Origin of the sequence: Bordetella ansorpii (genome assembly GCF_900078315.1) — a bacterium.
In the GTDB taxonomy this organism is placed as follows: Bacteria; Pseudomonadota; Gammaproteobacteria; order Burkholderiales; family Burkholderiaceae_B; genus Bordetella; species Bordetella ansorpii.
In genome coordinates, this window is record NZ_FKBS01000002.1 from 126102 (window position 1) to 240778 (window position 114677).

General features: G+C 66.8%; 98 protein-coding genes, 1 tRNA gene and 1 other RNA gene (1 of these 100 only partly in view). 34 read left to right on the forward strand and 66 right to left on the reverse strand.

What is annotated here, in order from left to right; translation table 11 throughout:
• Positions 1 to 33 precede the first annotated feature (33 nt).
• The 5 genes from pstB to ppk1 form a co-directional block, all read right to left on the reverse strand.
• A complete protein-coding gene (pstB, locus tag A7W11_RS00570; protein WP_066406371.1) occupies positions 34 to 810 on the reverse strand; it encodes a phosphate ABC transporter ATP-binding protein PstB in 777 nt (258 codons plus the stop codon).
• Between the two features lie 41 nt (positions 811 to 851).
• Positions 852 to 1706: a phosphate ABC transporter permease PstA gene (gene pstA, locus A7W11_RS00575; RefSeq protein ID WP_066406375.1), complete on the reverse strand. Its 855-nt coding sequence runs from the start codon at positions 1704 to 1706 to the stop codon at positions 852 to 854.
• Between the two features lie 27 nt (positions 1707 to 1733).
• The gene (pstC, locus tag A7W11_RS00580) at positions 1734 to 2759 is read right to left on the reverse strand and encodes a phosphate ABC transporter permease subunit PstC (protein ID WP_066406376.1); all 1026 of its coding nucleotides are present in this window, start codon (positions 2757 to 2759) and stop codon (positions 1734 to 1736) included.
• A 158-nt stretch (positions 2760 to 2917) separates the two neighbouring features.
• The gene (gene pstS, locus A7W11_RS00585) at positions 2918 to 3961 is read right to left on the reverse strand and encodes a phosphate ABC transporter substrate-binding protein PstS (RefSeq protein WP_066406377.1); all 1044 of its coding nucleotides are present in this window, start codon (positions 3959 to 3961) and stop codon (positions 2918 to 2920) included.
• Between the two features lie 343 nt (positions 3962 to 4304).
• Positions 4305 to 6434, reverse strand: coding sequence for a polyphosphate kinase 1 (gene ppk1 / locus A7W11_RS00590; RefSeq protein WP_082887008.1), 2130 nt, complete (start codon positions 6432 to 6434; stop codon positions 4305 to 4307).
• A gap of 186 nt (positions 6435 to 6620) precedes the next feature.
• On the opposite strand from ppk1, the gene ppx reads away from it, so the two are divergent.
• On the forward strand, positions 6621 to 8111 hold the full coding sequence (ppx, locus tag A7W11_RS00595) for an exopolyphosphatase (RefSeq protein ID WP_066406380.1): 1491 nt from the start codon (positions 6621 to 6623) through the stop codon (positions 8109 to 8111).
• A 180-nt stretch (positions 8112 to 8291) separates the two neighbouring features.
• Here the strand turns inward: ppx and A7W11_RS00600 are convergent, their stop codons facing one another.
• From A7W11_RS00600 to A7W11_RS00620, 5 genes are all read right to left on the reverse strand, one after another.
• Positions 8292 to 9086 (reverse strand): GNAT family N-acetyltransferase, encoded by a 795-nt coding sequence (locus tag A7W11_RS00600; RefSeq protein WP_066406384.1) that lies wholly within the window; start codon positions 9084 to 9086, stop codon positions 8292 to 8294.
• A 220-nt stretch (positions 9087 to 9306) separates the two neighbouring features.
• Entirely contained in the window at positions 9307 to 10653 is a 1347-nt protein-coding gene (gene glmM, locus A7W11_RS00605; RefSeq protein WP_066406385.1) for a phosphoglucosamine mutase, read from the reverse strand.
• Entirely contained in the window at positions 10653 to 11492 is an 840-nt protein-coding gene (folP, locus tag A7W11_RS00610; protein WP_066406388.1) for a dihydropteroate synthase, read from the reverse strand. Before folP ends, glmM begins: the two co-directional genes overlap by 1 nt.
• A gap of 32 nt (positions 11493 to 11524) precedes the next feature.
• Complete coding sequence (gene ftsH, locus A7W11_RS00615) at positions 11525 to 13414, reverse strand: ATP-dependent zinc metalloprotease FtsH (RefSeq protein WP_066406390.1); 1890 nt, start codon at positions 13412 to 13414, stop codon at positions 11525 to 11527.
• Positions 13415 to 13639: 225 nt separating this feature from the next.
• A complete protein-coding gene (locus A7W11_RS00620) occupies positions 13640 to 14281 on the reverse strand; it encodes an RlmE family RNA methyltransferase (protein WP_066406391.1) in 642 nt (213 codons plus the stop codon).
• 18 nt (positions 14282 to 14299) lie between these two features.
• Here A7W11_RS00620 and A7W11_RS00625 point away from each other — a divergent pair, with 18 nt between their 5' ends.
• Entirely contained in the window at positions 14300 to 14896 is a 597-nt protein-coding gene (locus tag A7W11_RS00625; RefSeq protein ID WP_066406392.1) for a YhbY family RNA-binding protein, read from the forward strand.
• Positions 14897 to 15012: 116 nt separating this feature from the next.
• On the opposite strand, the gene greA is transcribed toward A7W11_RS00625, so the two are convergent.
• Positions 15013 to 15489, reverse strand: coding sequence for a transcription elongation factor GreA (greA, locus tag A7W11_RS00630; RefSeq protein WP_066406394.1), 477 nt, complete (start codon positions 15487 to 15489; stop codon positions 15013 to 15015).
• Positions 15490 to 16073: 584 nt separating this feature from the next.
• Entirely contained in the window at positions 16074 to 17387 is a 1314-nt protein-coding gene (locus A7W11_RS00635; RefSeq protein ID WP_066406395.1) for a solute carrier family 23 protein, read from the reverse strand.
• Between the two features lie 163 nt (positions 17388 to 17550).
• On the opposite strand from A7W11_RS00635, the gene A7W11_RS00640 reads away from it, so the two are divergent.
• Positions 17551 to 17874 carry a FlxA-like family protein gene (locus A7W11_RS00640; protein ID WP_066406396.1) on the forward strand — a complete coding sequence of 108 codons (324 nt, stop codon included), beginning with the start codon at positions 17551 to 17553 and terminating at the stop codon, positions 17872 to 17874.
• Between the two features lie 152 nt (positions 17875 to 18026).
• Positions 18027 to 18668, forward strand: a complete 642-nt coding sequence (locus A7W11_RS00645; protein WP_066406397.1) for a histidine phosphatase family protein — start codon at positions 18027 to 18029, stop codon at positions 18666 to 18668.
• Positions 18669 to 18702: 34 nt separating this feature from the next.
• Here the strand turns inward: A7W11_RS00645 and A7W11_RS00650 are convergent, their stop codons facing one another.
• The 4 genes from A7W11_RS00650 to carA form a co-directional block, all read right to left on the reverse strand.
• The gene (locus A7W11_RS00650) at positions 18703 to 19470 is read right to left on the reverse strand and encodes an SDR family oxidoreductase (protein WP_066406399.1); all 768 of its coding nucleotides are present in this window, start codon (positions 19468 to 19470) and stop codon (positions 18703 to 18705) included.
• Between the two features lie 94 nt (positions 19471 to 19564).
• Entirely contained in the window at positions 19565 to 20461 is an 897-nt protein-coding gene (gene lpxO, locus A7W11_RS00655; RefSeq protein ID WP_066406401.1) for a lipid A hydroxylase LpxO, read from the reverse strand.
• Positions 20462 to 20575: 114 nt separating this feature from the next.
• Entirely contained in the window at positions 20576 to 23821 is a 3246-nt protein-coding gene (gene carB / locus A7W11_RS00660; RefSeq protein ID WP_066406405.1) for a carbamoyl-phosphate synthase large subunit, read from the reverse strand.
• A 13-nt stretch (positions 23822 to 23834) separates the two neighbouring features.
• A complete protein-coding gene (carA, locus tag A7W11_RS00665) occupies positions 23835 to 25004 on the reverse strand; it encodes a glutamine-hydrolyzing carbamoyl-phosphate synthase small subunit (RefSeq protein ID WP_066406406.1) in 1170 nt (389 codons plus the stop codon).
• Between the two features lie 250 nt (positions 25005 to 25254).
• On the opposite strand from carA, the gene tal reads away from it, so the two are divergent.
• A complete protein-coding gene (gene tal, locus A7W11_RS00670) occupies positions 25255 to 26202 on the forward strand; it encodes a transaldolase (RefSeq protein WP_066406407.1) in 948 nt (315 codons plus the stop codon).
• A gap of 437 nt (positions 26203 to 26639) precedes the next feature.
• Here the strand turns inward: tal and A7W11_RS00675 are convergent, their stop codons facing one another.
• The 6 genes from A7W11_RS00675 to A7W11_RS00700 are packed head-to-tail and all read right to left on the reverse strand — an operon-like array spanning position 26640 to position 34521.
• Positions 26640 to 28064: an amidase gene (locus tag A7W11_RS00675; RefSeq protein WP_066406408.1), complete on the reverse strand. Its 1425-nt coding sequence runs from the start codon at positions 28062 to 28064 to the stop codon at positions 26640 to 26642.
• Positions 28054 to 29694 carry an ABC transporter ATP-binding protein gene (locus A7W11_RS00680; protein ID WP_066406415.1) on the reverse strand — a complete coding sequence of 547 codons (1641 nt, stop codon included), beginning with the start codon at positions 29692 to 29694 and terminating at the stop codon, positions 28054 to 28056. Before A7W11_RS00680 ends, A7W11_RS00675 begins: the two co-directional genes overlap by 11 nt.
• Positions 29694 to 30533 carry an ABC transporter permease gene (locus A7W11_RS00685; RefSeq protein WP_066406419.1) on the reverse strand — a complete coding sequence of 280 codons (840 nt, stop codon included), beginning with the start codon at positions 30531 to 30533 and terminating at the stop codon, positions 29694 to 29696. Before A7W11_RS00685 ends, A7W11_RS00680 begins: the two co-directional genes overlap by 1 nt.
• A 47-nt stretch (positions 30534 to 30580) precedes the next feature.
• A complete protein-coding gene (locus tag A7W11_RS00690) occupies positions 30581 to 31558 on the reverse strand; it encodes an ABC transporter permease (protein WP_066406420.1) in 978 nt (325 codons plus the stop codon).
• A complete protein-coding gene (locus A7W11_RS00695; RefSeq protein WP_066406425.1) occupies positions 31555 to 33162 on the reverse strand; it encodes an ABC transporter substrate-binding protein in 1608 nt (535 codons plus the stop codon). The genes A7W11_RS00690 and A7W11_RS00695 overlap by 4 nt, the downstream gene beginning before the upstream one ends.
• Positions 33163 to 33198: 36 nt before the next feature.
• The gene (locus A7W11_RS00700) at positions 33199 to 34521 is read right to left on the reverse strand and encodes an ArgE/DapE family deacylase (RefSeq protein WP_066406429.1); all 1323 of its coding nucleotides are present in this window, start codon (positions 34519 to 34521) and stop codon (positions 33199 to 33201) included.
• A 296-nt stretch (positions 34522 to 34817) separates the two neighbouring features.
• Here A7W11_RS00700 and A7W11_RS00705 point away from each other — a divergent pair, with 296 nt between their 5' ends.
• Positions 34818 to 35582, forward strand: coding sequence for an IclR family transcriptional regulator (locus tag A7W11_RS00705; RefSeq protein ID WP_066406433.1), 765 nt, complete (start codon positions 34818 to 34820; stop codon positions 35580 to 35582).
• A gap of 190 nt (positions 35583 to 35772) precedes the next feature.
• Here A7W11_RS00705 and A7W11_RS00710 read toward each other — a convergent pair whose 3' ends face one another.
• The 11 genes from A7W11_RS00710 to A7W11_RS00755 all read right to left on the reverse strand — a co-directional run bounded on the left by A7W11_RS00710 (position 35773) and on the right by A7W11_RS00755 (position 50348).
• Positions 35773 to 36567, reverse strand: a complete 795-nt coding sequence (locus A7W11_RS00710) for an ABC transporter permease (RefSeq protein ID WP_066406436.1) — start codon at positions 36565 to 36567, stop codon at positions 35773 to 35775.
• A gap of 4 nt (positions 36568 to 36571) precedes the next feature.
• Positions 36572 to 37381: an ABC transporter ATP-binding protein gene (locus A7W11_RS00715; protein WP_066406437.1), complete on the reverse strand. Its 810-nt coding sequence runs from the start codon at positions 37379 to 37381 to the stop codon at positions 36572 to 36574.
• On the reverse strand, positions 37374 to 38405 hold the full coding sequence (locus A7W11_RS00720) for an ABC transporter substrate-binding protein (RefSeq protein WP_066406438.1): 1032 nt from the start codon (positions 38403 to 38405) through the stop codon (positions 37374 to 37376). Before A7W11_RS00720 ends, A7W11_RS00715 begins: the two co-directional genes overlap by 8 nt.
• Before the next feature lie 220 nt (positions 38406 to 38625).
• Positions 38626 to 39240 (reverse strand): recombination mediator RecR, encoded by a 615-nt coding sequence (gene recR / locus A7W11_RS00725; RefSeq protein ID WP_066122857.1) that lies wholly within the window; start codon positions 39238 to 39240, stop codon positions 38626 to 38628.
• Positions 39241 to 39285: 45 nt separating this feature from the next.
• Entirely contained in the window at positions 39286 to 39612 is a 327-nt protein-coding gene (locus A7W11_RS00730) for a YbaB/EbfC family nucleoid-associated protein (protein WP_066406441.1), read from the reverse strand.
• Between the two features lie 48 nt (positions 39613 to 39660).
• On the reverse strand, positions 39661 to 42021 hold the full coding sequence (gene dnaX, locus A7W11_RS00735; protein WP_066406443.1) for a DNA polymerase III subunit gamma/tau: 2361 nt from the start codon (positions 42019 to 42021) through the stop codon (positions 39661 to 39663).
• Between the two features lie 235 nt (positions 42022 to 42256).
• Positions 42257 to 42354: signal recognition particle sRNA small type (ffs, locus tag A7W11_RS00740), an RNA gene on the reverse strand.
• Positions 42355 to 42693: 339 nt separating this feature from the next.
• Positions 42694 to 46146, reverse strand: coding sequence for a UvrD-helicase domain-containing protein (locus tag A7W11_RS00745; RefSeq protein ID WP_066406448.1), 3453 nt, complete (start codon positions 46144 to 46146; stop codon positions 42694 to 42696).
• A 28-nt stretch (positions 46147 to 46174) separates the two neighbouring features.
• Positions 46175 to 48856 (reverse strand): PD-(D/E)XK nuclease family protein, encoded by a 2682-nt coding sequence (locus tag A7W11_RS00750; RefSeq protein ID WP_066406449.1) that lies wholly within the window; start codon positions 48854 to 48856, stop codon positions 46175 to 46177.
• A 151-nt stretch (positions 48857 to 49007) separates the two neighbouring features.
• A complete protein-coding gene (locus tag A7W11_RS28955; RefSeq protein ID WP_268874721.1) occupies positions 49008 to 49139 on the reverse strand; it encodes a hypothetical protein in 132 nt (43 codons plus the stop codon).
• A 3-nt stretch (positions 49140 to 49142) separates the two neighbouring features.
• Positions 49143 to 50348, reverse strand: a complete 1206-nt coding sequence (locus tag A7W11_RS00755) for an MFS transporter (protein ID WP_066406451.1) — start codon at positions 50346 to 50348, stop codon at positions 49143 to 49145.
• Positions 50349 to 50547: 199 nt separating this feature from the next.
• On the opposite strand from A7W11_RS00755, the gene A7W11_RS00760 reads away from it, so the two are divergent.
• A tRNA-Arg gene (locus tag A7W11_RS00760) sits at positions 50548 to 50622 on the forward strand.
• Between the two features lie 256 nt (positions 50623 to 50878).
• Positions 50879 to 52219, forward strand: coding sequence for a D-alanyl-D-alanine endopeptidase (gene pbpG / locus A7W11_RS00770; RefSeq protein ID WP_412778690.1), 1341 nt, complete (start codon positions 50879 to 50881; stop codon positions 52217 to 52219).
• A 95-nt stretch (positions 52220 to 52314) separates the two neighbouring features.
• On the opposite strand, the gene A7W11_RS00775 is transcribed toward pbpG, so the two are convergent.
• The 5 genes from A7W11_RS00775 to A7W11_RS00795 form a co-directional block, all read right to left on the reverse strand.
• Positions 52315 to 52695, reverse strand: coding sequence for a ribbon-helix-helix domain-containing protein (locus tag A7W11_RS00775; protein WP_066406459.1), 381 nt, complete (start codon positions 52693 to 52695; stop codon positions 52315 to 52317).
• Between the two features lie 89 nt (positions 52696 to 52784).
• Positions 52785 to 53363, reverse strand: coding sequence for a DJ-1/PfpI family protein (locus A7W11_RS00780; RefSeq protein ID WP_066406462.1), 579 nt, complete (start codon positions 53361 to 53363; stop codon positions 52785 to 52787).
• A gap of 139 nt (positions 53364 to 53502) precedes the next feature.
• Positions 53503 to 53991, reverse strand: coding sequence for a Cys-tRNA(Pro) deacylase (gene ybaK / locus A7W11_RS00785; RefSeq protein WP_066406464.1), 489 nt, complete (start codon positions 53989 to 53991; stop codon positions 53503 to 53505).
• Positions 53992 to 54091: 100 nt separating this feature from the next.
• Entirely contained in the window at positions 54092 to 55021 is a 930-nt protein-coding gene (gene xerD, locus A7W11_RS00790) for a site-specific tyrosine recombinase XerD (protein ID WP_066406466.1), read from the reverse strand.
• A 27-nt stretch (positions 55022 to 55048) separates the two neighbouring features.
• Complete coding sequence (locus tag A7W11_RS00795; protein ID WP_066406658.1) at positions 55049 to 55939, reverse strand: LysR substrate-binding domain-containing protein; 891 nt, start codon at positions 55937 to 55939, stop codon at positions 55049 to 55051.
• Between the two features lie 135 nt (positions 55940 to 56074).
• Here A7W11_RS00795 and A7W11_RS00800 point away from each other — a divergent pair, with 135 nt between their 5' ends.
• From A7W11_RS00800 to A7W11_RS00815, 4 genes are all read left to right on the forward strand, one after another.
• Positions 56075 to 57775 carry a thiamine pyrophosphate-binding protein gene (locus A7W11_RS00800; protein ID WP_066406468.1) on the forward strand — a complete coding sequence of 567 codons (1701 nt, stop codon included), beginning with the start codon at positions 56075 to 56077 and terminating at the stop codon, positions 57773 to 57775.
• A gap of 85 nt (positions 57776 to 57860) precedes the next feature.
• Positions 57861 to 59054: an acyl-CoA dehydrogenase gene (locus A7W11_RS00805; protein ID WP_066406469.1), complete on the forward strand. Its 1194-nt coding sequence runs from the start codon at positions 57861 to 57863 to the stop codon at positions 59052 to 59054.
• Between the two features lie 268 nt (positions 59055 to 59322).
• Positions 59323 to 59541: a type II toxin-antitoxin system RelB family antitoxin gene (gene relB, locus A7W11_RS00810; protein WP_066406474.1), complete on the forward strand. Its 219-nt coding sequence runs from the start codon at positions 59323 to 59325 to the stop codon at positions 59539 to 59541.
• Between the two features lie 35 nt (positions 59542 to 59576).
• On the forward strand, positions 59577 to 59855 hold the full coding sequence (locus A7W11_RS00815) for a type II toxin-antitoxin system RelE/ParE family toxin (RefSeq protein ID WP_066406475.1): 279 nt from the start codon (positions 59577 to 59579) through the stop codon (positions 59853 to 59855).
• A gap of 10 nt (positions 59856 to 59865) precedes the next feature.
• On the opposite strand, the gene A7W11_RS00820 is transcribed toward A7W11_RS00815, so the two are convergent.
• The 3 genes from A7W11_RS00820 to A7W11_RS00830 form a co-directional block, all read right to left on the reverse strand.
• Positions 59866 to 60357 (reverse strand): MaoC family dehydratase, encoded by a 492-nt coding sequence (locus tag A7W11_RS00820; RefSeq protein ID WP_328587194.1) that lies wholly within the window; start codon positions 60355 to 60357, stop codon positions 59866 to 59868.
• A 143-nt stretch (positions 60358 to 60500) separates the two neighbouring features.
• Positions 60501 to 62063, reverse strand: coding sequence for an acetolactate synthase large subunit (locus A7W11_RS00825; RefSeq protein ID WP_066406479.1), 1563 nt, complete (start codon positions 62061 to 62063; stop codon positions 60501 to 60503).
• Between the two features lie 184 nt (positions 62064 to 62247).
• Entirely contained in the window at positions 62248 to 63270 is a 1023-nt protein-coding gene (locus tag A7W11_RS00830) for an amino acid ABC transporter substrate-binding protein (RefSeq protein WP_066406481.1), read from the reverse strand.
• A gap of 412 nt (positions 63271 to 63682) precedes the next feature.
• Here A7W11_RS00830 and A7W11_RS00835 point away from each other — a divergent pair, with 412 nt between their 5' ends.
• Genes A7W11_RS00835 through A7W11_RS00865 form a run of 7 tightly spaced genes read left to right on the forward strand, consistent with a single transcriptional unit; the run spans position 63683 to position 72028 of the window.
• Entirely contained in the window at positions 63683 to 65617 is a 1935-nt protein-coding gene (locus A7W11_RS00835) for a polysaccharide biosynthesis protein (protein WP_162270234.1), read from the forward strand.
• Positions 65617 to 66267 (forward strand): sugar transferase, encoded by a 651-nt coding sequence (locus A7W11_RS00840; RefSeq protein ID WP_156522949.1) that lies wholly within the window; start codon positions 65617 to 65619, stop codon positions 66265 to 66267. The genes A7W11_RS00835 and A7W11_RS00840 overlap by 1 nt, the downstream gene beginning before the upstream one ends.
• Positions 66268 to 67461 carry a DegT/DnrJ/EryC1/StrS family aminotransferase gene (locus A7W11_RS00845; RefSeq protein WP_066406486.1) on the forward strand — a complete coding sequence of 398 codons (1194 nt, stop codon included), beginning with the start codon at positions 66268 to 66270 and terminating at the stop codon, positions 67459 to 67461. It abuts the gene before it with no gap.
• A 40-nt stretch (positions 67462 to 67501) separates the two neighbouring features.
• A complete protein-coding gene (locus A7W11_RS00850; RefSeq protein ID WP_066406488.1) occupies positions 67502 to 68533 on the forward strand; it encodes a polysaccharide biosynthesis protein in 1032 nt (343 codons plus the stop codon).
• A gap of 1 nt (position 68534) precedes the next feature.
• On the forward strand, positions 68535 to 69638 hold the full coding sequence (gene wbjC / locus A7W11_RS00855; RefSeq protein ID WP_066406495.1) for a UDP-2-acetamido-2,6-beta-L-arabino-hexul-4-ose reductase: 1104 nt from the start codon (positions 68535 to 68537) through the stop codon (positions 69636 to 69638).
• Between the two features lie 35 nt (positions 69639 to 69673).
• A complete protein-coding gene (wecB, locus tag A7W11_RS00860) occupies positions 69674 to 70807 on the forward strand; it encodes a non-hydrolyzing UDP-N-acetylglucosamine 2-epimerase (RefSeq protein ID WP_066406497.1) in 1134 nt (377 codons plus the stop codon).
• Between the two features lie 6 nt (positions 70808 to 70813).
• Entirely contained in the window at positions 70814 to 72028 is a 1215-nt protein-coding gene (locus tag A7W11_RS00865) for a glycosyltransferase family 4 protein (protein ID WP_066406506.1), read from the forward strand.
• Between the two features lie 2 nt (positions 72029 to 72030).
• Here A7W11_RS00865 and A7W11_RS00870 read toward each other — a convergent pair whose 3' ends face one another.
• Genes A7W11_RS00870 through A7W11_RS00910 form a run of 9 tightly spaced genes read right to left on the reverse strand, consistent with a single transcriptional unit; the run spans position 72031 to position 83163 of the window.
• On the reverse strand, positions 72031 to 72675 hold the full coding sequence (locus A7W11_RS00870; protein WP_066406508.1) for an acyltransferase: 645 nt from the start codon (positions 72673 to 72675) through the stop codon (positions 72031 to 72033).
• A gap of 36 nt (positions 72676 to 72711) precedes the next feature.
• Positions 72712 to 74199, reverse strand: a complete 1488-nt coding sequence (locus A7W11_RS00875) for a hypothetical protein (RefSeq protein WP_156522950.1) — start codon at positions 74197 to 74199, stop codon at positions 72712 to 72714.
• Complete coding sequence (locus A7W11_RS00880; protein ID WP_066406513.1) at positions 74196 to 75368, reverse strand: glycosyltransferase family 4 protein; 1173 nt, start codon at positions 75366 to 75368, stop codon at positions 74196 to 74198. The genes A7W11_RS00875 and A7W11_RS00880 overlap by 4 nt, the downstream gene beginning before the upstream one ends.
• Positions 75365 to 76687 (reverse strand): hypothetical protein, encoded by a 1323-nt coding sequence (locus A7W11_RS00885; protein ID WP_066406516.1) that lies wholly within the window; start codon positions 76685 to 76687, stop codon positions 75365 to 75367. Before A7W11_RS00885 ends, A7W11_RS00880 begins: the two co-directional genes overlap by 4 nt.
• Entirely contained in the window at positions 76681 to 77940 is a 1260-nt protein-coding gene (locus A7W11_RS00890; protein WP_066406518.1) for a lipopolysaccharide biosynthesis protein, read from the reverse strand. Before A7W11_RS00890 ends, A7W11_RS00885 begins: the two co-directional genes overlap by 7 nt.
• A gap of 2 nt (positions 77941 to 77942) precedes the next feature.
• Entirely contained in the window at positions 77943 to 79283 is a 1341-nt protein-coding gene (locus tag A7W11_RS00895) for a UDP-glucose dehydrogenase family protein (protein WP_066406520.1), read from the reverse strand.
• 46 nt (positions 79284 to 79329) lie between these two features.
• Positions 79330 to 81537, reverse strand: coding sequence for a polysaccharide biosynthesis tyrosine autokinase (locus A7W11_RS00900; RefSeq protein WP_066406523.1), 2208 nt, complete (start codon positions 81535 to 81537; stop codon positions 79330 to 79332).
• Positions 81534 to 82655 (reverse strand): polysaccharide biosynthesis/export family protein, encoded by a 1122-nt coding sequence (locus A7W11_RS00905; protein ID WP_066406525.1) that lies wholly within the window; start codon positions 82653 to 82655, stop codon positions 81534 to 81536. Before A7W11_RS00905 ends, A7W11_RS00900 begins: the two co-directional genes overlap by 4 nt.
• Before the next feature lie 49 nt (positions 82656 to 82704).
• Complete coding sequence (locus A7W11_RS00910; protein WP_066406529.1) at positions 82705 to 83163, reverse strand: arsenate reductase/protein-tyrosine-phosphatase family protein; 459 nt, start codon at positions 83161 to 83163, stop codon at positions 82705 to 82707.
• A gap of 726 nt (positions 83164 to 83889) precedes the next feature.
• Between A7W11_RS00910 and A7W11_RS27190 the strand changes: the two genes are divergently transcribed.
• The 3 genes from A7W11_RS27190 to A7W11_RS00915 all read left to right on the forward strand — a co-directional run bounded on the left by A7W11_RS27190 (position 83890) and on the right by A7W11_RS00915 (position 85040).
• Positions 83890 to 84303 carry a helix-turn-helix domain-containing protein gene (locus tag A7W11_RS27190; RefSeq protein WP_156522952.1) on the forward strand — a complete coding sequence of 138 codons (414 nt, stop codon included), beginning with the start codon at positions 83890 to 83892 and terminating at the stop codon, positions 84301 to 84303.
• A 21-nt stretch (positions 84304 to 84324) separates the two neighbouring features.
• On the forward strand, positions 84325 to 84633 hold the full coding sequence (locus tag A7W11_RS27830; RefSeq protein ID WP_156522953.1) for a hypothetical protein: 309 nt from the start codon (positions 84325 to 84327) through the stop codon (positions 84631 to 84633).
• An 89-nt stretch (positions 84634 to 84722) separates the two neighbouring features.
• Positions 84723 to 85040, forward strand: a complete 318-nt coding sequence (locus tag A7W11_RS00915) for a hypothetical protein (protein WP_066406532.1) — start codon at positions 84723 to 84725, stop codon at positions 85038 to 85040.
• Positions 85041 to 85379: 339 nt separating this feature from the next.
• On the opposite strand, the gene A7W11_RS00920 is transcribed toward A7W11_RS00915, so the two are convergent.
• From A7W11_RS00920 to A7W11_RS00950, 7 genes are all read right to left on the reverse strand, one after another.
• Positions 85380 to 86312 carry a helix-turn-helix domain-containing protein gene (locus A7W11_RS00920; RefSeq protein ID WP_066406534.1) on the reverse strand — a complete coding sequence of 311 codons (933 nt, stop codon included), beginning with the start codon at positions 86310 to 86312 and terminating at the stop codon, positions 85380 to 85382.
• Positions 86313 to 86675: 363 nt separating this feature from the next.
• A complete protein-coding gene (locus A7W11_RS00925; protein ID WP_066406535.1) occupies positions 86676 to 88067 on the reverse strand; it encodes a GntP family permease in 1392 nt (463 codons plus the stop codon).
• A gap of 61 nt (positions 88068 to 88128) precedes the next feature.
• Positions 88129 to 89205, reverse strand: a complete 1077-nt coding sequence (locus tag A7W11_RS00930; protein WP_066406536.1) for an L-threonylcarbamoyladenylate synthase — start codon at positions 89203 to 89205, stop codon at positions 88129 to 88131.
• A 16-nt stretch (positions 89206 to 89221) separates the two neighbouring features.
• A complete protein-coding gene (locus A7W11_RS00935; RefSeq protein ID WP_066406537.1) occupies positions 89222 to 90421 on the reverse strand; it encodes a 5-(carboxyamino)imidazole ribonucleotide synthase in 1200 nt (399 codons plus the stop codon).
• Positions 90418 to 90933 carry a 5-(carboxyamino)imidazole ribonucleotide mutase gene (gene purE, locus A7W11_RS00940; protein ID WP_412778691.1) on the reverse strand — a complete coding sequence of 172 codons (516 nt, stop codon included), beginning with the start codon at positions 90931 to 90933 and terminating at the stop codon, positions 90418 to 90420. The genes A7W11_RS00935 and purE overlap by 4 nt, the downstream gene beginning before the upstream one ends.
• A gap of 128 nt (positions 90934 to 91061) precedes the next feature.
• Entirely contained in the window at positions 91062 to 92453 is a 1392-nt protein-coding gene (locus A7W11_RS00945; protein ID WP_218188558.1) for an ATP-binding protein, read from the reverse strand.
• A gap of 5 nt (positions 92454 to 92458) precedes the next feature.
• Positions 92459 to 93169: a response regulator gene (locus A7W11_RS00950; protein ID WP_235816768.1), complete on the reverse strand. Its 711-nt coding sequence runs from the start codon at positions 93167 to 93169 to the stop codon at positions 92459 to 92461.
• 228 nt (positions 93170 to 93397) lie between these two features.
• On the opposite strand from A7W11_RS00950, the gene A7W11_RS00955 reads away from it, so the two are divergent.
• From A7W11_RS00955 to A7W11_RS00965, 3 genes are read left to right on the forward strand one after another with little or no spacing between them, the layout of a single operon-like run.
• Entirely contained in the window at positions 93398 to 94612 is a 1215-nt protein-coding gene (locus A7W11_RS00955) for an efflux RND transporter periplasmic adaptor subunit (protein WP_066406543.1), read from the forward strand.
• Between the two features lies 1 nt (position 94613).
• A complete protein-coding gene (locus tag A7W11_RS00960; protein WP_066406547.1) occupies positions 94614 to 96563 on the forward strand; it encodes a MacB family efflux pump subunit in 1950 nt (649 codons plus the stop codon).
• Between the two features lie 2 nt (positions 96564 to 96565).
• Positions 96566 to 97972 carry an efflux transporter outer membrane subunit gene (locus tag A7W11_RS00965; RefSeq protein ID WP_235816769.1) on the forward strand — a complete coding sequence of 469 codons (1407 nt, stop codon included), beginning with the start codon at positions 96566 to 96568 and terminating at the stop codon, positions 97970 to 97972.
• 28 nt (positions 97973 to 98000) lie between these two features.
• Here A7W11_RS00965 and A7W11_RS00970 read toward each other — a convergent pair whose 3' ends face one another.
• The 3 genes from A7W11_RS00970 to A7W11_RS00975 all read right to left on the reverse strand — a co-directional run bounded on the left by A7W11_RS00970 (position 98001) and on the right by A7W11_RS00975 (position 99798).
• Positions 98001 to 98549: a disulfide bond formation protein B gene (locus tag A7W11_RS00970; protein WP_066406553.1), complete on the reverse strand. Its 549-nt coding sequence runs from the start codon at positions 98547 to 98549 to the stop codon at positions 98001 to 98003.
• An 11-nt stretch (positions 98550 to 98560) separates the two neighbouring features.
• A complete protein-coding gene (locus A7W11_RS28335; RefSeq protein WP_173678800.1) occupies positions 98561 to 98719 on the reverse strand; it encodes a hypothetical protein in 159 nt (52 codons plus the stop codon).
• A gap of 197 nt (positions 98720 to 98916) precedes the next feature.
• Positions 98917 to 99798 carry a phosphoribosylaminoimidazolesuccinocarboxamide synthase gene (locus tag A7W11_RS00975; RefSeq protein WP_066406555.1) on the reverse strand — a complete coding sequence of 294 codons (882 nt, stop codon included), beginning with the start codon at positions 99796 to 99798 and terminating at the stop codon, positions 98917 to 98919.
• A 212-nt stretch (positions 99799 to 100010) separates the two neighbouring features.
• Here A7W11_RS00975 and A7W11_RS00980 point away from each other — a divergent pair, with 212 nt between their 5' ends.
• Positions 100011 to 100448, forward strand: coding sequence for a GFA family protein (locus A7W11_RS00980; RefSeq protein ID WP_066406556.1), 438 nt, complete (start codon positions 100011 to 100013; stop codon positions 100446 to 100448).
• 111 nt (positions 100449 to 100559) lie between these two features.
• On the opposite strand, the gene fba is transcribed toward A7W11_RS00980, so the two are convergent.
• Together fba and A7W11_RS00990 are read right to left on the reverse strand one after the other, a co-directional pair.
• On the reverse strand, positions 100560 to 101624 hold the full coding sequence (fba, locus tag A7W11_RS00985) for a class II fructose-bisphosphate aldolase (protein ID WP_066406557.1): 1065 nt from the start codon (positions 101622 to 101624) through the stop codon (positions 100560 to 100562).
• Positions 101625 to 101763: 139 nt separating this feature from the next.
• Positions 101764 to 103824 carry a putative bifunctional diguanylate cyclase/phosphodiesterase gene (locus tag A7W11_RS00990; RefSeq protein WP_066406562.1) on the reverse strand — a complete coding sequence of 687 codons (2061 nt, stop codon included), beginning with the start codon at positions 103822 to 103824 and terminating at the stop codon, positions 101764 to 101766.
• Between the two features lie 257 nt (positions 103825 to 104081).
• On the opposite strand from A7W11_RS00990, the gene A7W11_RS00995 reads away from it, so the two are divergent.
• The 3 genes from A7W11_RS00995 (at position 104082) to A7W11_RS01005 (ending at position 105603) form a co-directional block, all read left to right on the forward strand.
• The gene (locus A7W11_RS00995) at positions 104082 to 104489 is read left to right on the forward strand and encodes a GFA family protein (protein ID WP_066406567.1); all 408 of its coding nucleotides are present in this window, start codon (positions 104082 to 104084) and stop codon (positions 104487 to 104489) included.
• Between the two features lie 474 nt (positions 104490 to 104963).
• On the forward strand, positions 104964 to 105230 hold the full coding sequence (infA, locus tag A7W11_RS01000) for a translation initiation factor IF-1 (RefSeq protein ID WP_066406569.1): 267 nt from the start codon (positions 104964 to 104966) through the stop codon (positions 105228 to 105230).
• A gap of 85 nt (positions 105231 to 105315) precedes the next feature.
• Positions 105316 to 105603, forward strand: a complete 288-nt coding sequence (locus tag A7W11_RS01005) for a hypothetical protein (protein ID WP_066406570.1) — start codon at positions 105316 to 105318, stop codon at positions 105601 to 105603.
• An 18-nt stretch (positions 105604 to 105621) separates the two neighbouring features.
• Here A7W11_RS01005 and A7W11_RS01010 read toward each other — a convergent pair whose 3' ends face one another.
• The 3 genes from A7W11_RS01010 to mog all read right to left on the reverse strand — a co-directional run bounded on the left by A7W11_RS01010 (position 105622) and on the right by mog (position 107582).
• Positions 105622 to 106476 (reverse strand): peptidoglycan DD-metalloendopeptidase family protein, encoded by an 855-nt coding sequence (locus tag A7W11_RS01010; protein WP_066406660.1) that lies wholly within the window; start codon positions 106474 to 106476, stop codon positions 105622 to 105624.
• A gap of 26 nt (positions 106477 to 106502) precedes the next feature.
• Complete coding sequence (locus A7W11_RS01015) at positions 106503 to 106841, reverse strand: hypothetical protein (RefSeq protein WP_066406571.1); 339 nt, start codon at positions 106839 to 106841, stop codon at positions 106503 to 106505.
• Positions 106842 to 106952: 111 nt separating this feature from the next.
• Entirely contained in the window at positions 106953 to 107582 is a 630-nt protein-coding gene (mog, locus tag A7W11_RS01020) for a molybdopterin adenylyltransferase (protein ID WP_066406572.1), read from the reverse strand.
• A gap of 322 nt (positions 107583 to 107904) precedes the next feature.
• On the opposite strand from mog, the gene A7W11_RS01025 reads away from it, so the two are divergent.
• A complete protein-coding gene (locus A7W11_RS01025; protein ID WP_066406573.1) occupies positions 107905 to 109887 on the forward strand; it encodes a PhoX family protein in 1983 nt (660 codons plus the stop codon).
• Between the two features lie 222 nt (positions 109888 to 110109).
• Positions 110110 to 112032 carry a PhoX family protein gene (locus A7W11_RS01030; protein ID WP_066406574.1) on the forward strand — a complete coding sequence of 641 codons (1923 nt, stop codon included), beginning with the start codon at positions 110110 to 110112 and terminating at the stop codon, positions 112030 to 112032.
• A 156-nt stretch (positions 112033 to 112188) separates the two neighbouring features.
• On the opposite strand, the gene A7W11_RS01035 is transcribed toward A7W11_RS01030, so the two are convergent.
• Positions 112189 to 113106 (reverse strand): DnaJ C-terminal domain-containing protein, encoded by a 918-nt coding sequence (locus A7W11_RS01035; RefSeq protein ID WP_066406576.1) that lies wholly within the window; start codon positions 113104 to 113106, stop codon positions 112189 to 112191.
• Between the two features lie 220 nt (positions 113107 to 113326).
• Here A7W11_RS01035 and A7W11_RS01040 point away from each other — a divergent pair, with 220 nt between their 5' ends.
• The 3 genes in view from A7W11_RS01040 to A7W11_RS01050 are tightly spaced (at most 28 nt apart) and all read left to right on the forward strand, a layout consistent with a single transcriptional unit that may run on beyond the window.
• Positions 113327 to 113812 carry a GNAT family N-acetyltransferase gene (locus A7W11_RS01040; RefSeq protein ID WP_066406578.1) on the forward strand — a complete coding sequence of 162 codons (486 nt, stop codon included), beginning with the start codon at positions 113327 to 113329 and terminating at the stop codon, positions 113810 to 113812.
• A gap of 9 nt (positions 113813 to 113821) precedes the next feature.
• Positions 113822 to 114367, forward strand: a complete 546-nt coding sequence (locus tag A7W11_RS01045; RefSeq protein ID WP_066406584.1) for a DinB family protein — start codon at positions 113822 to 113824, stop codon at positions 114365 to 114367.
• 28 nt (positions 114368 to 114395) lie between these two features.
• Positions 114396 to 114677, forward strand: the 5' portion of a protein-coding gene (locus A7W11_RS01050) for a DHCW motif cupin fold protein (RefSeq protein WP_066406591.1). 48 nt of this gene lie beyond the right edge of the window; 282 of the gene's 330 nt are visible here — the first part of the coding sequence; it begins with the start codon at positions 114396 to 114398; the stop codon falls past the right edge of the window.

Genomic DNA, 114677 nt, shown 5'->3' on the forward strand with positions numbered 1-114677 from the left:
ACAGGCCCACGGCCCGCCTCGCGGCCAGACGCATCAGCCGAAACGGCCGGTGATGTAGTCTTCGGTTTCCTTGCGCGCCGGCTTGACGAAGATCTGGTCGGTTTCGCCGAACTCCATCAGTTCGCCCAGGTACATGTAGGCGGTGTAGTCCGAGCAACGGGCCGCCTGCTGCATGTTGTGGGTCACGATGACGACGGTGTAGTCGTTCTTCAGTTCGGCGATCAGCTCTTCGACCTTGGCGGTCGAGATCGGATCCAGCGCCGAGCAGGGCTCGTCCAGCAGCAGGACTTCAGGCTTGATGGCCACGCCGCGGGCGATGCACAGACGCTGCTGCTGGCCGCCGGACAGGCCGTTGCCGCTCTGGTGCAGCTTGTCCTTCACCTCGTTCCACAGGGCGGCCTTGGACAGCGCCCATTCGACGCGCTCGTCCATCTCGCCCTTGCTGAGTTTCTCGAACAGACGCACGCCGAAGGCGATGTTGTCGTAGATGCTCATGGGGAACGGGGTGGGCTTCTGGAACACCATGCCGACCTTCGCACGGATCAGCGAGATGTCGGTCTTGGACGTCAGCAGGTTTTCGCCGTCGAGGATGATCTCGCCCTCGGCGCGCTGGCCGGGGTACAGCTCGAACATGCGGTTGAACGTGCGCAACAGGGTCGACTTGCCGCAGCCCGACGGGCCGATGAAGGCGGTGACCTTGTTTTCGCGGATCGACATATTCACGTTGCGGATCGCATGGAATTTGCCGTAATAGAAGTTGAGGTTCTTGACCTCGATCTTGCTTTTCGTAGCGGTAGCGATGTTGTCCATTTGGCTTTCCTAGTGCCGGCGCCTCTGGCGCCGGCTGGCGATCATTTACGGAACAGGTTGCGGGCCAGGATGTTGATGCCCAGCACCAGCAGGGTAATCAGCGTGGCGCCTGCCCAGGCCAGGTCGTTCCAGTCCTTGAAGGGGCTGGCCGCGTACTGGTAGATGACAACCGGCAGGTTGGCCATCGGGCCGTTCATGTTGGTGGACATGAATTGGTTGGACAGCGCGGTGAACAGCAGCGGCGCGGTTTCGCCCGAGATGCGGGCGATGGCCAGCAGCACGCCGGTCATGATGCCGGTCTTGGCGGCGCGATAGCAGATCATCATGATCATGCGCCACTTGGGGCAGCCCAGCGCGGCGGTAGCTTCGCGCAGGCTGTTGGGCACCAGCAGCAGCATGTTGTCGGTGGTGCGCACCACGACCGGGATCACCAGGATGGACAGCGCCAGGGCGCCGGCCCAGCCGGAGTAGTGACCGACCTGGGCGACGTACACGGCGTAGATGAACAGGCCGATGATGATCGACGGCGCCGACAGCAGCACGTCGTTCAGGAAGCGCGTGGCCGGCGCCAGCCAGCCCTTCTGGCCGTATTCGGCCAGATAGGTGCCGGCCAGGATGCCGATCGGCGTGCCGATGACAGTACCGATGGCCGCCATCAGGACGCTGCCGAAGATGGCGTTGAGCAAGCCGCCCTGCTGCCCCGGGGGGGGCGTGATTTCCGTGAACAGCGTGAACGACAGGGCGGGGGCGCCCTTGGTCAGCAGCGTCAGGATGATCCAGAACAGCCAGAACAGGCCGAAGACCAGGGTGATCATCGACAGCGTCAACATCACCTTGTTGGTGAAATGACGCCGACGATAGATCGGGTTATTCATGTTGAGTGCCGATTGAGCCATTTCGTATTCTCCCTTTCGGACCCAGGATCAGGACTTCGCGCCCTGCGAGGCGGACAGGCGCAGCAGCATGACCTTGGAAATGGCCAGCACCACGGTGGTGATCAGGAACAGGATCAGGCCCAGTTCGAGCAGCGCGGCGCGTTGGATGCCGGCGGCTTCGTTGAACTGGTTGGCCAGCGCCGAGGCGATCGAGTTGCCAGGGGCGAACAGCGATTCGGACAGGCGGAAGGCGTTGCCGATGACGAACGTGACCGCCATCGTTTCACCCAGCGCGCGCCCCAGGCCCAGCATGATGCCGCCGATGACGCCCGAGCTGGTGAAGGGCAGCACGACGCGCCACATCACTTCCCAGGTCGAGCAGCCCAGGCCGTAGGCCGATTCCTTCAGCATGGCCGGCACCAGTTCGAACACGTCGCGCATGACGGCCGTGATGAACGGGATGACCATGATGGACAGGATCAGGCCGGCGGTGAAGATGCCGATACCGAAGGCCGGGCCCTGGAACAGCATGCCCACGCCAGGAATGCCGCCCAGCACCGAGATCAGCAGGGGCTGCACGTATTGCTGGAAGACCGGCACGAAGACGAACAGGCCCCACATGCCGTAGATGATGGACGGGATCGCGGCCAGCATCTCGATGGCGGTGCCCAGCGGGCGACGCAGCCAGGCGGGCGACAGTTCCGTCAGGAAGATGGCAATGCCGAAGGACACCGGCACGGCGATCAGCAAGGCGATGAACGACGTGAGCAGCGTGCCGACGATGGGCACCACCGCACCGAACACCTGGTTGACCGGATCCCATTCGTTCAGCCACAGGAACGACAGGCCGTATTTGGAGATCGATTCATGGCTGCCGTAGACCAGCGAGACCATGATCGCCGCCAACAGCATGAACACGAAGAACGCGAAGAATCGCGTCAGGTTCTTGAACAGCTTATCCATCAGCGCGTTATTGTTCTGGCTGACAGGCGGGGGAGTTCCGGCAGTCATGACCGGAGACGACGTCGCTCTGTCCGATGGAATCGAGGCGCTATTATCCATTACCGCGCTCATGGATGGGCTTTCCTTGGGAAATCTCAGAGATGAAAAGGGGCGCCCAATGATTTGTGCGCCCCCCGGGTCTGCCAGCGCCGGCACATATGCCGGCGCCTGCTGCGGTTTACACGCCCAGGTAAAGCGCCTCTACCTGGGCAACCGCGGGTTTGTCCTGCTTACTGCCAGACAGCCTTGCCGTCAGCCGACTTGACTTCCGACTTCCACTGGCCACGGATTTCGTCCGTGACGTTCTGGGGCAGCGGCACGTAGTCCAGGGCTTCAGCAGCCTTGCCGCCGTTCTTGAAGGCCCAGTCGAAGAATTCCATGACGGCCTTGCCTTGGGCGGGCTTGTCTTGCGACTTGTGGATCAGGATGAACGTAGCGGCGGTGATGGGCCACGAGGCGTCACCCGGTTCGTTCGTCAGGACCACGCCCATGCCGGGAGCGCTCTTCCAGTCGGCGTTCGAGGCAGCGGCGGCAAAAGCCTTCTGCTCGGGTTGCACGAACTTGCCGGCGGCGTTCTGCATTTGCGTCCAGGCCAGCTTGTTCTGCTTGGCGTAGGCGTATTCGACGTAACCGACCGAGTTCTTCAGCTGGCCAACGTAGGCGGCGACGCCTTCGTTACCCTTGCCGCCTTGACCGGTGGGCCACTTGACGTCCTTGCCTTCGCCAACCGACGACTTCCACTCGGCGTTGACCTTGGACAGGTAGTTCGTGAAGCCGAAGGTCGTGCCCGAACCGTCCGAGCGGTGAACCACGACGATGTCAGCCGAGGGCAGCTTGACGTTCGGGTTCAGCGCCTTGATGGCGGCGTCGTCCCACTTCTTGATCTTGCCCAGGAAGATGTCGCCCAGGACCTGGCCCGACAGCTTCAGTTCGCCGGCCTTGACGCCGTCGATGTTCACCACGGCAACCGTGCCGCCGATGACGGCGGGGAATTGCAGCAGGTTGTTCTTTTCCAGATCAGCAGCCTTCAGGGGATCGTCCGAGGCGCCGAAGTCGACGGTCTTGGCCTTGATCTGTTGCTGACCGCCACCCGAACCGATCGATTGGTAGTTGACGGCGTTGCCCGAAGCAGCCTTGTAGTCCGACGCCCACTTGGCGTAGACCGGGTACGGGAACGAAGCGCCAGCGCCGGTGATATCAACGGCGTGAGCGGCGAAAGCAGCCGCGCTCAGGGCGACCGTCAGGGAAACTTGCTTGAAGACACGTTTGAGCATCGTGGTTCCTGTGCTTGTTTGAGGATTCCGGCGAGGGTCAAAGTACTTAGCCTTGACCGACAGGCGCATCTTAGAAGTCGAAAATGACAAGATAGTGACAGTCACAAATGGCCGCCGCCCCATCCAAAAACGATACCCCGCGCTTTCAGGCACAGGACAGCCATATGTCCCTGAAAAGGCGGGAAATTATATGTTGCGACGCAACGTAGAGCGGGCCGATTCCTCTGTCAAGAAGCGCAAAGTCGTTTGAAAAACTTTCGGCAGGACCCGGCGCTGTCACCGAAGGCCGCTTCCCGGCCGCTCTCGTCCGCAGAGGGCTCGCCACAAGAACACGACGCTTTTTTTATTGCCCGAGCGTCTTCATCAGTTGGGTGTGCACGTCGTAGCCCTCGCGCCGGCTGCGCACCCGGGCATAGGTGCCGTCCGGCTGCTGCTGCCAGGCGAGCTGGTTGTCGCGCAGGGCGAACGTGAACGCCTCGTCGATGACGCGCTTCTTCAGCGCCTTGTCCTTCACCGGGAACGCGACCTCGACACGGCGGAAGAAATTGCGGTCCATCCAGTCGGCCGACGACAGGTAGACGAGCTCTTTGCCCTCGGCGTGGAAGTAGAAGACCCGCGAATGCTCCAGGAAACGTCCCACCACCGAACGGACCCTGATGTTCTCGGACAACCCCGGCACGCCCGCCCGCAGCGTGCACACGCCGCGGATCACCAGATCGATGCGCACACCCGCCTGGCTGGCCAGATACAGCTCTTCGATCACCCGCTCTTCGAGCAGCGAGTTCATCTTGGCCATGATGTGCGCACGCTTGCCCGTGCGGGCTGCCTCGGCCTCGGCGCGGATCAGCCCGACCATGGTGTCGTGCATGGTGAACGGCGACTGCAGCAGCGCCTTCAGCGAGCGGCGCGCGCCCAGGCCGGTCAGTTGTCCGAACACCTTGTCCATGTCCTCGCACAAGTCCGGATCGGCGGTCAGCAGGCCGAAGTCGGTGTACAGCCGGGCGGTGCGCGGATGATAGTTGCCGGTGCCCAGGTGGGCGTAGCGGCGCAGCCTGCCCTGCTCGCGTCGAAGCACCAGCGCCATCTTGGCGTGCGTCTTGTGGGCGACCACGCCGTACACCACGTGCGCGCCCACCTCTTCGAGGCGCGCCGCCCAGTTCATGTTGGTCTGCTCGTCGAAGCGCGCCATCAGCTCGACCACCACCGTCACTTCCTTGCCTGCGCGCGCGGCGGCCAGCAGGATCTTCATCAGTTCGGAGTCTTCGCCGGTACGGTAGATGGTCTGCTTGATGGCCATCACGTCCGGGTCCAGGGCCGCCGCCGTCAGGAAATCGATGACCGGCTGGAACGACTGGTACGGATGGTGCAGCAGGTGATCGCGCTCGGCCACGGCCGCGAACAGCTCGGCGGGCTTGTCGCCCACCCGGTCGAACGGGGCCGGCACCACGGCGTGGTAAGACGGAAACAGCAGGTCGGGACGCGCGTCGTTGCTGCAAAGCTGCATCAGGCGCGACAGGTTCACCGGGCCATTGACCCGGTAGGTATCCACCGGCGTCAGCGAGAACTCGCGCTGCAGATAGGCTTCCAGGTCGGGCGGCGTCAGCCGGTCGATCTCCAGGCGCACAGCCGCGCCGAAATTGCGTTGCGACAATTCGCCCTGCAAGGCCAGGCGCAGGTTGGTGACTTCCTCCTCGTCGACGAACAGATCGCTGTTGCGGGTGACACGCCACTGATAGCAGCCGCGGATCTCCAGCCCCGGGAACAGTTCGCCGACGAACGCGCGCAACAGCGACGTCAGCAGCACATAGCCGTCGGGATGGCCCGACACCTCGGCCGGCATGCGGATCAGGCGCGGCAGCGCGCGCGGCGCCTGCACCACCGCAATGGAGGCGCGGCGGCCGAACGCATCGGCGCCATGCAGCGCCACGATGAAGTTCAGGCTCTTGTTGTAGACGCGGGGAAACGGGTGGGAAGGATCCAGCCCGATCGGGGTCAGCAGCGGCATGACCTCGCGGTTGAACACGTCGCGCGCCCAGTCGAGCTGCTGCTCGTTCCATTCGGAAGCGTGCAGCAGCACGATGCCCTCGGACTGCAGGCCCGGCAGGATCTCGCTGTTGAGCAGCTCGTACTGCCGCTCGACCAGCTTGTGCACCTTGGCCTGCACCCGCTCGAAGGCCTCGCCCGGCGTCAGGCCGTCGCAGCCGACCGCGCCCGGCGTCAGGCGCTGCTGCTCTTTCAGGCTGGAGATGCGGATTTCGAAGAACTCGTCCAGGTTGGCGCTGACGATGCAGACGTAGCGCAGCCGTTCCAGCAGCGGCACGCGGGGATTCTCGGCCATGGCCAGCACCCGCTCGTTGAACTTGAGCAGCGACAGCTCACGGTTGAGCATGCGTGGCTCTGCGTTACGGGGGGCCGTGCCGGCCGTGTCGGCGGATTGCGATTCCTGGCGTTTGTCGAGTTCCTGGTTTGTCATGGAAGAAATGAAGGTGTTCGAGCCGTCACACTGCGGTAATCAGTGTCCCAAACCATAAGGGTACGTCAAAACGTCCCCAATACGCGCCGCCAAGCCATTGTTCCGCAAGCGGAAACGCGATCCGTGCCCGCCAATCCCCTCCTCTCTCTATAATTCCGGTTGATCTATAGCCTTACAACGAGCCGCATGGACCATTTATTGGCCGCCGTGGACCTGGGGTCCAACAGTTTTCGCCTTTCGATCGGGCGCGTCGTCCAACAGGACGGCGTCGCCCAGATCTACCAGATCGACCGCCTGAAGGAAACCGTGCGCCTGGCCGCCGGCCTGGATGCCGACAAGCGCCTTTCCGCCGAGGCCGTGGACCGCGCCGTCGCGGTACTGCAGCGTTTCGGTGAGCGCCTGCGCAGCTTCCACCCCAACCGGGTGCGCGCGGTCGCCACCAATACCTTCCGGGTGGCGCGCAACACGCAGGAATTCATGCCCCAGGCGGAAGCCGCGCTGGGCTTCCCCATCGAAGTGATCGCCGGCCGCGAAGAGGCCCGCCTGATCTACCTGGGCGTGATGCACAGCCTGCCGCCCTCGGCCGAGAAACGCCTGGTCATCGACATCGGCGGCGGCTCCACCGAAGTCATCATCGGCAAGGGTTTCGAGCCCAACCTGATGTCCTCGCTGTACATGGGCTGCGTCAGCTACAGCCGACAGTTCTTCGGCGACGGCCTGGTCGATGCGCACCAGATGAAGCAGGCCGAACTGGCCGCGCGCCGCGAAATCGAAGTCATCGCCAAGCAATACCGCAAGATGGGCTGGAAGGAAGCCTACGGCTCGTCCGGCACGGCCAAGGCCTTGTTCGCCATCCTGCAAGAGTGCGGTTTCTCGCAGGATGGCATCACGCGCTCGGGCATGAACAAGCTGAAGGAACGGATCATCCGTTCCGGCCGCGTCATCCCGTCCGAACTGCCCGGCATCAAGCTCGAGCGCGCCGACGTGCTGCCGGGCGGCCTGGCCATCATGAGCGCCCTGTTCGACGAACTGGGCATCGACGCCATGCACACCGGAGACGGCGCGCTGCGCCTGGGCGTGCTGTATGACCTGCTGGGCCGCGACGACGAGCACGACAAGCGCGACGAATCCGTGCGCCAGTTCATGAAGCGCTATCACGTCGATGTCAATCAGGCGCGCCGCGTGCGCGCGGCCGCGCAGGACTTCTACGACAGCGTCATCACCGAACCCACCGACGACACGGCCCACCTGCGTCATGCGCTGGGCTGGGCCGCCGACCTGCACGAAGTGGGCCTGTCGATCGCGCACAACACGTATCACAAGCACACGGCTTATGTGCTCGAGAACGCCGACATGCCGGGCTTCTCTCGCGCCGACCAGCAACTGCTGGCCATGCTGGTGCTGGGCCACTTGGGCAAGCTGGCCAAGCTCGAACCGCTGGCGCCGCAGCGCGATCAATGGATGGCGGTCCTGTGCCTGCGCCTGGCGGTCCTGCTGTTCCGCCGCCGCGAAGACCTCTCGCCCATTCCCGTGCGCCTGTCTGTAAAGGGGGATTCGATCGTGGTCCGGGTCGATGGCGCATGGCTGTCGCGCCATCCGCTGAGCGACTTCACCCTGCGCGCCGAAGAGGCGGAATGGCGCAAGGTGGGCTTCTCGTTCGAGCTGCTCGAACTCTGAAGAAAAAGCCGTGCCGGGAGGCGCTTGTCTTCGTGCGGACGAGCTACCGCGGACGAATCACGTCGGACGGTTACGGCGCGACGTTGGTTTCCCGTTCGAGCTGGTCGAGCTCCAGCAGAAGCTGCCGCGTCACGCGCTGCATAAACCGGAGTCGGGCGCGACGCAGCAGATTGCGCATGATCAGCGCTCCGCGCGATCCAGGCCGAAATGGCGGCGATAGCGCTCGTCCATGCCAGCCATGGTCAGCAACACGGGGAAGTCGGCCGCATTGAAATCCGGATCCCAGGCCGGTTCGCCACAGACTTTGGCGCCCAGCTTCAGATAACCCTTGATCAGCGGCGGCACGCGTGCCGGCAGCGTGCTGTTCAGGCGCTCGACCGGGTAGCGGTGCAGCGGCTTGACGCGCGGCGTGTTCGGATCCTGGAGATGCTTGGACACCGTGCGCCACACTTCGGCGGCCGTGACGCCGTCGTCGCGCAGGCTGACGCTGGCGCAACCCAGCAGGTAGCTGTAGCCGCCGCGGCGCAGGAACTCGGCCAGGCCGGACCACAGCAGCATGATGACGGCGCCGCTGCGATGGTCGGCGTGCGTGCACGAACGGCCCACTTCGACCAGTTGCTCGCGCAGGCTACCCAGGCCGGACAGGTCGAATTCGGATTCGGAATAGTAGCCGCCGGCTTCGCGGGCCTTCTCGGGGGTCAGGATACGATAGGTGCCCACCACCCGATTGGTATCGAGTTCGCGTACCATCAGGTGTTCGCACCAGGGGTCGAAGCGATCCTGCTCGATGCCGTCCTGGGCATCGGGGAAGACGGCGCCCATGTCTTCGGTGAAAACGGTGTAGCGCAGGCGTTGGATCTGCTCGACTTCCTCGCTGGTGCGAGCCAAGCCGACAGCGAGTCCGCGCGGGGCGGGACCCGACCAATTCTGAGCGCCCTCGGCGCTGCCAGTGTCGATGCGTGCTAATTCAAGCATTGCGCGGAACTCCTAAATATCCTGCCAGTTTGGACGCGCGTCATGTCAGTAATCTGACTGATATGTTACGTGATTGTGAAGTTTATGCCTGAAGAAGCCCGAGCGGGCGGCACGCAACGGCAAAAGTAACCTTTGGATACGATGCCATGACGGTGGTCTTCTGTCGTGAGAAAACCACCGTAAAGCAGGCGGCCGTTGCAGCCGCCTGGTCAACGAATTGTCAGGCGGACAGCGCGTCCGCCAGACGCTGGGCGCACTTGCCAGCAAGCTGCTCGTCCTCGGCCTCGACCATCAGGCGCAGCTTGGGTTCGGTGCCCGAGGCCCGGATCAGCACCCGTCCCCGGCCCGCCAGTTCCCCCTCGACCGACTGGCGCGCAGCCGCCAGGCCCTGGTGGGTTTTCCAGTCCAGGCCGGGCGCCAGAGGCACGTTGATCATGGTCTGCGGGTACATGCGCAGGTCGCCCACCCAATGCGCCAGCGGCTCGCCGCCACGGCGCAGCGCCGTCAGCACCTGCAGCGCCGCGATGATGCCATCACCCGTGGTGTGGCAATCCAGGCACAGCAGGTGGCCCGAGCTTTCGCCGCCGAACATCCAGCCGCGTTCCAGCAGTTGTTCAAGCACGTAGCGGTCGCCCACGTTCGCGCGTTCGAACGGCACCTTCAACTGCTGCAGTTGGCGTTCGAGACCGTAGTTGGTCATCAGCGTGCCGACCACGCCGGCGACCGGACCGCGTTGCAGGCGCTCGCGCACGATGGCGTACAGCAGTTCATCGCCATCATAGATGCGGCCATCGCCATCGACCATCTGCAGCCGGTCGGCGTCGCCGTCCAGGGCGATGCCCAGGTGGGCGCCGCGGGCCTTCACTTCTTTGGCCAGCGACTCGGGGTGCAGCGCACCCACGCCGTCGTTGATGTTGAAGCCATCGGGCGACACGCCGATGGAATGCACTTCGGCGCCCAGCTCGCGGAACACGTGCGGCGCGGTGTGGTAGGCCGCGCCATGCGCGGCATCGACCACCAGGCGCATGCCGTTCAGGTCGAGATCGGACGGAAAGGTGCTCTTGCAGAACTCGATGTAGCGGCCCTGTGCATCCTGCATGCGGCGCGCGCGCCCCAGCTCTTCGGAACGCACGCAGCCCAGGGGTTGTTCAAGCTCGGCCTCGATCTCGGCCTCGACCTCGTCGGGCAGCTTCATGCCCTGGGCCGAGAAGAACTTGATGCCGTTGTCCTGGTACGGATTGTGCGATGCACTGATGACGATGCCGGCGACCAGGCGCAGGGCGCGGGTCAGGTAGGCAACGGCGGGCGTGGGAATGGGACCGGCCAGCAACACGTCGATGCCCGCCGCCGACAATCCGGCTTCCAGCGCGGATTCGAGCATGTAGCCGGAAATGCGCGTGTCCTTGCCGATGACCACCTGGGGCCGGCCACCGCCACGAATGGCCTGCTTGCGCGCCAGCACCTTGCCGGCGGCATAACCCAGATGCAGGGCAAAGCCGGGATTGATCGTGGGGCCGCCAACCTCGCCCCGCACCCCATCGGTACCAAAATACTTGCGTTGACTCATCAGCGTATGGCTCCTTGTTCCGCGCAGTGCCAGACCTTCAGCGCATCCACGGTTTCGGCGACGTCGTGCACGCGCACGATCGCGGCGCCACGCGCCACGCATGCCAGCGCGGCGGCGACACTGCCTGCCAGGCGATCCTGCACGGGCTTGCCCGTGGCGGCGCCTATCATGGACTTGCGTGAAAGCCCCACCAGTAGCGGGTAGCTGGAAACACGCAGGCTGGACAGCCTGCGCAGCAGTTGGTAGTTCTGGTCCATCGTCTTGCCGAACCCGAAACCGGGATCGAGCACGATACGGCGAGGATCGACCCAGGCCGCCCTCAGCCGTTGCGCGCGTGCGCCCAGGAACACCCCGATCTCGCCCAGCAGATCGGAATATTCGGGCGCTTCCTGCATGGTGCGCGGCTCGCCTTTCATGTGCATGACGCACAGGCCGCAACGGGTCTGCGCCACCGCCTCGATGGCGCCGGGCTGACGGAAACCGTAGATGTCGTTGATCATGTCCGCTCCGGCATCCAGCACCGCGCGCATGACCTCGGGCTTGAAGGTGTCGATGGACAGCGGCACGCCGCAATCACGCAGCGCCTCGATGACGGGCAGCAGGCGGCGCAGCTCGTCTTCGATGGACACGGGATCGGCGCCCGGCCGGGTGGATTCGCCACCGAGATCGAGGATGTGGGCGCCTTCGGCGATCAGCTGGCGCGCATGCGCCACGGCGGAATCGGTGTCGTCATGCTCGCCGCCATCGGAAAACGAGTCCGGCGTGACGTTGACGATTCCCATGACCAACGGGCGCTCGAGATCGAACTCGAAGCGCCCGCACAGGAAGGTATTTGCCATGAAGCTGGCAGACCCTGGCCGCTATGCGGCCGTCAGACGGCGGCTGCCGTGCTGCCGCCCGCTGCCAGGCCCGACGCCGGCGGCGTATCGGACGAGTCGGACGGACCTTGCGGCGTCTTGGGGGGACGCGGAGGACGATTGTTGATGATGTCGTCGATCTGGTCCGAGTCGATGGTTTCCCATTCGAGCAGCGCGGCCGTCATGACCTCGACCTTGTCGCGGTTGTCTTCCAGGATCTTGCGCGCGACGCCGTACTGCTCGTCGATGATGCGGCGGATCTCGGAATCGACCTTCTGCATGGTCGCTTCGGACACGTGCGTGGTCTTGGTGACGCTGCGGCCCAGGAAGACCTCGCCCTCGTTCTCGGCGTATACCATGGGGCCGAGTTCGTCGGTCATGCCGTAGCGCGTGACGATGTCGCGGGCGATGGCCGTGGCGCGTTCGAAGTCGTTCGAGGCGCCGGTGGTCATCTGGTCCATGAAGATCTCTTCGGCGATACGGCCGCCGAACAGGACCGCGATGGTGGACAGCAGGCGGCCCTTGTCCATGCTGTAGCGGTCGGTCTCGGGCAACTGCATGGTCACGCCCAGCGCGCGGCCGCGCGGGATGATGGTGACCTTGTGGACCGGGTCGGTCTTGGGCAGCATGCGGGCGACGATGGCATGGCCGGACTCGTGGTACGCGGTGTTCTTGCGTTCCTCTTCGGGCATGACGATCGAGCGGCGCTCGGCGCCCATGATGATCTTGTCCTTGGCCTTTTCGAAGTCGGACATGTCGACGGTGCGACCGTTGCGGCGGGCGGCGAACAGCGCGGCCTCGTTGACCAGGTTGGCCAGGTCGGCGCCGGAGAAGCCCGGCGTGCCGCGTGCCAGCACGGTGGCATCGACGTTGGTGGCCAGGGGCACCTTGCGCATGTGGACCTTGAGGATCTGCTCGCGGCCGCGGATGTCGGGCAGCGGCACCACGACCTGCCGGTCGAAGCGGCCCGGACGCAGCAGCGCGGGATCCAGCACGTCGGGACGGTTGGTGGCGGCGATGACGATGACGCCCTGGCCCGACTCGAAGCCGTCCATCTCGACCAGCATCTGGTTCAGGGTCTGTTCGCGTTCGTCGTTGCCGCCGCCCAGGCCGGCGCCACGCTGGCGGCCGACCGCGTCGATTTCATCGATGAAGATGATGCAGGGAGCATGCTTCTTGGCGTTCTCGAACATGTCGCGCACACGGGCCGCGCCCACGCCGACGAACATTTCGACGAAGTCGGAACCCGAGATGCTGAAGAACGGCACCTTGGCTTCGCCCGCGATGGCCTTGGCCAGCAGCGTCTTGCCGGTACCGGGCGAGCCGACCATCAGCACGCCGCGCGGAATACGGCCGCCCAGCTTCTGGAACTTGCTGGGGTCGCGCAGGAAATCGACCAGCTCCTGCACGTCTTCCTTGGCCTCGTCGCAACCCGCGACGTCGGCGAAGGTGATCTGGTTGGTGTTCTCGTCGAGCATGCGGGCGCGCGACTTGCCGAAGCTGAACGCGCCGCCCCGGCCACCGCCCTGCATCTGCCTCATGAAGAAGATCCACACGCCGATCAACAGCAGCATGGGGAACCACGACACGAAGATGCTCATGAGCAGCGACGGCTCTTCGCGCGCCTTGCCGGACACCTGCACGCCGTACTTCAGCAGATCGGACACCATCCAGAGGTCGCCGGGCGACGTCAGCGTGTACTGGCGACCCGCGTCGGGGGTGACGTAGAGCACGTCGCCCTGTACGTCGACCTTGCGGATACGGCCTGCCTTGGCGTCGTCCATGAACTGGGTATACGTGACGCCGTCCTGGCTTTGTGCACGGCCATCGAACTGCTTGAATACCGTGAACAGCACCAGTGCGATCACCATCCAGACCGCGACTTTAGAAAACGAATTGTTCAAGGCCGATCTCCTGCTCTCGATTCCGACCGGTGGCTGCGATCGATGCCGGGTTTGCACCCGCGGAAAAAACCCGGAAGCGCAGCCACTTTTTCATGTGAATGACTCATTCTACCCTGTCGGGAAAGAACGCGTTTTCGCGCTATTGCGCGCAGATAACCGGGACGGACCCGGCGATAAAAACCTCTTGCAGCGGTTACAAATACCGGACGACCCGCGCGCGTCCGGTTACGCGTGTTGCTTCAGATAGCGACCGACCAGGAAGGTTTCGGAGGACTTGTCCCGCGACGCCTTGGGCTTGCGCTCGACCACCCGGCGGAACCGCTGCTTGAAGGATTCCACGATCTGCGAGAACCCGCTGCCATGGAACGCCTTCACGATCAGGGCGCCGTCGGGCGTGAGATGCGCGCAGGAAAACTCCAGCGCCAGATCGCAGCAATGTTGGATGCGAGCCGAGTCCGCCACGCCGACTCCGGACAGGTTGGGGGCCATGTCGGAAATTACAAGGTCTACCGCCTGCGATCCGACCAATTCGTTCAATTGCTCGAGAACGGCGTCTTCACGGAAGTCGCCCTGGATGAATTCCACCCCCGCGATGGGGTCCATCGGCAGGATGTCCAACGCGATGATGCGGCCGTCGACGACGCCGCCCGGACCGGCCAGGCGCTCGCGCGCCACCTGCGACCAACTGCCCGGCGCCGACCCCAGGTCGACGACCACGTCGCCCCGGCGCAACAGTTTCTCGGTGTCGGCGATCTCGATCAGCTTGAACGCCGCTCGAGCCCGGTACCCTTTCTGTTGCGCCAGTTTGACGTACGGATCGTTGATGTGCTGGTGAATCCAGTCTTTGGAAAATTTATTCTTGGCCATTCCCGTACAATTCCACGCATGCCTATATTAGAACTTACCTCTCGCGAACGCAGTGAACTGCGTTCCGCGGCCCACCCGCTGCGGCCGGTCGTGTTGATCGGTGACAACGGCCTGACCGAAGCCGTTCTCAAGGAGATCGACTCGGCCCTGAACGCGCACGGCCTGATCAAGGTTCGCGCCGGCGGCGACGACCGCGAAGCGCGCGAGGCCATGCTCGCCACCATCTGCGACACGCTGTCCTGCGCCGCAGTGCACCATCTGGGCAAGACCTTGATCCTGTATCGCCGCCAACCCGGCAACGTGAAGCCCGTGGCCCGCGACGATGACCAGGCCCCCAAGCGCAAGGCGTCCGAACCGTACACGCCCAAGAAGCTGGCCGCCGAAGGCAAGCGCGTCACCAAGGGTCGCGCCCCCCGCCGCACGGACGAAGACGAAACCCCGGCACGTCCTTCGCGCAATGCGCTGCAGGCCGGCCGTCCGGCTCGTCCCAGCACCCGCAAGGCGCCCGCTCATGGCGTGCCGCGCCGTGCAGGCAGCGCGCTCAGCCTGCGCGCCGGCGCCCGCCGCAGCGCCACCGGTCCCGCCCGCAAGACCAGCAGGACCGTCAAGAAATAATCCTATCCGGATGGGTGGGGCGGCTGCCCTGCCCCGCAAGACGCCCGGCTACGCGCCGGGCCTGACAGCCTGGGGGCCGGCGGCGCAAGACAGCGCCTGTCCGGCCCGCGTTGCGCTCAGATATAGCGCACGTTGATCACTTCGTATTCACGCACGCCGGACGGCGCCTTCACTTCCACAACGTCGCCTTCGGACTTGCCGATCAGGGCGCGCGCCACCGGGCTGGACACCGAGATCAGGTTCGACTTGATGTCGGCCTCGACATCGCCCACGATCTGGTAGGTCAGGCGGTCGCCGGATTCCAGGTCTTCGATCTCGACCGTGGCGCCGAACACGGCGCGGCCTTCGCTCTCGACGGCGGCCGGGTCGATCAGGTGGGCGTTGGACAGCGTACCTTCCAGTTCGGCGATACGGCCTTCGATGAAGCCCTGGCGCTCGCGCGCGGCGTCGTACTCGGCGTTTTCCGACAGATCACCCTGCGCACGCGCTTCGGCGATGGCATTGATGACGGACGGGCGCTCGACAGTCTTGAGCCTGTGCAACTCTTGGTTCAAGCGCTCCGCCCCGCGCACAGTCAATGGAATGGCAGCCATGTCGTTTCCCAAACAAAAGTAGAAAACGCCCCCGATGGAGCGTTTCTGAGTGAAAGGCCGAGCGGACCGCCTGGCGGGTTTCGCTGGGAAACCTGCCGCTGTACCGGACGAGTGAAAATCCAAAAGAGGGGCGGCGCAGGCGCATGGCCGGCGAACGCGGTGTTATGTCCCCTCTTTATGGATCGTACCGGCCGCGTAGCGTGGGCTACGGATGGCAGCGACACGCAATGACGATGCGGTTGCTGTCCAGGCGGCTGGGCGTCGACCAAAACAAAACCCCGGCTCGGGTCGGAACCGGGGCAGATCAAACCTCATTGTGGTCAAAGTCCGGGGGAATTGCAAGGGCCGTCCCTGCATGCCCCGGTGGACGGGGCCCAACGAACACATAAAGAAAGGTAAATGTGCACGGCCCGTGTCGCTGGCAACCACTTGCCCCCGTGCGTGCGCCGAATTCCGGAGGGCATCCAGGCCAGCCCGGAACGGCTGGCACAAGGGATGCGCCGCCTCGCCGATCGCCCGGCGCGCAGCCTGCGCGACGGCTTCGCTGGCCGCGGCAGGCCATGCCCCGCGAGCCGCGAACCGCCCTATTCCGGACGGCGCGCGCCGCCGCGCAGCAGCGCGTACAGGATGATCGCGCCGAAGGTGGCGGTGCCGATGCCGCCCAGCAGGAAGCCTCCCAGCTTCAGGGTGAAGTCGCCCGCGCCCAGCACCAGGGTGACGGCCGCCACGATCAGGTTGCGGTTGTCGCTGAAATCGACGCGGTTCACCACCCAGATGCGCGCGCCGGCGATGGCAATCAGGCCGAACACCACGACCGACATGCCCCCCAGCACGGGGCCGGGTATGGTCTGGATCAGCGCGCCGAACTTGGGCGAGAAGCCCAGGGCGATGGCGATGAGCGCGGCGATGACGAACACGATGCTGGAATAGATGCGGGTGACCGCCATCACGCCGATGTTCTCGGCATAGGTGGTGACGCCCGTGCCGCCCACGGCGCCGGAGACCATAGTCGCCACACCGTCGCCGATGAAGGCGCGGCCCAGGTAGCGGTCCATATCCCGGCCGGTCATGGCGCTGACCGCCTTGACGTGCCCCAGGTTCTCGGCGACCAGGATGATGGCCACGGGGACGATCAGGCCCATGGCATCGGCCTGGAAGACCGGCGCGGCAAAGTGCGGCAAGCCCAGCCACGCTGCCGCGGCCACGCCGGAGAAGTCGATGGGCTTGCCCATTCCCAGGCCATTGGCGCAGATCGCATAGATGACGCAGGCCAGCACCAGCCCGACCAGGATCAACAGGCGTTGCACCATGCCGCGCGTGAACACGGCGATACCGCCCACGCAGACGATGGTGACCAGCGCCATGACGGCATCGAAGGTGCCTTGGCCCATCGCGCCCTTGGCGGCGATGGGGGCCAGGTTGAGGCCGATCACCGCGACCACCGCGCCCGTGACCACCGGCGGCATCAGCGCCTCGATCCAGCCGGCGGCCCGCTTGCCGGCCACGGACACGCCCACGCCGATCAACGCATAGACCAGGCCGCAGGCGATGATGGCGCCCAGCGCCACGCCGATGTTCGGGTTGGGGCCACCGCCCGCGTAACCCGTCACGGCCACCACCCCGCCGATGAAGGCGAAGCTGGAACCCAGGTAGCTCGGCACGCGGCCGCCCACGAACAGGAAGAAGATCAGCGTGCCGATGCCCGACATCAGGATCGCGACGTTGGGGTCGAAGCCCATCAGCAGCGGCGCCAGCACGGTCGAGCCGAACATGGCGACCACGTGCTGGGCCCCCATGGCGACGTTCTTGGACCAGGACAGGCGCTCGTCGGGCGCGATGACGGCGCCCGGCGCGGGATCGGTGACCACGCGCCAGCGCGGAAAGTAGGAATCGGACATGGAACCCCCGTATGTTCTGGGCTATTTATGGGTGATGGCGGCCAGGCGGGCGCCAGTTTAAGGGCTAATGGCCGGTGGCCGGTAGGATTGCATTCCGGGACATTAAGTCGGTGCCAATGACGCCGTAGACGGGTAAAGTACGTCACCTTTTTCCGGAGCCGCCATGGCCATCTCTGCGATCACCACGAATCTCGCCACGTCCAACCCCTATGCAGGCGCCAGCGCGGGCGCCCGCCCGGCAGGCCGGGCCGGCGCCGCCACCGACAGCCAGGACGATACCGACAAGGCCATCGCGCAGTTGCAGCGCCAGCTGGAACGCCTGATGCAGCAGATCAAGCGGGTCGAGGCGAGCCAGGCCACCGACGAGCAGAAGGCCACCCAGTTGCAGGCGCTCAATGCCCAGGCCACGGCCCTCCAGGGCCAGATCCAGACCCTGCAAAACCAGAAGCTGCAAGCCGCCTCGACACAGCAGGGCATCACGGCCTGAGGGCCGTTGGCCAGTCTGCAGTGCTCGCAAGGCTGAGGCCGGCATTTGGCGGGTAGTCGCAGCCGCGCTAAGCTGCCGGCTGCGGCGCGGCGGGCGCGCCGGACGGCGCCGCGGGACGCCGCGACATCACCCTCCCGCGTGGACGATCACGCATGACTGAATTCTGGTTCATCCGCCACGGCGAGACTGCCTGGAACCTGGAGCGCCGCCTGCAAGGCTGGCAGGACACCCCGCTGAATCCGCTGGGCATCAACCAGGCTGCCCTGGTGGCGGACCGCCTCGAGGCGGAAGCCCTGCAAACGCCCTTCGCGGCGATCTACAGCAGCGATCTGCAGCGTGCCCATGACACCGCCCTGCCCGCCTCGGAACGGCTGGGCCTGCGCGTGCGCACAGAGCCCGGCCTGCGCGAACGCGGCTTCGGCGTGCTGGAAGGACTGTCCTACGACACGCTGGATGAAAAGGCGCCCGAGGCGGCCGCGGCCTGGAAAAGCCGCGACCCGGCGCGCGCACTGGAAGGCGGCGAGACGCTGGGCCAGTTCCAGGCCCGGATCGTGGCCTCGGTGGACGACATCGCCCCGCGCCATGTTGGCGAACGCGTCCTGGCGTTCACCCACGGCGGCGTGCTGGACATCATCTGGCGCCACGCCAAGGGTCTGCCGCTGAACGGTCCGCGCGACACCCCGATGCTCAATGCCAGCATCAACCGCGTCAGCGTGGAAAACGGCCGCTGGCAGGTGATCGGCTGGGGCGACGTGGACCACATGGCCGAACTGGCCAAGGACGACGTGGTCTGATCGGAATGCGGCGCGGCGCCTGGCATGCGCCCCGTCACGCGCCCTTGCGTGGCTTGCGAGGCGCGTTGCGCGCCAGCCGGTCATATACGGCATTGGGCAGCAGCCGCATCAGTTTGGCCACCACGCCCATCTGCCACGGGATGACCGTATACGAGGCGCCGCGCGCGATGGCATCATGCGCGCGCAGCGCAAAGGCATCGGCTTCCATCAGGAACGGCATGCGATAAGGATTGTGCGCCGTCATCGCGGTCTTGATGTAGCCCGGCGCGATGGTGACGACCTGCACGCCGCTGCCGGCCAGCTCCAGCCGCAGGCTTTCGCAATACGTGACCACCGCCGACTTCGACGCGCTGTACGCACCCGCCCCCGGCAGCCCGCGGATGCCCGCCACGCTGGCGATGCCGACCAGCCGGCCGCCGCGCGCGGCGCGCATGGGTTCGATGAAAGGCTCGAAGGTGGACATCGTGGCCAGCACGTTGGTGGCGAAGATGGCCTCGAAGACTTCGTAGTCTTCGAGCTCTCCGGTGACGGTGCCCGCGCTGATGCCAGCGCTGGCCACCACCACGTCCACCTTGCCCGCGCATTTCGCCAGGAAATCGGCGGCGGCTTGATGCAGCGCCGGGCGGTCGCGCACGTCCAGCGGGTAGCAATGATGGGCGCCGGGCAGCGAGGCGGCCAGGTTCTGCAGGGCATCGGCGCGCCGGCCCACCAGGCCCAGTGTGGCGCCGCCCGCTGCATAGCGCCGCGCCAGAGCGAGGCCCAGGCCGCTGCTGGCGCCGGTGATGAAAATATTCTGCGTCACGAGGATCTCCTGTCGCCGCCGTGATGGCCAGGCATCCGCCGGCAGGCTGCGCCGCGAACGGCACCCGAAAGCAGCGAATGTACAGGAAGACCGGTTACAGGAAGATCAGGGCCAGGATGCCCAGCACCAGCGCCCACTTCAGCACGTAGTAGAGCGTCTGGTTGTACTTCTTGATGCGCTTGCCGAAACGACGGAAGGCGTATACGCCGCCGAAGATGCGGTTGATGCCGCCGGTGCGGTCGCCCTCCTGGTTGGGCGAGGTGGCCGAGCGCAGCAGCACCGTGGCGAAGAAATGGTTGACCCACTGCGTCCAGCGGTACTTCATCGGCCGCTCGACGTCGGCGAACAGGATGATCCGGTTCTGGTCGGTGCGGTTCTCGGCGTAGTGGATGAAGGTCTCGTCGAACACCACGGCCTCGCCGTCGCGCCAGTGGTAGCTCTGGCCGTCGACGTTGATGTAGCACTCGGGGCTATTGGGCGTGATCAGGCCCATGTGGAAACGCAGCGATCCCGCGTACGGATCGCGGTGGCGCGGCAGCTTGCTGCCCGGCGGCAGGGCCGCGAACATGGCGCCCTTGATGCCGGGAATGCCCGCCAGCAGCTCGGTGGTGACGGGACACAGCGCACGCGCCGAGGGATGGTCGGTGTCATACCACTTCAGGTAGAACCGCTTCCAGCCGCTCTTGAAGAACGAATTGAAGCCGGCATCGGTATAGCCCGCCGCCGCCTTGATGTGCCCTTCGCCGAACAGTTGCTCGGCCTCGGCGCGGATGTCCTGCCAGCGGGCCATCAGGGGCGCCAGCTCGGGAAACTCTTCCAGTTCGATGTACGGCTTGTTCGGCACGCGCGAGAACGCGTACATGAAGACGTTGATCGGGGCGGTAAAGGTGGAGTGGTCCAGCGCCTGCCGGGCAAAGCGATGGCGCACGCGCCCGCGGAAGTGCACCAGGGTGGCGCAGACCACGAACAGGGCAAGAATGAACCATTTCATGAGTAACTCCCGCCAGGCGCATGGCCCATGCCATGCCGCGGTTATACAAAGACGGCCACTACGACCACAGCAAACGAACCGGGGTTCCCGCAGGAACCCCGGCTTGGCCCAGCCTTACGACTGCTTGGGCAATCCGGCGTGCAGTTCCTGCAGCGGGTAGACCTGCAGGCCGCCCCCCTGGCGCATGTACTGCATGCCTTCCACGGCAGCGCGCGCGCCGGCGATGGTGGTGAAGAAGGTAACACGGTTGGCCAGCGACTGCGTACGGATGGTGCGCGAATCGACGATGGCGTTGCGGCGTTCCTCGACGGTGTTGATCACCAGCGAGATTTCGCCGTTCTTGACCATGTCGACGATGTGCGGGCGGCCTTCCGTGACCTTGTTGACCACCTGCACCGGGATGCCGGCGGCCTCGATCTGCGCGGCGGTGCCGCGCGTGGCCGTCAGCTTGAAGCCCAGGTTGTGCAGGCCGCGCGCCACGTCGACCGCGCGGACCTTGTCCTGGTTCTTCACGCTGATGAAGGCCGTGCCGGACTCGGGCAGGCGCACGCCGGCGGCCAGTTGCGACTTGACGAAGGCTTCGCCGAAGCTGGTGCCCACGCCCATGACTTCGCCGGTCGACTTCATTTCCGGTCCGAGGATGGTGTCCACGCCGGGGAACTTGACGAACGGGAACACCGCTTCCTTCACGGAGAAGTAGGACGGCACGACTTCACGGGTGATGCCTTGCTGGGCCAGTGTGCGGCCGGCCATGGCGCGCGCGGCGATCTTGGCCAGTTGCAGGCCGGTGGCCTTGGACACGTAGGGCACCGTGCGCGAGGCGCGCGGGTTCACTTCCAGCACGTAGACGTCGCCGTTCTGGATGGCGAACTGCACGTTCATCAAGCCGCTGACGTTCAGCGCCTTCGCCATGACGGCGGTCTGGCGCTTGATCTCGGCGACGGCCTCGGCCGACAGCGAGTACGGCGGCAGGCTGCATGCCGAGTCGCCGGAGTGCACGCCGGCCTGCTCGATGTGCTCCATGATGCCGCCGATGAAGACGGTTTCGCCGTCGGCCAGGCAGTCGACGTCCACTTCGATGGCGTCGTTCAGGAAGCGGTCGAGCAGCACGGGGGAGTCGTTGCTGACCTTGACGGCCTCGCGCATGTAGCGCTCGAGGTCTTGCTGCTCGTGCACGATCTCCATGGCGCGGCCGCCCAGCACGTAGCTGGGACGCACGACCAGGGGATAACCGATTTCGGTGGCGTGCGACAGGGCTTCGTTCTCGGTGCGCGCGGTGCGGTTGGGCGGCTGGCGCAGGCCGAGCTTGTTCAGCAGCTTCTGGAAACGCTCGCGGTCTTCGGCGATGTCGATGGATTCGGGGCTGGTGCCGATGATGGGCACGCCGTTGGCTTCCAGGGCGCGCGCCAGCTTCAGCGGGGTCTGGCCGCCGTACTGCACGATCATGCCGACCGGGTTTTCCTTGTGGACGATCTCCAGCACGTCTTCGAGCGTGAGCGGCTCGAAGTACAGGCGGTCGGAGGTGTCGTAGTCGGTGGACACGGTTTCCGGGTTGCAGTTGACCATGATGGTCTCGTACCCGTCTTCGCGCAGCGCCAGCGCGGCGTGCACGCAGCAGTAGTCGAACTCGATGCCCTGGCCGATGCGGTTCGGACCGCCACCCAGGACCACGATCTTCTTGCGGTCGGTGGGTTGCGATTCGCACTCTTCCTCGTAGGTCGAGTACATGTAAGCGGTGCGGGTGGCGAATTCGGCGGCGCAGGTGTCGACGCGCTTGTAGACCGGACGCACGTTGAGCTGGTGGCGCAGCTTGCGGACTTCGGACTCGGCCGAATCCAGCAGGTAGGCCAGGCGGCGGTCGGAGAAACCGCGGCGCTTCAGTTCCCACAGCGTGGCGTAGTCCAGGTCGGCCAGCGTCTTCTGTTCGAGCGCCAGCTCGATGTCGACGATTTCCTTGATCTGGGCCAGGAACCACGGATCGATGCTGGTGAGGTTGTGCACTTCATCGAGCGTGAAGCCCTGGGCGAAGGCGTCGCCCACGTACCAGATGCGCTCGGGGCCGGGTTCGCCCAGTTCGACCTGCAGGCGCTCGCGGTCGGTGGTCTTCTGGTTCAGGCCGTCCACGCCGACTTCCAGGCCGCGCAGGGCTTTCTGGAAGGACTCCTGGAACGTGCGGCCGATGGCCATGACTTCACCCACGGACTTCATCTGGGTGGTCAGGCGGGCGTCGGCGGTCGGGAATTTCTCGAATGCGAAACGCGGCACCTTGGTGACGACGTAGTCGATGGTGGGCTCGAACGAGGCCGGGGTCGCGCCGCCGGTGATCTCGTTGCGCAGCTCGTCCAGCGTGTAGCCCACGGCCAGGCGCGCGGCGACCTTGGCGATGGGGAAGCCGGTGGCCTTGGAGGCCAGCGCCGACGAACGCGACACGCGCGGGTTCATCTCGATGACGATCATGCGGCCGTTCTTGGGATTGACCGCGAACTGCACGTTCGAACCGCCGGTGTCCACGCCGATCTCGCGCAGGACCGCGATCGACGCGTTGCGCATGATCTGGTATTCCTTGTCCGTCAGCGTCTGGGCAGGCGCCACGGTGATGGAATCGCCGGTATGCACGCCCATGGGATCGAGGTTTTCGATCGAGCAGACGATGATGCAGTTGTCCGCCTTGTCGCGGACCACTTCCATCTCGAATTCCTTCCAGCCCAGCAGCGACTCTTCGATCAGCAGTTCGCTGGTCGGCGAAGCTTCCAGGCCACGGCGGCAGATGGTTTCGAATTCTTCGGCGTTGTAGGCAATGCCGCCGCCCGATCCGCCCATGGTGAAGCTGGGGCGGATGACCGCGGGGAAGCCGGACGTGCCGATTTCAGCGGCGATGCGGCGCTGGACTTCCCAGGCCTCGTCCATGGTGTGGGCGACGCCCGACTTGGCCGATTCCAGGCCGATGTCGGTCATGGCCTGCTTGAACTTCTGGCGGTCTTCGGCCTTTTCGATGGCGTGCTCGTTGGCGCCGATGAGCTCGACGCCGTGCTTGGCCAGCACGCCGTTGTGAGCCAGGTCGAGGGCGCAGTTCAGCGCGGTCTGGCCGCCCATGGTGGGCAGCAGCGCATCGGGCTTTTCACGCTCGATGATCTTCTCGACGGCCTGCCAGGTGATGGGCTCGATGTAGGTGACGTCGGCCGTTTCCGGGTCCGTCATGATCGTGGCGGGGTTGCTGTTGACCAGGATGGTCCGGTAACCCTCGGTCTTGAGCGCCTTGCACGCTTGCGCGCCGGAGTAGTCGAACTCGCAGGCCTGCCCGATGATGATGGGGCCGGCGCCGATGATGAGGATGCTCTTTATGTCTGTACGCTTGGGCATATCGTGGAATCTTTTATTGCTGCGGGCCGGCCATCAGGCTGATGAACTTGTCGAACAGTTCGACGATGTCGTGCGGGCCGGGGCTGGCCTCGGGGTGGCCCTGGAAGCAGAACGCGGGGCGATCGGTCAGCTCGAAACCCTGCAGCGTGCCGTCGAACAGCGACACGTGCGTGACGCGCGTGTTGGCCGGCAGGCTGGCGGCGTCGACCGCGAAGCCGTGGTTCTGGCTGGTGATGAAGACACGGCCCGACTGCACGTCCTGCACCGGGTGGTTGGCGCCGTGGTGGCCGGTTTTCATCTTGATGGTCTTGCCGCCCACGGCCAGGCCCATGATCTGGTGACCCAGGCAGATGCCGAAGACCGGCAGCTTGCGGTCCAGGAACGCGCGGGCCGCCGTGATGGCGTAGTCGCAGGGCTCGGGATCGCCAGGGCCGTTGGCCAGGAACAGGCCATCGGGATCGAGCTTGAGGACCTCTTCGGCGGGGGTTTGCGCCGGGACCAGCGTGATGCGGCAGCCGCGGTCGGCCATCAGGCGCAGGATGTTGTGCTTGACGCCGAAGTCGTAGGCCACGACATGGAAACGGGTCTGGTCGGGCGCAGTGAATCCTTCGCCCAGCTGCCAGGTGCCGCCCGTCCAGGGCTGGCTTTCCTTCAGCGACACGACCTTGGCCAGGTCTTGCCCGGTCATGCCGGGAAAACCGCGCGCCAGTTCGACGGCGCGCTCGGCGTCGTCGCCGGCCAGGATGCAGCCGCCCTGGGCGCCCTTGTCGCGCAGGATGCGGGTGAGCTTGCGGGTATCGATGCCGGCGATGGCGACGATGCCCTGGGCAGCCAGGTACTCAGGCAGGGATTGCGTGGCGCGGAAGTTGGACACGCGCGCGGGGCAATCGCGGACGACCAGTCCGGCGGCGTAGACACGGTTGGCTTCGACGTCTTCAGTGTTGACGCCGGTATTGCCGATGTGGGGATAGGTCAGCGTGACGATCTGGCCGTTGTAGCTGGGATCGGTCAGGATTTCCTGATAGCCCGTCATCGCGGTGTTGAACACCACCTCGGCCACCGTGTGGCCAGGCGCGCCTATCGATACGCCGCGGAAAATGGTACCGTCCGCCAAAGCCAGAATTGCAGGAGGGTAGCGGCGGTTGGCACCATCGGAGCCCTCAGGAAAAAGTTGCGGCAGCACAGTAAACCCCGGTTTCAAAATCGATAATCAAACCTTCGGATTATACCCCGAACGGGGCTTTTCCCTGGAAAACCGCGCCAGATAAGGCCAGATAGGCCATTTCTCCCCCGCCGGGACCGCTGCCGGCGCTTGCAACGGGGTCATGCGACTGAGGTACCCTATCCCTGCCGGGGGCTCCTGCGCCTGCCGGCCTTCGCGCGCCCCCAGGGCGCCTCCGATAGGCTTCCGAACCGATCTCATACCCGCTTCCATGACCAGCCTGCTCGATTCCCTGCGCCAGTACACCACTGTTGTCGCCGACACCGGCGATTTCGAAGTCATGCGCACGCTGCGCCCCACCGACGCCACGACCAACCCGTCGCTGATCCTGAAGGCGGTGCAGCAGGACGCCTACCGCCCGCTGCTGGCCGAGACAGTGCAAGCCCACCGCGGCGCCCCGACCGCCGAGCTGGCCGACCGGCTGCTGGTGGCCTTCGGCACCCGGATCCTGGGCATCGTGCCGGGCCGGGTCTCCACCGAGGTGGACGCGCGCCTGTCGTTCGACACCCGCGCCACCATCGAGCGCGCCCGCGGCCTGATCGCCCTGTACGAAGCCGCCGGCGTGGCCCGCGAGCGCGTGCTGATCAAGATCGCCTCCACCTGGGAAGGCATCCAGGCTGCCCGCGTGCTGCAATCCGAGGGCGTGCGCTGCAACCTGACGCTGCTGTTCTGCCTGCCGCAGGCGGTGGCGTGCGCCGAGGCCGGCGTGCAACTGATCTCTCCCTTCGTGGGCCGCATCTACGACTGGCACAAGAAGTCGGCCGGCGCATCGTGGGACGAGGCCGCCCGCGCAGGCGCCAACGACCCCGGCGTGCAGTCGGTGGCCGGCATCTACCGTTATTTCAAGCACTTCGGCATCGAGACCGAGGTGATGGGCGCCAGCTTCCGCAATTCAGGCCAGATCCTGGCGCTGGCGGGCTGCGATCTGCTGACGATCAGCCCCGAGCTGCTGAAAGAGCTGTCGGGCACGGAGGGCACCGTGACGGCGGCGCTCGCGGCCGAGGGGGGCGAGGTCGCGCGCATCGATGCCGACGAGGTCAGCTTCCGCACGCAGTTGAACGAGGATGCGATGGCCAGCGAGAAACTGGCCGAAGGCATCCGGGCGTTTGTCGCCGATGGCAGGAAGCTGGATGCGCTGATCGAGGCGCAGCGGGGCTAAGTCTTGCGGGAGAGGGGCTGAAAACAATCGCTCGTAGGGCGTCCCGTGGGTCCACGAGGCCGCACCGGCCAAGTCGTCGGGCTCGGGCGCGCCAGCAGGCGCCCTCGGTCTCGCTACGCGAGACGTCCCCTCCTCCAATTGGCCGGCGCGGCCTCGCGGACCCACGGGACTCACGGTGTCTTGGGCTCGTCGCGCTCCTAACCCGATCCAATGCACGTGCCCATTCGTCAAATGACGGTGCATGGGTTTTCGTGCGATGGAAGATACTGTGAGTCCGCCTCGCTGCCGTGGGTCCCTCCGGCCAATTGGAGGGAGGGCAGCCCCGCGCAGCGGGGCCGAGGGCGCCTGATGGCGCGCCCGAGCCGACCGACTTGGCCGGAGGGACCCACGGCAGCGAGGCGGACGCCCCACAAGCACCTGCAGCCCCACAAGAACACTCAGAACACAGGCTTGCGCAACCTCCAGGGATCCGCGCCCTCCAACTGCGCCGACACCTGCAAGATCAGGTCCTCCCGGCCAAACCGTCCGATCAACTGCGTCGCCACCGGTACGCCTTGCGCAGTGGCATACAAAGGCAAGCTCGCCGCCGGCTGCCCCGAGGCATTGAATACCGCCATGAACGTGGCATAGCGCGACACCCGCTTGCGCAGGTCCATGAAATTCCGCTGCGACAGCTCGCCCAGCTTCAGCGGCAATTCGGTCAGCGCGGGCGCCAGCACCAGGTCGAAATCCGCCATGTAGGTTTCCATCGCCCGGCTGATGGCATGCAGGCGATTGATGCTGGCGATGTATTCGGTCGCCGGGATGGTCTTGCCCAGCTCGTAGCCGGACAGCATCACGGGTTCGAGGTCGTCGGCCTGCAGGGACTTGCCGGTCAGCGACAGGCGCGTGTCCACGGACAGCACGATGTTGCTGGCCAGGATGGTGGCGTGCGCGCGGACGAAACCTTCGTAGTCGATGGCGGGCGGCGCGGAATCGATCACGGTGTGGCCCAGGGCGCGCAACAGGTCGGCCGTGTGCTGCACGGCCTGCAACGGCTCGGCGGCAATGGGGATGTCGTTCCAGGCCGAACGCCACACCGCGATGCGCAGGGGCTTCGGCGCCTGGGCGATGGCGTCCAGGTACGAGCCGTCCTTGGACGGCGCGGCGTAGGGGGCGCCGGCTTCGTAGCCCGAGATGGCGTCCATGGCGGCCGCCGTGTCGCGCACGGTCAGGCTGAGCACGCCGTCGGTGGCCATGCCGCCCCACCCTTCGCCGCGCAACGGTCCCATGGGCACGCGGCCGCGCGAGGCCTTCAGGCCATACACGCCGCAGCAGGCGGCGGGAATGCGGATCGAGCCGCCCCCGTCGCTGCCGTGCGCCACGGGGACGATGCGCGCGGCCACGGCCGCCGCGGCGCCGCCGCTGGAACCGCCGGTGGATCGCGTCAGGTCCCAGGGGTTGCGGGTGGGTGCGCCGTTACGCGCCGCCTCGGTGGTCGGCATCATGCAGAACTCGGGCACGGTGGTGCGCGCGAAGGCGATCAGGCCGGCCTGGTCGAAACGCTGGGTCAGCGTGCTGTCGATGTCGTACTTCGTGTCGTTGAGCAGGCGCGAACCCAGGCTGGACGGGAAACGCCGGGACGGCAGGCCCGAGTCCTTCAGCAGGAACGGGATGCCGCCGAACACGCCGCGCGGCTGCCAGTTCTTGGCCAGCTCGACGGAGGCCTCGTACTGCTCGTAGCACAGCGCGTTCAACGCGGGCGCGCGGCGACCGGCCACCTCGACGGCGCAGCGCATCAGCGCCTCGGGCGTGGTCTGGCCCGACGCCAGGCGGGCCGCCATGTCCAGGCCGTCCAGGGACTCGTATTCTTCATGCTGCATGAACTGCTGCTCCTTCAACGGTGTCGTGGTGGGCAAAGTCCGGCTTGGACCATTGCTTGCCGGGAATCGACTCGATCAGCCGGCGGGTGTATTCGTGCTGCGGGCGATAGAAGACATCGGTGGCGCGGCCCAGCTCGACCAGCTCGCCTTGCCGCATCACGGCGATGCGGTCGCAGATCTGGGCTGCGACGCGCAGGTCGTGGGTGATGAACAGGATCGACAGGTCGAACTGCCCGCTGACGGTCTTCAACAGGTCCAGGACCTGCGCCTGGATCGATACGTCCAGCGCCGACACGGCCTCGTCGGCCACCAGCAGGCGCGGCCGCAGCGCCAGGGCGCGCGCGATGCCCACGCGCTGGCGCTGGCCGCCCGAGAACTGGTGCGGATAGCGGTCGCCGGCATCGCCGCCCAGGCCGACCAGCTCCAGCAGTTCACGGGCATCGGCCAGGGCCTTGGCGCGCTTTTCGCCGAAGGCGATCGGCCCCTGCGCCACGGCATCGACGATGCGATGGCGGGGATTGAGCGAGGCATACGGGTCCTGGAACACCATCTGGATCTGGCGGCGGTGCTCGCGCCATTGCGCGGGCGTCAGGCCGACCAGCTCCTGGCCATCGATCCTGACGCTGCCGCGGTCGGGACGGATCAGCCCGACCAGCGTGCGGCCCAGCGTGGACTTGCCCGACCCGGATTCGCCCACCAGGCCCAGGGTCTCGCCCTGCTGGATGGTCAGCGAGATGTCCTTCAGCGCATCGACCTCGCGGCCATTGGACGAGCGGAAGGTCTTGCCCAGCCGGTCCACCGTCATCAATGGCGGCGCGGGCTCGGCCACGGCCTTGCCCTCGGGCTTGTGCGGCACGGCCGCAATCAGTTGGCGCGTGTAAGCCGCCTGCGGCCGGTTCAGGATATCGGCGGCGGCACCCTGCTCCACCACGGTGCCGTGACGCATCACCACGATGCGGTCGGCGATCTCGGCCACCACGCCGAAGTCGTGGGTGATGAAGATCACGCCGATGCCCATCCGGGCCTGGATGTCCTTGATGAGCGCCAGGATCTGCGCCTGCGTGGTCACGTCCAGCGCGGTAGTGGGCTCGTCCGCGATAAGGATGTCGGGCTCCATGGCCAGTGCCATGGCGATCACCACGCGCTGGCGCTGGCCGCCCGACAACTGGAAGGGATAGGCGTCGATCAGTTGCTCGGGATCTGGCAGCATCACGTCGCGGAACAACGCCAGCACCTTGTCGCGGCGCGCCTGGGCGGACAGGCCGGTATGGCGTTCCAGCACCTCGTCGACCTGCCTGCCAACGCGCATGATGGGGTTCAGCGCCGTCATCGGTTCCTGGAACACCATGCCGAACGACTTGCCGCGCAGGCCGTACCAGTCTTTGCGGGACAAACCGACCAGCTCGCGGTCGCGGTAGCGGATGCTGCCGCCGGACACGCGCAGTTCGCCCTCGGGCAGCAGGCCCATCAAGGCATGCGCCGTGACGGACTTGCCCGACCCGGACTCGCCCACCACGCACAGGATCTCGTTGGCGTTGACGGTGTACGACATGCCCTTGACCACCGGCGTGTCGGGGCCGTCCTGCACCACGGACACGACCAGGTCGCGGATTTCGAGAAGCGCGGTCATCAGCTTGTCCTCTTGCGGGCGAGCTTGGGATTGAGCGCATCGTTCAGCGCCTCGCCCACCAGGTTCAGCGCCAGCACGGTCACCAGGATGGCCACGCCGGGAAACACGCTCATCCACCACGCATCGCGCAGGACGCTGCGGGAGGCGCCGATGATGTAGCCCCAGGTCATCGCGTTGGGATCGCCCAGGCCCAGGAAGCTCAACGCGGATTCCAGCAGGATGGCGCTGGCCACCATCAGCGAGCCCGACACGATCACCGGCGACAGGCTGTTGGGCAGGATCTGCGTGAGGATGATGCGGGTATTGGACTGGCCGCTGAGCACCGCCGCCTGCACGAACTCGCGGTGTTTCATGCTCATGAACTCGGCCCGCACCAGCCGCGCCAGCGGCGGCCACGACACCAGCGCGATCGCCAGGATGACGGTGCCGATGGTGGGCGTGAGGATCGCCACCAGCACCACCGCCAGGAAGAAGCCCGGAATGGTCTGGAACAGTTCGATGAAGCCGACGATCACCTGGTCGACCTTGCCGCCGTAGAAGCCGGCGACGGCGCCCACGGTGATGCCCACCAGGATGGAGACGGCGGTGGACACCACCGCCAGCACCAGCGTGACCCGCGCGCCGTAGGCGATGCCGGTGGCGATGTCGCGGCCCAGCGTGTCGGTGCCCAGCAGGGCGTCGTCGGACAGCGGCGGCATATACGGGGCGTTGATGATGTCCCAGGGACTGTCCGGAAACAGCCAGCCCGCGCATATCGCCAGCGCGGCCACCAGCGCCAGCACGATCAGGCCGATGATGCCGCCCTTGTGGCGGCTGAAAGCGTGGAAGAAATTGTTCATGTCGGCTCAGCCAGGCTGCCCCCGAAACGGCAGCGGAGGTTGCGGATTCATTTGAGTTCGATCCGGGGATCGGCCACCGTGTAGAGGATGTCGGTGATCAGGTTGACCACGACCACCACGATGGACGCCATGAAGAACACGCCCAGCAGCACGCTGTAGTCGCGCTGCACCAGCGCGTCGAACGCCAGACGGCCGATGCCGGGCCAGCCGAACACCGTCTCGACCAGCAATGCCCCGCCGATCAGGTGCCCCGCCTGGATGCCGGCATACGTGATGACCGGCAGCAAGGCGTTGCGCAACACGTGGCGCGTGATGACGGTGCGTTCGGACAGCCCCTTGGCGCGTGCGGTCTTGACGAAATCGAGCTGGCGGATCTCCAGCATCGAGGCGCGCGTCAGCCGCGTGTAGACGGCCATGTAGAACAGGCCCAGCGTGATCGCGGGCAGCATCAGGTGGCGGGCGATGTCGAGAAAGCGCGCGACGCCCGTCAACGAGGTGCCGACGCTTTCATAGCCGAAGGCAGGCAGCCACTGCAGTTGCACCGAGAACACCAGCACCAGCATCAGCCCCACCCAGAACAACGGCGTGGCGTAGGCCAGCATCGCGACCGTGGTGATGACGGTATCGCCCCACTTCCCGACCCTGAGCGCGGCCTGGATGCCCAGCGCCATGCCGGCCAGCAGGGCGAAGGCGAAGGACGTCAGCGCCAGCAGCAGTGTGGCCGGCAACTGGTTCAGGATCAGCGTGGACACGGGCGCCTGCTGGCGGTGCGAGTAGCCCAGGTCGAAGACGGCGACGTGCTTCAGGTAGGACATCAGCTGCACCGCAATGGGCTGGTCCAGGCCGAAGTCCTGCCGCAGCTTCTGGATGTACTCGGCATCCGCCGCACCCGACTGGCCGGCCAGGATCTCGGCCGGATCGCCGGGCGCCGCGCGCACCAGGAAGAAGTTGAACAAGGCGATCATGAAGAGCACCAGGATGCTCTTGACGACCCGCCTGCCCAGGAAGGCGGCGATCTTGCTCATTCTTTCGACAGCCACGTATCGGCGTAATTGCCGACCACGCCCAGGCCCGTGGTGACGGCATCGTGCACGCGCTTGTTCAGCATGGTGCCGTAGTTGGTGTCGACGATCCACAAGAGCGGCACATCCTCGACCAGGATGCGCTGCACTTCCGAGTAGTACTTCTGGCGCTCGGCGTCGTCGCCGGCCGAGGCGGCCTTGGTGAACAGCTCGTCGACCTTCGGGTTGCTGTACTGCGAGGTATTGCTGAACATCACGCCCTTGCGGATGTTGCTGCTCATGTAGGTGCGCGACACGCCGATGGCGGGGTCGCCGTACTGGAACACGCCGTTGCCCGCCATGTCGTAGTCCCAGGCGCCCACGCGCGACACCCAGCCGCCCACGTCCGTGCTTTCCAAGGTCAGCGCGATGCCGACCTTGGACAGGTTCTGCTTGATGTACTCGGCCATGCGGCGCGGCATCTCGCCGTACGGCAGCGGGATCATGCTGACAGTGGCGCGCACGCCGTCGCCGTTGGGCTTCAGGCCCATCTCGTCGAGCAGCGCGATGGCCTTCTTGGGGTCGTAGTCGTACTTCTTGACATTGCCGTCATAGAAGCGCGTGTTGTGGTGGATCGGGCCGGTGGCCACCACGCCCTGGCCGAACATGATCTTCTCGGCGATGAACTTGCGGTTGATCGCATACAGCAGTGCCTGGCGGAAGCGCTTGTCGTTGAACGGCGCCTTCGCGTTGTTCAGTTCGATCCACTGCATCGTCGACCAGTATTCGTAGCCCTTGTTGGTGTAGACCATGTTGGGCAGCTTGGCCACGCGCGGCACGTCCACGGGCTCCAGGTCCTGCAGCCAGGCCTGCATCACGGTGCCCTGCTCGATGGCCAGGCGGCGCGAGGCCGAGTCGGGGATCACGCGGTAGGTGATGCCGTCCAGATACGGGCGCCCTTCCTTCCAGTACTTCTCGTTCTTCACCAGTTCGATGTAGGCGCCGCGCTCCCACTTCTTGAACTTGAACGGGCCCGTGCCGATGGGATGGTTGTTGGCCGGGTTCTGCGCCACGGGCGTATCCACGTCGTATAGGTGCTTGGGCAGGATGGCGCCGCCGCCGATGTCGAACGCGTACAGGAAGGCGGCATAGGGCGCCTTCAGCTTGAACACCACGGTGTTCGCATCGGGCGCGGTGACCGACGCCACGTTCTCCATCAGGCCGCGCGTGCGCGGCGTCTTGGACAGCACTTTCTCGTACGAGAACACCACGTCGTCGGCGGAGAACGGCTTGCCGTCGTGCCAGGTCACGCCGGTCTGCAGATGGAAGGTGTAGGTGAGCTTGTCGTCCGACACCTCCCAGGATTTGGCCAGGCTGGGCAGGGGCTTGAGGTCGAAGGAGTAGGTCAGCAGGCTCTCGAAGATCTTGCCGCCCACCATCTGCGTGCCGGCCACCTGCTGCACCGCCAGGTTCAGGCTGGGCGGCTCGGGATGCAGGATGGCGGTCAGCACGCCGCCATACTGCGGCGTCTCGGCGGCCTGGACGGAAGGACTGATGATCGTGGCGGCAGCGGCCACGGCGAACGCGCATTTGACGATGGCCCGGCGGGCCTGGTTGACCAACGGCATGATTTCCCCTGTTATCGGCGTGATGGATGGGCGGTGTCAGGCGAGCCGGGGCTCGACGCCGCACCAGTCATTCAGGAACAGCGCATACGTCTTGGCCACGCGCAGCATGCTCTGCACGCTGACGCTTTCGTTGAAGCCGTGATAGTTGCGCGAAACGGGCCCGTAGCACGTCACGGGGGCTTCCATCATGAAATGGAAGTGGCGCCCGTCGGTGGTGCCCGTCAGCGCCACGGGCTTGGGCGCTTCGCCGGTCACGTGCCGGTGCTTGGCAGCCAGCAGCTGCAGGGCCGGCACGTCCAGGTCGTACTCGCAACCGGGCGCATTGAAGCCCTCGTAGCGGATCCTGAATTGGGTATCGGGCTGGGCCACGTCCTGCTCCACCTGGCGGATGGCGGCCTCGATGCGCGCCTTGGCGGTCTCGATGGGCATGTCCGGATAGCACGACAGGCGCAGGCCCAGCGTGCACACGCTGGGCACCGACGAGTTCCAGTCGCCCGCATGGATCTGACCGAGATTGAAGTTGATGGGATGCGCATGCTCGCGATAGGCCGGATGGCGGTTCTCGGGCAGGTTCCACTCGTGCTCGATCTGCTTGACCGCCTCCATCACGCGCAGGCCGATGTCCACGGGGTTGATGCCGGTGGTCATCAGGGAGGCGTGGGCCGGCTTGCCGACGATGTCCACATACATCCAGAACACGCCGACCTGGGCCGACATCATCCCTTCGTGAGTCGGCTCGGGAATCAGCACGGCATCGAAGGACGTGAGCTTGGCCGCGCCGATGGCGCTCTGCAGCGCGGACACCGAGGCCAGCGTGCCGTTGCCGGTGTTCTCTTCTTCCAGCACGCCGTTGAAACCCACCTGGGCGGCGGGCTGCATGCCCAGGTCCTGCAGCGCCTTGAACGCGGCCAGCGCGCAGACGATGCCGGCCTTCATGTCGCCCGCGCCGCGGCCGTACAGCCAGCCGTCGTGCAGGCCGCCCTGGAACGGCGACTCGGTCCAGAATTCTTCGGGCCCGGTGGGCACCACGTCCAGGTGGCCGTTGAACAGCACCGAGCGGCCCGTGGCCTGCTGCGGCTGGTGGCAGGCCAGCACGTTGTAGCGACCGCCATCGGGGCAGCACGCAGGCGAGTACAGGGGCAGGTCCTTGATGGCCTCGGTGCGCAGCACGATGCGCTCGCTTTGCAGGCCCAGCTTCGCCAGCTCGGCCTCCATGAATTCGGCGGCCGGCGTTTCCTGCCCCGGCAGGCTGCGGCACTGCACGAAACGCGACAAGGTGTCGGTCATGTACTGCTCCAACCCGTCGACGGCGGCCTCGATGGCGCTCGCGGTCAGCTTGCGCACCTGTACTTCGCTCATTTCGTCCCTCCAAGCCTCGCGACGCGGGCAAGGCGTTCGGCAAAAAACTGGATCGGCATCCACCCGTCGGGTGGCCGGCGTAGGCATACACTTTCAATAAGTATCAAATAATGATACTTATGAAGCGATGATTGATATCATAGGAGTGACTATCAACCCCTGAACGCATTTCTGGAAGGGGTGATTTCCCTAGGATCCGAAACTGAAAGGACCGTTAAAGTGGCGGTCTGGCTACAGGGGCATCCAGCGCCGCATGCTGGATGGCAACCCCGATCACATTCAACAGAGACAAATGCATGGGCAGCGTGGACACCCGTTTCAACCAATCCGTGGCCAAGGCCTTCGACATCCTCGAAGCCTTCGGCGTGCGTCCTGGCCCCCTGAGCCTGAGCGAACTGATCGAGATCTCGAACCTGGACCGCAACTCGACGTTGCGCATGCTGCATACGCTGGTGGCGCTGGGCTACCTGGAGCGCGGCCCCAACCAGCGCGGCTACGTGCTGGGCAAGAAGATCCTGCACCGCACCTTCGACTACCTGCGCGGCAACCCCTTGATCGAACGCGCCAACCCGGTGCTGATCGAGCTGCAGCAGGATGCGGACGAAGGCGTGGACCTGAGCCTGCACGACGACCTGGACATCGTCTATGCGCTGCGCCGGCAGACGCGGCGCCGCTATTACTTCGCCACGCTGGTGGGCCGCACCATGCCGGTGTATCGCTCATGTGCCGGGCGGGCCATCATGGCGCACCTGTCCGACGATCGGGTCGATGACATCCTGGCGCGCTCCGACCTCGCGGCGGCCACGCCCCACACCCTGACCGACCCGCAAGCCATTTGGCGAAAAGTGCTGGAGGCGCGTACGAACGGGTTCGCGCAGACGGTGCAGGAATCGCTGCTGGGTGAGCTGGCCGTGTCGGCCGCCGTGCTGGACCGCAACGGCCTGCCCATCGCCGCGATCCACATCTATGGCCAGTTGTCGCAATGGACGCCGGAGGCGTTCTCGCATCGTTTCGGCCCGATGGTGATCAACGCGGCCCAGGCGCTCAGCGACAAGCATTGACGAGACCTGTGGCCGCACTGATGCGCGGCCGGCATGACGGCGAGCCGGCCGGAAAGCGTGGCGCCGGCCCGTTAAAAAGAAAACGCTCCCACGATGGGAGCGTTGCATCCCGCACGCGGGTTTCAGGAACAGCCCGCGCGCGAGGGAAGCCTGGACCGGCGCGCGCCTCGCGCATCGGCCCGGACAGGGGTCACAGCTTCTCGGTCTCGCCCGATCTGGGCTGCCACTTCATCAAGCGCTTCTCGCCCACGCTGACGAGGTAGTCCAACACCAGCGCGAAAGCCGTCAGCACGATGATGCCCGCAAACACCGTGTTCACATCCAGCGTGCCTTCGGCCTGAAGGATCAGGTAACCGACGCCGCTGGCCGAGCCCAGGTACTCGCCCACCACCGCGCCCACGAAGGCCAGGCCCACCGAGGTATGCAGGCTGGAGAACACCCAGCTGGTGGCCGACGGCAGGTAGACATGGCGCAGCAGTTGCTGGCGGCGCGCGCCCAGCATGCGGGCGTTGTCCAGCAGCGTGGGGCTGACCTCGCGCACACCCTGGTACACGTTGAAGAACACGATGAAGAACACCAGCGTGACCGCCAGCGCCACCTTGGACCAGATGCCCAGGCCGAACCACATGCCGAAGATGGGCGCCAGGATGACGCGAGGCATCGAGTTGGCGGCGGTGATGAAGGGGTCGAGCACGGCGCTGACCTTGCGCGACAGGCCCAGCCAAAGGCCCGCGCCCAGTCCGGCGACCGTGCCGATGACGAAGGCCAGCACGGTTTCGGTCAGGGTGATCCACAGATGCCGGTAGATGTCGCCCTCGACCACGAACCAGCTCCAGATACGCGAGGCGACCTCGGCCGGCTGGCCGAAGAAGAACGAGACACGCGGGCTGGCCGACGCGAAATGCCAGATGGCCAGGATGAGGACCAGCAGGCCCAGTTGCCACACGCGCAGCGTGGCGGAACCCGATTTGAACGACTTGGACATGGCTTCAGGCTCGCTTCTGCTGGGCATAGCCCTTGAGGACTTCTTCACGCAGCACGTCCCAGATGGCGGCGTGCAGTTCGACGAAGCGCGGATGCGTGCGCACTTCGGCCACGTCGCGGGGACGCGGCAGATCGATGGCGAATTCGCCGATGGGATGCGTGCCCGGACCAGCCGACAGCACCACCACGCGGTCGCTCATGGCGATGGCTTCGTCCAGGTCGTGCGTGATGAACAGCACCGCCTTGCGCTTGGCCATCCACAGGTCCAGGACCTCGTTCTCCATCAACTGGCGCGTCTGGATGTCCAGCGCCGAGAACGGCTCGTCCATCAGGATGATGTCGGGATCGCGGATCAGCGTCTGCGCCAGCATGGTGCGCTTGCGCATGCCGCCGGACATCTGGTGCGGATAGCGGTCCTCGAAACCGCCCAGGCCGACACGGCGCATCCATTCGCGGCCGCGCTGCTGGGCCTCGCCGCGCGCCACGCCCGCGAACTCGAGGCCCGCGGTGACGTTGTCCAGCGCGCTGCGCCAGGGCAGCAGCGCCTCGCCCTGGAACATGTAGCCGGCGCGCTCGTTGATGCCGGTGAGCGGCTTGCCGAACACCTTGACCTGCCCGGACGACGGCGCCAGCAGGCCGGCGCCGACGTTCAGCAGGGTGGACTTGCCGCAGCCGGTGGGACCGACCACGGAGACGAACTCGCCCGGGGCGATGGCAATGGTGGCGTCCTGCACCGCCGTGTAGCGCTTGCCGCCGCCCTCTCGAGCGGCGAAGGTGCAGGTGATGCCCTCGAGCGACAGTGCAGCATCAGCCATTGGCGTACTTCTCGTTGGCTCGCTTGACGAACTCGTTGGTGAAAGTCTTGGACAGATCGATCTTGGACTCGTCCATCTGTACGTAGCTCAGCAGCGCCTTCAGGGCGGTCTGGGCGCCGTCGGCGGGGAACGAGCCGTCGGGCGAGATGCCTTCCTTGCTCTTGGTCAGCGACGCCTTGTAGACCTCGGGCTCGCCCAGCAGGTAGCTGGCGGGCACGGCCTTGGCGATTTCATCCGGAGAGGCCTTGGCGATCCACTTGTCGGCGCGCACGATGGCGTTGGTCAGCGCCTGGGCCGTGTTGGGGTTGGCGCTGATGAAATCCTGCGAGGCGTACAGGCAGCCGGCCGGCATGTTGCCGCCGAAGGTATCGACCGTGTCCTTCAGTTTGCGGGTGTCGAGGACGACCTGGATCTCGCCCGCGGTTTCCAGCGCGGACATCACGGGGTCGAGGTTGGCGATGGCGTCGATCTGGCCGCTGCGCAACGCGGTGACCGCACCGGCGCCGGCGCCCACGCCGATGAAGGCCACGTCGGACGGCTTCATGCCGTGCTTGGCCAGGAAGAAGTTGACCAGCATGCTGGTCGACGAGCCCGGGGCGGTGACGCCGACCTTCTTGCCCTTCAGGTCGGCCGGGGTCTTGTAGCCCATCTTGGACGACACGCCCAGCACGATCATCGGCGCGCGGCCCTGCAACGCGAAGGCGCGGTAGAACTGGCCCTTCGATTGCAGGTTGATGGTGTGTTCGTAGGCGCCCGAGCAGACGTCGGCGCTGCCGCCGACCACGGCCTGCAGGGCCTTGGAGCCGCCGGCGAAGTCGGCGATGCTGACGCTCAGACCCTCGTCCTTGAAGTAGCCGCGCGCTTCGGCGATGGACAGCGGCAGGTAGTAGACCAGGGCCTTGCCGCCGACGGCGATCTGGACGCTGGACTTCTCGAGTTTCTGGGCGCGCACGATGGCGGGGGCCAGGCTGAGCGTACCGGCGGCGCCGGCCAGCTTCAGCAGATCACGACGAGTGAGTGACATGGGGGTTGTCTCCTGTTGGGCCGCGCGAAGCGGCGTGGCAACTTGCCCGGACGATCCACGGGCAGTTGCGTACCGGTTTGCCGGTCTGCGCCGGCTTCGATTGCCGCAGCATCATACCGCAGCGCCCAGGGGGCGATCTTCGGGATGATCCCGTAGACAAGGGACTTTGGAGAGGCGGAACGGGCCGGACGCGGCGGACGGGTGTCCGGCGCGGCCCTGCCTAGGACTCGCGGCGCTCCATCAGCGCCCAGGCGATGGTGCCCGCGTCCACGTATTCGAGTTCGCTGCCCGCCGGCACGCCACGCGCCAGGCGGGTGACTTTCAGTCCCAGGCCGGACAGAGCCTCGCTGACGAAGTGCGCGGTGGTCTCGCCTTCGGCCGTGAAGTTGGTGGCCAGGATGACCTCTTGCACCACCCCGTCGGCGGCGCGATCGATCAGGCGCTGGAAATCCAGCTCGCGCGGGCCGATTCCTTCCAGCGGCGCGACGCGGCCCATCAGCACGTAGTACAGGCCGCGGTAGCCGTGGCTGGACTCGATCATGTTCTGGTCGGCGGGCGTCTCGACCACGCACAACACCGAGGCATCCCGCTTGGGATTGGCGCAAACCGAACAGATCTCTTCGTCGGCCTCGGTAAAGCTGTTGCACCGCGCACAGTGACGCAGGTTCTGCACCGCGCCGGACAGGGCGCGGCCCAGGATGTCGGCCCCTTGCAGATCGTGCTGCAACAGGTGGTAGGCCATGCGCCGGGCCGAGCGCACGCCCACGCCCGGCAGGCGCCGCAGCGCTTCGATCAGCGCGACCAGGGGTTGAGGCTCGGGAAGCTGGGAGTCCATCTGAGGCCTGTTGACGCATGAAGCCGCCACGCGGGCGGCCAGCGATTAGAACGGGAGCTTCATGCCGGGGGGCATGGGCATGCCGGCGGTGACGCCCGCCATCTTTTCCTGCGACGTGGCTTCGGCCTTGCGCAGCGCGTCGTTGAAGGCGGCCGCGACCAGGTCTTCGATCATGTCCTTGTCGTCGCCGAACAGGCTGGGATCGATGGCCACGCGCTTGACGTCGTGGCGGCAGCTCATCGTGACCTTGACCAGGCCGCCGCCCGAGGCGCCTTCGACCAGGATGTCGGCCAGGGCGTCCTGGGCCTTCTTCATGTTTTCCTGCATCTGCTGCGCTTGGCGCATCAGGCCGGCCAGTTGATTCTTCATCATGATCTGTCTTCCTTGAGGGAGGGAACGATTCGTGGGAGCCGCGGCGCGTCAGTGCACCGGCGGCGTGTCGGAGGGGCGCACCGAATTGGGCACCACGTGCGCGCCGAAGCGCGAGATGAGCGCCTGCACGAAGGGGTCGGCCTGCACGGCTTCTTCGGCGGCCTGCTGGCGCGCGGCCCGTTCGATGCGCGCCACCGCGTGCGCGGTGCCGTCGCCGGTGGCGCCCACCTGGATCTCCAGCCGCAGGCCCTGCCCGAAATGTTCGCACAGCACCGTCTGCAGGCGCACGCGGCTTTCGCTTTCGGCCAAGGTGCGCACGGCCACGCGCAGCACGACGGCATCGCCCTGCACGCCGGCCCATTCGCTTTGCTTGGCCAGCTCGGCGGCCAGGCCCGTGACGGGCAGCCTGGCGGCCAGCTCCGGCCAGCCGTCGGCCGACATGTCGGTCAGGCGGGGAGTACGGGAGGCGCCTTCGCGCGAGGCGCGGCGGCGTACGGGCGCCGGACGGGCTTCGCGCGGTTCGGCGGGCGCGGCGCCGGGCGACAGCGTCTCGAACTCGTCGTCGGGGTCCGGCGTGAAGGCTTCGGCGTCGTAGGGGATGTTGTCGCCGTGCCAGTCCGGGGGGCCGTCGTCATAGGGCGGCGGACCATCGTCCTGCGAGGCGGCATAGGCTTCGTCGGGAATGTCGAGGACGGGCGGCTCGGAGGACGAAGCCTTTGCGGCGGGGGCGGCGGCCTGGGCTGCCGTCGTGGCAGCTTCGGCGGACGGCATGTTCGTGCCGCGGGTTGACGCGGCAGCAGAGGCTTGCTGCGGCATCGCGGGTGGCTGCGCAGAGGCCGCGGCTTGCGCCTGCGGTGCGGGCAGATCTTCCCAGGGCGGCACGTCTTGTGCGGACGGGGCCTGTACGGGCGTGGCGGCGGGAGCCGCTGCGCTGGCAGCCGTGCCGGACGCCGTGGCGGATGCACTGGCGATCGCCGCAGACGGCTGCGGCGCTATCGGGGCCGATGAAGCGGAGGCCGCCGAAGAGACCGCCGAGACGGCGGCGTCTGTGGCGGCTGAAACAGAGGCCTCTGCGGAAACCGGGCTGAATGCGAGTGGCGCCGGGACGGCACCGCTGGAGGCTGCAGGCGACGGATGCTGGGCAATGGCCGGCGGCGCCACGGCCGCGGTTTGCGCTGCGGGCGGCGCCGCCGACGCTTGCGGCGTAGAGGCCTGCAAAGCAGCCGCGGGGGCCGCGACCGGCGCGGATGGGGCAGCAGCAGCGACCGGTGCGGACACCGCCTGCGGCGTGGGCATCGGCGTCTGCAGGGCCGTGGCCGGTCCCGCGTCGCCGTTGAGCGCCAGCATGCGCAGACAGGCCATTACAAAACCGGCGTATTCGTCGGGCGACAGCGTGAGCTCGCCGCGGCTGTGCACGGCGACGGAATAGAACAGTTGCACCGCATCGGGATGCAGCACCCCGCCCAGGCGCACGATGTCCTGCGTGAGCGGATCCTCGGCGGGCAAGGCGCCCGGCACGCGCTGGGCGATGGCCACCTTTGAAAGCAGCACCGACAGATCGGCCAGCGCGCCCGCATACGACAGGCCGCGCGTGGACAGTTCGTCGGCCACCGACAGCACGCCGGTGGCATCGCCGCCGGCCAGCGCCTCGAGCAGGCGCACCAGGTGGCGCTGGTCGATGGTGCCCAGCATACCGCGCACGGCGTCCTCGGTGAGGTTGCCGGCGCTGTAGGCGATGGCCTGGTCGGTGAGCGACAGCGCATCGCGCATCGAACCGCCGGCGGCCTGCGCGACCAGGCGCAGCGCGGGCACCTCGAAGGGAATGGTCTCCTGCCCCAGCACTTCCTGCAGGTGGCCGACGATGGACTCGGGCGGCATCTGCTTCAGGTTGAACTGCAGGCAGCGCGACAACACGGTCACCGGAATCTTTTGCGGATCGGTGGTCGCCAGGATGAACTTGACGTGCGGCGGCGGCTCTTCCAGCGTCTTGAGCATGGCGTTGAACGCGTGCCCGGTCAGCATGTGGACTTCGTCGATCATGTAGACCTTGAAACGTCCCGCGCCCGGCGCGTACACCGCCTGTTCGAGCAGTTGGGTCATTTCCTCGACGCCGCGGTTCGAGGCCGCGTCGAGCTCGAGGTAGTCGACGAACCGGCCGGCATCGATCTCGGTGCAGGCGCGGCAGTGGCCGCACGGCGTGGGCGTGATGCCCGTCTCGCAGTTCAGGGACTTGGCCAGGATGCGCGACAGCGTGGTCTTGCCGACCCCGCGGGTGCCGGTAAACAGCCAGGCGTGATGCAGCCGCTGGGTTTGCAGCGCGTGCGTGAGGGCGCGCACCACGTGGTCCTGTCCCACCAGGGTCTCGAACGATCGCGGGCGCCACTTGCGGGCCAGTACCAGATAAGTCATGGGCGGATTGTAGAACCAGTTATGCGCGCGTGAAGACGCACTGATGCCGGAACCGCGCCGATCGCTGCGAGACAGGCGAGGTCGGACGGCTGTGTCCGGGCATGTCACGCCCAGATGGGGGTGATTTGCCCGACGGCAAGCCGGCCACAAGACAAAAGGGGCACCGCGTCCAACGCGCAACGGATTCCTGGAATCCCGCTACACGTTTTTCGCGGCGCCCCCTTTGGAGAAACCGGATGACGAGCCTGACTTCGGCACTGATCCTAAACGACTATGGCTGCTTCGTTCCCGACCTGACCAGGTTCACCGCCGAACCATGCGAAGGGGCCCGTCGACATGAATTCTAGCAGAACGGGCTGGACGCCCGTTTCTTCGACGAATTCATGTCGGCGGGCCCCAGGGGGCCACTCTGTTGGGCCCCCGCCCCAACCCTCCCCCCCCGAGGGGGAGGGAGCTTGATGGGAACCCCCTCCCCGGCCCTCCCCCCTTAGGGGGAGGGAGTTGGCGCATGGCGCCTGGGTCTGGGGCGTGTTCTTGGGTCGTGCAAGCGGATTGCCTTGAGGTGGCGCATGGCGCCCGTGACTGGAATTGCTCTCTGGAAACAGCGGAGTCGGCTGCCAGGCTGGCATGTACCGGTCGCCGGCGTTTATCCAATCCTCTGGTCGCTTCGGGTCACAGGTCCAACCACAACTTCGCCCTCGGGAAGTACAGCGCCGCCCTCGCCTTTCTGCCATCCAGGGCCGTGACCTGGCGGCAGTAGCGCTCCAACTGGTCGCCGTGGCGCTGGCGCATGCGTTCGGCGAAAACGGGCTCCGGCTCTCCAGGATGGGGGCGGCCCGTCTTGTAGTCGACGATCAGCCAGCCGTCTTCCGTGCTCAGGGCGAGGTCGATCACCGAGACCTTGCCGGTCGCGTCGATCAGGGGCCACTCGCGGCGGGCGCCGGATTGGGAGAGGAGCCACTGGCCACGGTCATGGGACAGGGTTGCGGTCAGGGTGTCCAGCACGGACTGGGCGGCGTCGGCGGCCAGGGGGGCCGGGACGCCGGCACGCGTCAGTTGCTTGCGCAGCAGCGGCAGGCGCGATTGCAGCGAGGCGGCGGGCCAGGCGGACAGGCCGTCCTGGCCGATGCGGGCAAGCCAGGCGTGCGCCAAGGTGCCGATGGCGGCGTCGTAGGCCGCTTCCAGTTGCCAGGCGGGATGGTCCGCGCCCTGGTTCCATTGGCGTGCGCCGGCGGGCGGCATGGCGAAGCCCGGATTGGCGGCGGTGCGGGGCCGGGTGGCCAGGCGCGTGATGCCCTCGTCCGCCAGGCGGCGCAACGGACGGCCACGCACCGCCGTGGTGTCGGCAGTGGTGTCGTCATCCAGCGGCTTCCAGTCCGGCGGCGGCTGCCTGCTGGCATCGGGCAACTTGTTCCACAGGCGCGCCAGCAGGCTGCTGGCCATCGGCGGCTTGGATTGGCCCGAAGCCGGATCCACGGCAACGTGGGCGATCAGGTGCAGGCGGTGGCGCGCGCGGGTCGCGGCCACGTACAACAGGCGGTCGGTCTCGTACGAGGCGCGGCGCTGCTCGCGCTGCATCAGATAGCGCGAGATCGGATCGGGCTCGCGCTCGGCACGCGGCTTGGCCGGGCCGAACAGCACGCGATCCCGGGTCTGCTCGAAGCTGACCAGCGGCGCGCGGTCGCCGCGCGGCGCCTTGTGCAGGCCGAACAGGATCACCGTGTCGAACTGCAGGCCCTTGGACTTGTGCATGGTCATGATCTCGACTACCCCGCCCTGCGCCTCGTCCGTCGGCGCGGGCGCCGCATACAGGCGCGCCAGCGCGGTATCCAGCCGAGCCGGGTCCAGGCCACCGTGCGGCGACAGCCGCTCCAGCAGCAGGAACAGGCTTTCCGCATCCTCCGCGGCGCTGGCGTCGGCGTACAGGGCCGGACCGCCCAGGCGCCGCCACAAGGATTCGAGCCAGGCGGCCAGCGGCAACGCTCCGGCACGGTTGGCCTCGTCCAGCAGGATGCCGGCCACGTGGCGCAGGCGGCGCAGTTCGGCCTCGGGCAGCAGTTGCGCTGCCCGGCAGGGCTGAACCTGCGGCGCGTCGAACAGGCCCATCTGCGGCGCGTCGGAGGCAGGCGCCGGCGAGGCATCTTCACGCAGGGCGTTGGCCAGCAAAGTGGGCACCGGCGCCGCCAGGTCGTGGCCGAACAGGCCATGCAGCGCATCCAGCGTCAGGCCGCACCAGGGCGCGCGCAGCACGGACAGCCACGCCAGGCGGTCGGCCGGATGCGCCAAGGCGCGCACCAGTTGCACCAGATCGGACACCACTTCGCGCTGCGCCAGCGGCACCAGTTCGACCGCGCGGCAAGCAATGCCCTCTTGCGTCAGGCGGCGCACCAACTGGCCCAGATGACCGCGCGCGCGCACCAGGATGGCCACGGGATGCTTGCTGCGCGGATCGGCATTCGCAAACGCCTCGCGCACCAATCGCAGGGCCAGGCGTTCGGCCTCCTCCTCGGATTGCCCGGTGCCGGGGGCTCCGAATGCACCGTGGAACTGGACTGCCGTGCCGTCCAAGGCCTCGTTGAAGGCGCGCGAATCGGTGTACGAAATAGCCCCCGCGGCGGCGTTGTTCTCGGCCGGCAGCAAGGTGCGGAAGACATCGTTGACCCACTCGACCACGCCGGCCTGCGAGCGGAAGTTGTCGGTCAGATGAAGGAAGTCCGGCCGGATTTCGCCTATGCCCTCTTGCGCCGCCTGCAAGAACAGCCCCACCTCGGCCTTGCGGAAGCGGTAGATGGACTGCATGGGGTCGCCCACCAGGAACAGCGTGCGGCCGTCACCGGGCTGCCATCCCGCGGTCAGCGTGGTCAGCAGCTTGTTCTGCGTGACGCTGGTGTCCTGGAACTCGTCGATCAGAAGATGGCGGATGGACGCATCCAGCTTCAGCAGCAATTCTCCGGGATCGTCCGACGTGCCCAGCGCCCTGGCGGCGCGCTGCGCGATCTCGATGAAATCGACCTCGCCGGTTTCGGCGAAACGCACGTGCAACTGCGCCACCGCCAGCTTCAGCGTCATCAGTTGCGCGCCCAGCACACGCCATTGCTCATCGGTGAACTGCGCGGGAGGCACGGTGCGCAAGGCGTCCAGCGCGGCGATCCAGCTGGCCGACGGATCAGCCGACTCCAGCCAATCGGTGAACGGCGCCTTGTGCCCGCATTTGGCCGGGAAACCCAGGTTCTTGTTCACGCCGCGCGGGCTGCGCAGCTTGCCGTCCGCGGTCAACAGCAGGTGCGCCAGCGCCTGCCAGGCATCGAGCATGCCGGCATCCGCGTACAGCTCGTCGTGCCAATCGCGCAGCGCGGCCAGGCGATGGTCCGGACCGCCCTCGTCCAACGTGGCTGCGGCCATGCGCGCGGGGCCGCTCAATGCGCGCTGCCAACCTGGCGGCATGGCGGCAAGCGCCACCGCCAGGTCTTCGGAAATGGCTTGCGCCAGAGCATCCTGCAGGGCCTCGCGGTCGCTGCCATGCTGCAGCAGCGGCAGCCATTGGTCGCGCTGGCCCAGCATGCCGGCCAGGGCCTCGCGCGCGGCCAGCGTGTCCACGTCCAGGTGCGCCAACAGGATGCGCACGGCCTCGAAATCCTCGGCCAGATCCAGCGTGGCGCGCGCCGCGGCATCGTAGTGCGCGGCCGAGTCGTCGGCGATCTGCGGCATGCCACCCAGTTCGGATAGCCATGGCATGCCGCGCACCAGGCCCGCGCAGAACGAGTCGATGGTGCGGATCGCCAGCCGTGCCGGATGACGCAGCAGCTTCCAACCCTTCTCGTCGTCGCGCGCCAGGGCAGCGCGGGCCAGTTCCCAGCTGCGCCGGCCATGCTCGCTGTCGGGCGGCGGGGACAGGGCATCGCGCAGCTTGCCCAGCACGCGCGCGTGCATCTCGGAGGCCGCCTTGCGCGTGAACGTGATGGCGACGATCTCCTCGGGCCGCTCGACGGTGGCCAGCAGCGCCAGGATGCGGTCGGTCAGCAGTTCGGTCTTGCCCGAGCCCGCGGGCGCCTGCACCAGAAAGGACTGCGAGGGATCCAGCGCGCGAGCGCGGGCCAGGTGATCGGAAGGCTGGCGCGAGCTCATCGAGGCAACCTCCTTTGTGCGAAACGGGTCATGCCTCGTCCTCCACTTCCAGGTTCAGCCGCAGGAACGGCATGGCATCGCAATACTTCAGATCATCCGGCCGCGCCGCGAAGTTCGCGGCGTAGCCGCTGGCGTACTCATCGGCCAGGCCTTCGATGGCCCCGCGCCAGCGCGCCAGGATGTCCGTCCAGGCCCGGCCCTCGAAGGCCTTGCTGGCATCGGCGGCAGTCACGCCCTCCAGGCCCAGGTCGGCGTCGGTCAAGCCCTGCGCGGCCACCTGGCGGGCGTGGATCTGCGCCAGCACCAGGGCTGCCACGCCGGCCTCGGGCTGTTCACCCGCCAGCACCGACGCGTAGAACGGCAATTGCAGGTTCACGGGCCGCATGCGCGACCAGTCGGATTCGGGGTTGCCGGGCGACATGCCCGTCTTGTAGTCGACGATGACGCCACGGCCATCGGGCAGGCGATCCATGCGGTCCAGCCGCACCTTCAGCGTCAGCGCGCCGCGCGACCACGTGTGCTCGCCTTCGACCTGATCGATGCCGAACGGCGTGCGCTGCGCCTCGACGTCCAGCCAGTTGCCCAGCACCGTGGCGGCGCGGGCGCACTCCAGCGTGCGCAACGCCTCGGGATAGTCCTTCAGCGTCTCGTCGGCGGACTGCGCGATCGCCTGGTCGACCAGCGCCGCCAGGCGGCCTTCGGCGATCAGTTCATGCAGGCGCTCCTGATCCTGCACCATGCGCCACACCTGCTCCAGCGCGCCATGCAGAAACTGCCCGCGCACGCTCATGGCCGAGGCTTCGGCGTAATCGGCCATCGCGCGGCCGCCCAGGCGATGGCGCACGAAGGCCCACAGCGGATTGCGCGCCTGCGTGTCCAGCACGTCCAGGCCGCCGCGCGCGCCGGCAGCCGGCCCATCGCCCGTGGGCGCGGGCAACGGCGGGCCGCGTTCGTCGTCCAGCGCCTGCTGCGGCAACGGGGCCTCGGCGGCGACGCCGCCGGGTTGCCATCCTGTCTCGGCCAGATCGGCGATCAACGGCGACGGGCGCAGCTCGCGCTCGCCTTCGGTATGCGCGTGGCTGACGATGATCTCGGGCGCGCAGGTGCACAGCGCGGCATACATGGCCTCGGCCCACTGGCGCTCGCGCTCGGGCGTGGCGCGCGGCGCGCCCGCGGCCCGCAGCACGGCCAGCGGCAAGAGCGGATTGGGCTTGGGCGAGGCGGGCAGCACGTCGTCGGTCAGCCCCAGGATCCAGATGCCATCCCAGGATCCGCCCTCGGCTTCGAGCAGGCCCAGCACGTCGAGCCGCGCCATCGGATCGCGCTGCGGCTGGAACGTGGTGGCGTCCGCCGCGCGCGCCAGCAGGCGCACCGCGGCCATTCCGCCCAGACGGCCGGCAGCCGGCGCCAGGGCGCCGAAGCGGCCCAGCAGTTCGCCGAACGCCCCCACCACCTGATAGCCCACGCTGTCCAATGCGCGCTCGCCCGGATAGCCCAGCGCGCCCAGCGCCGCGCGCATCACGGGCATCCAGGCGTCGGTGGTGGCGAAGCCCTGGCCGCCCGGCACGGCGCGCCAGGCTTGCATGGCGCGCGGCCAGGCCTCGGCCAGCGCACTGCCGGCCATGTTGCGCAGCCAATGCGGCTGGGACAGCATGGGCACGCCGTTGCGCCGCCAGCGCGCATCGGCGCCGGCATGCCACGCCGCCTCGCGCACGTCGCCAGCGCAATGGCCGGCCAGCAAGGCCGCGCCCATCATGGCGGTCTCGGCGCCATCGGCCTCGTCCATGCGCGCCAGCGCCTCGAGCCACGCCAGCGCCGCGCGCACGGCGGGCCATTCCGACAGGGGCCGGCCCACCGCCACGTTGAAGGCGAATCCGCCCGGCGCCAGCGCACGCCCCAGCACGCGGCGCGCGAACGGCGACTCATCCTCGAGCTGGGCGGACACGATGGCGTAGCGGCCTTCGGGATGCTCGGCCAGCCGCCGCGCGGCCCAGGCGGCGGCGCTGCGCCACTCCGCGCCTCGGTCGTGCGCACCGAAACGGCCCGGGATGGCGGCGTCGCGCTGCGCGTCGCTCAGCCACCGCAATTGCGAGCCCCCTGCCTGCAAGGCCGACAGCAAGGCCTCGAAGCGAGGCGACACTTCCGTGAAACCCGCCAGCACCACATGGGGCGAGGCCGGCAGGGTGCCGTCCTGCAACGCCGACAACACGCGCTCGTAGATGCGGCTGGCATCCTCCGCATCGATCTCGTCCAGGCGTTGCCGGTAGCGCGCCCGCCAGCGCGAGAACCCGCGGTATTCATCGGTATCGGCGCCCTGCGGCACCTGCAGGCGCCATTCGTCCATCAAGGCATCGGCGTCGGCCGCCAGCCGGGCGGCCTGCACGGTGTCCAGCAGCACGCGGTCGGCCTCTTCGTGATCGATCGCATCGACCCACATCATCTGCGCCGCGAAGGCATCCAGGCGATACGCGGGCAGTACGGCGCCCTCCACGAACGCCAGTTCATCCGCGGCCTCGCCCAGCCAGGCCGACAGCGGCATCACGCGCGGCAGTTCGCTGACCTGGCGGTCGCGCCGCAGCAGTCCGGCAAGATCGAGCACCAGCCGGCGCGCCAGGCGGTTGTTGACGGTAAGGATCAGCGTGTCGGCGGCGGGCAGCGCGGCGGCTTCGTCCAGGCCGATGGCAGTGCGCGCGGAGGGGTCGTGGATCATGGCGGGTTGCGGTCAGAAAGCTGCGCCGGCATGCACGCGCCGGATGACGGCGGCGTGGCACGTCGTCACGATGCCTGCGGGCATCGCGGACGAAATCGCAAAGCCGACAGGATACCGCCGCGGTGCGCCGGCGTATCCATGGAACAGCCCGCTAGAACCCGCAGAGCGCGGCCAGCGTTTCCCAACTGACGCGCAGGCTGGGGGTGAGATGGCCGACGAAGGCCAGCGCCAGCACGACGGCCAGGACCGCCCCGCCCACCCAGCGCCAGGTCCGGGCGCGCATGGCTCAGGCCCCTTGCACGGCCGGCTGGCCGACAGGCTGTTCCTTCACCGGCAGGCACAGCAAGGCGGCCACGATGGCCAGGGCGATCGACAGCCACCACACCAGGTCGTAGTTGCCGTTGCGCGCATAGGCGTAGCCACCCAGCCAGACGCCGATGAAGCTGCCGATCTGGTGGCCCAGGAACACGATGCCCGACAGCGTTGCCGCATAGCGCAGGCCATAGATCTGGCCGATCAGGCCCTGCGTCAGCGGCACGGTGCCCAGCCAGAACAGGCCCATCCAGGCCGCGAACACGTAGAGCACGGCCGGCGTCAGGGGCACGGCCAGCACCAGCATGATGCCGAAGGCGCGCATGAAATAGACGATGGCCAGCAATCGCTTCTTGCTGAACCGCCCGCCCAGCTTGCCGGCGTAGAACGAGCCGAAGATGTTGAACAGGCCGATCAGCGCGATGGCGGTGGCGCCGTGGCCGGCGTTCAGGCCCGCATCCTGCACGAAGGCAGGCAAATGCAGCGTGACGAAGGCGGTATGGAACCCGCAGACGAAGTAGCTCCAGAACAGGAAGTGGAACGACTTGTGCCCCATGGCCTGGCGCACCGCGGCCCCCAGCGACTGCTGCGGCCCCGTGGCCGTGTGCGTGGCGCGGCCGCGCAGATACCAGGCCATCGGCACCGCCGCGGCCACGAACAGCGACAGGATCCACAGCGTGGGCTGCCAACCCAGGCCGTCGATCATGAACTGGCCGGACGGCACCACCACGAACTGCCCCATCGAACCGCCCGCGCTGGCGATGCCCATGGCGGTGCTGCGCTGCGCCGGCGGCACCGAACGGGCCACGATGGGCAGGATCACCGGAAAGGTCGTGCCGGCCTGGCCCAGACCGACCAGCAGACCGGCACTGAGATACAGCGAAATCTCGTCGCCCGCGTAGCGCGTGCCGATCATGCCCAGCGCGTACAGCACCGCGCCCAGCGCGATGGTGCGCCCCGAGCCGTAGCGGTCGGCCATGATGCCCATGAAGATACAGGCGACGCCCCACACCAGGTTCTGCAGGGCGAACGCCATGGAAAAGACCTCGCGTCCCCAGTCATGCGCCAGCCCCATGGGCGGCATGAACAGCCCGAAGGTGGCGCGCACCCCCATGGCCAGCAGGACGACGAGCGTACCCAGCGCGACGATGCGCAACGAGGCGGATTCGGATTGCGGCATGACACCAGCCTTGTGGATATTGTGATTCGGCGGCGCTCCCTCCTCGGAGCCCCCCCGCGGCGGACGGGACGATCGCCATCATAGCGCCGCGCCCGGGCCAGGCGCGGGATGTCCCTGTCGCGGACCCGAGATGCCGCCTGCGCGCGCGGCGGAACGTGCTGGTAAACTTGCGGTCTTTCCGCGCGGCCTCGCGCGGCGTCTCGCCGTAGTTAAATGGATATAACCGGCCCCTCCTAAGGGTCAATTGGTGGTTCGATTCCACCCGGCGAGGCCACCCCTCCTGCGCGCATTCCTCCCCCCTCGTCTTCTCCTGGCCACCCGCTGACTGCCTCGCGCACTGCGGGATGCTTTTGCGCATCTGCAATACGGACCCGATTAAAAGTGTGCAATGATGTGCGACACACTTGCGGAACAGCTTAAAAGTCTGTTTAAATTCCGCACGTAACTCACTAATTTGCCTGGAAATTTTCACCTGCATCCAGGCATCGGTGGCGCAATATTTCAATACAGATTCCGGATCTGCTTACACTATGGCTTCTCAATGGATTCGCGCAATCGCGACGGCGGCAGCCACCCTGTCGATAGCCGCTGGCGCGCTCTTTTCGGCGCAGGCGCAGGCAGCCACCGCGGATCCGTGCAAGAGCAAGCCGTCTTCCACGGCCTGCAAGAAGCATAAGCAGGAACAGTCCGCCTCCAGCAAGTCCGCTTCCGGCAAATCGTCGCAGGCCAAGTCCGGCAAGACCACCGAGGCCGCGAGCGCAAAGAAACAAAAGGCGTCCGCCAAGACTGCATCGAAAACGGCCGCCAAGCGCCCGGCAAAGTCTTCGTCGAAGAACGGCGCGGCTTCCAAGGCGGCGTCCACCAAGACCGCTTCCAGCAAAGCTGCTTCCAGCAAGACCGCGTCGTCCAAGACAGCGTCCAAGTCCAGCGCCAGGAAGCCGGCGATGAGCGCCACGATGAGCCGTGACGACTACACGCCGCCCAAGGCCGCCAGGAACAAGCGCGCCGCCGAACGCGAAGCGGCCCGGACCGCCTCGAAATCCTCGCCGCGCATGAAGGCCATCGCGCACAAGGCCGTGGCCGACCCCACCGAGGTGGCCGCCGCCGCGAACCCGCACGCCGACATCGCCGCGCTGCGTTCCAGCACCGCCTATGTGCAGGATCTCGAAACGTCCGACGTGCTGTTCGCCAAGAACGAGAACGTGGTGCGTCCGATCGCCTCCATCTCCAAGCTGATGACCGCGCTGGTGGTGGTGGACGCCAACCTGCCGATGGACGAGATGCTGGAGATCTCGGAAGACGACGTCGACACGCTCAAGCACAGCAGTTCGCGCCTGGTGGTGGGCACGCAGCTCAACCGCGGCGACATGCTGCACCTGGCCCTGATGTCCTCGGAAAACCGCGCGGCGCACGCGCTGGCCCGCCACTATCCAGGCGGCCTGCCGGCCTTCGTGAAAGCCATGAACCAGAAGGCGCAGGCGCTGGGCATGTCCAGCAGCCACTTCGTCGAACCCACCGGCCTGTCCAGCAGCAACGTGTCCTCGCCGCGCGACCTGGCCCGCCTGGTGCGCGCCGCCTCGCAGCGTCCGTTGATCCACCGCTACTCCACCGACACCGAGTACGAGGTCGAGGTCAAGACGCGCACGCAGACCTTCCGCAACACCAACCTGCTGGTGCGCAAGCCCGACTGGGACATCAAGGTGTCCAAGACCGGCTACATCAGCGAAGCCGGCGAATGCCTGGTGATGATGGCCCGCATCGACGGCCGCGACGTCGCCATCGTGCTGCTGGATTCGCAGGGCAAGCTGTCGCGCATCGGCGATGCGGTGCGCATCCGCCGCATCGTGCAGAACCAGGTGGCGATGCTGTAGGCCCCCTGCATCTCGCGTGGCAACGAGCGCGTTGATATGCAAAAGAAAAGCCAGTCCTGCGACTGGCTTTTCTCATGGCGGGCACGCGGGATGAATCAAGCGGCGCGTGCTTGCAGCCTCGTATCCTCGCCCTCATCATCCGCCAGGCCGCGCAGCACCTCTTGCACGTCCAACGAACGGATCGCCACGCCCGCGTCCACCGGGATACGCCCCTGCGCCATCAACAGCTGATAGCGCAGGCAGCAGACCCGCAGGAACGAGGTGAAGTTGGCCGCCTGCCCGCGATAGGCGATCAGTTCGTCGTACAGCCGCTCGATCAATTGCGTGACGCGCATGCCGTCACGCTCGGCAAGCTCTTCGAGCACGTCCCAGAACAGCCGTTCCAGCCGCACGCTGGTGGCCGCCCCATGCAGCCGCAGCGAGCGGGATTCGGGGGCATACGAACGGGGATCGGCCCGGATGAAGATTTCGCACATGGGTGGCTCCTGGCGCGGGGATCTTGCCGGCCACTGTACGATTTTTGCAGGGACGGCGGCAAGACGGCCCCGTCCCCAAACCTCGCGGCTCAGTGAGAAATCCGCGTGCCCAGCACTTCCAGGAACTGCGCCATCCACGCCGGGTGCGCGGGCCAGGCGGGCGCGGTGACGAGGTTGCCGTCGGTATGCGCCTGGTCGATGCCGATCTCGGCATACGTGCCGCCCGCCAGACGCACTTCGGGCGCGCAGGCCGGATAGGCGGAGCACTTGCGGCCCTTCAATACATCCGCGGCCGCCAGCAGTTGCGCGCCGTGGCAGATGGCCGCGATGGGCTTGCCGGCCTGATCGAAGTGCCGCACGATGTCGAGCACGCGTTGATCCAGGCGCAGATACTCGGGTGCGCGGCCGCCGGGAATGACCAGGCCGTCGTAGTTCCCGGGATCGGCCTTGTCGAAATCGTGGTTCAGCTGGAAGCGGTGCCCAGGCTTCTCGCTGTAGGTTTGCGCGCCTTCGAAATCGTGGATCGCGGTGGCGATGGTGTCGCCGGCCTTCTTGTCGGGGCACACGGCATGGACCGTATGACCCACGGCCAGCAGGGTCTGGAACGGCACCATGGTTTCGTAGTCTTCGGCGTAGTCGCCGACCAGCATCAGCAGTTTCTTGCTCATGTCGTCTCCGGGAGCTGTGGACGCGGCGAGGAAACGCCGCGAAAGAGCGCGATTTCTTCTTGGTTTTATCGCTCACCCATTGTCCGCCGAAGCCCGGACAACGGGGTGGTATGGGAATACCTCAGCCAGATACGGCGCGCTATTCCAGCGCCACGCTCACGGACTTCGCGTCCAGCAACGCCACCAGCACCCGCGGATCGAGACTGACCAGATACCCGCGCCGCCCGCCGTTGATGTAGATGCGCGGGCACTCCAGCACGGTGGCCTCGACCCACACCGGCATGCGCTTGCGTGTGCCGAACGGCGAGGTGCCCCCCACCTGATACCCGGAATGCCGCTGCGCCACCTCCGGCTTGCAGGGCGCGACCTTCTTCAGGTTGGCCTGGCGCGCCAGGTTCTTGGTGGAGACCTCGCGGTCGCCATGCATCAGCACGACCAGCGGACGCGCGTCCTCGTCTTCCATGATAAGCGTCTTGACCACGATGTGCGGATCGACCTGCAGTTGCCGCGCCGACTCCGCTGCGCCGCCGTGGTCGACGTAGTCGTACGGATGCTCGGTGTAATCCACCTTGTGCTGCTTCAGGAACTGGGTGGCGGGCGTCTCGGAAACGTGGCGGGCTTTGCTCATGGGAATTCGTATCGGGCGTCGGCGGGCATCGTACGCCCGCGTGGGTTGCCGCAAAGTGTAGGCACGGCGCGCGGCGCGTGCAAATGGCGCGTCCCCGGTCCTACCCGCGAGGATGATGCGCCGCATGCAGCGCCTTCAGGCGCTCGCGCGCCACGTGCGTGTAGATCTGCGTGGTGGAAATATCCGCATGGCCCAGCAGCATCTGCACCACGCGCAGATCCGCGCCATGATTCAACAGGTGCGTGGCGAACGCATGGCGCAGCACGTGGGGCGACAGCGGCGCATGGATGTCGGCCAGCCGGGCGTACTTCTTCACCAATTGCCAGAAGGCCTGCCTCGTCATGGACTGCGCGCGCGCGGTGACGAACAGGGCATCGCACGGACGCGCCCCCGCCAATTCAGGGCGCGCCTCGCGCAGATAGCGTTCGATCCAATGGGCGGCTTCCGCGCCCAGCGGCACCAGGCGGTCCTTGCCGCCCTTGCCCTGCACCACGCGCACCACACCTTCGTTCAGGCTGACGTTCAAGGCATGCACCTCGACCAGTTCCGTCACGCGCAGCCCGGTGGCGTACAGGGTCTCCAGCATGGCTCGGTCGCGCAGGCCGCGCGCGGTGTCCAGGTCGGGGGCCGTCAGCAGCGCCTCGACCTGCGCTTCGGACAGGGTCTTGGGCAGGCGCGGCGGCTGCTTGGCCGCCACCAGGGTCAGGCAGGGATCGCGCGGGCTGCGGTGCTCGCGCAGCGCCCACGCATAGAAACGCCGCAACGCGGCCAGCCGGCGGTTGGACGTGGTGGGCCGGCTGTCCTCGAACCGCGCCGCGAACCAGCCCTCGATGTGCGCGGTCTCGGCCTGCGCCAGGGTGACGGACGTGGGCCAGCCGCTGGCGGCCGGATTCTCGGCCCAGGCGGCGAAGGCGGTCAAGTCCCGTCGATAGGCGGCCAGCGTGTTGGCGGCCAGGCCGTCTTCCAGCCAGACGGCATCGATGAAGGCGTCGATATCGGCCTGCGAGGCCAGCGGAGCATTGGCGGACATGATGAGGTGAGTGCTGGAGGGGGCATTCTACGGCGTGGCCGCCTCGGCCTTCAGCCAGGACTCGAACACGCGCAGCGCCTCCGATCGATCGTCGGTCTGTGGATAACAGAAAAAGTAGCCCTGCGGCACCGCCAGCGCATACGGCACCGGCATGGCCAGCGTACCGGCGTCCAGCGCGGGCCGCGCCAGGAAGCGGGGGATCAATCCCACGCCCAGGCCGGCCTGCACGGCGGCCATCACCATGGAAAACAATTCATAGCGCGGCCCGCCGGCGGCGTTCGGACCATACGCCAGCCGATTGGCCTCGTACCAATGCCGCCAGGCATCCGGCCGCGACGCCAGATGCAGGTGCGGCAAGGCCAGCGTGCCACCGCGCGACTTCGCGACGTCGGCCAGCGCGGGCGCGCATACCGGCACCAGTTCGCCTTCTGGAAACAGCAGCGCGCCCTGCGTGCCGGGCCACAGCCCGTCGCCGTGATACAGCGCGGCGTCGAAAGGATGGTCCTTGAACTGGAACGGCAGCGTGCGCACCGACAGGCTGACGGTGATGTCCGGATGCTGGCGCTGGAACGCGGCCAGCCGCGGAATCAGCCAGGTGGTGGCCAGCGTGGGCACCACGGCGATGTGGAGGCTGCGGCCCATGCCGGTGCGGCTGACCAGCCCGAAGGTGTCCTTCTCGATCTGGTCAAGGTGATGGCGGATGCGTCCGGCGTACTCGGCGCCGTGATCGGTCAGCACGATGCGGCGCCGCACCCGGGTGAACAGTTGCACGCCCAGGCGGGCCTCCAGGCTGGCCACCTGGCGATAGACGGCGCTGTGCGTCAACGCCAGCTCTTCGGCTGCGCGGGAAAAGCTGCCCAGGCGGGCGGACGCTTCGAACGCCTGCAGGGCGCTCAGGTTGGGGATACCGTTTCTCATGCGGATAGAGGCAATGCCGGTGGTGCGGCGCAGCACGCTTTCGACGTTCGCGTAGGTCAAAACATTGTGCAATTTTATCAATTGCATTGTGCATGGCAGGCACACTATGCTCGAATGTCCTTTTCCTGCTCAGCCATGACCCAACAAGCCAACTCCGCGCAAGCCGCCCGTCTGGGTGGACACATCCTGGTCGACCAACTGGCCGCCCACGGCGTCAAACATGTCTTCTGTGTTCCCGGCGAAAGTTATCTCGCCGTGCTGGACGGCCTGCACGATGCCCAGATCGAGGTCACCGTGTGCCGCCAGGAAGGCGGCGCGGCCATGATGGCGGACGCCTATGGCAAGCTCACCGGCGAACCCGGCATCTGCATGGTCACGCGCGGCCCCGGCGCCTCGAACGCGCTGGCCGGCGTGCATATCGCCCAGCAGGATTCGGCGCCCATGATCCTGTTCGTGGGCCAGATCGAACGCGGCATGCGCGAGCGCGAAGCCTTCCAGGAAATGGACTACCGCGCGGTGTTCGGCACGCAGTGCAAGTGGGCCACCGAGATCGACCAGGTCGAACGCATTCCCGAACTGATCTCGCGCGCGTTCCACATCGCCACCTCGGGCCGTCCCGGCCCCGTGGTCATCGCGCTGCCGGAAGACATGCTGACCGAAATGGCCAGCGTGGCCGACGCGCCCCATTACGAAGTCATCGAGACCGCCCCTGCCGCACGTCAGCTCCAGGAGCTGGAGATCCTGCTGGCCGGCGCCAGCAACCCGGTCGCCATCCTGGGCGGCACCCGCTGGGACGCCCACGCGGTGCAGCAGTTCGCCGATTTCGCGCAGCGCCACGCGTTGCCCGTCGGCGTCTCGTTCCGCCGCCAGATGCTGTTCCCGGCCGACCACCCCTGCTACATCGGCGACGTGGGCCTGGGCATCAACCCCGCCCTGCTCAAGCGCGTGGAAGAAGCCGACCTGATCCTGCTGATCGGCGGCCGCATGTCCGAGAACCCCAGCCAGGCCTACACGCTGCTGGACATCCCGGTGCCCCGCCAGAAGCTGGTGCACGTGCACCCCGACGCCGCCGAACTGGGCCGCGTGTATCGCGCCAACCTGGCCATCAACGCCTCGCCCACCGCGTTCGTCGACGCGCTGTCCGCATTGCCCGCCCCCACCACCACGCCGGTCTGGGCCGAAGGCACCAAGGCCATGCGCGAGTCCTACCTGAAGTGGAGCGATCCCACGCTGATCCAGACGCCGGGCAAGCTGCAACTGGGCGCCGTCATGGCTCACCTCGAAGAAGTGCTGCCGGCCGACGCCATCATGACCAACGGCGCGGGCAACTACGCCACCTGGCTGCACCGCTTCCACCGCTTCAACAACTATGGCACGCAACTGGCCCCGACCTCGGGCTCGATGGGCTACGGCCTGCCGGCCGCCGTGGGCGCCAAGCGCGTGCAGCCCGAGAAAACCGTGATCTGCTTCGCAGGCGACGGCTGCTTCATGATGCATGGCCAGGAATTCGCCACGGCAGTGCAGTACGACCTGCCCATCATCGTGCTGCTGATCGACAACGGCATGTACGGCACCATCCGCATGCACCAGGAAAAGCACTACCCCGGCCGCGTCTCGGCCACCGTGCTGAAAAACCCGGATTTCGCGGCCTACGCGCAAGCCTTCGGCGGCTACGGCGAACGCGTCGAAACCACCGAGCAATTCGCGCCGGCCCTGGAACGCGCGATGGCCAGCGGCAAGCCCGCCATCCTGCATCTGCTCATCGACCCCGAAACCATCAGCCCCAGCACCACGCTGGAGAAGATCCGCGCGGCCGCCCTGCAAGCCAAGGGCTGACCCCGCCAGTGGCCCGCCGGACGCGCGCGGGCCGCGTCAATCGTTCGGATTTCAACTTTCCCGGATTCCTCACGGAGCCTTACGTATGTCCTCCTCGCCCTCTTTCCACTGGCAAGACCCCCTGTTGCTGGACCAGCAACTGACCGACGAAGAACGCATGGTGCGCGACGCCGCCGCCGCGTACTCGCAGGACAAGCTGGGCCCGCGCGTGCTGAACGCCTTCCGCAACGAGCAGACCGATCCGGCGATCTTCGCCGAAATGGGCGAACTGGGCCTGCTGGGCGCCACCATCCCCGTCGAATACGGCGGCGCCGGCCTGAACTACGTCAGCTACGGCCTGATCGCCCGTGAAGTCGAGCGCGTCGACTCGGGCTACCGCTCGATGATGAGCGTGCAGTCCTCGCTGGTGATGGTGCCGATCAATGAATTCGGCAGCGAAGCGCAGAAGCAGAAGTACCTGCCCAAGCTGGCCTCGGGCCAGTGGATCGGCTGCTTCGGCCTGACCGAGCCCAACCACGGCTCCGACCCCAACGGCATGGAAACCCGCGCCACCAAGACCGCCGGCGGCTACCGCGTCAGCGGCAACAAGATGTGGATCACCAACTCGCCCATCGCCGACGTGTTCGTCGTGTGGGCCAAGTGCGTCGGCGGCGAGTTCGACGGCAAGATCCGCGGCTTCATCCTGGAAAAGGGCATGAAGGGCCTGACCGCCCCCGCCATCCACGGCAAGGTCGGCCTGCGCGCCTCGATCACCGGCGAAATCGTGATGGACGAGGTCGAGATCCCGGACGACCAGATGATGCCCGGCGTGTCCGGCCTGCGCGGCCCCTTCACCTGCCTGAACTCGGCCCGCTACGGCATCGCCTGGGGCGCCCTGGGCGCCGCGGAAGCCTGCTGGCACACCGCCCGCCAATACACCCTGGACCGCAAGCAGTTCGGCCGTCCCCTGGCCGCCAACCAGCTGATCCAGAAGAAGCTGGCCGACATGCAGACCGAGATCACGCTGGGCCTGCAAGGCTGCCTGCGCCTGGGCCGCATGAAGGACGAAGGCACGGCCGCGGTGGAAATCACCTCGATCATGAAGCGCAACTCGTGCGGCAAGGCGCTGGACATCGCCCGCCTGGCCCGCGACATGCTGGGCGGCAACGGCATCTCCGACGAGTTCGGCGTGGCCCGCCATCTGGTCAACCTGGAAGTGGTCAACACCTACGAAGGCACGCACGACGTGCACGCGCTGATCCTGGGCCGCGCCCAGACCGGCATCCAGGCGTTCAGCTGATCGTCCGGTAGCAGGTGGAAAGCAGGCGGCCATCGGCATCGATGGCCGCCTGTTGTTGTTTTATGGGTCCCATCTGGCGGTAACGAGAACGGCTCCGTGCGGCGATTGCCCGTGCGGGACCACTGACCGCCTTGCACGATCGCGTGCGGGCTCGGGTGATCGGCGTCCCACTGAATTGGGGTCAAAGCCAAGGGTGACAAAATCCGCCCTGCTTGCCTGCATCACGCCCGGATGCCCTACACTGGATGCCCCATCAGGAGCCATCGCCATGGGCGCAGTCCTTCCCCCCACTACCTCCGAATTCGAAACCGAAGAACAAGCGGCCCGCTACGACCGCTGGTTTCGCGCGAAGGTGGAAGCCAGCCGGAACGATCCGCGGCCCAGCATTCCGCATGACGAGGCGATGGCGCGTATCCGGGAAAAGTTGGCCGCCAAACTGGCCGAGCAGGAAGCCGCGACCGGCAAGCTGCGCAGGCGTGACGAATAAGTACCTGGTTTCGCAGCACGGAAACCAGACTGACGATGCTTCCCGTTTTCTGGAGTGCCGCCGCACTCGATCACCTGGACGACATCACCGATTTCATCGCCCAATATGACGTCCGCGCAGCCATCGCGATCCACGATCAAATCGAAGGTTCGGTAAGACCCGCCTCGGAACATCCGTATCTATTCAGGCTCGGCCGCGCTCCGAATACGCGTGGGATCGTGGCCCATCCCAATTACATCGTCGTCTACGAAGTACAGGCAGATCACATCGAGGTCAGGGCCGTCCTGCACGCCAGACAGCAATACCCTTCCTGAAGACCGCAGGCTAGTCGCCGCCGCCCAGATCGAACAGGCTGGTCGCGTCCAGCTCCAGCACCGCCTCGTTGTGCTGGTTGTAGATCACCCACCCCCAGTTGATGATGCCCAGGTCGTCGCGCGAGGACGACTCGCGTGCGGCATGCACGCGGGCTTCCAGGCGCAGCTCGTCGCCGGGCCGCACCGGCACGCGCCAGCGCACTTCGCCCAGGCCGGGCGAGCCGAACGATTCGGAATCGTGCAGGATGCTGTCCACCGCCATGCGCATGGCCATGGCGCAGGTATGCCAGCCGCTGGCGATCAGGCCGCCCCAGCGGCCTTCCTCGGCGCGCTTGACGTCGGTGTGGAACCACTGCGGGTCGAACTTGCGGGCGAACGCCAGGACTTCCTCTTCGGTGACCTTGAGCGGGCCACCCTTGATCACCATGCCTTCGCGCAATTCGGCGAATTTCATTGCTTCCTTCCTTGTCGGTCGTGCGGCCCGCCGCTCGTATGAAAGAATGGCGCGGAACCGAGGCTACGCTGCAGCGCAGCAAAATCAAGCATAGACCAATACGCCGCTGGCCGCATGGGGATTGTTGCGGCTGGCGGACACGGTAAAACCGTGCTTGATAAGCTGGCGAAGCCGTGACAGACGCAATGCGCTCAGATCAGCGCTTCGATCAGGTAGGGGCCCTTGCGGCCGAAGGCGCCCTGCAACGCGCGGGTGAAGTCCTCCACGGTGTCCACGCGCACGGCCTCGACGCCCATGCCGCGCGCCAGGTGCGCCCAGTCCAGGCTGGGGTTGTCCAGGTCCAGCATGCGGCGCGCGTTCTCGCCCATCTGCTGCACGCCGACGTTCTTCATCTCGCCATGCAGCGTGGCGTACGTGCGGTTGGCGTAGACCACGGTCACGCAGTCGAGCTGCTCGCGCGCTTGCGTCCACAGCGCCTGCACCGTGTACATGCCGCTGCCGTCGGCCTGCAGCGTGACGACCTTGCGATCGGGGCAGGCAATGGCCGCGCCGGCCGCCATGGGCAGGCCGATGCCGATGGCGCCGCCGGTCAGTTGCAGCCAGTCGTGCGGGCGCGCCGACATGCCGAAGGTGCTCAGCTCCCGGCCCTGCGTGATGGATTCGTCGCACACGATGGCATGTTCGGGCAGCAGGTGCGCGACGATGCGGTTGACGGCGGCGCTGGTCAGCTTGCCGCTTTGCGGGATGTCGCTGCCGTCGAGTACGGGCCCCTGCACCTGGGGCGCATCGGAAGCGATGCCCAGCTCTTCGGCCAGCCACTCCAGGGCGTGATCCAGATCCACGTCGACGTCGGCCATGGTCAGGATGTCGCAGGCATCGGGCGCGATCAGGCTGGGCTTGCCGGGGTAGGCGAAGAACGCCACCGGCCGGCGGGCACCGATCAGCACCAGTTGGCGCACGTCACGCAGGAAGGCCACCGCCATGTCCACCGGATAGGGCAGGCGCGGCAGCGGCGTGCGCGTGATGCCGCGCTCGACGCGGCGATTGGTCGTCTCGCAGGCCAGGCGCACGCCCGTGGCATGCGCGATGCGGCCGGCGGCGGCCAGCGCGCGGCCCGTCACCGCGGCGCCGCCCAGCAGCAGCATGGTGGTCTGGCCGCTGCGGATAGCCTGTGCGGCGGCGCGGATGGCCTGCGCGTCCGGGGCCTTGGGGCCTTCCAGCGGCACGGCGACGGGCGCGGGCGTGCTGTCGGGCAGATCGGTCCAGGCCGCGTCGGCAGGCAGGATCAAGGTGGCGATATTGCCGGGCGCCTGGCGCGCCACGCGGATAGCTTCGCCGGCCTGCGCCGACAGCGACGCGGCGTCGGCAATGCGGCCGACCCAATGCGACATCGGACGCGCCACGGTGTCCACGTCGCTGGTCAACGGCGCGTCGTACTGCACGTGATAGGTGGCGTGATCGCCCACCACGTTGACCATGGGCGTGCGCGCCCGCTTGGCGTTGTGCAGGTTGGCCAGGCCGTTGCCCAGGCCGGGTCCCAGATGCAGCAGCGTGGCGGCGGGCTTGCCGGCCATGCGCGCGTAGCCGTCGGCCGCGCCGGTTACCACGCCCTCGAACAGGCCCAGCACGCAGCGCATGCGCGGCTTGCCGTCGAGCGCCGCGACGAAGTGCATTTCCGACGTGCCGGGATTGGCGAAGCAGACGTCGATATCGTTGGCAAGCAGGGTGTCGCAGAGGCTGTCGGCGCCGTTCATGGGATTCGCGGAAGAAAAGAGGGGGGAAGTCGCCGCGGCCGCCAGGCCGCAGCGGGCTTGCGTCGATGATAGGGATAGACGGTTCCCCGCGATGGAACCATTGAATGCCCGGAAGATGGGACCATTCCCGGACAGCGCGGATCGGACGGGGCGGCCAGCGCCCACGTCCGTATAAACACCTAGATCAACGCACCGGCCACGGGTACATCGCGCCGCCCTGGTTCCACAGCGCGTTCGTGCCGCGCGACAGGCCCAGCTTGCTGTTCTTGCCGACGTTGCGCTCGAAGATCTCGCCGTAGTTGCCGACGGCCTTGATGGCGTTGTAGGCCCACTTCTCGTCCAGCCCCATGTTCTTGCCGGCGCCGGGCGTCACGCCCAGGATACGCAGCACATTGGGGTTGTTGCTCTTCAACATCTCGTCGACGTTCTTCTGGGTGATGCCGTATTCCTCGGCCTCCATCAGGGCGAACAGCGTCCAGCGCACGATGCCCAGCCAGTTCTCGTCGCCCTGGCGCACCATGGGACCCAGCGGCTCTTTCGAGAAGCGCTCGGGCAGGATCTCGTAGTCGTCGGGCTTGGCGACCTGCGTGGCGCGCACGGCGGCCAGTTGCGAGGAATCGTCGGTGAAGGCATCGCAGCGACCCGACTCGAAGGCGCGCACGACTTCCGAGACCTTGTCGATCACGACCGGCGTGAACTTGATGTTGTTGGCGCGGAACCAGTCAGACAGGTTCAGTTCGGTGGTGGTGCCTGGCTGCACGCAGACGGTGGCGCCGTCCAGCTCCTTTGCGCTCTTGATGCCCAGGGACTTGCGTACCAGGATGCCCTGGCCGTCGTAGAAGCTGACCGCCACGGCCGACAGGCCCAGCGAGGTGTCGCGCGTCTGGGTCAGCGTGACGGTGCGCAGCAGCACGTCGACTTCACCCGACTGCAGCGCCGTGAAGCGTTGCTGCGTGGACAGGGCCAGGCCCTTGAACTTCTGCGAATCGCCGAACACGGCGGCGGCCACGCCGCGGCAGATGTCCACGTCCATGCCGGACCAGACGCCCTTGCTGTCGACCGAACTGAAGCCGGACACGCCGTCGGTCAGGCCGCACTGGACGAAACCCTTTTTCTTGACCGCATCGAGCGTCGGACCCGCATGCGCCGCCTGGGCGCCGCAAGCCAGCGCGATAGCCCCCACCACCATGGCAATTTGCCGCTTCATAGCACTGATCTCCTGAATATGTCATTGCCGCGGCCACCCGGATGGGGCAAGCGCAGCGCTTTGGGTACATCCGCGGTCACGGACGACCGGCGAGATTACGCCCGTTCTCGCCACCCCGCAATCCGCAGCGTCCCCCCGCAGATACGCGCAACGACATCCCAGTCTTTTCAGAAAGACACAATCGTGTTTAAATGTACGAACACAACTGTGTTTAAACGAATTTGCTGCGCGCCCTGTGTGCATGCGCCTCCGGGGCAACGCCGCGGGGGTTTCGCGGCGGCGTTTTCCCTGCGGGCCATCCGGCGGGCAGCACCGTTGCACCGATATCCGCACCCACCGTGCGGCATCGCCCCGAATCGCACCGGAATTGGTAGGACGTATGTTCATCCAGGCAAAACGCCGACTGGTCTCCATGCCACGTCGGCAGAAGATGGCGTTGATGCTGGCGGCGGATTTCCTCGCGTTGACCGCTTTCATGCACCTTGCGGTCCTGCAGGGACCATCCCAGGAAGTGCGCTTCTCGGCGTGGATGACGCCCGCCTTGCTGGCCCTGACCGCATTGCCGCTACTGTCCGCCTGCGGCCTGTACAGCCCGTTGGTCCGTTTCATCGATTCACGTTTCCTGCGCGCCGCCACACTGGGCACCGCGGCGCTGGGAGTGCAAGCATTCGCCGCGGCGTCCATCCAGGGGTGGCCCGGTACGCCCGCTGCGGGCAGCATTCCCGTTTTTCTGCTGGTGGCGTTCTGCTATCTCGTGCTGTCGCGGTTCGGGGCGGGACGGTTCCTGCGCAATGCCCCCAGTGGTCGCCGAAGACGTCCGCGCGTGGCCATCTATGGCGCAGGACAAGCGGGCTTCCAATTGGTCACCACGATGCGCGCCAGCGGCGTATACCAGCCTGTCGTATTCGTGGACGACAACCGGGACCTCTACAACCGCCACATGGCCGGCCTGCGGATCGTGTCGGTCGAGCGGCTGCTGGCCGTCCGCGTCGAACTGGACATCGAACAGGTCATCCTGGCCATGCCGTCCGTACCGGCCAGCCGGCACCGAGAGATATACCGCCAGTTGCGCAGGCATGCCGTACCTGTGCGCACGCTGCCCACCCTCGCCGAGATGGTCAATGCGCCCGTGTCCCCCCAGTCGGTTCGAGAAATATCCCTGGAAGATCTGCTGGGCCGGCGCCCCATCGCGCCACGCCAGGACCTGTTCGCCCGCTGCGTGACGGGCAAACACGTTCTGGTCACGGGCGCGGGGGGCTCGATCGGCAGCGAACTGTGCCGCCAGATAGCCGGCCTGGGTCCGCTCACGCTGGTCCTGCTGGACCATTCCGAATATGCGTTGTACGAAATCGAGCGCGAGCTGCGCGCCCAGCATCCCGGGCTGGAGATAGTGTCGGTGCTGGGCTCGGTCTGCGCGGAGGTCCTGGTCCAGGATATCCTGCGGCGCCACAGCATCGATACGATCTATCACGCCGCCGCCTACAAGCACGTTCCCATGGTCGAAACGAACATCGCCCAGGGTATCCGCAACAACGTTTGGGGATCCTGGGTGGTGGCGCGCTGCGCCGCACGGCAGGGCGTGGCGACTTGCGTGCTCGTTTCTACGGACAAGGCGGTACGCCCGACCAATGTCATGGGGGCCACCAAGCGCGCCAGCGAACTGGTATTCCAGGCGCTGGCGGATGCGCCGGGATCGGCCACGACATTCAGCATGGTCCGCTTCGGCAACGTGCTGGGCTCCTCGGGCTCGGTCGTGCCGTTGTTCCGCGAGCAACTGCGCCGTGGCGGTCCGCTGACGGTGACACACCCGGACATCACCCGCTATTTCATGCTGATACCCGAAGCCGCCCAACTGGTCATCCAGGCGGGCGCCATGGCCAGGGGAGGTGAAGTCTTCGTGCTGGACATGGGCGAGCCGGTGCGGGTCATGGATCTCGCGCGCGCCATGATCCAGTTGTCCGGCATGACCGAACGATCGGCCCACGAACCCGGCGGCGAAGTGGAAATCCGCATCACCGGCCTGCGCCAGGGCGAAAAGCTCTACGAGGAATTGCTGATCGGCCAACACGCGGCCCCCAGCGATCACCCCAGGATTCTCTGCTCGCGCGAACCCTTCCTGCCTGTGGAAATCCTGCAGGTGCGCCTGCACACGCTGCTGGCCCGCTGCGAAGACGGCAGCGGCGCGCAGGCCATGCTGCAGGCGCTGCAAGACCTGGTCGATGAATTCTCTCCCTATTCGCCCTGGGTCCCGCGCCCGGCCCGCGACCCCGTTGCGGCGCTGCGCGGCGCATCCCTGCCCGCGCCACGCGTCTCATCGTTGCTGGCCGGCTCCGAGGCCTCGCCGTGATGAAGCGATCCTTCGACGTACTGGCCGCGCTGCTCGCGCTGGCGCTGCTCAGCCCCCTGCTGCTGGCAATCTGGCTGTCGATCCGCATGACCCTGGGCGGACCCGCGCTGTTCCGCCAACTGCGTCCGGGCAAGAACGGCACGCTCTTCGAGATGGTGAAGTTCCGCTCCATGCGCCAGGATCGCGGCGCGGATGGCGCCCCGCTGCCCGATGCGCAACGCATGACCCGCCTGGGCGCCAGGCTGCGAGCCACCAGCCTGGACGAGCTGCCCGAACTGTGGAATGTGCTGCGCGGCGACATGAGCCTGGTCGGCCCCCGGCCGCTCTTGCCCGATTACCTGCCGCTCTACTCCGAGCGGCAGCGCCGCCGCCATGACGTGCGGCCCGGCATCACCGGCTGGGCGCAGGTCAATGGCCGCAACGCCCTGCCCTGGCAGCAGCGCCTGGAACTGGATGTCTGGTACGTCGAGAACCGGTCGTTCGCGCTGGACATGCGGATATTGTGGCGCACGTTCAGCAAGGTGCTGCATCGCGAAGGCATCAGCGCGCCGGGCTCGGCGACGATGGAGCCGTTCAGGGGCAACCCGGACGGCAATGCGCCGACTTCCTTCCACGAATCCCGCCCCGCTACGCACAAGGAGAGCCCGTAGATGCTTGGCACCCCCTTTTCCCCCTGGCCCGCCTATACGCAGGAAGAAGCCGACGCGGCCAGCCGTGTCATCCTGTCCAATCGGGTGAATTACTGGACGGGCAACGAGTGCCGCGAATTCGAGCGCGAATTCGCCGGTTGGACCGGTGCGGCCCATGCCATCGCGCTAGCCAACGGCACGCTGGCGCTGGAGGCCGCGCTCAGGGCCTTGGCCATCGGCGCGGGCGATGAGGTCGTGGTCACGCCGCGCACCTTTCTTGCGTCGGCCTCCTGCGTCGTGAATGCCGGCGCGCGGCCCGTGTTCGCAGACGTGGACCTGGATAGCCAGAACATCACCGCGCAAACCATCGAAGCCGTTCTGACCCCGCGCACGCGCGCCATCATCTGCGTGCACCTGGCCGGCTGGCCCTGCGACATGGACCCGATCATGGAGCTGGCGCGCCGACACAATCTCTACGTGATCGAAGACTGCGCGCAGGCGCATGGCGCGCGCTACAAAGGCAGGCCGGTGGGCGGCATTGGGCACGTCGGCGCCTGGTCTTTCTGCCAGGACAAGATCATGAGCACCGGCGGCGAAGGCGGCATGGTGACCACCAACAGCGAGGCGCTGTGGTCCGCGATGTGGTCGTACAAGGATCACGGAAAAGCCTGGGACGCCGTGTACGCGAGGCAGCACCCGCCGGGTTTTCGGTGGGTCCACGACACGTTTGGCACCAATGCCCGCATGCTCGAGGTGCAGGCAGTCATCGGCCGGATCCAGTTGCGCCGCATGGCCGCCTGGACGGCACGCCGCCAGGCCAATGCGGCGCGCCTGGACGAGGTGGCCCGCCGGTATCCCGTGGTGCGGGCCCCGGTCACGCCAGCCGGCATCGCGCATGCCGCCTACAAGCATTACCTGTTCGTGGAGCCCGACCGGCTGGCCCCGGGCTGGAGCCGCGACAGGATTCTGCAGGCCATCGAGGCGCGCGGCGTCCCCTGCTACCAGGGGTCGTGCGCCGAGGTCTACCTGGAACGCGCTTTCGACAACACCGAGCTACGCCCACCGCAGCGCCTTCCGAACGCCAGGCGGCTGGGAGAGACCAGCCTGATGTTCCTGGTGCATCCCACCCTGACCGACCTTGAAATGGACCATGCGGCGCAAGCCCTGGAAGACGTGCTGCGGCAGGCCTCGGCCGGCCGCCCGGCTCAGGACTAGCGCAGCCACGCCGCCCACAGACTCACCGGACATCCTCAGAATGCTAGACGGCAAAGTACTCATGATCACAGGTGGAACGGGCTCGTTCGGCCACGCAGTGTTGCAAAGATTCCTGGAAACCGGTGCCTCGGAAATCCGCATCTTCAGCCGTGACGAGAAGAAGCAGGAAGACCTGCGCCGGCGCTACCCCCACCCCAAGATGAAGTTCTACATCGGCGATGTGCGGGACTACCGCAGCATCCTGGCCGCGGCGCGCAAGGTCGATTTCATCTTCCATGCGGCGGCCCTGAAACAGGTCCCGTCATGCGAGTTCCATCCCATGGAGGCCGTCAGGACCAATGTCCTGGGCACCGAGAACGTACTGGAGGCGGCCATTGCCGCGGGCGTGTCCCGCGTGGTGTGCCTGAGCACGGACAAGGCGGTCTATCCGATCAACGCCATGGGAACGTCCAAGGCCATGATGGAGAAGATCATGGTCGCCAAATCACGCCATTTGAATGGCGCCCACACGTTTTGCGGCACCCGCTATGGCAACGTCATGGCCTCGCGCGGCTCGGTCATTCCCTTGTTCGTCGAACAGATCTTGCGGGGACAGCCCATCACGGTCACCGATCCTTCCATGACGCGCTTCATGATGACGTTGGAAGATGCGGTGGAACTGGTGCTGTATGCCTTCCAGCACGGCACGAACGGCGACATCTTCGTGCAGAAGGCGCCTGCCGCCACGGTGGGCGTGCTGGCGCGGGCGGTCGCCGACCTGATGGAGCGGCCCGACCATCCGATACACGTGATCGGAACGCGGCACGGCGAAAAACTCTATGAGGCGCTGCTCAGCCGGGAGGAGTGCGTGGCCGCGCGCGACGAAGGCCAGTACTTCCGAGTGCCGCCCGACCTGCGCGACCTGAACTACGGCAAGTTCGTCGAACAGGGCGAAACCAGCATTTCGGTTGCGGAAGACTACAACTCGCACAATACCGAACGGCTGGACCTGGACGGCATGAAGCGCATGCTGCTGAAGCTGCCCTTCATGCGCGCCGTGCTGCGCGGCGAACCCGTCGCGCAGGAAGCTTGAGATGAGGATACTGGTCACCGGCGCGGCCGGCTTCATCGGCAAGACCCTGATGATCCGCCTGGCGGAGATCCCCGGCCTGCATCCCGTTCCATGGACGCGGGACGACTCGGACGCCGACCTGCCCGGCGTCCTGGCGCAGGTGGATGCGGTCGTCCATCTGGCGGGAGTGAACCGCCCCACCGATCCCAGCGCATTCCAGGCCGGCAACGTCGGCGTCACCGCCAGGCTGGCGCGCTGCCTGCTGGCGCAAGGCCGCGCGTTGCCGGTGATACTGGCCTCCTCGGCGCAGGCCGGCAACGACACCCCGTACGGCGTGAGCAAGCGGCAAGCCGAGCAGGAGCTGCGCGCCTACGCGCAACAGGCGGGCGCCAAGGTGTATGTGTTTCGCCTGCCCAACGTATTCGGCAAGTGGGCGCGCCCGAACTACAACTCCGCGGTGGCGACGTTCGCCCACAACCTGGCCAATGGCCTGCCCATCACGATCCACGACCGCGACGCGGCACTGCATCTGGCCTACGTCGACGACGTGGCCGACACCTTCATCGGGATACTGCGCGAGCAGCCGCCCGCGCCCGACTTCTGCGACGTGCCCGTCTACCGCACGACGGTTGGCCAGTTGGCCGACATGCTGGAACGCTTCTCCCGCAGCCGCGTGGAACTGCGTATCGATGCCGTGGGCGCCGGCCTGCCGCGCGCGCTGTACGCAACCTACGTCAGCTACCTGCCGCCGGCGCGCTTTTCCTACGGCGTCCCACGCCATGCCGATGCCCGCGGCGAATTCGTCGAGATGCTCAAGACGGGAGACAGCGGCCAGTTCTCATATTTCACGGCTGCGCCCGGGGTGACGCGCGGGGGCCACTACCACCATACCAAGACCGAGAAATTCCTCGTGGTCCGAGGCAGTGCACGCTTCCGCTTTCGTCATATCGCCACCGGCCAACGGCATGAGATCCATGCCGAAGGCGGCCACCCCCTTATCGTCGAAACCGTACCGGGCTGGACCCACGACATCACCAATGTGGGCCAGCGGGAACTGGTGGTGATGCTCTGGGCGAACGAAGTATTCGACCGCCAGCGCCCCGACACCATCCCGTCCCCCGTCTGAACGCAGGCAGCCCTCTTATTTGCGCAAGGTTATCGATGACCAAGAAACTGAAAGTGGCCACCGTGGTGGGAACGCGCCCGGAAATCATCCGCTTGTCGCGCGTGATCGCCGCGCTGGACCGCCACACCGAGCATCAACTGGTGCACACCGGCCAGAACTACGACTACGAACTCAATGAGATCTTTTTTCAGGACCTGGGGCTGCGCAAGCCTGATCTGTTCCTGGATGCCGCCGGCGACACCGCCTCGGACACCATCGGCCGCATCATCATCGCCGTCGGCGCATGGTTGGCGCAGACGCGGCCGGATGCCCTGCTGATCCTGGGTGACACGAACAGTTGCCTGGCCGCACTGCCAGCCAAGCGCTTCCGCGTTCCCGTCTTCCACATGGAAGCCGGCAACCGGTGCTTCGACCAGCGCGTGCCGGAAGAGATCAACCGGCGCATCGTCGACCACATCGCCGACATCAACCTGACTTACAGCAGCATCGCCCGGGAATACCTGCTGCGCGAAGGCATCGCGCCGGACCGCATCATCAAGACGGGCAGCCCCATGCGCGAAGTGCTGGAACACTATCGAGCCGGCATCGAGCAGTCCGACATCCTGTCGCGCCTGGGCCTGACGCCGCACCGGTACTTCGTGGTCAGCGGCCATCGAGAGGAAAACGTCGATGCGCCCGGCAATCTGGCTCGTTTCGTCGCGGTGCTGGAGAAGGTCGCATCCGCGTATGACGAACCCATCATCGTCTCGACGCATCCCCGCACGCGCAAGCGCCTGGATGCGGCGGCCATGCTGCTTCCGCCACAAATCAGACTGCTGAAACCCATGGGCTTCAAGGACTATATAAAACTGCAGATGCATGCGCGCGCAGTGCTGTCCGACAGCGGCACCATCACCGAGGAATCGTCCATCCTCAACTTTCCCGCGCTCAACCTGCGCGAGGCGCACGAACGGCCCGAGGGCATGGAAGAGGCCTCGGTGATGATGACCGGCCTGAACCCGGCCCGCGTGCTGCAGGGGCTGGAATTGCTGGCGCAGCAACCCCGCGGGGAGGACCGGCTGCTGGCACCCGTCGCCGACTATGGCGCAGGCAATGTGTCCGAGAAGGTGGTGCGCATCCTGCACAGCTACACCGACTACGTGAACCGGGTCGTCTGGCAAAAGTCCTGAGGCACCATGCGCATTCTGCTCATCACGCAATGGTTCGATCCCGAACCGGCGCTCAAAGGCCTGGCCTTCGCGCGCGCGCTGCAATCGGCCGGCCACGACGTCGACGTGTTGACCGGCTTTCCCAACTATCCAGGGGGCAGGCTGTACCCCGGCTATCGCATTCGGCCATGGCAGATAGAAATGATGGAAGGCGTGCGCGTGGTCAGGGTGCCGCTGTATCCCAGCCACGACGGCTCGGCTTGGCGGCGTGCGTTGAACTACCTGTCGTTCCTGGCCAGCGCCGCGATTCTCGGCCCCCTGCTGACACGCCGGCCCGACGTCGTCTACGTCTATCATCCCCCGGCGACCGCCGGACTGGCGGCGGCCATCCTGGCCACCCTGCGCCGCGTGCCGCTGGTGTACGACATCCAGGACCTCTGGCCGGATACGCTAGCCGCCACCGGAATGGTCAGGCAGGGTAGGCTGCTGCGGGTGGTTGGCGGTGTCTGCCGGGCACTGTACCGCCGTGCGGCGCGCATCGTGGTGCTATCGCCCGGCTTTGCCCGCCGGCTGGCCGAACGAGGCGTCCCGCTCGACAAGATCGACGTGATCCACAACTGGTGCGACGAACGGACATTGCGAGCGGCTCAGGACAGTCCGGCACCGCTGGCAATGTCCGGCAAATTCAATGTCGTGTTTGCCGGCACGATGGGCGCCGCGCAGGCGCTGGAGTCCGTACTGCAGGCGGCGCAACAGGTGGCGGACCAACGGGACGACGTGCAGTTCGTACTGGTGGGGGGCGGGATCGAACGCGCGCGCCTTCTGGCCATGGCGCAATGGATGGGGCTGCCGAACGTCGTGTTCCTGCCGCCCATGCCGATGAAGGAAATCGGCGCGGTGCTCGCCGCCGCCGATGTGCTGCTCGTCCATTTGCGCAATGACCCCCTGTTCGAGATCACCATTCCCTCGAAGATCCAGGCCTATCTGGCGGCAGGCCGGCCACTGCTGAACGGCGTGCCTGGCGATGCGGCCGACCTGGTGCGGCGCGCGGAGGCGGGACTGAACGTGCCGCCCGAGGACCCGGCCGCGCTGGCGCAGGCCGTGCTGGCCCTGGCGCACCTGCCACCGGCCTCTCGCCTGGCGATGGGCGTGGCGGGCAGGGATTTCTATGACCGCGAGCTTGCCCTGTCCATCGGAGCGGCCCGCACCATCAATACGCTGGAGCGGGCGCGCCGCCGCTGAATCTACGGCGTCGCCGCCGCGTCGCCTTCGGCATCGCCGCCGCGCAGGTCGGCCAGGAAAGCGGCCTCCAGCTCCAGCATCGTCCGATCGCGCGCCCGCAGCCGCCGCGCCGGCGTGCCCGAATAGATGCCCCATGCTTCCAATGAGCGATTGACCAGCGTCAATGCGCCCACGGAGGCCCCTTCCCCGATCGCCACGCCGGGCAGCACGACACTGTTGCTGCCCACGATGACGTGGCGTCCCAGCGTGACGGCGGCCGCACGGACTGACTTGTAGCGCGCCGGCACGCAGGGATTGGTCAGGGACTTGCCCGAATAATCGTCCGAAACGCTGTACAGCCGTACCCCCTGCGACAGCCCGGAGAAGTCTTCCAGCGTGATGCCGCCACCTCCCCCCAGCGAGCATCCGGCGCCGATGTGCACATAGGAACCAATGTGGATATAGCCTGATCCCGCGGCGAGCAGCGTCGGCCCGTCGATACGTACGTAGTCGCCCAGCGAAATGTTCTGCAAGCCAGCAATGGTGCAGTCGCGGGCGACCTGGACGTGCCGGCCCACGGACTTGAAGCCGAAGCGCGCCAGATCGGCCTCCCCCCAATAGCCGGGAAAAAAAGGGTTGCTGGAGGAAGAATCTGAGGGATGGGACATGGGCGTTCCTGTGGGAAGGGAGCTTGGCTGATGAGATCAATCGAGAAGAATGTCGGCGTTGCAACGGGCCTCAAGCAGGATTCCCGCGCGCAGCGGCCTGGCATCCCGCGGCGGCGCCAGCCCCAGCGAGCCGTCGGCCTGCAGATACACCGGGCTCATGGGAACGGCGCCGGAGCCGTCCAGCGTGCTGTGTATCACCGCGCCCGACGCGTGCAGTTCGATGGGCCGCCCGGCAGGCGTCGCGTAGGAAAGCCAGCCCACCCGAGCGTCGTAGCCGACGCCGTCGGCGTTCGCCCGCAGCACCGATACCGCCATGCCCGAGCCTGCGCCAGCCCGCCTGAAACCCGTCGCCCGCACCAGGACGCCCGCGCCCAGCGGCTCGGCCGCCCAGGCGCGCCGCACCAAGGGATCGTTGCGTTGGAACAGGCCGCGTATCGCGTCCTGCACGGGCAGGTTATCGATCTGGCTGTCCCAGACCGTCCCGGTACCATGCACCAGGGCGGCATCGGACGTGGTCACGTAGTCGGACTGGGCATAGCCGGTATGGCGGCCGCTGCGGATGTCCAGCCGGCGGATGCGGGCGTCCACGAGCACGGGAGAGCGCTTGCGCGCAAATCGCCCGCCCGAAAAATGATCATTGGCCCAGATACGCAGATCCGTGATCGCCGTACCGTCGGGCAGGCCCGGCGCCTCGACCAGGGCGATGTCGTGCCGGACGGCCTGCGCAGCCGGCGCGGTTTCGGGACCATGCCGGTTCTTCAGCAGCAATCCATTCCGGTTCATCGCCATTCCTGGCGCGTTGCGCACGACGATGTCGGCCAACCCGCCGTTGGATTCGAAATCGGAGTTGGCGACCAGGAAGGTCGGGCACTGCAGCAGCAGGGCGCCTTCCGGATTGCCTGTGAACAGGCAGCGATCGTCCACGGTGAACAGATCGCAGTACGCCCCCACGTGGACGGGGGCGCCGCAGCCGCGGATCGTGCAGTGGCGCAGTGCCAGGAAGTAGACGGCGTCGCCACAGTAAAGCGGGCAGCCCGGCACGCCCAGCAGGCCCACGCCTCGCAAGGTGACGCCGGGCTGAGTGGCCGCACCGAACTGCATGCCGCGCGACGCACGCTCCGCCACCAGCGTGATGTTCTCCATCGAGAAGCTGCGTGTGTTGTGCGGCGCGTCCCGCAACGCCTCGGCGCGGGAATTCACCACGATGGCGACGTCGCTGCCGGTGTAGTTCAGGATCACGGAGCCTGGCGGTCCATCAGCGGCCAGGCACAGGTCGCCATCGAGCTCCAGGGTCTGATCATAGTGATAGACGCCCGGTGCCAGGCGCAGCGTCCGGGCGCCATAGCGCAGGCGGACACCCGCCAGCGACAGCGATTTGCGCGACAGCGCTGCCTGCGCGCGCTGTGCCAGCGTGGCGGCCCCGGCAGCATCCGGGGCGCCCGCCAGCGCGGGCATGCCCGCGATGCCCGCGCTGGCGGCGCCATAACCCGCCATGCTGGAAAAGAAACGCCGCCTGTCCATCATCGCCCGGGACCGAACAAGCGGCGGCAGGCATCGGCATCGACGGCACTGTCGACATAGCGGCGCGCGACCGCTTCCGCTCCCGCCCGGAATTCCGCCAACGCGCCGTCGTCCATCTCCACGAAACGCGCCAGCGCGTGCCGCAGCACATCGGGCTGCGCGAGGTCGACGTCGACGCCGGCCCTGTCCTGCCAAAGCCCGCGCCACGGCGTGCGATCGCTCAGGACGACGGGCACGCCGTGCGCCAGCGCCTCGTAGATGGCATGCCCGAAATTCTCGCCCTTGGTCGGCAGCACGAAGACATCATGCTCGACCAGCACCGCGCCCACGCGCGCCGGGTGTACGCCGCCATGGAACCGGACGCGCGCATATAGTCCGTGCTGCGCCACCAGCGCCCGGCAGGACGCGAAATAGCGGGCATCGTCGACAGGGCCGTACACGTCCAGCGTGACGGCGCCGGGCAAACCCGCCATGGCGTCGATCAATTCGTACAGATTCTTCTTTGGCGATACTCGCGACACGAACACCATGCGCAGCCCTCCCCGAACCTTGGCAGGGTGGACCGGCGCGTGTTGCAGCCTGCGCGGCGGCAGATTGCGCAGCAGGACCACGCGGTGCGGGACGACGCCCAATCGGGCGGAAATTTCCCGCGCCTCTTCCTGGCTGGTCGCCTGGAAGCGCACCCCGCGATGCAAGCCCAGCCACCGCATGGCTGCCAGGGCGGCGAGTTTCTTGCAAGAGCGCAGCGACAGCGCGCCATCGGACAGCTCGCCGCGCGGCGCGACGACGATACGTGCGGGACGGATCACCCCCAGCCACGCCAGCAGCAGCGGCATCATCGACCAGCCTGGGCTGAAGCAACTCTGCAGATAGAGGGTTCGGCCCGCCGTGGACGCGCGCAATTCCCTCCACGCCCGGACGGTGCTGGCGCAGTAATACACCTGTGCGGAGCCGAACCGCTGCCACCGATTGGTGGCGATGCCCGGATACGGCGTCAGGTCGGTATGGTCCCGGTTCAAAGCGATCACGCGAATCGACAGCGTGTCAGGCAGAAAGGCAATCAGGCCCAGTACGCTTTGCAGCGGCCCGCCAACCTTGAATCCCGGCGAAAAATGTTTCATGAAAACCAGGACGTCGATCGGCGCATCGCGTCCGGGAACAGGGGCTGTCATCGTCGAGCGCTCCGGAAAAGTCGGATCAGGACATTGCAAGCGCAGCAGATCAGCAGCAACTGCGTCAGTTGCACGAACCGCAGCGGCGACACCTGGAAGTTGTAGGCAAAGCACACCAGGAAGACGAGCGGCAATGCCTGCCACTGCCGCAGGCGAATGCGAAAGGCGCGCCGGAAGAACCACGCCTTGACGGCGAAGAATGCCGCCACGCCCGGCACGCCGAAGGCGGCATAACCGTTGCCCAGCGTTTCCGGAGGCAGCGACGACGGATAGAGCACGCGGGCGGGCGCGGGCGGTGTCAGGAACTGGCCCTCCAGCAACGTGCGGATGTAGACGCCTTCGTCGACCGGCGGCTTGTCGGGATACAGCAGACTGGGCACGAACGACGCGGGGAAACTCTGGAAGACCGACAGCCACCAGTACTCCGCCTGCTGGAAATGCGCCACGATGAAAAGATACGTGTCCACGTAGCTGACGGTCTTGAAGAACGCAGACAAATTCTGCAATCCATCCAGCAACACGGACGCCGGGTCTGCCGATACAGAATCCAGCCCGCCCAGTTGCCGCGCCGCGCCCAGGAAATAGGTGTAGACGACGACCGCCAGGAAGGCGATAGGAAAGACCGGCGAACTCCAGCGCAAGGGCCGCACGAAATACGCGTGGGCGACCAGCGCCGTGGCGCCCAGCAGCAGGGAATCCTTGCGCCCCCCGAACAGGGACATGCCAACCGCGCCAACCAGCATCACGCCGAGGAACAGCGCCCAGTTCGACGGCGTGCGCGCGCTTGCCAGGCGTTGTGCGCCAGCCACTACGGCCAGCGCGAAGCACGCATAGGCGGGCGTCACCAGAAAGCCATAACCGGCGGTGATCTCGGCGCGCAGGGCCAGGTTGGCCAGCAGGAATCCCAGGCCGCCCGCGGCCTGCACGCGCAGCCCCACCAGCGCCAGGCCCAGGCACACCAGAACGCCAATTGTCGGCAGGCCCGGGCGAAAGCTCGCGGCCGGCCGGAGGGAGGGCCGCCCCGTCCAGTCAGCGGAACGCCCTCTCCACAGAGAGAAAAACACCACGGCGCCAAGCAACTCACAAGCCAGGTAGACGGTAAGAACCTCGTTCAAATTCACCGCGCCGATGGCCTGCCGCACCCGCACATCCACGACGTCCGGATCGGCCAGCACGCTAGCCATGTAAGGCGTGATGCGCAGCAGATTGATTCCCGCGTAGAACGACTTGGGCGCCAGGACGTTCTCCCGCCCATGGAGGCGCACGATGCGCAGGTAGTACGCGGTCAGGACGGCCAGCAGCAGGACGTTGATCAGCATGGCCCGCGCCCCTCCGGCCGGAACTCGGCGCAGTCGCCCGGCACGGCCGCCTCGCCTTCCCAATGCGCCACGATCCAGATCAGGGCGGCCGTGCTGACCGCCAGACGCGCCAGCATGGCGGCCAGGTACGCGTTGACCGCCCCCTGCACCGTCGGCGGCTGCAGGACCATGGCGACGGTGGCGGCGCAGACAGCCGCCACCGTCGCGGCAAGTTGCGCGCCGTAGCGGCCGCGCGCCTGCAGGCCCACGCCACTCATGCCGGCGAGATACCACGCCAGACCGCCCCACATCACAGGCGGCAGCAATGCCCCGGCCCCGGCAAAATCGGCGCCATACAGCAAGTGGACGAATGCCTCTCCCCACCAGGACGCCAGCACCGTTCCCGCCAATCCGAGCAGGCCCACGGCCCCATAAGCGCAGGCCAGCAATGTGAGAAACGCACGTCGGCCGCGCGCCGCACGCAAGCGGCTGATGACCGCCTGGCCAATGCCGCTGACCACCACGGCGCCCGCCATGGGAATCTGTACAAGCACGGTGAACGTGCCCACCGCGGCCAGGCTGGCCCCACCCAGCCCCAGGCGCGGCACCGCGATCACCAGGGCATCCACGGCGGCGGTCGCGCCGCTGAACAGCGCCATGCGCAGCAGCGCACCCGTCCCCGTGCGGGACGCGCGCGCCAGGCCACCCTTCGCCACGGGCCAGCGATCCAGCAGGAGAGAGACGGCCAGGGCGCCCGCGAATACACCGGCCATCGCCGGTCCCGGAGGCCAGCCAGCAAGACGGGCCAGCGCGAACAGCAGCGCCACGGTCGTCCCCGCGCGAACGAACTTGCGTACCGCGATCGGCCAGGCCTGGTGGGCACGCTGCAGGAACCCATAGCGGCCTTCGGCGGCAGTCTCCACCATCTTGAGCGCCACCACCGCGACCCACAGGCCCGGCGACAGGCCGTCCCGCGGCTGCAGCAGCACGGCGGCTCCCAGGGCTCCCCCCGCAGCCAGCGCAATGCCCAGGCGCTGCAGCCGCATGAGCGCGGCGGGATCGTAGGCCCGCTCCGGCATGCTGCTGGCCAGCACTCTCAGGTTGAGGCCCCCAAAAAGGAAAAGCGGCGAGACCACGGCCAGGATCAGGCCGTAGGCGCCCAGCGCCTGGCTGCCGTAGGCCTGCGCAAAGATGACGACCACCAGCCATTGCGCAGCGGACGATGCCGCGTTCGCCGCCACGTTGATCGTCGCGCTGCGTGCCAGGCGCTGCATGCCTAATCCGCCATCGAAATGCTGCGGCCCGACCCGATACCGTAGTAGGCCAATCCGGCGCGCTCCACCGCGCCGGGGTCGTAGAGATTGCGTCCGTCGAAGATGGCCCGGTCACGCAGTTCACGCGCCAGGCGTTCGAAGTCGGGGCTGCGGAATGCTTGCCATTCGGTCACGATGGCCAGCGCGTCGGCCCCCGCGACGGCCGCCTCGGGCGAATGGCACAACTGCAGGTCCGGGCGCGGGCCGAACAGACGGCGGGCCTCATCCATGGCGGCGGGATCGTAGGCCGACACCACGGCGCCCGCAGCCCACAGCGCACGCAACAGGTCGATGCTGGGCGCCTCGCGCATGTCGTCGGTGCGCGGCTTGAACGCCAGCCCCCATACCGCGATGCGGCGCCCCGCCAGCGCCCCGCCGTAGAAATGCGCAATCATCCCGTACAGCCGCTGCTTCTGGGTGGCATTGACCGCCTGGACCGCCTGCAGGATGCGTGGGGTATACCCCCGAGATGTGGCGGTATGCGCCAGCGCACGCACGTCCTTCGGAAAGCACGATCCGCCATAACCCGCGCCAGCGTAGATGAAATCGTATCCGATGCGCCTGTCCGACCCGATGCCATGGCGGACGTTCTCGACGCTCGCTCCCACCCGCTCGGCGATGTTCGAGATTTCGTTCATGAAGCTGATCTTGGTCGCCAGCATGGCATTGGCGGCGTACTTGGTCAGTTCTGCCGAGCGCGTGTCCATGACGAGAATGCGGTCATGGTTGCGATTAAAGGGGGCATAGAGCGCCTTGAGCGTCTCGACGGCATCGGCGTCGCCGCCCAGGACGATCCGGTCGGGCCGCATGAAGTCGTCGATGGCCGCGCCCTCCTTCAGGAACTCCGGATTGGATACGACCGGCAACGCGTCCCGCCGGCCCACCCGGCCCTGCGACTCGGCCAACGCTACGCGCACGCGATCCGCGGTGCCGACCGGCACCGTGGATTTGTTCACGACGACCATGTCGTGACGGGCGAGCGCGCCGATACTGTCCGCGACCGTCAGCACGTGCCTCAGGTCGGCGCTGCCGTCCTCGTCGGGCGGCGTTCCCACCGCGATGAAAACCACGCGCGCGCCCGCCAGCGCCGCACCCGGATCGGTCGTGAACCGCAGGCGGCCGGCACTGTGATTGCGGACCACCAACTCGTCCAATCCCGGTTCATGGATGGGGATGACGCCATCGTTCAACTGAGCGATCTTGCCGGCGTCGACATCCATGCAGACCACATCGTTACCGGCATCCGCCAGACAAGCTCCGGTAACCAGACCGACATACCCCACCCCAAACACTGCAACTTTCATCGAATGCTCCAGACATGTAATGTGCCGACGCCGGCCAGGGCTGGCCTCAGCGGCGCCTGCCATATTGGTAGTAGTACGAATAGGACGTGCTGAACCGGACGCGGCGGCGCATGACCCCATTGAGCAACAGCCCATTGACGGAGCCGCCCGCTCCGGAGATCTTCTTGACCGCCGCCCGGACTTCTCCCAACGTGGTCTGCTCGGCGCGCAGCACCAGGAATGTCGAGCCCGCGTGGCGTGTCACCGCCAGCGTGTCGCTGACGGGCAGCACCGGCGCCGAATCCAACAGGACGTGGTCATAGCGATCCTGGACGTCGTTCAACAAGCGCTGGAACGCCTCGCTCAGCAACAGTTCACCGGGATTGGGGGGCAGCGGCCCCGATGCGACCACATGCAGTTCGCCGGACTCGACAGGCTGGACATGGATGGCCTCGGCCAGAGAGGCCTCGCCTGCCAGCACGCTGGACAGACCGACGTGGCCACGCGGCAAACCGAAATAGCCGCCCAACTGCGGACGCCGCAGGTCCGTCTCGATCAGCAGCACGCGCTTGCCGCTGCCGGCAAGCAGCACTGCCAGATTCGCCGAAATGAAGGTCTTGCCCACGCCGGCGGTCGGCCCGGTCACGACGAGCGATTTGCCGCGCGCGCCCAGCAAGGCGAATGCGAGTCCGATCCGCAGCGCCCTCAGGCTCTCCACGGCGGGGTCGTCGGGGTATTGCAGCGCAAGCAGTCCCTGCGACGGCTTGCCCGAACTGTTCCGCGCCTGCGAAATACGCTGCTGGTCGCGGCTTTCCGGGATGTTGGCGTAGGTGGACAGGCCGGTCAGGCGCTCGACTTCCTCCACGTCGCGCAAAGTCGGGCGCAATTGGCGCGCGACCGTGGCGGCGGCGATGCTCAACGCCCCGCCGAGCAGAATCGCCATCAACACCACCAGCGACTTGCGCGGCGCCACGGGCAGCGCGTCCCGTACGGCCATATCGATGATCCGCGCATTGCCCACGGTGCCCGCGCGCGCCAGCTTCAACTGCTGCACGGTATCCAGCAGCGCGGTGTAGAGTTGCGTGCCCACGCTCACGTCGCGCTGCAGCCGGAGCAGGTCGCGCTGGTCGGCCGGCACCTTGCTGGTCAACTCGGAAACCCGATCACTCTCGCGGCGCGCCTGCGCCAGTTGATTGTCCAGCGCCTTGATCGCCGGATGCGCCGGGGTGTAGCGCTGCAACAGTTCATCGCGTTGCAGTTGCAGTTCCAGACGGCTCTTCTCGACGTCGACGGCGCGCTGCAGCAAGGCACCTGCCGACTTGTCGATGTCTATGGTTCCAGTTCGCGTGCGGAAGTCATTCAGCGCGTTTTCGGTGCGTTCGACGTTGCGCTCGATGTCGGGCAACTGCCCGGAAAGGAATTTCAGGCTCTGGTCCGCCTGTGCGCTGCGCCGCGCCACGTCCTGCTCGATGTACACGGTGGATATCGCATTGACCAGTTCGCAGGCGTAGCCCTCGTCCGGGTTCTCGTAGCTGACACGGATGATGTTGCTGTCGCGCCCACTCTCCGCCACGATGAGATTGCGCAGCACCTCGCGGTAGGCCGTCAGCGGCGCCTGCCGGACGATCTCGAACGTCGCGCCCGCCTCTGCCCGCAGCGCCGAAACCACGATGCCCCCCTCCCCCGAGTCAAGCGAGAACGCCAGCGCCTCGCCCACCTCTGCCTGACCCAATTTGGCGCCGTCCTTGTCCTGCAGCTCGTAGCGCCCTGCGCCCAGGCTGCGCAGCACGAGCACGCTATCCAGGTATCCCTCGGGTAGCCGCAGTTCGGATATCTGCAGGGCGGCAGGACTTCCTGCGCTTGCGCCGGACAATGCGCGGCGGCGCTCCAGCCAGTCGCCGATCAACGGCAGACTTGCTGCCGCACGCACCTGGATCAGGCCTCCGGTTTTCTCCAGTGCCTTCAGGATCACGCCGCGCGAGCGCAGAATCTCGACCTCGCCCGTCACCGGGCTGGCGGCCGTTCCCAGCGCGTCCGCCAGATGCTCGACGCCGGCCAGCGCCGCGGGCTTCTTGTCCTCGACCTGGATCAACGTGTCGGCGCGATAGATCGGCGTGGCAAGGAACGCATACGCAACGCCGATGGCCAGTGTGATGGCGAAAATAAGGCCCGTCATCACACCATGCTGCAATAGCATGTCGATCCAATCGAAAACGTGCGTGTCGTCATCCTCGGCGGAAGAATCAATAGTGGCGGTCACGTCGGGGCGAGTCATGGCTGTTGTAAGGTGGATCGCAGCAGCGAAGCGCTGGGAAGAATGTTGTTCAACACGCGGCCGAACCGCGCCACGCCGGCGGGATCGACATAAACCACATCGCGTGGCCGCAGATCGAAGCGGTCCGCCAGCACCAACGCGTCGGGGCTTCGGGCATTCAGGTACCAGATCTCGGGCCGGCTGCCGGTGCCGCCGCGGATCACGTACAGATGGGCGGTGTTCGCCGTGAAGGGGTTGACGCCGCCCGCGTCGGCCAGGGCCTCGGCCAGGCTCATGCGTCCGCGCGGCAGCACGATGGACTGCGGCCGGACGACCTCGCCCAACACGAACACTTTGTTGTAGCGGTTCTCCGGCACGGTCAGGATGTCGCCCGGCGAGATCAGCACGTCCTGGCTCAGGTCCCCCTTGTAGTACAGCGCGTAGAGATCCAGCTTGAGCTGGCTGCCGCCCCGCGTCAGCACGGCGGCACCGAGATCGGCCCGATCGGTCAGGCCACCGCTATGCGCGACCAGGTCGCTGACGCGCATCGGCACCTCGGTGATAGGCGCCATGCCGGGCTTGGCTAACTGGCCCATGGCAAAGGCGCGCTGGCTGCGGAACGCCATGACCGACACATCCACCTGCGGCTCGGCGATGAAGCGCGCCAACTTGCGCGTCAGCGCGTCGCGTATCTGGCCGACGGTCAGGCCGGCGGCGCGCATTTCCCCGACGAAGGGATAGAAGAACGTCCCATTGCCATTGACCTCCTGGCCTGTCTGGACCTCGGATGCGCCCGTCGGGTTGGTCAGTTCAGGATGATTCCATACCGTGATGCGCAGCAGATCGTAGGCGCCGACGAGATAGCGATACCCCTGCTGCGTTCCCTCTACGCGCCGTTGGGCCCGTACGACAGACGCGCTGGCCGCCGCCTGCCGCTGCACCAGTTGATCAACAGACGTGGCCGAAATGCGGAAGACATCCGCCCTGGTGCCCACGTCCTGGACATCCTCTTCCGGGTCATCGGACGGCGGCACCACTCCCAGGTAATGGCCCGGAATGGCACAGCCGGACAACGCAGCGATGGCCAGGGCCATTGCCGCGGTACGAATGCTGGACGCGTAACGCTTTGCGAAGCACATGAAGCAAGGCACTCCTGTTGTATTCAAGACATGAGGCAACACCGGCGCGTCACGCCGTGACCCCGCCGCTTCTGCGCAGCAGATCCATCTTGCGCAGCCTCCCCAGCCAATCGCGGACCCCGCGGTCGATCTGATGCCAGACCGTCTCGAAGACCTGTTCGGATTGACCCAGCGGATCGGGCACCTCTGCCTGCGGGTCCAGCAGGAAAACCTTGCCCGATGCCTGGGGATAACGGCGGATCAGCTCGAACCGCTGCGGGCGATCCATCGTCAGCACCAGGGTTGCGCACACGACATCCGCCCGGGCCACTGTCGTCGCCCGCCGGCGCTCGTCGATCTCGACGTATTCCCGCGCAGCGATGGTGAGCACGTTGCGGTGCGGCGGCTCGCCCTCGCACGCCCAGAGGCCGCGCGACAGCACCTGCGCGTCCTCTCCCGCCTGATGCAGGTAATGCCGGAACAGCGCTTCCGCGATCGGGCTGCGGCAGAGGTTGCCGGTGCAAAGCATGAGCAATCTGGGAGGGTGCATCGAAGAAGCCACATTGGATCGGTCGCTGCAGCAAAGCGCGGCGTGCGGCGCATTGCCAGGGACGCTGATCGTTACCGACGCCAATCGGCGCGCCCGCCATATTAAACACATTTGTGTTTTTTTAAAACACAAATGCATACTTATCGTGGCAGCATGGCCATGCGCGGGGTGGAGGCGGACTCGAGCCCGGGATGCCTGCGGGCGAAGCTGGGGTCAACGCCCCGGGAGCGTCGGCCCGCCGCAAGCCCAGCCCGGGCAAGGCAAGGCAAGGCAAGGTCCGTGCGCTTCTACAATGCCAGATGGGGGTTCTTGTCAATTACGGGAGGCAAGGAGAGAATCGGGACACATCTGCTCGGGGCCGCAGCCTCTCTCCCTCCCCACCACGAGGACCGCTCGCCTGGTTTCCGCGCGAAAGATTTGGCCGCCCGGCCAACGCTGGGCCGGGGGTCAGCCGCCCGGTTCCGGGCAGGAATACGGCTAGGCGCCTCGTTCTCGAGCACGCAACCTTTTCGAGAAATTGCCTTTTATAGACACAAACCGCTCTGAATTGGATATTTCAGATATTTTTTGAAAAACACATGAACATGAGAGTGCAAACAGACACTCTATTCCCTTGTCTCGCTCGACGTAATATTGAGCCTTGCAACGGCACGCGTTATATTTTCCAGAGCGGGGAAGGAAATATAATTATTATTTGGATATCATGTGACTCGGAATAAAAATAAATTGGAAACATTCGGACAACGCCTTCGTAGCGCCAGGCTTGGGGCTGGCTGGACCCAGAAAGAGCTCGCCGGAGAAAGCGGTCTGACACAAAGCGCAATCGGCAACTATGAAAGTGAACAGCGCGTCGAGCCTACCGGCGCCGCGCTGGTGCGCTTGGCGCAGGCGTTGCGGGTTACTCCCGAGTGGCTCAGCCAGGGACGGCCGCCCACGGATGGAATTGGCGTTGGTTCCGCCACCAACGGGCCCGGATTGCCACGTGGGCCCGGACAGGCGAGGTGGCCATTTCGCCAAGTCAGCGCCGAAGATTATGCGAACCTGACTTCCATGGAAAAACGCACACTCGAGGCATTGGTCGCCGCATTCGTCAGATCTTGCAAAGAAGAAAAACGCTGACGCCCCACGGTCTCGCCGCCCATGGCGCTGCCCGGCGGCCCGCGCCGCCAGCCGAGTGGTGCAACTCTGGCCGTTCAGCCGCGACCCGCTCGCGGTAAGGCCAACCCCTACGGCTTCGCGCGCAGCGCCGCACCCGGCAAAGGGCAGATCGGCTGCACCGAAAATCCATCGCCGCGATCTTTCGACTGGATTACCCGGCCAAAGATTCACATTTCATTTTTATTTCCCACCACTTTACTAAAACACAAATGTGTTTGTTTTTCCAGAAATTACCGTTACGATATTAAACGAGCAGCAGATGCTGAAGCGCTCCCGTTGCCGGCATTGTAGTCAGCAGCAGCGGCTATCATGACCATATGTTCGCCGGACATCGCTGCTCTTTATAAAAGTCCTATAAAAGCTTCGAGGCCTCGGTAAAAATGGAAACCCAAGAAACCTTCACCGCTGGCAAGCGGTTCGATCCCGCAACCTATACGGCCGCAAGAAGGAATGAAATCGACGCCCCGGCGCTGCTCAGCGTACTGGAGTCCTCGCGCAAGCTGGCGTGTGGAGTTGCTTCGATTTTGACTCTGGTGAAAAACCACGGGATCTCGGAAGACGGAACAACTGCCGGCACGATGATAGACCACGTGCAAATCGACGAGTTGTTGGGCTTTTGCATAGAATCGATGACGTTATTGAATTCACGCATCGAATCGCTTGCCGATCTCATGTCCATCCGACACGGAGCGGATTAATATCGTTCAAATTCGATGTTTATCATGGCAAGTCACCGGCAGGCGGACAATTCGGCATGAAAACCAGACGGCAACCGCTTCTGGAACCTGGTCTCGAATTGTCCGGGAAGTGTTCAGAGTCTTGCGCAAGATATCCGACGCGCAGCCAATGCACGTGCCGTCTGGGTGCTCCATGGGCTTGGCGGCTCCCCAGCACCCCGCCTGCCCAGACGCCATCCGATGGTTTTCCCGAAGCCGGCCAGTGACCCGCGCCCGCGCCGCCCAGGGCGCGTACCGATCACCCTGGGCGTTTTTCGTCCCGCCGCGCACATCGGCGATGCGTGGCATCCCCAGTCGCGCTCAGGCGCATCCGCGCCCCGCGTCTTGCGCAGACGACCTCGAGGCCGCGTCATCGACGTGGTCGGCAGCGAAGACATACCCCTCGCCCCGGACACTCCGTATTGGCAGGTCAATATCCTGCGCGGCAGCCTTGCGCCGCAAGCGGCTGATGATCAAGTCCAGATTTCTTCGGGACCTTCTCTTGATCGAATTCGACGGGTCACTACCGCCCAATGCTTGTTTGTCGCCGTCCAGGCGCTTGAGCTGTTTGCCCGGGCTGCCGAGCAACTCGATCAGCAATTGGCGTTCGGAAACATTCAGCGCCAATACCGAATCATTGGGCGCCACGAGATTCCATCCATCGTTGACCAACCGCCACCCGCGCCCGGCCGATGCGGAGTCGGCTTGAATCGGATCGACGCCGAGCGGGACCGGTTCGGCGCAAACCGTGTCCAGGCGCAAACGCCGATTCAGCGCCAGCAGGCTCGCCGCCAGTTCCAAAGAATCCGACTGCATGTCGATGCAGGAATCGGCGCCGGATAACAGGCTGCTCACCTTGCTGACGCTGTCGGGAAACTCGGCCATGGCCACGATACCCGCTTGCGGATGCCTGAGACGGACCTGCGCGACGGCCAGATGTACGGCTTCCGCGGGCGACAACAGCGCGATCAACGGCGTCTTGCCAGCAAGTACGGCATTGCCCAGTGCGCCAATATCATGGCAGGCGACGATATCGAATCCGAATGCCTCCAGATTCTCCTTGTGCCGACGTGTATCGAGGTGGCTCAGGGAAAAAAGAACGGCGCGCAGATGCTCGGTTGCCGAAACAGGACCGGGGCTCTCATCCGTCTGAAGTGCGGCGAAAGCTTGCAGCAGCAAAGAAAACCGCGCATCGGGCTTAACCGTCGGTGCGGCAGCCGCCGCTGATTCGCCGAATCTTGCGATTTCCTGCATTTTTGCCTCCAAGACACTCGGGGAATTGCATTTCAAAAACAGTAAATCACAAATGTGTTTACTATTTGAACACAGCAACACATACGAGCACAAGTTTGAAACCGGATACCCGGCATGGAGGCGGAAGAGAATCCGTTAACTACCCATTTGTGCGTGATGGTGGCCTCGCCTGAGCCGGGCTCTGCCGGCGACGTAAAGCGGCGATGGGCCGGATATTGGAGTCCGGCAGAACACGGCACAACGGATCCGCGAAGCGGAGCCGGATGGTTCCAGCTCGGCCGCCAGCGGGCGCGAACGGAACAGACAGGATCGCGCGTGCGCCACGCGATCCATCGCGCGCTACCGGCGCGCGCACGCCTCGCACTACACCAGCGGCGGCAGCAGGTTCAGCAGCAGCACCATCCCCAGGCCCACCACGGCCACGATGGACTGCACCACCGAAATCGTCTTGGTGGCCTCGCCCATGGTCATGCCGAACGATTCCTTGACCAGCCAGAAACCCGCGTGGTTCGCGTAATTGAAGAACAGCGAGCCGCAGCCGATGGACAGCGCCAGCAGCGGCACGTTCAGCGAGGGATCCGATGCCGCCAGCGGCACCAGCAGGCCGGCCGCGCCGACGATGCCGACCGTGGCCGAGCCGGTGGACACCGACAGCAGCATGGAGATGATCCAGCCCAGCACCAGCGGCGACAGCGTGAACTGATGGCTCAGGCTGACGATGGCGTCGCCGACCTTGGCGTCGGTCAGCACCTGCTGGAAAGCGCCGCCGCCCGCGATGATCAGCAGCACGTTGCAGATGGGCTTCAGGCTGGCCGACAGCGATTCGCGCAGGTGCTCGGCATCGCCGCGCCGGCCATAGACCAGCGCGCAAGCCGCGAACACCACGCCGATCAGCATGGCGATGACGGGATTGCCCACGAAGGCTGTGACGTGCATCACGGGCGAAGTCTTGTCGAAGGCCAGCTCGCTGATGGCGTGCAGCAGCATCAGCAAGGCCGGCAGCAGCGCGGCCACCAGGCCCAGGGCGATGCTGGGCGAGGACACCGAGCCGCCCTGGCGCGGCTGCGCGGACGAGAACTGGGCGATCAGCGTGTCGTCGGGCCGCACCTTCAGGCGCGGCGCGATGAAGGCGGCGTAGATCGGACCGGCCAGCACGATGGCGGGCAGCGCGGCGACGAAACCGTAGATCAGCGTGGGACCCACGCTGGTCTTGAGCGTGGCGATGGCGGTCAGCGGGCCGGGGTGCGGCGGCACCATGCCGTGCATGGCCGCCAGCGCGGCGATCACCGGCACGCCCACATAGGCGTAGGCCGAGCCGCGCAGGCGCCCTTCTTCCTCGATCTTGCGCGCCACGCTGAAGATCAGCGGCAGCAGCACCACCAGGCCCACCTCGAAGAACATCGGGATGCCGATGACGAAGGCCACCAGCGCCATCGCCCAGGGCAACGTGCGGCCGGAGGCGCGCGTCAGGATGAAATTGGCGATGCTTTCCGTGACGCCGCTGTCGGCCAGGATCTTGCCCAGCATGGCCCCCAGCGCCACGACCAGGCCCACCACGCCCAGGGTCTTGCCCGCGCCGTTGGTGACGGCCTTGACTAAGTGGTCGCTGGGCATGCCGGTGGCCAGGCCCACGCCCACCGCCACCACCAGCAAGGCCAACAGGGGATGCAGCCGGATGCGCGAAACGATCAGCGCCACCAGGATCAGGACGCTGGCCAGCGCGGTGGCCAATAGTTGAATGTCTCCGGTACTCATGTGCCTATGAACCCATACTTATTGAAGAATACGCATGCGGCTCATCGGTTCGGCCACCGGATCAGTGGTCTTGCGGGCCGCCTGCTCCGGTATTTTGCTCCAGCCCGGTCGTTTCCAGGCTGAACGCGGCCGCCGCGCGGCCGATGCGGTCATTCACGGCATCCCATTCGGGGGACAGCGGCGGCGCCTGCAGCAGGATGCGCACGTAGCCCTGCCCGTCCAGGTCGCGCAGGCCGGCGTACAGCGCCTGGGCATAACGAGCCGGATCGGCGGGCACCGCGTGCCATTCGATGTTGCTTGCCGCGGCGCGGGGAGCGGCATAGGCCACCAGCGCCACGCGGCCCGCCGGCAGGCTGTCGCCCGCCAGCGCGCGCGCCAGGCGGGCGTCGTCGACCAGTTCCAGCGGCGTATGCGGCGCGTAGTGCGCCTTCAGGGTGCCCGAGGCGCGCGGCGCGGCGGCGTCGGGGCGCGATACCGGCCGGCCCAGCACCGCGGCGATCTGCGCCGCGCTGATATGGCCGGGGCGCAGCAGCACCGGCCCCACGCCCTGGTCCAGGCGCGACAGGTCGACGATGGTGGATTCGATGCCGACCTCGGCGGCGCCGCCGTCCAGCACCGGCATGCCTTGCGCGACTTCGTCGGGAAATTCCGCGCGCACGTGCTCGGCCCGCGTCGGCGAGACCTGGCCGAACTTGTTGGCCGACGGGCCGGCCAGCCCGCCCTGCCCGTTGGGCTTGCCCTGCGCGAAGGCGCTGAGCAGCGCCTTCGCGACGGGATGCGAGGGGCAGCGCAGGCCGACGCTGTCCTGCCCGCCGGTCACCCAGGCGCCCACGTGCGGGGCGCGCTTCAGGATCAGGGTAAGCGGGCCGGGCCAGAAGGCCTGCATCAGTTGCCGGGCCTCGGGCGGCACCTCGGACGCCCAGTAGGCCACGTCGCCCTCGGGCGCGATGTGCACGATGACGGGATGGTTGGACGGCCGGCCCTTGGCGGCGTAGATGCTGGCCACCGCCGCGGCGTTCTCGGCGTCGGCGCCCAGCCCGTAGACGGTTTCGGTGGGAAACGCCGCCAGGCCGCCGTCGAGCAGGCGGCGCGCCGCCGCCTCGATGGCGTCGGCGGGCGGAAAGGCGGGTTGAGTCATGGCGGGAAAAGCGGTGTTATTCCGGCGCCGCCATGCCCAGCACGTCCGCCACGCGAGCCGCCGCGGCGCGCGCGTCGTCCAGCGTTTCGCCCACCAGGTTGATGTGGCCCATCTTGCGGCCACGGCGCGCCTCGCGCTTGCCGTACAGGTGCAGCTTGGCCTCGGGCGCGGCGGCCAGCGCGGCGGCCCAGTCGGGCTCGCGCGGCGATTCCGCGCCGTCGGGGAACCAGATGTCGCCCAGGATGTTCAGCATGACGGCGGGCGCCACCAGGCGCGCGCTGCCCAGCGGCAGGCCGGCCATGGCCCGCGCCTGTTGCTCGAACTGGCTGGTGACGCAGGCGTTCATGGTGTAGTGGCCGCTGTTGTGCGGACGCGGCGCGATCTCGTTGACCACGAGCTTGCCGTCGGTCAGTACGAAGAACTCGACGCACAGCACGCCGTAGTAGCCCAGGCCGCGCGCGATGGTGCGCGCCGCGTGGGTGGCGGCGTCGTAGTACTGCGCATGCGACGAGGTGTCGGCCACGGTGGACACGGCCAGGATGCCGTCGCGGTGCACGTTGCGCGCCACGGGGAAGACCACGTCCTGGTCGTCGAAACCGCGCGCCAGCACCACCGAGATCTCGTAGTCCAGCGACATCAGGGCTTCGAGCACGCAGGGCACGCCGCCGAAGCCGGCGAAGGCCTCCAGCGCCTCGTCCAGCGAGGACACGCGTGCCTGGCCCTTGCCGTCGTAGCCCAGGCGGGCCACCTTCAGGATGCCGGGGAACAGGCTGGCGGGCGCGGCGCGCAGTTCCGCCGCGCTGCGGATGGCCGCGTGCGGCGCCACGTCGATGCCCTGGGCGGCGATGAAGGCCTTCTCGGCGATGCGGTCCTGCACGATGGCCACGGCCTGCGCGGCCGGGCTGACGCGGCAGCGCGCCGACAGGGCGTGCATGCTGTCCGAGGGCACGTTCTCGAATTCGGTGGTGACGGCCTGGCACAGGCTGGCCAGTTCGGCCAGGCCATCGGGATCGTCATAGGCGGCCAGGATGTGGCGGTCGGCCACCATGGCGGCCGGGCCATCAGCGCCGGGGTCCAGCACGGCCACCTTGTAGCCCATGCTTTGCGCCGCATGACAGAACATGCGGCCCAGTTGGCCACCGCCCAGGAGACCCAGCCAACTGCCGGGGGGGATGGGCGTCACGGCTTGCGCGGTGTCGTTGGCGTGGCGGCTCATGCCTGGCCTCCGGGCGGCAGGGCCATCGCGCGGGCGGCCTCGGTCTGGCGGGCGCGGAAGGCCACCAGCCGGGCGCGCAGGGCGTCGTCGGTGGTGGCCAGGTTGGCGATGGCATGCAGGGCGGCATTGGCCGCGCCGGCCTCGCCGATGGCGAAGGTGGCCACCGGCACGCCCTTGGGCATCTGCACGATGGACAGCAGCGAGTCTTCGCCACGCAGGTATTTGGAGGGCACCGGCACGCCGAACACCGGCACTTCGGTCAGGGCGGCCATCATGCCCGGCAGGTGGGCGGCGCCGCCGGCGCCGGCGATGATGGCGCGCAGGCCGCGCGATTGCGCCGCGGCGCCGTAATCGGCCATGTCCTGGGGCATGCGGTGCGCGGAGATGACGCGCGCCTCGTAAGCGACGCCGAACTCTTCGAGCATGGCCACCGCGTTCTTCATGACTTCCCAGTCGCTGGAGGAACCCATGATCACGCCGACCAGCGGCTTATCGGAAGACGAGTTTGGCATTGAGGCAGTCATAAACCGTTGGAATGGATTTGCGCGAGCCTGGCGGACCGGGCCCGATTTGCAGGAGGGAAACACTGGATTTTACCGCCATGCGGGGCAGTGCCCACTTCCCCCTGTCCGTGGGCGCCTCAAGCTCCCGCCGGCCCCTTCGCGTGCGGCGGCTCGGCCCAGTGCACCACGGCCTCCAGGCCGCCCCCCTTGCGGTTGCGCAGCACCAGCGTGGCGTGGTTGTTGCCCGCCAGGTCGCGGGCGATGGTCAGGCCCAGCCCCGCGCCCCCGGTCTCGCGCGAACGGGAGGTTTCCAGCCGCACGAAGGGCTGGAACACCGTCTCCAGCTCTTCCTCGGTCATGCCCGGGCCCTCGTCGCGCACGTAGACCGTGACGCCATCCGTGCCGACATGGGTCGACACCCGCGCCGTGCGGCCGTATTTCAGGGCATTGTCGACCAGATTGGAGAACAGCCGGCGCATGGCCAGCGGACGCAGCATCAGCACCGCCCCGCAGCCCTGCTCGAACACGGCATTGCCGCCGGTCTCGGCCGCATCCTCGACCACGCTTTCCAGCAGCGAATCCAGGTCCAGCGCCACGAACGGTTCGGAGGTGGCCGCGCTGCGCGCCAGGTCCAGGCCCTCGCGGATCAGGGCGCCCATCGCCGCCAGGTCGCCGATCAGCCGGTCGCGCAGCGGTTCGTCGGGCACGTCCTCCAGCCGCAGCCGCAGGCGCGTCAGCGGCGTTTGCAGGTCATGGGTGATGGCCGCCAGCATCTGCGTGCGTTCCGCCAGGTGGCGCTGCAGGCGCTGCTGCATGACGTTGAAGGCATGCGACGCGCGCCGCACCTCGAGCGGGCCTTGCAAGGACAGCGGCCGGCCCTTCAGGTTCTGGCCGAGCTGGTCCGCCGCGTCGGCCAGTCGGCGCAGCGGCTGGCTGGCCAGGCGCGCCACCACGAACGACAGCAGTCCGACGCAGACGGCCAGCAGCGACAGGTAGACCAGATCGGAGGCCAGCGCGGGCGGATGCGTGATCGGCGGCGACCCCAGCGCCAGCGTAAGCGGCGTACCGTCGCGCAACTGCACGTTCATCACCCGGCACACGCCCGGCGGACCACCGTTACCGCCGCGCATGCCATGGAGCATGGGTGGCGCAGGCATGAAATCCGGCATGCGCGGCCGGCAGTCCTGTTCGTCGGCGGTGCGGGCGATCACGCCGGCGAAACGCGAGTACTGCGCCTCCAGCACCTCCGCGAAGGCATCGTCCCTGGCCAGCGTCGGCGTATCGGGCGACACGCTGTGGATACCCGGTCCGCCCAGTTCCAGCAGCCGCGCTCGCAGTTCGCCCTGGCTGTCGTCCAGCATGCCGACGTAGCCGTTCAGGCGGTCGGCGGTGCGCAGCATGTCGTGGTGCTCGATCTCGCGGGCGCGCCGGCCTTCGGCCAGCACGGTGGCCAGCATCGCCGCGGCGGACATGCCCAGCAGCAGGATCAGGAACAGCCGGCCGGCCATCGTCGAAAAGAACCGCCGCACGCGCCTCATTCCAGCGTCACTGCCGCGGCCAGCACATAGCCCTCGTTGCGCACGGTCTTGATCAGGCCCTCTCCGCCCCCGCCCTGGCCGAACTTGTAGCGCAGGCGGCTGACCTGCAGGTCGATGGCCCGTTCCTGGCCGTCGTACTCACGGCGCGAGGACAGCGAGATCAGGCGCTCGCGGCTGAGCACCTTGTTGGCATGGGTGACGAAGGTGCGCAGCAGGCGGAATTCGGCGCCCGACAGCACGATGACGCGGCCGCTGGGATCCACCAGGTGGCGGCGCTCCAGGTCGAACACCCAATCCAGGAAATGCGCCCGTCGGATCGACAGCGGCTCCATGCTGGCCGGCAGCGCCTCGGTGCGGCGCAGCACGTTGCGGATGCGAGCCTGCAATTCGCGCGGCTCGAAGGGTTTGGTGAGGTAGTCGTCCGCCCCCATTTCCAGGCCCAGCACGCGGTCGAAGGCTTCGCCGCGCGCGGTCAGCATGATGACGGGGGTCTGCGATTGCGCGCGCAGGTCGCGGCACAGCATCAGGCCGTCCTCGCCCGGCAGGTTGAGGTCGAGCACGATCAGGTCGACGTGCTCGCGGCTGAGTATGGCGCGCATCTCCACGCCCTGGGCGGCGGTGCTGACCCGATAGCCGAGCCGCCCCAGCTGTTCGGCCAGCAGATTGCGGATGTCGGCATCGTCGTCGACGATGAGCAAATGGTGCACGCGTAAGTCCTTGAGGTTCATGGGCCGAGATGATTCATTTTATTCGCGCGTTCCGCACGTGGAATTTCGTGTCGCAGCATGTCAGGCGGACCAGGCGACACATAACGACATCGGCACGGCAGACTTGGTACGTGGCGACATCTTTAGAGCGTTGCCAGCCCTGGCCGGGCTATCCAGACTGCGGGACTTCCCTGATTGCACGGGGGTTCAGCCCCCCTTTTCGACGACGTGAGCCTCTCTCTTTCTGGACGCCGGCGCGGCTGGCTGATCGCCGGCGCCGTCACGGCAGCCGGCCTGGCGGCCGTGCTGCTCTGGCCCCGCCCCGCTCCGCCGCAACTGGCCACCTCGCCCGTGACGCGCGCCGACATCGAGGACGCGGTGGTGGCCACCGGCACCCTCAAGCCATCGAACCTGGTCAGCGTGGGCGCACAGGTGTCGGGCCGCATCGAATCGCTGAAGGTGGCGCTGGGCGATCGCGTGAAAGCCGGCGACCTGATCGCGGAAATCGATTCGCGCACCCAGGTCAACACCTTGCAGAGCGCGCAGGCCAACCTTGAGAATGCGCGCGCCCTGCGCGACGTGCAGACGGCCAATTTGCGCCAGTACGAGCAGGAATACAAGCGCCAGCGCATCATGCTGGCCGCGCAGGCCTCGGCGCAGGCCGACTACGACACCGCGCTGGCCAACCTGAAATCCACCCAGGCGCAGATCCGCGCGCTGGACGCGTCCATCAAGGTGCAGCAGACCAGCGTCTCCACCGCCCAGACCAACCTGGGCTACACCCGCATCACTGCGCCCATCGACGGCACCGTGCTGGCCGTGGTGTCCAAGCAGGGCCAGACCGTCAACGCCAACCAGACCACGCCCACCATCGTGATGCTGGGCGCCGTGAGCACCATGACGGTGTATGCGGAAATCTCCGAGGCCGACGTGGTCAAGGCGGCGGAGGGCCAGGAGGTCTATTTCACGATCCTGGGCAATACGAAGAAGCGCTATCACAGCACGCTGCGCCGCATCGAACCGGCGCCGGAATCCATCACCGACGAGGACACCTCCAGCGCGTCCAAGTCATCCACTTCATCGTCGACCAGCAGCACGGCGATCTACTACAACGGCGTGTTCGATGTGAACAACAGCGACAACGAATTGCGCACCTACATGACGGCGGAAGTGCACATCGTACTGGCCCGCGCAAGCCACGCGCTGGTGATTCCGGCCTCCGCGCTGAGCGCCCAGCACGACGACGGCACGGCCAGCGTCCAGGTGCAAGGCCGGGACGGCCGGCCGGAAACCCGCCGCATCAAGACAGGCATCAACAACCGGGTCAGCGTGCAGGTGCTGTCCGGCCTGCAGGAAGGCGAACGCGTGGTGGTGGGCCAGGCCGGCGCCGCGCCCGCCGTGCCCCAGAACAACCGCCGCGGTCCGCCGCCCATGGGCTTCTGACATGGCCTACGCATTGCTGCAACTGCGCGGCCTGGTGCGCAGCTTTCCCGCGGGCGAAGGCACGCTGGACGTACTGAAGGACATTAACCTGGACATCGACTCGGGCGAGATGGTCGCCATCGTCGGCGCGTCGGGTTCGGGCAAGTCGACCCTGATGAACATCCTGGGCTGCCTGGACCGGCCCAGCCGCGGCACCTACCGCGTGGCGGGCCGCGAGACCGGCGCCATGGCGCCCGACGAATTGGCGCAACTGCGGCGCGAGCACTTCGGCTTCGTGTTCCAGCGCTACCACCTGCTGGGCGACCTGGATGCGCTGGGCAATGTCGAAGTGCCGGCCGTCTACGCCGGCCATGCCCGGGCCGGGCGGCGCGAACGGGCCCGGCAACTGCTGGCGCGCCTGGGCCTGGCGGACCGCACCGGGCATCGTCCCGGACAACTGTCGGGCGGGCAGCAACAGCGCGTGAGCATCGCCCGCGCCCTGATGAACGGCGGTCAGGTCATCCTGGCCGACGAACCCACCGGCGCGCTGGACAGCCGGTCGGGCGAGGAAGTGATGGGCATCCTGCAAGAGCTGCACGCGCAGGGCCATACGATCATCCTGGTGACGCACGACATGTCCGTCGCCCGCCACGCGCAGCGCATCATCGAGCTGCATGACGGCGCGGTGGTGGCCGACCGGCGCGAGACGCCCGCCTCCCCGGCGCGGCCCGCGCGCGATACGCGGCAGGCCGCGCGGCGCGGCTGGTTGCCGCACTGGGACCGTTTCACCGAGGCCTTCCGCATGGCCTGCCTGGCCATGATCGCGCACAAGCTGCGCACCCTGCTGACCATGCTGGGCATCATCATCGGCATCGCCTCGGTGGTGCTGGTGGTGGCGCTGGGGCGCGGATCGCAGGAACAGGTGCTGAGCAACATCAACGCGCTGGGCACCAACACCATCGACGTCTTTCCCGGCGCCGGCTTCGGCGACCTGCGCTCGGGCCGTGTGCAGACGCTGCGCGCGGCCGACGTGGCGGCGCTGGCCGAGCAGAGCTACGTGGACAGCGCCACGCCGAACGTATCGACCTCGGTGACGGCGCGCCTGGGCGGCGCCGCGGCCACCACCCAGGTCTACGGCGTGGGCGACCAGTACTTCCGGGTGAAGGGCCTGAAAATGGCGCGGGGCATGGCCTTCGACGCCGCCGCCGTGGCGGCCATGGAGCGCAGCGTGGTCATCGATCCCAACACGCGCGACAAGTTCTTCCCGAACGGCGAAGACCCCATCGGCCGCGTACTGCTGCTGGGCCAGGTGCCCTGCACCGTGATCGGCGTGTCGCAGAAGCAGACCACGGGTTTCGGCAGCAGCAGCGACCTGCGCGTCTGGGTGCCCTACACGACCGCCATGCACCGCATGCTGGGCCAATCCTATGTCTCCAGCATCACCGTGCGCGTGGACGACGCCACACCGATGACGGCTGCCGAGGCCGCCCTCTCGAAAGTGCTGCTGCTGCGCCATGGCACGCAGGATTTCTTCCTGAACAACACCGCCGAAATCCGGGAAACCATCGAGAAGACCACGCGGACGATGACGCTGATGATCGGCGCCATCGCCATGATCTCGCTGGTGGTGGGCGGCATCGGCGTGATGAACATCATGCTGGTGTCGGTCACCGAGCGCACCCGCGAGATCGGCGTGCGCATGGCCGTGGGCGCGCGCCGCGCGGACATCATGCAGCAGTTCCTGATCGAGGCGGTGGTGGTGTGCATGCTAGGCGGCGTGCTGGGCGTGCTGGGGGCCCTGGGCGGCGGCGCGCTGATCCGTGCGGCGGGCGCGAACTACACGCTGTCCTTCTCCCCGCTGTCGATCATCGCCGCCTTTGCCTGCTCGACCCTGATCGGCGTGGTCTTCGGCTTTTTACCCGCCCGCAACGCCGCGCGGCTGGACCCCGTGGACGCCCTGGCAAGAGAATGACGATGCCTACCCTGCGATTGATCCCTATCCTGGCCTGCTGCGGCCTGCTGGGCGCCTGCGCCGGCAACACCTCGCCCGCCACCCCCGAGCTGCGCGTCCCCGCGCGCTACGCAGCCGGCGGCCCGGCCGAACCCGCTCACGACAAGGTCGAACTGAATGCCACCTACCCCGTGCGCAACACCGCGGAACAGGCCTGGTGGCGGGCCTTCGGCGACGAGCGCCTGTCACGATTGGTGGAACAGGTGCTGGCCGCCAATCCCAACCTGGCCGCCGCCGGCCTGACCTTGCGCAAAGCGCGACTGCAGGCCGGGCTGGCGCGCAATGACCTGTGGCCCCAACCCAGCGGCAGCGTGAACGCCAACGGCAACCACGCGCTGTCGGGCGACGCCACGACGCAGCGCAGCGGGGCCACCAGCCTGTCGCTGAGCTGGGAGATCGACCTGTGGGGCCGCCTGCGCGCCGCGCGCGATGCCGCGCAGTGGGAAGCCCGGGCCAGCGCCGAAGACCGCGAGAACACCGCGCTGGCGCTGGCCGGCGAGGCCTGCCAGCAATACTGGACGCTGGCCTACCTGAACCACAGCATCGAGACCGGCCAGGCCCACATCGAACAGTTGCGGCGCACGCTGCAACTGGTGCAGGTGCAGTTCGACGCGGGCGGCGTGTCGCTGCTGGACGTGCGCGACGCGCAGCAGAACCTGCAGGCGCAACTGGCCGCGCAGAGTCAACTGGTGCAACAGCGCGTACAGGCGCGCAACGCCATCACGGTGTTGCTCGGCGGCCGGGCCTGGCCGCAGGCCGACGAACCCACACGCCTCGATGGCGCGGCCGCGCTGGCGCCGCGCGCGGGCATCCCCGCCGAATTGCTGAGCCGCCGGCCCGACCTGCGCGCCGCCGAGCTGCGCCTGCGCGAAGCCCTGGCGAACATCGACGCCACCGCGCGCAGCTACTACCCGGCCCTGACGCTGACGGGCAGCGCCGGCACCAGCAGCACGTCGCTGTCGAACCTGCTGGCCAACCCCGTGGCGGCCCTGGGCGCGGGCCTGACCTTGCCGTTCCTGAACGTGCCGCGCATGCGATTGAACAACGACATCGCCCGCACCGGGTACGAGATTGCCGCCAACACTTTCCGGGGCACCCTGTATTCGGCGTTGAAAGACGTCGACAATGCCCTGAGCGCGCGCACCCAACTGGCCGAGCAGCGTGAGGCGAGCCAGCGCTCGTTCGAGGCGGCGCAGGATGTCGAGCGCATGTATGGCGTGCGCTATCGCGTGGGAGCGACCGCGCTGCGCACGTGGCTGGATGCGCAGCAGACGCTGCGCGAGGCTGAACTGTCGCTGGCGCAGGTACGCCAGAGTCAGCGGCTGAACGACGTGACGCTGTTCCTGGCGCTGGGCGGCGCCCCGAACTGAGCCCGGCGGACGGCCGGCCCGGCGGACATCAGAGGCCGGTAGTACGCGGCACCGGGCAGGCGCCCACGCCGCACTGCAGGACGGCTCCGGCCATGCCGGACAGCACCGCGGCCAGGAACAGCCCCATGACGATCATGCCGGGCAGGCCCACGGGACGCTTGAGCGCGTTGTCGCCCCACTTGCGATCGACGATCAGCATCAGCAGCGAAAACAGGATCAGCGCCAGGAAGCCCGCCGCCGACCAGGTCGGCCAGCGCAGGCCCAGCAGCGTATCCGTGGATACGGCGGCGCCGGGCACCACCTGCATCAGCACCTGTTGCGCGGCCAGGGCAAACCCCGCCAGCGAGGGGAGGATAACCATGGAATAGTGCATGGGCGACGGGCCCAGCCGCACGTTCAGCAGCAGCCCCACGCCAGCCAGCACCAGCGCGCCGCGCTGCAACAGGCACAGCGGGCACGACGGCCCGGGATGGATCACCTGCCAGGCCAGTGTGAGGATGAGCGCGCAGGACAGCAGCAGCAGCGCCAGCGAACTGCCCAGGCGCGACCGGCCGCCCGCGTTATGTACGAAGAGCATCCCACGGCCTCCTAGAGCACGAATGGCAGCCGTGCCGCCAGATAGGGATAAGCCGCGATCCCGAACAGGATGAACGTCGCCACCCAAAGCAGGAAACAGGCGGGCCGTCTGCCCAGCAAGCCGTACCACACGGCCGCCGCGCCAACCACGAACGGCAACATCAAACCCATTTCTCACTCCGTAGACATTACGGGACGGAAGTATAGGTAACAACTGGAAATCAAAGCAACGTGCAGGAAATGAATTTCCTGTGAATGCGAACTTCCGCACGCCCGGCGGGCGGCCTCCGACAGAAAGAGGCCGTCCAGAACATACAGGGCGCCGACATGGGCGCCCTGTGCGGGTGAGGATCAGGCCTTCAAGGCCTTCAGGCCATCAGGCGGTCCAGCGCTTCGCGGTACTTGGCCGCGGTTTTTTCCAGCACCTCGGCCGGCAGGCGTGGCGCGGGCGGGGTCTTGTCCCAAGTCTGGGTTTCGAGCCAGTCGCGCACGAACTGCTTGTCGAACGACGGGGGGCTGATGCCCACGCGATAGCCGTCGGCGGGCCAGAAGCGCGACGAATCGGGCGTCAGCACTTCGTCCATCAGGTACAGCGCGCCGTCTTCGTCCAGGCCGAATTCGAACTTGGTGTCGGCGATGATGATGCCCTTGGTGGCTGCGAAGGCAGCCGCCTCGGCGTACAGGCGCAGCGTGACGTCGCGGATGCGCTCGGCCATCTCCTGGCCCACTTCGGCCACCACGTGGGCGAAGTCGACGTTCTCGTCGTGCATGCCGAACTCGGCCTTGGCGGCCGGCGTGAAGATGGGCTCGGGCAGCTTGTCGGCCTGCTGCAGGCCGGCGGGCAACGCGATGCCGCACACCGAACCGGTGGCCTGGTAGTCCTTCCAGCCCGAACCGATGAGATAACCCCGCGCCACCGCTTCGACCAGCACGGGCTTCAGGCGCTTGACCACCACGGCGCGGCCGCGCACCTGGTCGATCTCGTCGGGCGCCACCACGTCTTCGGCGGCCACGCCGGTGGAGTGGTTAGGCAGCACGTGCGCCAGCTTCTTCAGCCAGAACTCGGTCAGTTCCGTCAGCACCTGGCCCTTGCCGGGGATGGGATCGTCGAGGATGACGTCGAACGCCGAGATACGGTCGGATGCGACGATCAGCAGCTTGTCGTCGCCCACGGCGTACATGTCGCGCACCTTGCCGCGACCCAGCAGCGGCAAGGACTTGATGTTGGATTCGTGCAGAGCGGAGGTCACGGATGGGGCCTGGCAGAAAAGACGATTCCCGCTCGGGAGGCCCGCAGCGGGAGTCAGGAGGAATCAGGAATGGGCGCGGGCGGCGGGGCCGGCTCGCGCAAAACGCATAGGTTACTGCAAACCCGGCCGTCCCGCGCGGCGCGTTGACTACACTGGGAACGGGCGGCGGCCCGCCCTGGCACGCCGCGTACGGAAAATCCACGGAGACACGCATGCAAGAGACCTCGACCCGCGCCAGCGCGCCCCTGGCAGGCGGCTGCCAGTGCGGCGCCGTGCGGTACACCCTGACGGCGCCTCCGCTCACCGCCGCCACCTGCCATTGCCGGGACTGCCAGTTCTCCAGCGGCGGCGCGCCGGCCCATGCCCTGATCGTGCCCGCTGGCGCCGTGCAGGTCCTGCAAGGCGAGGCCCGGCAGTACCGCTACGCCGGGGGATCCGGGCGCGAGGTCATGCGCAGTTTCTGTCCGGCCTGCGGCACCCCGCTGTTCGGCGGCTCGGAAGGCGCCCCCTATGAAGTCGTGCGCGCAGGCTCCCTGGACGATCCCGAGGCGTTCCGGGCGCGTGCCAGTCTCTGGACCGCCTCGGCGCCGTCCTGGCACCACGTCGCCGATGACGTGCCGGCTTTCCCGGGCAATGCTCCCAGCGCCTAGGGTCGCTGCCGGCGGGATCGTGGGCTCGTCCCGTGGCCGCTGGAAAGGGAAAAGGCTCCTTGCGGAGCCTTTCCGGAACGTGAAGGGCCGCCGACGGCGGCCCAACGCGCCTTACTGGACGACCTGCTCCAGCTTGCCCGCGGCGTAGCGCTGGGCCATTTCATCCAGCGGGACCGCCTTGATCTTGCTGGCGTTGCCGGCGGTGCCGAATTCCTGGTAACGGGCCACGCAGACAGCCTTGGCGGCGGCGCGGGCGGGCTTCAGGTATTCGCGCGGATCGAACTTCGACGGGTTCTCGCCCATGAAGCGGCGGATCGCGCCGGTCATGGCCAGGCGGATGTCGGTGTCGATGTTGATCTTGCGCACGCCGAACTTGATGGCTTCCTGGATTTCCTCGACGGGCACGCCGTAGGTTTCCTTCATGTCGCCGCCGAATTCGCGGATCTCGGCCAGCAGTTCCTGCGGCACGCTGGAGCTGCCGTGCATCACCAGGTGGGTGTTGGGCAGGCGGGCGTGGATTTCCTTGATGCGCGAGATCGACAGGATGTCGCCGGTGGGCTTGCGCGTGAACTTGTAGGCGCCGTGGCTGGTGCCGATGGCGATGGCCAGCGCGTCGAGCTGCGTGCGGCGCACGAAGTCGGCGGCCTGCTCGGGATCGGTCAGCAGCTGGTCCATGGTGAGCTTGCCGTCGGCGCCGTGGCCGTCTTCCTTGTCGCCTTCCATGGTTTCCAGCGAGCCCAGGCAGCCCAGTTCGCCTTCGACCGTGACGCCCAGCTTGTGGGCCATGTCGACCACCTTGCGGGTGACCTCGACGTTGTAGTCGTACTCGGCGATGCTCTTGCCGTCTTCCTTCAGCGAGCCGTCCATCATCACGCTGGAGAAGCCCAGCTCGATGGCGCCCTGACAGATCTTGGGCGACTGGCCGTGGTCCTGGTGCATGACGACCGGGATGTGCGGATAGGATTCGACGGCGGCCTGGATCAGGTACTTCAGGAAGCCTTCGCCCGCGTACTTGCGCGCGCCGGCCGAGGCTTGCATGATCACCGGGCTGTCGGTCTCGGCAGCGGCTTCCATGATGGCCTGGACCTGCTCCAGGTTGTTGACGTTGAAGGCGGGAATGCCGTAACCGTTCTCGGCCGCGTGGTCGAGCAACTGGCGCATGGAAACGAGGGCCATGGAGGACTCCTGGAAACTTGGTGTTATCGGATTGAATTCGTGCTGAACAGCAGGATTTTACGGGAATGCGGCGCGGGTCTTGTGAGGATCCGTTGCAAGACCTGGCGGGGCGGTTCGGAACGGAAGATCAGCGCCGCGCTCAGAGGCGCGCCACGCTGGTTTCGAACTGCTCGGGCGGCATGGGTTTGCCCAGCAGGAAGCCCTGCAGCGAATCGCAGCCCAGGTCGGTCAGGAACGACTGCTGCTCGGCAGTCTCGACGCCCTCGGCCGCCACCTTCAGCTTGAGCTTCTGGCCCAGCGCCACGATGGCGGACACCACGGCCGCGTCTTCCGTATCGCCCTGCAACTGGCGCACGAAACCGCGGCCGATCTTCAGCTCGGTGGCGGGCAGGCGCTTGAGGTACAGCAGGCTGGAATAACCGCTGCCGAAATCGTCGATGGAAATGCGCACGCCCAGGCCGACCAGGCGGCGCAACAGCGACAGCGTGGTCTCGGCGTCGCGCATGGCGGTGGACTCGGTGATCTCGAGGATCAGACTGCGCGGCGGCAGCGCATGGCGCTCCAGGGCCTGTTGCACCAAGTCATACAGGCCTTCATGCACGAACTGCGCGGCGGACAGGTTGACCGACATGGTCCAGCCGTGATGGCCGGCCTGGTGCCACTCATGCAACTGGCGGCAGGCCTCGTCCAGCACCCATTCCCCGATGGACACGATCAGCCGCGAACGCTCGGCCAGCGGAATGAAGCGGTCGGGCGGGATCAGGCCTTTCTCGGGGTGCAGCCAGCGGATCAGCGCCTCGGCGCCCATGATCTCGCCGTCGGGCCGGAACTTGGGCTGGTAGTGCAGCACCAGTTGCTTGCGGGCCCGCGCCTGGCGCAGATCCTGCAGCATGCGCAACTGTTCCTGCGCATTGCTGTTCATGGAGGGTTCGAAATAGCTGAAGCGCGCCCGGCCCATGCGCTTGGCGTGGTACATGGCGGCGTCGGCGTTTCGCATCAGCGTGCGGGGACTGTCGCCATTGGCGGGATACAGGGCGATGCCGCAACTGGCGGAGACAGCCACCCGGTGGCCCATCACGGTAACGGGCCGCGACAGCACCTTGATCAGCCGCGACGCCACCGAGGCGGCATCATTGGGCTCGGTCACCTCGCTGAGCACGACGAATTCGTCGCCGCCCAGCCGGGCCGCGGTATCCGCGCCGCGCAACTGGCGGCGGATGCGGCCGGCCAGCTCCACCAGCAAGGCGTCGCCGGTATGGTGCCCGTAGGCATCGTTGACCGACTTGAATCCATCCAGATCGAGGAACAGCAGCGCGAAGGTGCCATTGGAACGGCGGGCGGTCTCGATAGCCTGCTTGACCTGCTGTTCGAGCAGGATGCGGTTGGGCAGCTTGGTCAGGTTGTCGTGCAGGGCCAACCGCAGCAGTTCTTCGTTGGCGCCCGCCAGCGAACGGGCCAGCACGGCCGTGCGCGACTCGAGCCGCGCGTCCAGCACGGCCACCACCAGCGCCATGGCGAAAATGCACGAGGTGACCACCGCCACCGCCGCCGCCAGCCATTGCGCAGACAAGCCGTCGACGGCCGCCAGGCAGACGCTATCGGCCGGGAACATGGCCGCGCTCATGCCCATGTAGTGCATGCCGCACACCGCGGCCGCCATGATGGACGCCGCCGCCAGACGGTCGCGCAGCTTCCGGCGGGCCTGGCGCCGCACCCAATGCGCCATCCACAGCGCCAGCGCCGAGCAGCCGATGGCAATGGCCGCGGCCGCCGCCAGGCGGGACGGCAGGTAGACGATGCCAGGCGCCATGCGCATGGCGGCCATGCCCGTGAAATGCATGGCCAGCACCGCGCCGCCCATCAGCACCGCGCCCAACGCCAGCATCCCCGCCGACAATTGCGGCCGGCAGGCGATGCGCAAGGCGAGCAACGCCCCGGCCACCGAGATCAGCAGCGAGCCCGCCGTCATGGCGATGTCGTAACCGATGGGGATGGGCAGGCTGAAGGCCAGCATGCCGATGAAATGCATGGACCAGATGCCCAGGCCGAGCACGAACCCGCTGCCCGCCAGCCAATATCGGCCAGCAGCGCCCTGGGCGCTGTCGATACGGCTTGCCAGTTCGAACGAAGTCAAAGAGGCGAAGACCGCGACCAATATGGACACGGCGACCGTTGCCAATTCGTAGCTGCCGTTCAACATCGTTCCGACATCCCGCCTGTATCCGATTCGGGGAACCGGTTCTGGGTCGTCAATCTGCAGACGGTATGCATTGAGGCGATGGCATCCGTGTGCAGTCGGTCCCCGGCAAGATTGGGTCCGGGGCGGTCTTGCCTAGGCACCGCTGTGGTAGCCATATGTAAAAAAACCGGAATAATTGTAGCCGCGGTTGCCGGGAAAGGGGAACCGTTACAGGCGGCAGGTATATATTGGGGACCTCCTGCCATTTCCAGACTGCCATGCTTCACGGTTCTTGCCTATGTGGCCGCATCGCGTACACGGTGAACGGCCCTCTTTCCGATGCGTTGAATTGCCATTGCCGCACGTGCCGCAAGACGCACGGCGCGGCCTTCCGGTCGCGCGCCACGGTACAGGCCCGGGATTTCGCCTGGACCCAGGGCGAGAACCAGATCACCTGGTACGCCTCGTCGCCCGGCAATTATCGCGGGTTCTGCAGCGCTTGCGGGACCCCGCTGCTGAGCCGCTTCGACCAGATGCCCGATGTATACGGCCTGCCTCTGGGCGCGCTGGACGACGATCCGGGCATCAAACCCGAACGCCACGTACACGTGGACAGCAAGGCGCCGTGGCACGACATCACCGACGATCTGCCCCGGCATCCCCAAGGACAAGACACCGGATACTAGCAAAAACCCTTGCAATAAGTTATAGTTATTTTCTGCCCGAGTAATTTTTGCCATTGAGAACGATGGCGAATACAGTCGGGCGGCAGGAAAGCCGCCGGGGATCCGGGGACTTCCTTCGGGAAAGCTCAATTGCAAGCCTACCGACGGCCTCCGGCAGCAACCTCAGTACCCCGCAGTACCGAATTTCTTGTCTCTTGCATGTCCGCCGCCGGCGCTGCCCGGCTCCGTTCAACAAGAAAAACACGCTTCTTCCGGCGGCCTGCCCCGCACAGGCAAACCGTCGCGACCAAGCCGCGCCTCTTGGCGCACACTGCCCTCGCGGCCAGCGTACCCGTCCCTATCCCTATCCAGGGCCATGACCCGTACCCGAGCCGGTTCGCCACGCCTATGCGTCCGCGGCCGGCACACCGCTTGGGCATCCGGCATCCGTGCCGCGTTCGCGCGGCGCCTGCGCATCACAATCAAGGAGTCATCATGGCGAAAGAAGAACTGATCGAACTGGACGGCATCGTCGACGAAGTGCTGCCGGACAGCCGCTACCGCGTCAAGCTGGACAATGGTATCGAAGTGGGCGCCTATGCCTCCGGCCGCATCCGCAAGCACCGCATCCGCATCCTGGCGGGCGACCGCGTCACGCTCGAGATGTCGCCCTATGACCTGACCAAGGGCCGCATCAACTTCCGCCACAAGGACGAACGCGGTCCCGCACCGAGCGCCCGTCCCCAGCAATATCGCCGCTGATCCATCGAGGGCGGGGTAAAATCCGCGCCGGCCGCAGCCGTAGTGTCTTACGTCCGGCGTCCACCCCGCCTTCCTTAGATTGGCCATGTCAGAAAACAGCAGCGACGCACTCCAGCAGGCGGCAGACCGCCTGCAAAAGGCCCGCCGCGCCTTCGAGCGCGGCGAAAAAGGCCTGCTCATGCTGCGCCGCTCGCGCACGGCGTTCATCAGCAGCCTGCGCAACACGGGCCTGACCTACTCGCAGGCCCGCGTCAAATACGACAACTGCATCGACGAGCAGCAACGCATCCACGTTCAGGAAAAGCACCAGTTGCAATACGCGGAACGGGTGTACGCGTCGCTGTGCGAGCCGTTGCAGAAAGCCGGCGCCTGACGCCGGCCTGGCGCCACATCAGGGCTTGAACGCCCCGATGAAGATGGCCGGATCGACACGCACGTTGTTCAGGCTGACGTTCCAGTGCAGATGCGGGCCGGTGGCGCGGCCGGTAGCCCCCACCTTGCCGACCGGCGCGCCACGCGCCAGTTCGTCGCCCACCTTCACGTCGATGGCCGACAGGTGGCAGAACATGCTGATCATGCCCTGCCCATGATCGACGAACACCGTCTTGCCGTTGAAGAAATAGTCTCCCACCAGCACCACGCGGCCGGCCGCGGGCGCCATGACCGGCGTGCCCGCCGGCACCGCGAAGTCCAGCCCCGAGTGCGGATTGCGCGCTTCGCCATTGAAGAAACGGCGCAGCCCGAAGGGACTGGACAGGCGGCCGCCCGCCACCGGACGATCGAGCACCACATTGCTGGGCGTAACGCCGGCACGGTAGACGGCATAAGCCGAAGTCTGCTCGTTCAGCTCGCGCTCGATGCGCTTCAGGTCATCGGGGTTGGGCGAGACCTGGCGCTTGTTCTTCAGCGTGATGTGCTGCGCCACGTATTCCTTGCTGCCCACCGAGAACGGCACGTCGCGCGCGCCGGCGGCGTCGCGCACCTGCAACGCCGTCTGGCCGGGCATGGCGCTCAGCGGGATGCCGACGATGGCGATCCACTGCCGGCCTTCCTCGCGCACCACCAGCACCCGATGCCCGCCGAAGCTGGCCTGCGGCGCCTGCGCGCCCTCGCCCAGCGCGACCACCGCCACGCCGCCGGGCACGGGCTCGTTCAGCTTGCGGCCGATGTAGCCCTGGGCCTGCGCCGTGGCCACGGCGGCCAGCGCCACGAAGCCGAATGCCGCGGCCCGCAGGCCGCGCAGCATGGCCGCACGCGTGTACGCCCTGCCCATCACATGCACAGATTGGCCGATTCGATCATCGACTGCCCGCGCGCGGGCAGCCGGGTCGACAGCTTGATGTCGGTCTTGCCGCGGTACGAAATCACCGACAGCACGCCCTCGACGCTGATGCTGCTGCTGCCCGCCACGCGAAAGCCGTCCTGGATGGGCGTGGTTTCCACCTCGAAGCCCTGGCCCTTCCAGGCTTCGGCCACGCACACGCTGTAGTCCTTGGCGGTGCGCGCGGTGCTGCCGAAGAAAGTGGGATCGAGGCTGCTGACGGAGTCGACGCTGGCGCAGCCGGCAACGGCCAGGCCCAGCGCCAACATGGCGGCGATACGGATTTTCATGGGTAGGAATCGTTTCTGGAAAAAGTGCGGACCACTATAGCGCAACGCACGGCACGCCTCGAAGGGCATGGTCGTCGATGGGCCGGGCGTTCCAGACCTATCGCGCCGCCCTCAGGCCGAGGGCCGCTGCGCGGACTTCGGCCGGAACGCGCGCACCACCTCGGGCCGCGTCTGCGCATAGGGACCGCCGATGAGATCGATGCAGTACGGCACCGCCGCGAAGATGCCCGGCACCAACACCTCGCCGTCCGCCCCACGCAGGCCTTCCAGCGTTTCGCGGATGGCCTTGGGTTGGCCGGGCAGATTGATGATGAGTGCGGCGTGATCGGGCGTCTCGCGGATCACGGCCACCTGGCGCGACAGGATCGCGGTGGGCACGAAACGCAGGCTGATCTGCCGCATCTGCTCGCCGAAACCCGGCATCTCGCGCGTGGCGACGGCCAGCGTGGCCTCGGGCGTGACGTCGCGCCGCGCCGGCCCGGTGCCGCCAGTGGTCAGCACCAGATCGCAACCGCATACGTCCACCAGTTCGGCCAGCGCCGCGCTGATGCCGGCCGCCTCGTCGGGAATCAGCCGCTCGGCGCCCTGCCACGGCGACGCCAGCGCGCCGTCCAGCCATTCGCGCAGGGCGGGCAGGCCCTGATCCTGATAGACGCCGGTCGAGGCGCGGTCGGAAACAGAAACCAGGCCGACGAGCAACTCGTCGGGATGGCGGCGGATTAGGCGCGAAGCGTCGGTCATGGAGGTGTGCGTTAGAAGCGAAAACGAGATGGAGGCGAGGCCATGCGCGGATGGGGTGCGGCGTAGGCAACCGTTCGCCCAGGCACAAATAGTCACCTGAATGCTACCGCATGATGACGCCGCTTTTGGCCCTCCTGACAGCCCGGTGTCATTTAGCTTTCATCTTTCCGTCTCATCATTCCGTCAGTTTTCGTTGCGCGTCCTTTCTTTGCTGCACCAATTTTTTTTGTTTCACCGCCGAATCCTAGATGTTCGTCACCCGTCGCCCGCTCGCGCTGGCGACATCTTTTTTTAAGCTCCCCTACAGCCATCGGACCAGACCATGACCGACCAGACCCAACTCTCTCGCCGCCGCGCCCTCAAGTTCCTGTCGGGCGCTCCCCTCCTGCCGCTGGGCACCGCCATGGGTTCCTCCGTCCTGCTGGCCGCCTGTGGCGGCAGCGATGACGACGACAACGATACGCCCACCGACCCCGGCACGCCGACCCCGGCGCCTGGCGCCCAGTTCGTGTCGGCCCGTTTCGTGCCGATGGCTGCGCCGTCGACGGCTGCCGACATGGCCACCACCCTGGTCAAGTCGGCCATGGAAGTCACGTATGACGACGGCACCGTCGTCACGTACCAGCTGGGCTACGAAACGTTCTTCAACACCGGCGACATGGTGCCGGACGGCAACGGCGGCACGACGCTGGCCGGCGGCTACTACGACATCAACAACAACCCGATCATCGATAATTCGGTGGTGGGCAAGGAACGCCAGTTCTTCTCGGGCTGCCCGGATGGCACGTCGCTGCTGAAGCTGGACAACCCCACGGTTCCCGGCGTCACCGGCAACACCCTGTTCGCCGTCGTGCAGTTCGAATACAACGACGTCGACCAGGCTGGCGGCACGACCTATGGCCGCCTGCCCGCGCCGTACGGCATCCTGACGCTGGACCAGAACCCTGAGACCGGCGAGCTGAAGCTGGTCAAGTACCACAACGTCGACACCTCTTCGGTCAACGGCATCTGGATTCCCTGTGGCGCCAGCCTGTCGCCCTGGAACACCCACCTGTCCAGCGAAGAGTACGAACCCGACGCCTCGCTGGCCACCAACGCCCAGCTGACCGCCTTCGGCAATGCCCTGTACGCCAACTCGGGCGCCCGTGCCCGCGCCTACAACTACGGCCACATGCCCGAAGTCGTGGTGAACCCGGACGGCACCGGCACGATCAAGAAGCACTACTGCATGGGCCGCATCTCGCATGAACTGGTGCAGGTCATGCCCGACCAGCGTACCGTTCTGATGGGTGATGACGCCACCAACGGCGGTCTGTTCATGTTCGTCGCCGACCGCGAAAAAGATCTGTCCGCCGGTACGCTCTACGTCGCCCAGTTCACGCAAGGCACTGGCGCAGCCGCCTCTGTCGGCCTGGGTTCGGGCAGCCTGAAGTGGATCAAGCTGGGCCATGCGACCAGCGAAGAAATCCGCGGCATGGCCAGCGGCCTGAATTTCTCCGACATCATGGAGAAGTCCGCGACCGCCGCAACCGGCTACACGCAGATCAACTTCAATGGCAGGACCGAATATGTCCGCGTCCTTGATGGCATGGAAAAGGCGGCGGCGTTCCTGGAAACCCACCGCTACGCCGCCATGGTCGGCGGCAGCATGTGGCTGACCAAGAATGAAGGCACCACCGTCAACATCAAGGACAAGATCCTGTACTCGGCCATCGCCAACATCGGCAGCGCCATGGTTGCCGGCGAAACGAGCAACCCCGCCGGCGGTCCCGGCGTGGACGAGGTCATCGATGCCGGCGGCGTCATTGCCAGCAAGATGGCCGGCGGCCAAGCCGACACCGATGCTGCCGCCATCGACAGCGAATGGGTGCCCGTTTCGTACTCGACGCTGTTCGTGGGCAAGGATCTCGACACGGCCGACGCACTGGGTAACGAATGCGATCCCGAACTGGTAGGCAGCCCCGACAACCTGAAATTCTCGGAAAAGCTGCGCACCCTGTTCATCGGCGAAGACAGCAGCTATCACGTCAACAACTTCCTGTGGGCCTACAACGTCGACACCAAGGAACTGTCGCGTCTGCTCTCCACGCCCGCCGGCGCCGAGTCCACCGGTCTGCACGCCGTGGACGAACTCAACGGCTTCACGTACATCATGAGCAACTTCCAGCACGCTGGCGACTTCCTGGGCACCATGCCCACCGATCTGGTGAGCGAAATCGAACCCCTGATCGATGCCGCCTACAAGGACAAGTTCTCGGCTTCGGTCGGCTACATCACCGGCCTGACGATGAGCGAAAAGAAGTAAGGCAGTAACCCCCGGCCGTCCCCGGACGGCCCGCCTCACGGCACTGGCGCGAACCGCCGCGCATCGATCTGTCTCCTCTCCTCCAGGTCGATGCGCGATGTGTTCGCGCTTTTTCATGTCATTTTGCTTTCACGCAGCAGGCCGAACATGGCGTAGCCTGCCGGGTCGTGCGCATGGTGGGCCAGCGATTTGCCCTCCATCCTTTCGCAATCGGACCCCGACATGCCTGAGACGACCTCTTCCTCGCGCCGCCGCGCCCTGAAACTGCTGGCCGGCGCGCCGCTGTTGCCCGTGGGCGCCTTCGGCGCCGCTCCCGCCTGGGCGGCCCCGAAAGGCGCCACCTTCGCCTCCGCCCGCTTCGTGCCCATGGCCGCCCCCACGCTGGCCCAGCCCGAGGAAATGGCCACGACCCTGGTGAAGTCCGCCCTGGAAGTTGCCTACAGCGACGGCAGCAAGCAGACCTACCAACTGGGCTACGAGCCCTTCTTCACCACCGGCGACCAGGTGCCCGACGGCCATGGCGGCCAGACGCTGGCGGGCGGTTACTACGACATCCACAACAAGCCCATCATGGACACCTCGGGCGCCACGCCGCGCCAGTTCTATTCGGATTGTCCGGACGGTTCCTCGCTCATCAGGCTGGCTCGCCCCAGCGTGCAAGGCGTGAAAGGCAACACCGTGTTCGCGGTGGTGCAGTTCGAATACACCACCCGCAACCTGAAGGGCGACGAGATGTACGGCCGCCTGCCCTCGCCCATCGCCGTACTGACGCTGGACCAGGATCCGAAAACCGGCGCTCTCGATTTGGTCAAATACCATAACGTGGACACGTCGAAGGTCAAGGGCCTGTGGATCACCTGTGGCGCCAGCCTGTCGCCCTGGAACACCCACCTGTCCAGCGAAGAGTACGAACCCGACGGCGCCAAGCCCGACAGTGCCCAGATGAAGACCTTCGGCGCCAACCTCTACGGCTCGGCGGACCATGCGGCCAATCCCTACGACTACGGCCACCTGCCCGAAGTCACCGTGCATCCCGACGGCACCGGCAGCATCAGGAAGCACTACTGCCTGGGCCGCATCTCGCACGAGCTGATCCAGGTCATGCCCGACCAGCGCACCGCGCTGATGGGCGACGACGCCACCAACGGCGGCCTGTTCATGTTCGTGGCGGACCAGGCGGCCGATCTTTCAGCCGGCACGCTGTACGTGGCCCGGTACACGCAGACCTCGTCGCAAGGCGTGGGCGGCGGCACGATGCGATGGATCCGGCTGGGCCACGCCACCAGCGACGAGATCCGCGCGCTGGCCGCGACACTGACCATCGGCGACATCATGGACGTCGCCACCAAGAACCCGAACGACGCCAGCTATACCGCGATCCACCACAACGGCCAGCCGAACTGGATCCGCATCAAGCCCAGGATGGAAAAAGCGGCGGCCTTTCTCGAAACGCACCGCTACGCCGCCTACGTCGGCGCCAGCATGGCGCTGACCAAGAACGAAGGCACCACCGTCAACATCAGGGACAAGATCGCCTACTCGGCGCTGGCCAACGTGGTCGACTCGATGGTCAAGGGCGGCCGCGGCTGGTACGAAGACAGCGGCATCGCGCTGGACCGGAGACTGCAGGCCGGCGGCATCCTGGCGCACAAAATGCAGGGCGGCCAGAAAGACACCCGGGGCCAGCCGATCCGCAGCGACTGGGTGCCCACCGTCTCGTCCACCCTGCTGACGGGCCAGGACATTGCCGCCGACGAACTGGGCAACACCGCGCACCCGGACCACATCGCCAGCCCCGACAACCTGAAGTTCTCGGAAAAGCTGCGCACCCTGTTCATCGGCGAGGACAGCGGCAACCACGTCAACAACTTCCTGTGGGCCTACAACGTCGATACGAAGGAACTGTCGCGCATCCTGTCGACGCCGGCCGGCGCCGAATCCACCGGCCTGCACGCCGTGGACGAGATCAATGGCTGGACCTACATCATGAGCAACTTCCAGCATGCCGGCGACTGGGACAGGAAGGGCTTCCACGACAAGGTCAAGGACAAGCTCGACCCGCTGGTGAAGGCCAACTACAAGGACCGCTACGGCGCCAGCGTCGGGTACATCACGGGTGTGGACCTGCGTGCCAAAGGCGCTTGACCCGAGGGCAGGGACGGCGCTGACGCCGGCCCGTCTGTCCCGCAGGGGGCCGTCCAAGCCGAATGCTCGCCGTGGGCCTGCCGCGACGGCGCGGCGGGCCTCGCCATCCGCACGCTTCTGTTCGCGTGCGAGGCTCCTTTTAGTATCAACAGGCCCCTAGACCGTGCCGAACGCCGCGCGGCGCGGGTCGAACGGCAGCTCGCGCGCCATCTGCTCGTACAGCTCGCGCGCGCGTTCGCTGTCGGCCGGCGGCAGGGCCACCTCGAGCGACAGATACAGATCGCCCGCGGGCTTGCCGGGCAGGCCGCGTCCCTTCAGGCGCAGCTTGCGGCCCGCGACGGAGCCGGGCGGCACGGTGATCTCGACCGCGCCGCCGGGGGTGGGCACCCGCACCGACGCCCCCAGCGCGGCCTCCCAGGGGGTGACGGGCAAAGTCATGTGCAGATCGCGGCCCTCGGCCCGGTACAGCCGGTGCGGCAGGAAACGCACCTCCAGCAGCAGGTCGCCGTTGCCGCCGCCACCCATGCCGGGCATGCCCTGACCCGCCAGCCGGATCTGCTGGCCCTCGCGCACGCCAGGCGGAATGCGCACGCTCAGCGTGCGGGTGCGGATCTGCTGGCGCCCCTGGGCATCGGCCTCGACGGTGCGCAGGCTGACCTCGCGCGTGGCGCCCTGCAGGGCATCGTCCAGATCGACGTCGATGACGGCATGATGGTCTTCGCCACGCGCCCGGAACGCGCGCGAGCCGGCCTGGCCCGCGCCGAATAACGACGAGAAGAATTCGCTGAACTCATCCGCGCCGCCTTGCTCGCCGCGAAAGGCAAAGTCGCGTTCCCAGCCAGGCGGCGGCTGGCGGTGGCCGCCGTCCAGCACCTGGTCGTAGGCGGCGCGCTTCTCGGCGTCGCCCAGCACTTCGTTGGCCTCGTTGACCTCGCGCATGCGCGCGTCGGCGTCGGGCTCCTTGCTGACGTCGGGGTGATACTTGCGGGCAAGCTTGCGGTAGGCGCGCCGGATGTCTTCGTTGGAAGCCGTGCGCGCCACGCCGAGGATGCCGTAGTAGTCCTTGAACTCCATGAACGGCTCGCTTTCAGAATGGTAGAGGACGCACGCGGGCGACGGGCGCGGCGGCATCCCGGGGATGCATTGCAGATGGGGGTAGACCGGTGGATATTCAATGCCGCACCGCCGCACGGGCGGCTCTTCTATACTGCTGCGGCATGAAGCCGCCGCCCATCTCCGAAGGCAAACCCTGCCCGGCGGTCACCCGTTTCCCGCCATCTTCCCAGACCACCCCATGCCGGACATCATCGACGTCGATTTCGCCAACCCCGACCATGCGCGCGACCTGATCGCGCTGCTGAACGAGTACGCCAGCGGCGACATGGGCAGCGGCGAATCCCTGCCCGAACGGGTTTGCCGCGAGTTGCCGGCGGCCTTGGCGGCGCGGCCCTGGGCGCACGCGCTGCTGGCCTACGTCGATGGCAAGCCCGCCGGATTGGCCGTCTACTTCGAAGGCTTCTCCACCTTCGCCTGCCAACCGCTGGTGAACCTGCACGATTTCATGGTGTCCGCGCCTTTCCGCGGCCAGGGCATCGCCCGGCAATTGCTCGATGCCCTCGACGCCTCGGCCCGGCGGCTGGGCTGCTGCAAGATCACGCTGGAGGTGCTGGAAGGCAACGGCCCCGCCCAGGCGCTGTACCGCAAGATGGGCTACGAGGCCTATCAATTGCAGGATGCCAACGGCCAGGCCGTCTTCTGGCAAAAGAAGCTGGCCGACTGAGCCCCCACCATGCCCGACTGCCGCGACATCCGCCTGATGGCCGACTACAACGCCTGGATGAACGGGCAACTGTACGCGGCCGCCGTCCAGCTGTCGGAGGCCGAGTTGGCCGCCCCGCGCGGCGCCTACTTCGGTTCGCTGCTGGGCACGTTGAACCACATCCTGGTCGGCGACATCTCGTGGCTGAAGCGCTTCGCCACGCATCCGGCCGGCCATCCAGCGCTGGCGCCCCTGCAAGACACGCCCACGCCCGCCTCGCTGGACACGATCCTGCACCACGACCTCGCCGGCCTGACGCGGCATCGCCAGTCGCTGGATGCGATGATCGTGGCGTGGGCCGCCGAACTGCGTGACGCCGACCTGGAACACAGTCTGCGCTACGCCAACCGGCTGGGCATCGTATCCGAACGCCATTTCGGCAGCCTGCTGCTGCATTTCTTCAATCACCAGACGCACCATCGCGGCCAGGCCGCCACGCTGCTGACGCAAGCCGGCGTGGATACCGGCGTGACCGACCTGCTGGTGCGCATTCCCGACACTTTGCGGCCCGATTGAGGCGCCGCCTGCCCCACAGGAACAAGCCATGCAGATGCAGGACATCCCCTTCGGCACTACCGACTGGTCCGAGGTCCCCACCACCGAACACGCCGGCGACACCGGCCTCGCCTACTGGCGCACCCGCCAGTTCGGGCCGATCCGCGTGCGGATGGTGGAGTACACGGCGGGCTACCTGGCGGACCACTGGTGCACCAAGGGCCACATCCTGCTCTGCCTGGAAGGCGAACTGCACACCGAACTGGAAGACGGCCGCACCTTCGTGCTGCGCCCCGGCATGAGCTACCAGGTGGCCGACGGCGCCGAGCCG

Excerpts from the sequence above, each read along its gene's own strand:
- pstB (WP_066406371.1), bottom strand. The coding sequence starts at position 810 with ATGGACAACATCGCTACCGCTACGAAAAGCAAGATCGAGGTCAAGAAC.
- pstA (WP_066406375.1), bottom strand. The coding sequence starts at position 1,706 with ATGGCTCAATCGGCACTCAACATGAATAACCCGATCTATCGTCGGCGT.
- pstC (WP_066406376.1), bottom strand. The coding sequence starts at position 2,759 with ATGAGCGCGGTAATGGATAATAGCGCCTCGATTCCATCGGACAGAGCG.
- pstS (WP_066406377.1), bottom strand. The coding sequence starts at position 3,961 with ATGCTCAAACGTGTCTTCAAGCAAGTTTCCCTGACGGTCGCCCTGAGC.
- ppk1 (WP_082887008.1), bottom strand. The coding sequence starts at position 6,434 with ATGACAAACCAGGAACTCGACAAACGCCAGGAATCGCAATCCGCCGAC.
- ppx (WP_066406380.1), top strand. The coding sequence starts at position 6,621 with ATGGACCATTTATTGGCCGCCGTGGACCTGGGGTCCAACAGTTTTCGC.
- A7W11_RS00600 (WP_066406384.1), bottom strand. The coding sequence starts at position 9,086 with ATGCTTGAATTAGCACGCATCGACACTGGCAGCGCCGAGGGCGCTCAG.
- glmM (WP_066406385.1), bottom strand. The coding sequence starts at position 10,653 with ATGAGTCAACGCAAGTATTTTGGTACCGATGGGGTGCGGGGCGAGGTT.
- folP (WP_066406388.1), bottom strand. The coding sequence starts at position 11,492 with ATGGCAAATACCTTCCTGTGCGGGCGCTTCGAGTTCGATCTCGAGCGC.
- A7W11_RS00620 (WP_066406391.1), bottom strand. The coding sequence starts at position 14,281 with ATGGCCAAGAATAAATTTTCCAAAGACTGGATTCACCAGCACATCAAC.
- A7W11_RS00625 (WP_066406392.1), top strand. The coding sequence starts at position 14,300 with ATGCCTATATTAGAACTTACCTCTCGCGAACGCAGTGAACTGCGTTCC.
- greA (WP_066406394.1), bottom strand. The coding sequence starts at position 15,489 with ATGGCTGCCATTCCATTGACTGTGCGCGGGGCGGAGCGCTTGAACCAA.
- A7W11_RS00635 (WP_066406395.1), bottom strand. The coding sequence starts at position 17,387 with ATGTCCGATTCCTACTTTCCGCGCTGGCGCGTGGTCACCGATCCCGCG.
- A7W11_RS00640 (WP_066406396.1), top strand. The coding sequence starts at position 17,551 with ATGGCCATCTCTGCGATCACCACGAATCTCGCCACGTCCAACCCCTAT.
- A7W11_RS00645 (WP_066406397.1), top strand. The coding sequence starts at position 18,027 with ATGACTGAATTCTGGTTCATCCGCCACGGCGAGACTGCCTGGAACCTG.
- lpxO (WP_066406401.1), bottom strand. The coding sequence starts at position 20,461 with ATGAAATGGTTCATTCTTGCCCTGTTCGTGGTCTGCGCCACCCTGGTG.
- carB (WP_066406405.1), bottom strand. The coding sequence starts at position 23,821 with ATGCCCAAGCGTACAGACATAAAGAGCATCCTCATCATCGGCGCCGGC.
- tal (WP_066406407.1), top strand. The coding sequence starts at position 25,255 with ATGACCAGCCTGCTCGATTCCCTGCGCCAGTACACCACTGTTGTCGCC.
- A7W11_RS00675 (WP_066406408.1), bottom strand. The coding sequence starts at position 28,064 with ATGCAGCATGAAGAATACGAGTCCCTGGACGGCCTGGACATGGCGGCC.
- A7W11_RS00680 (WP_066406415.1), bottom strand. The coding sequence starts at position 29,694 with ATGACCGCGCTTCTCGAAATCCGCGACCTGGTCGTGTCCGTGGTGCAG.
- A7W11_RS00685 (WP_066406419.1), bottom strand. The coding sequence starts at position 30,533 with ATGAACAATTTCTTCCACGCTTTCAGCCGCCACAAGGGCGGCATCATC.
- A7W11_RS00690 (WP_066406420.1), bottom strand. The coding sequence starts at position 31,558 with ATGAGCAAGATCGCCGCCTTCCTGGGCAGGCGGGTCGTCAAGAGCATC.
- A7W11_RS00695 (WP_066406425.1), bottom strand. The coding sequence starts at position 33,162 with ATGCCGTTGGTCAACCAGGCCCGCCGGGCCATCGTCAAATGCGCGTTC.
- A7W11_RS00700 (WP_066406429.1), bottom strand. The coding sequence starts at position 34,521 with ATGAGCGAAGTACAGGTGCGCAAGCTGACCGCGAGCGCCATCGAGGCC.
- A7W11_RS00705 (WP_066406433.1), top strand. The coding sequence starts at position 34,818 with ATGGGCAGCGTGGACACCCGTTTCAACCAATCCGTGGCCAAGGCCTTC.
- A7W11_RS00710 (WP_066406436.1), bottom strand. The coding sequence starts at position 36,567 with ATGTCCAAGTCGTTCAAATCGGGTTCCGCCACGCTGCGCGTGTGGCAA.
- A7W11_RS00715 (WP_066406437.1), bottom strand. The coding sequence starts at position 37,381 with ATGGCTGATGCTGCACTGTCGCTCGAGGGCATCACCTGCACCTTCGCC.
- A7W11_RS00720 (WP_066406438.1), bottom strand. The coding sequence starts at position 38,405 with ATGTCACTCACTCGTCGTGATCTGCTGAAGCTGGCCGGCGCCGCCGGT.
- recR (WP_066122857.1), bottom strand. The coding sequence starts at position 39,240 with ATGGACTCCCAGCTTCCCGAGCCTCAACCCCTGGTCGCGCTGATCGAA.
- A7W11_RS00730 (WP_066406441.1), bottom strand. The coding sequence starts at position 39,612 with ATGATGAAGAATCAACTGGCCGGCCTGATGCGCCAAGCGCAGCAGATG.
- dnaX (WP_066406443.1), bottom strand. The coding sequence starts at position 42,021 with ATGACTTATCTGGTACTGGCCCGCAAGTGGCGCCCGCGATCGTTCGAG.
- A7W11_RS00745 (WP_066406448.1), bottom strand. The coding sequence starts at position 46,146 with ATGAGCTCGCGCCAGCCTTCCGATCACCTGGCCCGCGCTCGCGCGCTG.
- A7W11_RS00750 (WP_066406449.1), bottom strand. The coding sequence starts at position 48,856 with ATGATCCACGACCCCTCCGCGCGCACTGCCATCGGCCTGGACGAAGCC.
- A7W11_RS28955 (WP_268874721.1), bottom strand. The coding sequence starts at position 49,139 with ATGCGCGCCCGGACCTGGCGCTGGGTGGGCGGGGCGGTCCTGGCCGTC.
- A7W11_RS00755 (WP_066406451.1), bottom strand. The coding sequence starts at position 50,348 with ATGCCGCAATCCGAATCCGCCTCGTTGCGCATCGTCGCGCTGGGTACG.
- pbpG (WP_412778690.1), top strand. The coding sequence starts at position 50,879 with ATGGCTTCTCAATGGATTCGCGCAATCGCGACGGCGGCAGCCACCCTG.
- A7W11_RS00775 (WP_066406459.1), bottom strand. The coding sequence starts at position 52,695 with ATGTGCGAAATCTTCATCCGGGCCGATCCCCGTTCGTATGCCCCCGAA.
- A7W11_RS00780 (WP_066406462.1), bottom strand. The coding sequence starts at position 53,363 with ATGAGCAAGAAACTGCTGATGCTGGTCGGCGACTACGCCGAAGACTAC.
- ybaK (WP_066406464.1), bottom strand. The coding sequence starts at position 53,991 with ATGAGCAAAGCCCGCCACGTTTCCGAGACGCCCGCCACCCAGTTCCTG.
- xerD (WP_066406466.1), bottom strand. The coding sequence starts at position 55,021 with ATGTCCGCCAATGCTCCGCTGGCCTCGCAGGCCGATATCGACGCCTTC.
- A7W11_RS00795 (WP_066406658.1), bottom strand. The coding sequence starts at position 55,939 with ATGAGAAACGGTATCCCCAACCTGAGCGCCCTGCAGGCGTTCGAAGCG.
- A7W11_RS00800 (WP_066406468.1), top strand. The coding sequence starts at position 56,075 with ATGACCCAACAAGCCAACTCCGCGCAAGCCGCCCGTCTGGGTGGACAC.
- A7W11_RS00805 (WP_066406469.1), top strand. The coding sequence starts at position 57,861 with ATGTCCTCCTCGCCCTCTTTCCACTGGCAAGACCCCCTGTTGCTGGAC.
- relB (WP_066406474.1), top strand. The coding sequence starts at position 59,323 with ATGGGCGCAGTCCTTCCCCCCACTACCTCCGAATTCGAAACCGAAGAA.
- A7W11_RS00815 (WP_066406475.1), top strand. The coding sequence starts at position 59,577 with ATGCTTCCCGTTTTCTGGAGTGCCGCCGCACTCGATCACCTGGACGAC.
- A7W11_RS00825 (WP_066406479.1), bottom strand. The coding sequence starts at position 62,063 with ATGAACGGCGCCGACAGCCTCTGCGACACCCTGCTTGCCAACGATATC.
- A7W11_RS00830 (WP_066406481.1), bottom strand. The coding sequence starts at position 63,270 with ATGAAGCGGCAAATTGCCATGGTGGTGGGGGCTATCGCGCTGGCTTGC.
- A7W11_RS00835 (WP_162270234.1), top strand. The coding sequence starts at position 63,683 with ATGCCACGTCGGCAGAAGATGGCGTTGATGCTGGCGGCGGATTTCCTC.
- A7W11_RS00840 (WP_156522949.1), top strand. The coding sequence starts at position 65,617 with ATGAAGCGATCCTTCGACGTACTGGCCGCGCTGCTCGCGCTGGCGCTG.
- A7W11_RS00845 (WP_066406486.1), top strand. The coding sequence starts at position 66,268 with ATGCTTGGCACCCCCTTTTCCCCCTGGCCCGCCTATACGCAGGAAGAA.
- A7W11_RS00850 (WP_066406488.1), top strand. The coding sequence starts at position 67,502 with ATGCTAGACGGCAAAGTACTCATGATCACAGGTGGAACGGGCTCGTTC.
- wbjC (WP_066406495.1), top strand. The coding sequence starts at position 68,535 with ATGAGGATACTGGTCACCGGCGCGGCCGGCTTCATCGGCAAGACCCTG.
- wecB (WP_066406497.1), top strand. The coding sequence starts at position 69,674 with ATGACCAAGAAACTGAAAGTGGCCACCGTGGTGGGAACGCGCCCGGAA.
- A7W11_RS00865 (WP_066406506.1), top strand. The coding sequence starts at position 70,814 with ATGCGCATTCTGCTCATCACGCAATGGTTCGATCCCGAACCGGCGCTC.
- A7W11_RS00870 (WP_066406508.1), bottom strand. The coding sequence starts at position 72,675 with ATGTCCCATCCCTCAGATTCTTCCTCCAGCAACCCTTTTTTTCCCGGC.
- A7W11_RS00875 (WP_156522950.1), bottom strand. The coding sequence starts at position 74,199 with ATGATGGACAGGCGGCGTTTCTTTTCCAGCATGGCGGGTTATGGCGCC.
- A7W11_RS00880 (WP_066406513.1), bottom strand. The coding sequence starts at position 75,368 with ATGACAGCCCCTGTTCCCGGACGCGATGCGCCGATCGACGTCCTGGTT.
- A7W11_RS00885 (WP_066406516.1), bottom strand. The coding sequence starts at position 76,687 with ATGCTGATCAACGTCCTGCTGCTGGCCGTCCTGACCGCGTACTACCTG.
- A7W11_RS00890 (WP_066406518.1), bottom strand. The coding sequence starts at position 77,940 with ATGCAGCGCCTGGCACGCAGCGCGACGATCAACGTGGCGGCGAACGCG.
- A7W11_RS00895 (WP_066406520.1), bottom strand. The coding sequence starts at position 79,283 with ATGAAAGTTGCAGTGTTTGGGGTGGGGTATGTCGGTCTGGTTACCGGA.
- A7W11_RS00900 (WP_066406523.1), bottom strand. The coding sequence starts at position 81,537 with ATGACTCGCCCCGACGTGACCGCCACTATTGATTCTTCCGCCGAGGAT.
- A7W11_RS00905 (WP_066406525.1), bottom strand. The coding sequence starts at position 82,655 with ATGTGCTTCGCAAAGCGTTACGCGTCCAGCATTCGTACCGCGGCAATG.
- A7W11_RS00910 (WP_066406529.1), bottom strand. The coding sequence starts at position 83,163 with ATGCTTTGCACCGGCAACCTCTGCCGCAGCCCGATCGCGGAAGCGCTG.
- A7W11_RS27830 (WP_156522953.1), top strand. The coding sequence starts at position 84,325 with ATGGCGCTGCCCGGCGGCCCGCGCCGCCAGCCGAGTGGTGCAACTCTG.
- A7W11_RS00915 (WP_066406532.1), top strand. The coding sequence starts at position 84,723 with ATGGAAACCCAAGAAACCTTCACCGCTGGCAAGCGGTTCGATCCCGCA.
- A7W11_RS00920 (WP_066406534.1), bottom strand. The coding sequence starts at position 86,312 with ATGCAGGAAATCGCAAGATTCGGCGAATCAGCGGCGGCTGCCGCACCG.
- A7W11_RS00925 (WP_066406535.1), bottom strand. The coding sequence starts at position 88,067 with ATGAGTACCGGAGACATTCAACTATTGGCCACCGCGCTGGCCAGCGTC.
- A7W11_RS00930 (WP_066406536.1), bottom strand. The coding sequence starts at position 89,205 with ATGACTCAACCCGCCTTTCCGCCCGCCGACGCCATCGAGGCGGCGGCG.
- A7W11_RS00935 (WP_066406537.1), bottom strand. The coding sequence starts at position 90,421 with ATGAGCCGCCACGCCAACGACACCGCGCAAGCCGTGACGCCCATCCCC.
- purE (WP_412778691.1), bottom strand. The coding sequence starts at position 90,933 with ATGCCAAACTCGTCTTCCGATAAGCCGCTGGTCGGCGTGATCATGGGT.
- A7W11_RS00960 (WP_066406547.1), top strand. The coding sequence starts at position 94,614 with ATGGCCTACGCATTGCTGCAACTGCGCGGCCTGGTGCGCAGCTTTCCC.
- A7W11_RS00965 (WP_235816769.1), top strand. The coding sequence starts at position 96,566 with ATGCCTACCCTGCGATTGATCCCTATCCTGGCCTGCTGCGGCCTGCTG.
- A7W11_RS00970 (WP_066406553.1), bottom strand. The coding sequence starts at position 98,549 with ATGCTCTTCGTACATAACGCGGGCGGCCGGTCGCGCCTGGGCAGTTCG.
- A7W11_RS28335 (WP_173678800.1), bottom strand. The coding sequence starts at position 98,719 with ATGGGTTTGATGTTGCCGTTCGTGGTTGGCGCGGCGGCCGTGTGGTAC.
- A7W11_RS00980 (WP_066406556.1), top strand. The coding sequence starts at position 100,011 with ATGCAAGAGACCTCGACCCGCGCCAGCGCGCCCCTGGCAGGCGGCTGC.
- fba (WP_066406557.1), bottom strand. The coding sequence starts at position 101,624 with ATGGCCCTCGTTTCCATGCGCCAGTTGCTCGACCACGCGGCCGAGAAC.
- A7W11_RS00990 (WP_066406562.1), bottom strand. The coding sequence starts at position 103,824 with ATGTTGAACGGCAGCTACGAATTGGCAACGGTCGCCGTGTCCATATTG.
- A7W11_RS00995 (WP_066406567.1), top strand. The coding sequence starts at position 104,082 with ATGCTTCACGGTTCTTGCCTATGTGGCCGCATCGCGTACACGGTGAAC.
- infA (WP_066406569.1), top strand. The coding sequence starts at position 104,964 with ATGGCGAAAGAAGAACTGATCGAACTGGACGGCATCGTCGACGAAGTG.
- A7W11_RS01005 (WP_066406570.1), top strand. The coding sequence starts at position 105,316 with ATGTCAGAAAACAGCAGCGACGCACTCCAGCAGGCGGCAGACCGCCTG.
- A7W11_RS01010 (WP_066406660.1), bottom strand. The coding sequence starts at position 106,476 with ATGCTGCGCGGCCTGCGGGCCGCGGCATTCGGCTTCGTGGCGCTGGCC.
- A7W11_RS01015 (WP_066406571.1), bottom strand. The coding sequence starts at position 106,841 with ATGAAAATCCGTATCGCCGCCATGTTGGCGCTGGGCCTGGCCGTTGCC.
- mog (WP_066406572.1), bottom strand. The coding sequence starts at position 107,582 with ATGACCGACGCTTCGCGCCTAATCCGCCGCCATCCCGACGAGTTGCTC.
- A7W11_RS01025 (WP_066406573.1), top strand. The coding sequence starts at position 107,905 with ATGACCGACCAGACCCAACTCTCTCGCCGCCGCGCCCTCAAGTTCCTG.
- A7W11_RS01030 (WP_066406574.1), top strand. The coding sequence starts at position 110,110 with ATGCCTGAGACGACCTCTTCCTCGCGCCGCCGCGCCCTGAAACTGCTG.
- A7W11_RS01035 (WP_066406576.1), bottom strand. The coding sequence starts at position 113,106 with ATGGAGTTCAAGGACTACTACGGCATCCTCGGCGTGGCGCGCACGGCT.
- A7W11_RS01040 (WP_066406578.1), top strand. The coding sequence starts at position 113,327 with ATGCCGGACATCATCGACGTCGATTTCGCCAACCCCGACCATGCGCGC.
- A7W11_RS01045 (WP_066406584.1), top strand. The coding sequence starts at position 113,822 with ATGCCCGACTGCCGCGACATCCGCCTGATGGCCGACTACAACGCCTGG.